Origin of the sequence: Janthinobacterium lividum (assembly GCF_011601275.1) — a bacterium.
Lineage (GTDB): Bacteria > Pseudomonadota > Gammaproteobacteria > Burkholderiales > Burkholderiaceae_D > Janthinobacterium > Janthinobacterium lividum_E.
Window position 1 is genome coordinate 1 of record NZ_JAAOLY010000006.1, and the last position, 115,343, is coordinate 115,343.

Here is a 115,343-nt window from a genome sequence, read left to right on the forward strand (position 1 = left end):
GCGCCTATTTCATTATTTCTTGTGAACATTTGATATTTTAAGTATTACGACAATCCGAAGATCATCGCTGCACTACATCAAATGCCCACACTTATCGACTGTTAATTGTTAAAGAACTGTATTCGGTTACTGCTTTCGCGCTATCGACTAAGCGTTGTGTTTGTCAGCTGCGAAGAAGGAAGAGTATGAAGCGTTTGCAGCATTTCGTCAACCTTCTTTTTCACCCTGCTTTACTCGGCATTTGCATGCATCGTTCAGCGAGGGGGCGAATTATAGCCCTGCCCAGCACTCCCCGCAAGCGCTATTTATCTCCCCTCACCGCCCAGCAAGCCTGGCCTTCACTTCAAGCGCCTTTTTGTGCAGCCTGTCGCAATCGGCTGGCATAGTTCGTGGTCTTTAGGCACAGTGGCAACATCAGACTCTGACGCTACGCAACCACGGGTTAAACTTGCCCGCTGCGTCGATTAACTCTTGTACTTGAAAGTGCCCTCATGCTTCCGATTTCCAGCCTGCCTGAATTGTTGAAAACCATCCTCGCTTGGTTGCAACGGGCATTCGACGCGACGACGACCTGGGTCACCCAACTGTCTTGGTGGAAATTCTTCCTGTTCGCCGCGCTGGCCCTGATCGCCGGTTCTATTTTGCAAGATGAGCTGTTCTCGTCCGGCCCGGATGAAGAAGTAGTCATCAAGTCGCATAAACGCAGCAGCAAGGGCTCGGGTGAAACCAATATCCTGATCGACGATACGGGCATCCATTTCAATCCCCGCAACAGCAAGAACCGGCGCAGCAGCGCGGCCGATGCAGCCAGCGATCCGGCCGATGCCGCCGAAGCGGACGCTCAAGCCAGTACCGTGCCGCCGGAACCGCCTCAACCACCGGCCGCCCCCGCCAAGCCCAACTATCCAGTAACGACCAATGCCTCGGGCGAAGAAGTCCATATTGAATTGCCGCCGCAAATCGGCGAAGAGCTGTCGAACGCCATCGAAGAAGCCGTCGATGATGCGGCAGAACAAAAAGTGTCGCGCTATCACCAGCAAGCCTCGACCTGGTTCAAGAGCTTTGTGTCCTTGCTGGTATTGGCCCTGTTCGCCATGAAAGCGCTGGTCGGCGGCAAGAAACGCGCGGAAGCGGAAACCGTCACGGCGAATGAAGCGGCCGAGCGGGAATCCATGCAGCGCCAACTCAGCGAAGCGAAGATGCAAATGATGCAGGCGCAAGTCGAGCCGCACTTCCTGTTCAATACACTTGCCTCCGTCGAGCACCTGATCCAGGTCGACCCGCCGCGCGCGGCCAAGATGCAGCGCAGCCTGATCCAGTATCTGCGCGCCGTGCTGCCGCAAATGCGCGACAACGCCCTGATTACCAACCTGGGCCGTGAAGCGGACATGGTGCAAGCGTACTTGAACCTGCTGAAAATGCGCATGGAAGAACGCCTGACCGTCGATTTCCAGATTCCCGACGGCCTGCGCAGCGCCGCCTTCCCGCCAATGATGCTGCAATCGATGGTGGAAAATGCCATCAAGCACGGCCTGGAAGTCAAACCGGAAGGCGGCACCTTGCGCATCGTGGCAGAAGTGGCGCACAGCAAGCTGCGCGTGACGGTCACCGATGACGGCCTGGGCTTTGGCGTGGTCCCCAGCGATGGCACGGGACTGGGCTTGCCCACCATCCGCGAGCGTTTGAAGCTGCTGCATGGCGACCAGGGCAGCCTGACCATTACGCCGAATCAACCGTCCGGCGTGTGCGCCGTGATCGAAGTGCCCTATCAATTGTCCAAATAAGACAGAGTAGTTGATAAAAACGCTAAATCATTGAATAATCAATCTTCGCCTGTTCACACTTGAGACCTATGCCTACCGCTATTATTGCCGACGACGAAAGACTGATGCGCGACCAGCTGCGCCTGCGCCTGGGCCAGGCCTGGCCCGAACTGGAAATCATCGGCGAAGCCAAAAATGGCGACGAAGCGATCGAACTGGTGGAACAACTCAAGCCCGACTTTGCCTTCCTCGATATCCGCATGCCGGGCAAGACGGGCATGGAAGCGGCGCAAGTGATCGGCAGCAAGACGCATATCGTCTTCGTCACGGCCTATGACAGCCACGCCGTCGAAGCTTTCGAGCGGGGCGCCGTCGATTACGTGCTCAAGCCGCCCGAGCATGAACGCTTGCTGGTGACGGTGGAGCGCCTGAAAACGCACTTGAACAAGCCGGCCCTGGACGTCAACAGCAGTGTCACGGCCATGCTGTCGCAACTGGCGGAAAAAATCACGGCCAAGCCCACCTATTTGCAATGGATACAGGCCAGCATCGGCCAGGACTTGCGCATGATTCCCGTGGAAGAGATCCTGTTCTTCCGTTCTGACGAGAAATACACCTGCGTGCAGACAGCCAAGTATGAGGCGCTGATCCGCAAACCCGTGCGCGATCTGGCCGAAGAGCTCGATCCTTCGCTGTTCTGGCAAATCCACCGCGCCACCCTGGTCAACGTGAATGCCATCGAAGGCGTCACGCGCGACATCCGCGGCCGCCATCTGGTGCTCATCAAAGGCAAGTCCGACAAGCTCGAAGTGAGCCGCAGCTTCTTGCACCTGTTCAAGCAAATGTAAGTCTCTCGCCGCCGCCCGGCCCAGGCCGGCGCGGCGCACCACTCTCTTCTGTCCCGTTCCTGCGCCACATCAAGCCGCGCCGCGCCAACAGGCATACGCTATAGAAATTCCTGCCCGCCCCTGCCTTCGCCTACGTTCGCAAGGAGACCGCCATGCCCGACCGAGGCAGTCCCGCACTGCTGCGTATCTTGCCGCTGGGTATGGCGGCGGCGCTTTTGCTGTGCTTGTTTCCGCCACTGAAAGCCCGCCGGCAACAGCAGGCGCGCGGTCAGGCCATCATCGACAGCGCCAGCGACGCCATCATCAGCATCGACAGCAGGCAAATCATCCTGCATGCGAACGCGGCTGCGGCCAGATTGTTCGACGACACGCCTGCCGGCATGCGCGGCAGGCGCGTGGGCCACTACATCCTGCGCGACTTGCGTACCCTGGGCGGCCTGGGCAAGCACGATGGCGATCCGCCCTTTGACGACATCAGCCTGGAGCTGCGCCTGACGGGCCGGCGCGCCACCGACTACACCTTGACGGGAAGGCGCGGCGATGGCGCCATGTTCCCTCTGGAAGGCTCGCTCTCGGCCATGCAGGAAGATGGCCAGAGCGTGTTTACCATCATCGTGCGCGACATCAGCGCGCGACATCAGATGCATGAACAGCTGGCCCGCTCCTTTTCGCAATTGCGTGAATTATCGAGCGCGCTGCAAACCATCCGCGAAGAAGAGCGCAAGCATATCGCGCGTGAATTGCATGACGACTTGGGGCAATTGCTCGCCACCTTGCGCGTCGACCTGACCCTGGTGCGTCAGCACACGGACACCACCGCGTCCCTGCAAGCGTTGCTGCACAGCATGGACGGCTTGCTGGTGACAGCCATCACCTCGTTGCGGCGCATCGCCAGCAACCTGCGTCCGCGCGCGCTCGATGAAGGGGGATTATATTTTGCGCTACAAAAACTGCGTCACGACTTCCTGCTGCGCCGCGCCATCCATTTCGACTTGCTGGCCGACGAAGCCGACCTCGTGCTCGACGATGCGCGCAGCACGGCCATCTACCGCATCGTGCAGGAAGCGCTGACGAATATCGCGCGCCATGCCGAAGCGAGCCACATCACCATCGCTCTGCACCGCATCGACTCTTCCTTGGCCATCACCATCCAGGATGACGGCCGCGGCATTGCCGAGCACGATCTGGAAAAAGCCACGGCGCTTGGCTTGCTGGGCATGCGCGAACGGGTGTGGGGCTTGAATGGCAATATCCATATCGGTACCGATAGCGAGCTGGGCGGCACACGCATCGAAATCTCGCTGCCCATGCATGCCGAGGCGGCGGAAACGGCCACACAATAAAAAAGGCGCCCGCAGGCGCCTTTGCTTCGTCGCATCGAATGATGCTTAGAATTTGTGTGCCAGGCCGATCTGGTACGAAGTCAGCGACTTGACGCGCTCGCGGCCAGCGTAAGCGTACACGTCGGTGCGCTTCGACAGGTGGTAGTCGTAACCAACGCCGAATTCCTTGATGGTGTCCTGATCCTTGAACTTGTTGTTGCTTTGTTCTTGCTTGCCATACGACACTTTGGCATCGCCGCCGCCAACCGTGTAGTTCAGGCCGATCAGGTAGGACTTGAATTCGCCGGTCGTGGCAACCTTAGTGTCGCCTTTCGAGTAGGCGGCCGTGATCTTGGCCGGGCCGAATTTATAGCCGCCGCCGATGGACCACAGGTCAGGCTTGGCTGCCGTTGCCGTTGCTTGCACGGCTTTTTCGTAGCCAGCGTGCAAGCTGATCGGGCCGTTGTCGTAGGTTGCCAAGCCGATCACGCCCGCGTCAGCACTGTTGACTTCGCTCAGCACGTATTGCAGGCTGCCCACGAAACCTTCAAAGCTTGGGCTGTTGTAGGTGACGGCATTGTTGACGCGCGACGAGCCGACACCCGAACGCAGCAGGGTTTCATTGTTCTTGCCGACCACACCGTAGGTGTTGAATGGATCGACACGGGCGATGGTGCCATCGACCAGGTTCTTGGTGCGGCCCAGGATGGCGGTACCGAAAGCGCCTTTCAAGCCCACGTAGGCTTGACGGTCGAACAACACGCCTTTTTGCGCGCCAGTGTCAGCCAGGAATTCACTTTCCAGGTTGAAAATTGCGGACAGGCCGCCACCCAGATCTTCCGTACCCTTGAAACCGAGGCGCGACGCATTGTTTTCGCGTTGTACCGTCGGCTGGCCAGTGGTCTTGGCGATACCGAGGTCAACCAGGCCATACACGGTAACGTTCGATTGTGCTTGCGCCGTAGCTGCTGCGAAGGTGCCGATGATCAATGCTGCCAGAGTAATTTTTTTCACTTGAGATTCTCTACATTAGGTTGGACAAGAGTGGTGCTGCTTAGCTGCTGAACCGAATCATGCCCATCAAATACTTCAACAATATGACATCGACAAGATGTTGCTTTTTGGCACAACGTCGTGTCAGATAAAAACAACAGACGAAAAAAAACCGCCCGAGAGCGGTTCATGCGGCGGCAAGACCTATTTACCGTAGGCCGGATTAGCGGGGCAAGGCCATGCGTCATCCGACAACATTGTTGGCAAGGCGGCGGTGTCGGATTACGCGGCTGCGCCGCTAATCCGACCTGCCATATAGACAGATCAGCCTTACTTCAGGCGGCAGCTCAGCAGCCAGTAATATTCCAGGCGCTTCATGCGGATTTCGCGGGCCGAGTGGGCAAACTTCTTGCGCAGGTGGCTATCCGATGGGAAATTCTTCAGCACTTCATAGCGCTCGCCCGCGTCCGTCGTGCGGAACTGGTGGGTGTTGCCTTCCAGGTCGGTACGCGCGATCACGGTGCTGCTGCCATCGACATAGGAATTGTCGATCAGCACCAGCAGAATGTCCTTGCCCAGCTTGCTGCGCAATTGCTTCAGGTATTTGTCCTGGTCTTCGCGCTTGACGTGTGACCACCAGAAACCGGCGAACACGGCAGTGAACTTGCCCTGCAAGTCATCGGGCAAGTTAAAGGCGTCAAGCTTGGCGAACGTGACGTTGTTGGGCAAGCCGCGCGATTGGGACAGCGCCAGCATTTCATCGTTGATATCGGTGGCCAGTACGGACTCGGCCGACTCGGCGACCACTTCCGTCCAGTAGCCCGTGCCGCAAGCCAGCTCCAGCACGGTGTGGCCTTCCAGCACGTCGGCAACCTTGTCGCGCAACACTTCCAGGTCTTCCTGGCGTTCGGGCTTGTCATAGACGCGCTCGTACTGCTGCGCGATGGTGGCGTAATATTTGGCAAGCTGATCGGTAATCATTGTTTCTTCTCTTCTTAAATAATCTTGGCCAGGCACCTCGCCCGGCCGGCTTCATGCATTGTTTATAGTTCGTAGTGCTCTTTATCACCGCTCATCGCCTGCTCGATGAGCTTGCGGTTCAGGGTCGGTGTCAGCAACTCGATAAAGGTATAGATATAGCTGCGCAAATACGCGCCCTGCTTGACGGCCACGCGCGACACATTCATGCCGAACAGATGGCCGACAGGGATGGCGCGCAAGCCTTTGTCGCGCTCGGCATCGAAGGCCATACCCGCTATGATACCAATCCCCATGCCCAACTCGACATAAGTCTTGATCACGTCCGCATCGATGGCTTCGAGCAAGATGTCCGGCTTCAGGCCGCGCAGCACGAAAGCGTGGTCTATCTTGTTGCGTCCGGCGAACGCGCTGTCATAGGTAATCAGGGGAAAAGCGGCGATTTCTTCCAGGGTCACGGACTTCGACTTGAGCAGCGGATGGTCGAGGGGCACCACTACCACGTGCTCCCATTGATAGCATGGCAAGGTGATCAAGCCATCGATGGCGGCGATCGATTCCGTGGCGATGGCGAGATCCGCCTGGTCGCGCTGCACCATCTCGGCGATCTGGCGTGGATTGCCCTGCAGTAAAGACAACCTTACTTTAGGGAACTTCAGCATGAAGGCTTGTACGACCTTGGGCAAGGTGTAGCGCGCCTGCGTATGCGTGGTGGCAATGGTAAAGCTGCCGCTGTCCTGCGCCGCGAATTCCTTGCCGATGCGCTTCATACTGTCGATTTCCTGCATGATCAGCTCGACCGATTCCAGCACCAGGCGGCCCGGCTCCGTCAAACCGCGGATGCGCTTGCCGTGGCGCGTAAAAATATCCACGCCCAGCTCTTCCTCCAGCTCGATGATGGCTTTCGATACGCCCGGTTGCGACGTGAACAAGGCCTTGGCGGCGTCCGTCAGGTTGTAATTCTGCCGGACCGCTTCGCGCACGAAGCGCAGTTGATGGAGATTCATTGCTGGTTTGCCCTAGATTGCCGTGATTTGCCGAGTTTCCGCCCCACCCATGATTTTGCGTTCATGCATATACGCATATCGCATATAAGCAAATGCGTACTTAGTAGTTTGGAATAAACACTAAGTTTATTACTATTGCGGGTACTTTGGGGGTGCAAGCATGACTTTGTCTTATATAGTCTCAGGATTTGCCGTAGGATTACTCGTAGGAATGACCGGCGTGGGCGGCGGCTCGCTGATGACGCCCCTGTTAACCTTGCTGTTTGGCGTGCCGCCTTCCGTGGCCGTGGGCACCGACCTGGCATTCGCCTCGATCACCAAGAGCGCCGGCACCTTGACGCACCGCCTGCGCGGCACCATCCGCTGGGATATCGTCAAGCGCCTGTGCATCGGCGCCCTGCCCGCCGCCATCCTCGCCACCCTGGCGCTCAAATCGTTCGGCACCCTGTCGCCGGAAATCGGCCAGATCATCCGTTACTCGATTGCCGGCTCCGTGCTGCTGACCGTCGTGGCGCTCATTTTCAAGGGCCGCATGCTGGCCTGGATCAACGCACACCCCGAAAAACAATTGCAAGGCAACAAGCTTGCCGCCGCGACCATCATTGCCGGCGCCGTGCTGGGCGTGCTGGTGACGGTCTCGTCCATCGGCGCCGGCGCCATCGGCGCGACTTTGCTGGTGATGCTGTATCCACGCATGAGCTCGGCCGAAGTGGCGGGCACCGATATCGCCTACGCCGTGCCCCTGACGGCCATCGCCGCCCTGGGCCACTGGTGGCTCGGCTCCATCCACTGGGAATTGCTGGCCTCCTTGCTGGTCGGCTCCCTGCCCGGCATCACGCTCGGTTCCTGGATCGCCCGCTCCGTGCCGGAAAAGTTTTTAAGAGTGTTGCTGGCGATGACCTTGACCGGCGTGGCAGTGAAGCTAATCTATTAATTACCGAACAAGTGACAAGAGCAGTATCAAGAACATAATCCCAGGCAATCTTCCAGCACCCCGGCTTTTTTAGGAATTGATATGTACCATTACGATCAGTACGACCACCTCATCATCAAAGAACGCATCGCCCAGTACCGAGACCAGGTTGCGCGCCGTATCGCCAATGAACTGACGGAAGAGGAATTCATTCCGCTGCGCCTGCAAAACGGCCTGTACATGCAACGCCACGCCTACATGCTGCGCATCGCCGTGCCGTACGGCTTGCTGTCGTCGAAGCAGATGCGCATGTTCGCGCACATCGCGCGCAAGTACGACCGCGGCTATGGCCACTTCACGACGCGCCAGAACATTCAGTTCAACTGGATCGAACTGGAGCAGACGCCCGATATCCTGACGGACCTGGCCTCCGTGGAAATGCACGCGATCCAGACCTCGGGCAACTGTATCCGTAATACAACATCAGACCCGTTCGCCGGCGTCGCGGCCGATGAAATCATCGATCCGCGCCCGTACGCCGAAGTATTGCGCCAATGGAGCACCTTTCACCCCGAGTTCATCGCCCTTCCACGCAAATTCAAGGTCGCCATCAATGGCGCCGAGGAAGACCGCGCCGCCATCGCCGTGCACGACATCGGCTTGACGGCCGTGCGCAACGCCGCTGGCGAAGTGGGCTTCAAGGTGATGGCCGGCGGCGGCATGGGCCGCACGCCGATTTTGGGCAGCGTCGTGCGCGACTTCCTGCCGTGGCAACATTTGCTGACGTACATCCAGGCCATCATGCGCGTGTATAACTTGCACGGCCGCCGCGACAACAAATACAAGGCGCGCATCAAGATTCTGTTGAAAGCCATCGGCGTGGAAGAATTCACGCGCCAGGTGGAAGCAGAGTGGGTCGATCTGAAGGACGGCCCGGAAACCTTGACGGCCGAGGAAATGCAACGCGTGGCGGACTTCTTCAATCCGCCCGCCTACCTGGCCTTGCCGGAACTCGACTACAAGGCCGAGCACGCGGACAACAAGGCCTATGTGAACTGGCTGGCACGCAACGTCAAGCCGCACCAGCGCCCCGGCTATGTGGCCGTCGTGCTGTCCCTGAAGAAAACGGGCGTGCCGCCGGGCGACGCGACGGCCGAGCAGATCGACTTCGTGGCCGATCTGGCCGACCGCTACAGCTTTGGCGAATTGCGCGTGACGCACGAGCAAAACCTCGTGCTGGCCGACGTGGAACAATCGAAACTGTTCAAACTGTGGCAGGAAGCCAAAGCGCATGGCCTGGCCACGCCGAACATCGGTTTGCTGACGGACATGATCTGCTGCCCTGGTGGCGATTTCTGCTCGCTGGCCAACGCCAAGTCCTTGCCGATCGCGGCCGCCATTGCGGAACGTTTCGACAGCATCGACTTCCAGCACGACATCGGCGAGATCGAACTGAATATTTCCGGCTGCATCAATGCCTGCGGCCACCATCACGTGGGCAGCATCGGCATCCTCGGCGTCGACAAGGATGGCAGCGAATGGTATCAAGTGTCGATAGGCGGCGCGCAAGGCAATAACGCGGCCATCGGCAAGATCATCGGACCATCGTTCTCTTCCCTGCAGATGCCTGAAGTCATCGGCCGCCTGCTGCACGTCTACGTGCGCGACCGCCACGAGGGCGAGCGCTTCGTCGACACGGCCCAGCGCTTGGGCCTGGCGCCGTTCAAGGAACACGTATATGCAACGCCGATCACGGTCGGCAACCTGGTGGGAGAAGACGAATATGTTTGAAGTACGCGAAGAAATCATCAAGAACGCCGCCGTGGTGCCGAATACCTGGGGCTTGCTGCGCCTCGATGAAAACGACACGCCGGAAACGGTCGTCGTGCCTGCAGGCAAGGTCATCGTGCCCCTGCTCGTATGGCAAGCCCAACGCGAGACCCTGGCCGCCCGCCTGCCCGACATCGGCGTGTGGCTGGCCAGCGACGAGCGCCCGGAAGAACTGGCGGCCGACGTGGCGCAACTGCCCGTCATCGGTGTGGACTTCCCGAAATTCACGGATGGCCGCGGCTATTCCATCGCCTTCAATCTGCGCGCCCGCCTCGGTTTCCAGGGTGAATTGCGGGCCATCGGCGACGTGCTGCGCGACCAGCTGTTTTCCATGCACAGGGTAGGCTTTGACGCTTATGCCACCCGGCCCGACCGCAGCATCCATGACGCCCTGAAAGGTTTGTCGGTCTTTTCGGAAACCTACCAGGCCTCGTGGGATCAAAAGTCGCCGCTGTTCCGCCGCCACCAGCGCGAAGGCCAGAATCCTGACCTCGACAACGCGGCCGGCATCTGAGGAACTATCATGAGCGATTTGACTTCTTTGATTCACGCCACCGAGCAAACGCTGACACGCATCGCCGCGGATTTTTCGCCGGCCGTGTTCGCCTCTAGCCTGGCAGCCGAAGACATGGTGCTGACCGACATGATACTCAAGGCAAAGCTGCCCATTGGCATCTTTTCCCTGGAAACAGGCCGGCTGCACCAGGAAACCCTGGCCGTGCTCGACAAGGTCAAGACCCGTTACGACCACGACATCACCCTGTACCGTCCGCAGCCGGAAGCCGTCGCTGCTTACGTGGAACAGAACGGTCTGAACGCGTTCTACAACAGCGTCGAGATGCGCCGCGAATGCTGCCGCATCCGCAAGGTCGAGCCGCTAGGCCGCGCCCTGGCCGGCAACAAGGCCTGGGTCACGGGACAGCGCCGCGCCCAGTCCACCACGCGCGCCGAATTGCATGTGCAGGAAAACGACGCGGCGCACGCGATGACGAAATTCAATCCGCTGGCAGACTGGTCGGAAGAAGACGTGTGGGCCTACATCCGCGCCAATGACGTGCCGTACAACGCGCTGCATGACCAGGGTTACCCGTCGATCGGCTGCGAACCGTGCACGCGGGCCGTGCAGCCGGGCGAAGATGTGCGCGCCGGACGCTGGTGGTGGGAAAACCCGGATTCGAAGGAATGCGGCCTGCACATGGTGGACGGCAAACTGATACGCATCAAATCCGTGGCAGCCTGAACAGACACAACAGACTCAGCAGAACAAGAAAGCACCCTATATGAGCAATATTTTGAACCAGCGTCACCTCGACAGCCTTGAATCGGAAGCCATCCACATCATGCGCGAAGTGGCGGCCGAATCGGCCAACCCTGCGCTGCTGTTTTCCGGCGGCAAGGATTCCGTCGTCCTGCTGCGCCTGGCCGAAAAAGCCTTCCGTCCAGGCAAGTTCCCGTTCCCTCTCGTGCATATCGACACGGGCCACAACTTCCCGGAAGTCATCACTTTCCGTGACAAGAAAGTGGCGGAACTGGGCGAGCGTCTGATCGTCGGCTCCGTGGAAGACTCGATCAAGCGCGGTACCGTGCGCCTGCGCAACCCGGCCACGGATTCGCGCAATGCGGCCCAAGCCGTGACCTTGCTGGAAACCATCGCCGAATACAAATTTGACGCCTGCATCGGCGGCGCCCGCCGCGACGAAGAAAAAGCCCGCGCCAAGGAACGCATCTTTTCGTTCCGCGACGAATTCGGCGCCTGGGACCCGAAGGCCCAGCGTCCGGAATTGTGGGACCTGTATAACACCCGCGTGCATCCGGGCGAGAACATGCGCGTCTTCCCCATCTCGAACTGGACGGAACTGGACGTGTGGCAATACATCGCCCGCGAGCAACTGGAATTGCCGCCAATCTACTTCGCGCACGAGCGCCAGGTGATCCCGCGCAACGGCTTGCTGGTGCCGCTGACGGACTTGACGCCGCCGCGCGAAGGCGAAACGGTGGAAACGCAAATCGTGCGCTTCCGCACGGTGGGTGACATCTCGTGCACCTGCCCTGTCTCGTCCGATGCGGCGACGGTTGACGCCATCATCGCCGAGACGGCAATCACGCAAATCACGGAACGTGGCGCCACCCGCATGGATGACCAGACTTCCGAAGCCTCGATGGAAAAACGCAAGAAAGCAGGGTATTTCTAATGAACGCAGCAATCCAGAACACCAACCTCACCGACAGCCTGGAACGCGGCATGCTGCGCTTCATCACAGCCGGTTCCGTCGATGACGGCAAGAGCACGCTGATCGGCCGTTTGCTGTTCGACAGCAAGGGCATCTTCGCCGACCAGCTCGACGCCATGTCGCGCTCCAAGCACAAGCGCACGGTGGGCGACACGGTCGACCTGTCCCTGCTGACGGACGGCCTGGAAGCGGAACGCGAGCAAGGCATCACCATCGACGTGGCTTACCGTTACTTTGCCACGCCGAAACGCAAATTCATCATCGCCGACACGCCGGGCCACGAGCAATACACGCGCAACATGGTCACGGGCGCCTCCACGGCCGACGCCGTCATCATCCTGATCGACGTGTCGAAAGTGAAGCTGGGCGACGACGGCAGCGTGGAATTGCTGATCCAGACCAAGCGCCATTCGACGATTGCCCATTTGCTGCAGATCGAGCACGTGGTCGTGGCCGTCAACAAGATGGACCTCGTCGACTACGATGAAACGGTGTACAACCGTATCGTGGCCGCCTACCGCGAATTCGCCCAGTCGCTGGGCTTGAAGGACATCACGCCGATCCCGCTGTCGGCACTCACCGGCGACAACGTCGTCGAACGCGGCGACAAGCTGGGCTGGTACACGGGCCCGACCTTGATCGAGCTGCTCGAATCGCTGTCCGTCTACGACGAATCGCACGACACGCCATTCCGCTTCCCGGTGCAGCTGGTGGCGCGCCACAACGGCCACGAAGCGAACGACTTCCGCGGCTACATGGGCCGCATCGAAGCGGGCAAGGTCAGCATCGGCGACACCCTCGTGGTACAGCCATCGGGCCAGACGGCAACCGTCAGGGATATCGTCACCCTGGACGGTTCGCTGAGCACCGCCGTGGTGGGCCAGTCCGTCACCCTGCTGCTCAATGAATACCTCGATATCTCGCGCGGCGACTTGCTGGCCAGCAGCGAGCGCCCCGCCACCCTGCTGAAACAAGTGGTGGCCGACGTGTGCTGGCTGTCGGAAGACGCGCTCGACCTGCGCCGCAAGTACTGGATCAAGCACGGCACCAAGCAGACGGCGGCAAAAGTGACGGCGATCGAATCGATCCTCGACATCAATACGCAGCAGCGCCATCCGGCCGAAGGCTTGAAGCTGAACGACATCGCCCGCATCAGCCTGAACGTGCAGCAGGCGCTGGCGGCCGACGCCTATGCCGATATCCGCGCCACCGGTGCCTTCATCCTGATCGATGAAGTCACCCACCAGACGGTTGCGGCCGGCATGGTTCGGCTCTAACCCCGTATCGTCCAGGAAAGGCAGCCACATGAACAGCTCCCCATCTCTCCCCGGCAAGGTCTACCTGATCGGCGCCGGACCCGGCGCGCAAGACCTGATGACCTTGCGCGGCGCGCGCCTGCTGGCGCAAGCGGACGTCGTGCTGCACGACGCGCTGGTCACCGAAGAGATGCTGGAGCTGTGCCCGCAAGCGCAAAAGATCCTGGTCGGCAAGCGCTGCGGCCAGTTGTCGACGGCGCAGGCGTTCATCAACAAGCAACTGGTCGACAACGCGCGCAAGCACGCCGTCGTCGTGCGCCTGAAAGGGGGCGACCCCATGCTGTTCGGCCGCGCCGACGAGGAGTTGCGCGCGCTGGAAGAAGCGGGCATCACCGTCGAAGTGGTGCCCGGCATTACCACGGCCCTGGCGGCGGCCGCCGCCACACAGCAGCCGCTGACCAAACGGGGCGTGTCGCGCAGCGTAGCCTTTTTCACGTCCAGCACGGCGCCGGGCGAACCGGACCAGACACGCATCCCCGACTGCGACACCCTGGTGCAATACATGGGTGGCCGTGAAGCCATCGCCACGGCACAGCGCCTGCTGGCCCAGGGCCGCCGTGCCGACACGCCGGTGGTGGTGATTGAAAACTGCAGCCGCCCGGACCAGCGCATCGTGCGCCTGACCTTGAGCGCCCTGGCGCACGGCCTGGGCGACACTCGCGGCCCCGTGCTGGTGATGCTGGGCGACGCCATGGCCGCGCGCGCGCACCAGTCCATCGAAGAAACGGCCGCCATTCTGGCGCGCCATGCTTGAATAAACACACCGTATTTTACCGACTTTAAAGTCAGTAACCGACGTCTTCCGGGGAAACATGATACGATGCTCACGCATCTTTTCTCGAGAAGTTGTTGCGTGTTGGCAATAAATTCACGCTACGCCCCGCCATAGCGCTTGCCATGCGGTCTCCCGGTTGACGGGAGCCGCTCCGGCAATCTCCCCGAAAAAAGCTGCGCCCGCAGGCTGCAATACCGCGCCGCGCAACTTTAGCCTTACGACCACACATGAATTTCACCTCCATGCGCGAAGCCCTGACTTCGCTCAGCCGCAGCAATGTCGGCGTCGCCAGCGCTGTGCTGCTCAGCATGCTCGCCTCCATCGCCCTGTGGACGGTGTTCCCGAATATCGACGACGAAAACCATTTGCTGGAATGGCTGCAAGCGCTGTTCCTGGCCCTCGCTTGCACCGTGCACGGCGTGCGCGCCTGGCAAGAGACCGACCGCCAGTCCTTGCGCTTCCTCATGCATGCCGGCCTGTGCGCGCTGCTGTTCGGCTTCCTGCTGCGCGAACTCGATATCGACCAGTTCGGCACGGCGCCCGCCTGGGCCCAGCTGGAAAAAGCCCTGCGCGTGGTGGAGTTGCTGATCCTGATACGCATACTGATCTTTTTCGCGCCGCGTGCACGCAAGGTGTTTGCCCATGCCGGCCTGATTTTCAGCATGCGCATCACCATCCTGACGGCCATCGGCGGCTTGCTGATGGTCGCCGGCTGGCCCTTCGACAAGAAGGTCTTCCATGGCATGCCGGACGCCTACGCGCTGCTCGGCGAAGAAGTCTTCGAACTGGGCGCCTATTTGCTGCTGTTCCTCGCTTCGCTGTCCGACAGCACGGCCGCCGCCCGCATCAGCCTGGCGCCGAAGAAAAAAACGGCTTAAGCACTTTCAAATGCGGATGGCAGCGGCAGCAGCCGTTGCAAGGTGGCGGCCACGCGCAGCAGGCGCGGGTCGTCGTCCTCCGCCTCGTCGCAGGTATCGTTGATGCAGAAAAACGGCAAGCTGCCAAAACGCGCCGCCAGTTCCTCAAGCTGCTGCGGCGCAGTCACATCGCCGCTGGCGATATGCAGCGGGTCGAGCATGCGCGACCTTGCAAATCCCTGATGCACCATCCAGCGCGGCACCAGGTCGGGCAGCAATGCCGGCACCTGCCACGAGCGGAACACCGTCGCGCGCACGCCGGCAAACATGGCCGGCGCCAGCCCTTCCAGTGCATGCAACGCGCTTTTCAGCATGGGCCGCGGCGCATGCGCATACAGGCGCGGTTCATGCAGGTATTCCGCGTACTGCGCCGACAGCCATTGCCGCGACAAGGTCGCGCAGTTGACTGGCGCGGCCACGTCGGCGCGCAAGTCCTGCAGATCATCATGCGGCGCACTCTCCGTGAACACGCTCAAACGCAGGTCGCCTTCCCCGCCAAACCAGAATGCGGGCTCGAACGGCGCACCGAAAAACACGTCGTCGTTCAGATACAGGAAGCGTTCGGACAGGCCCGGAATATGGTGCAGATACGATTCGATATGGCCGGAGTCGAACACGGGCAGCGATGCATCGGGCATCAGGCTCGCATGGTCGATCACCGTCAGGCGCTTTGATGCGCGCAGCCAGGCCGGCACTTGCCGGTCCGTCAGCAGGTAGATATGGCCGTGGCCAGGGAAGAAGCGCTCAAGCGCGCGCAGGTTGTAGCGCAGTTCGCCGTTGTCGCGGTAGCGCCCCGCCACGTTGCCGTGCAGGGCCAGCTGGCCGGGATGCGTCTGGGCCCAGGCGGCATAGGCTTGCTGCCGGCGCGCGCGCCAGGCGGGATCGGCGCCGTCCACCCACAGGTAGACGATGTCGATGCCGCTCAAGGGATAGGGCTGGAGCCTGGCGCCGCCACGCAGTAATCGGCGATGGCGGCGAGCACGCTGGCGTTCTCGCCGACCGCCTCGACCACCTTCAGGCGCAGTGCCGGATGCTGCTGGCGCAGTTCTTCCAGCAGCAGCGGCAAGTCGCGCAGCACATGTCCGCCCTGCCCCAGGAACACCGGCACCACGGTGACGTCCAGGATAGAGCCGGCGGGCAGCTCGTCCAGCAGGGTCGCCACCAGTTCAGGCAGGCGCGGCGTCATCAGCTCGAGGAAGGCCAGGTGCACCCCGGTGCCGGGCATGCGCGCCTGGGTCAGGTCGCGCAGGCGCTCGAACGGCGCGGCCCATGATGCGGCGCGCGCGCCATGGGCAAACAAGATCAGCGCCTGTTTCACGTTCGTCTCCATCAGTGCCGCTCCACCCACCACAGGGCGCCCAGCGCCAGCAGCAGATACAGGGCGCTCGGCGCCACCGCCGTCAGGAAGGCCGGCCAGGTGCTGAGCAGCCCGAGATGCGAGAACAGGGTGTTGACCAGCATGAAGCTCACGCCGATCATGATGCCGATGAAGATCTTCAGGCTGATGCCGCCGCTGCGCGTATGCATGTAGGCGAACGGCAGCGCCAGCGCCATCAGCACGAAAATGGCCAGCGGATCGATCAGCTTTTTCCAGAAGGCGATGCGGAAACGCTCCGTTTCCTGCTTGTTCTCGGCCAGGTGACGCGTGTACACGGCCAGTTCGCTGGCTGACATGCGTTCGGGATCGGAGGCCGACACCGTCAGGATCTTCGGCGTCACTTCCGACGTCATGTCCTTGCTGGCGCTTTGCACCGTACGCACCAGGCTCGTTTCCTGTCCAAAGTAGTTCGCCAGCTTCGGCTCGAAGCCGGGCGAGGTGGCCGCGCTGTTCGAGAACGAGGTTTCCGTCACGTCGGTCAGGCGCCAGATATTATTGCCCTGATATGTCGCGCCCTTGGCCACGGTCAGGGTGCGCAAGCGCATGTCGGTGTCGAATTCATACAGCTTGACGTTTTTCAGCTGGCCATCCGGACGCGCCTCGCCCACATTGAAAAAGCGCGAACCGGTGACGGTGCCCGTCAGGCCGTCGCTCTTGACCATATCCTTGGTCCACAGGCCCGAGCGAAATTCGCTCGACACGGCCGCGCCGCGCGACGTCAGCTTGAGGCGTTCGGCCAGCGGCTCCGTGCGCGGCGTGATCAGTTCACCGAAGATAAAGGTGATGACGACGAAAACGATACCGATGCGGAACAGGAAACCGGCCGCCATCGCCGTCGACATGCTCGATGCGCGCATGATGGTAAATTCGGAACTGGCGGCAAACTGCGCCATCGTGTAGATGGTGCCGATCAGCGCCGCGATCGGCATCACCTCGTACACGTGCCCCGGCACAAGCACCAGCACATACAGGAAGGCATACTGGATGGTGTAGCCGTTGCGGCCCACCTTGGGCAGCTCGCCCGTCAGGTCGATGAAGGCTTGCAGTGCCAAAAAGGCGAGCAGCACGAACAGCACCGCCTGGAATATCGAGACCGCAAAATAGCGCTGTAAAATCTTCATTTCGGTGCCGCTTTACTTGTATTGCCGGCGCGGCGCGCGCGCTTGAACGCCGCCAGCAGGACCAGCGGATGATAGCGGTGGTTCACATTCAGGCGCCACGCAAACAGCACCACCACGGCCAGCGCCGCCAGCAGGTGCAGCGGCCACCAGGCCAGGCCAAAGGTCATGCGGCCCTGTTTCACGCTCGCTTCGATGACCTTGATCAGGTTGCTGTACGTAAAGAAAATCAGCAAGGCGATAATCAGATTGGTCGAACTGCCGGCGCGCGGGTTGACAAAGCCCAGCGGAATGGCCAGCAAAATCAGCATCAGCCCGATCAGGGGCGCGCTGACCCGCCACAGCAATTCGGCCATGGTGTACGGATTCGGCTCGGCGATGAGCGCCATGGTGCTCATGGCGCGCACGCCCAGTTCCGCGCCCAGTTCCTGCTGCTTGCTCTCGATGCGCATGATGTACTGTTCGAATTCCATGGTCTGGAAGTCCGCTTGCGTCGGCACGCCCTGGTAGCGGCGACCGCTCTTGAGCACCAGGAAGCGTTCGCCCTTGGCGTCCGTATTGATCACGCCTTCCCTGGCGACGACGACGACGGCGCTGCCTTTTTCATCGACGGTATTGACGAAAACGTTCTGCACCACGTTCTTTTCGCCGCTGACGCCCTCGACGAAGAAGATGCGGTTGCTGCCGGCCGATTCGCGGAACTGGCCCGGCGTGACTTTCTGCAGGTCTTCGCGCTTTTCAAAGCGCGCCACGTATTCATCGCTTTTCTTTTGCGCCCACGGCGTGGCGTACAGGCTCAGGACGCCGGTGGCCAGCACAAGCGGCAGACCGAAGCTGAGCACGGGCCAGATCCAGCGCGACAGGCTCAGGCCCGAGGCGAACCACACCACCATCTCCGACTCCTTGTAGCTGCGCGTGACGACCATCAGCACCGAAATGAATCCGGTGAGGATGATGATGGTGGGCAGCTGCATCAGGGCGGAAAAAACCATCAGGGACATGACGTCGGCCGATGCGATCTTGCCGCCCGCCGCCTTGCCGAGAATACCGATCAGCATCCAGGTGAGCAGGATGCTGAACAAAACTGTGAAGGTGGCCCCGGCGGCACTAGCCAATTCACGTCGAAGGGCGCGTTGAAAGATCATTCGGAGTTTATAATTCGGGTCAGTTAGTTGAGTAACACGTTACTAGTAAATGAAAACGGAGAACCAAATGGACTTTAGCATAAAAGCATTCGATACCAAGAGCACCCTCGGCACGGCCAAAAGCGGATGCATCGCGGTTGCGGTATTCGAAAACAAAAAACTGTCGCCAGCGGCAAAATCGCTGGACAGCAAGGGTGCGATTTCGGCTGCGCTGAAGTCCGGCGACATCAGCGGCAAGCCTGGCAGCACCTTGCTGCTGCGCGCAGTCGATGGCGTTAGCGCCGACCGTGTTCTGCTGGTAGGCATGGGCAGCGATGACACTGTCAGCGAAAAAAGCTTCGCAACCGGCGTACAAGCCGCACTGAAGGCCTTCGGCTCGCTGGGCGCTGCGGACGCCATTATCGCATTACCGCTGGCGGAAGTGAAAGAGCGCGACGTAAATTGGGCAATCCGTTGCGTGGTGCAAGCCGCCCACGACAGCGAATACCGCTGCGACTCGCAAAAAAGCAAAAAAGATCCGGCGCCAGCAGGCGTGCGCAAGATCGTCCTGGCAGCGCCAGCGACAAGCGCCACGCGCGGCGCGCTGGCCCAAGCCATCGCCATCGCCAACGGCTCCGACCTGACGCGCAACCTGGGCGACCTGCCCGCGAACGTCGCCAACCCGACCTACCTGGCCAACACGGCCAAGCAGCTGGCCAAGGATTACAAATTCGAAGTCGAAGTACTGGACCGCAAACAACTCGAAGCGCTGAAGATGGGCAGCTTCCTGTCCGTCACCAACGGCAGCGAGCAGCCGCCGAAATTCATCGTCCTGAAGCACATGGGCGGCAAGGCCAAGGATGCGCCGGTCGTCCTGGTCGGCAAGGGCATCACCTTCGACACGGGCGGCATTTCGATCAAGGCCGGTCCTGGCATGGATGAAATGAAGTACGACATGTGCGGCGCTGCCTCGGTGCTGGGCACCTTCCGCGCCATCGGCGAAATGAACCTGAAGCTGAACGTCATCGGCGTCATCGCCGCATGCGAAAACATGCCGTCGGGCCGCGCCACCAAGCCGGGCGACATCGTCACCTCCATGAACGGCCTGACCATCGAAGTGCTGAACACGGACGCCGAAGGCCGTCTGGTGCTGTGCGACGCGCTGACCTACGCCGAACGCTTCAAACCGGCAGCCGTGGTCGATATCGCCACCCTGACGGGCGCTTGCGTCGTCGCCCTGGGCCATCACAACAGCGGCCTGTTTACGCGCAGCGATGCGGCGCATGACCAGCTGGCCAATGAATTGCTGGCAGCGGGCAAGCAGTCGAGCGACACGGCATGGCGCATGCCGATCGAAGAGGCGTACAACGAGCAGTTGAAATCGAACTTCGCCGACCTGGCCAACATCGGCACGCCAGGCGGCGGCGCGGTGACGGCAGCGGCCTTCCTGGAAAACTTCACCAAGAAGTACACCTGGGCGCATCTGGACATCGCCGGCACGGCATGGAAATCGGGCGGCGCAAAAGGCGCAACCGGCCGTCCAGTACCTTTGCTGACGACGTTCCTGATCAACCGCGTGTAAGGGAACACCAGACCAAACCTACTGCGCGGGGCTATTGGCGGCCGGCGATGCTCGCTGTACATAAAGTACAGCTGCGCTTCTCGGCCACCACTAGCTCCCGCTCGCTACGGTTTTGTCAGGCATCGTGACGTAAGTGTAAGAAGACAGCCGCCATGGTCACTGACCTGGCGGCTTTTTCATGCGTGGCGTGCTAATTAATAGACGACAGGATTGGGCAACGGCGATGGCGCCACCTTCGGCTGCACCACCGTTTCCGGCACGGCGGGCGCTGGCGGTTTCACGGCGACGGGCGCGGGCGGCGGCGCCAGGCGCGCGGGATCCTGCATGACGATGGTCAGAATCGATGGGTAGTCGAAGCCGGCGCCCGTGTTGCGATCGACGAAATAACCGACGCCCAGGGTCAGGATGACATTGCCCCAGACGCTGCCATTGAGCTTGGGGTCGATGTGGTCGTCCGTCGCGATGGCCGGTGAACCATGCTTGCGGCAGTCGACCCTCAACGGTTCCTGGCTCTTGCGGATGGTGATGCGTCCGGGCGTGGTGACAAACCACTTGCCCACGTCGTTGCTGAGGATGCAGCCGGCGCCCGTCAGCTCGCGGTTGTCCTGGATGGTTTGCACCAGCACCATCTGCTCGGTGTTGCCCGTCAGGGTGGCGCAGCCGCCCAGGCCAAACAGCAGCAGCGTCCTGGCGGCAAGGGCTGCAGACGATGGCATGCGCATGGGATGCTCGCTTAACGGACGGGAATCGGCTGGTCGCCGGGCACGGCGACGGCGGTGACGCTGTTTTTCGGACTGCCGTCGATCAGGCGGTCGGAATACACGAGGTAGACGAGCGCATTGCGCTTGCTGTCGACCATGCGCACGACGCGCACGTGCTTGAAGAAGATTGAGGCACGCTCGGTGAACACTTCTTCCTGGCGCGGCAGCTTGCCCTTGAATTGCAGCGGCCCCACCTGACGGCAGGCCACGGCCGCATCGGCCTTGTCTTCGGCCAGGCCGACGGCGCCCTTGATGCCGCCCGTCTTGGCGCGCGACAGATAGCAGCTCACGCCGGCGACGCGGGGATCGTCATACGCTTCGACGACGATCTTGTGGTCAGGGCCGATCAGTTTGAACACCGTGTCGACGGAGCCGATGGTTTCGGCATGCGCCGCGGCGCAGGCAAAACCCAGCACCAAAGCGGCAGGCAGCAATTTACGCATGAAGAAAATCCCGGGCACGCACGCAGGCGGCCATCAGTTGATGGGAGCGAAACGCTGGACCATGACGCCTTCGACTTCGATCAGTTGAAAAAACACGTCTTTCGGCCGGGTCCAGATGGAACCGTCTGCGGCGCGATAGACGATCATCGGCGTCAGATCCGCTTCCAGCGTGGCTTCGCACACCAGTTCGTAAATGCCGCCCTTGTAGTGCCGATAACGCATCGCCGTCCCCTCAAGCCGTTGAATCTTCGCTCTTGTCGTCGGCCAGCGCCTTCTGCTTCTGCTTCAGGCCCTGGATCACTTTGAGTATGCCTTCCATGCCGGCCGCGCCATCGGCGCCGCTGAAGGCGTCGAGCACCTCATTGAGCACCTTGTTGCGCACGGTCGCTTCATCGGAGGACATTTCCAGCGCGCGCTGGGCTTTCGCCGCCTTTTCGGCCGCGCTCACGCGCGGCTTGGCAGCCGTCTTGCCATGCGTCAGAGCAGCCTGCCAGATAACCCAGCGGCGCTGGGTCTCGAAAATCAGGTACTCATCCGGTTTGTCTTCTCTTCGCCGCACAATGTGGCCGTCACGCTGCGCCCACGCTTCAAATGCAGTTCGCATTTTCTTCCTTTGCAAATGCTACGCGCAAGTCTCACTATTAAAACTGCAACATTTCAAAATAGTACCATCTATTGATGTCGCAAAACAGTCTCATAGATACAGTACTGCAATTTATATAACAAGTCTGGCGGCGCCAGAGACGGAATTGACGCTCCGTCCCCGGCACAGTGGTCATGTAATCGGAATAGCAATTACAACTAATTACAACTGCTTCCTGTTCGGTTCCTAACTTGGCTGTAACAAAGCCGTATGACACAGTTGTTACATTGTGCCATTTTAGTAGTTTTTATCGCGTTTTAGCGAGAAACTTTACACCTTTGTCGCGTCAAACGGCAAGACGCAGCCCGCCACGCCAGCCACTTATGCCAAATCAAACATAGGGGTTGATCAATGATACACAAAAACATAATATTCATGCGCCACGATTGGTTAAATACAAATACTTTATTGGCACCCCTTTTTCGCTGCCAGTCAATAAAGCCATGCCCGGCAAGCGGGGCCGGACGCCATCGGCACGCATGCGGTAAGATTCGCGCCTATCGCCACCTATTCAAGCAAGGATTTTTCCCATGAAACTCGCCACCTGGAACGTCAACTCGCTCAAAGTGCGCCTGCCGCAAGTGCTGCAGTGGCTGACCGACAACCCGGTCGACATACTGTGCTTGCAAGAAACCAAGCTCACGGATGACAAGTTCCCCGTCGCCGAGATCGAGGCGGCCGGCTACCAGGTAGTCTTCAGCGGCCAGAAGACGTACAACGGCGTGGCCATCCTGTCGAAGCTGCCGATCACCGACGTGGTCAAGAACAATCCCCGCTATGAAGATGCGCAGCAACGCATCCTGGCCGCCACCGTCAAAGGCGTGCGCGTCGTCTGCGCCTACGTGCCGAACGGCCAGAGCGTCGACTCGGACAAATACGAATACAAGCTGGGCTGGCTGTCCGCCCTGCACGACTGGCTGGCCGAAGAAGCGCTGCAGCATCCGCAGCTGGCCGTCGTCGGCGACTACAATATCGCCCCCGACGACCGCGACGTGCACGATCCTGTCGCCTGGGCCGGCCAGGTGCTGGTCTCGGACAAGGAACGCGCCGCCTTGCAGCGCCTGTTCGACATCGGCCTGACGGACGCCTTCCGCCTGTTCGAGCAGGCGGACAAATCGTTCAGCTGGTGGGATTACCGTCAGTTGGGCTTCCGCCTGAACAAGGGCCTGCGCATTGATCATATCCTGCTCTCGCCCGCCCTGGCCGGCCGCTGCAAGGCCTGCGTGATCGACCGCGTGCCCCGCAAGTGGGAACAGCCGTCCGACCATGCACCGGTGATCGCAACGATCGACTAAGCAGGCAAGCGTTCCAACAGCGATTGCGCATTGGCAGCGGGTACCGGCGCGGAAAACAGATAGCCCTGCGCATAGCGGCAGCCATTCGCCTGCAACAGGGCGAACTGTTCTTCCGTTTCCACCCCCTCGGCCACGGCCGATAATTGCAGGCTGTCGGCCAGCGCGATGATGGCCGCCACGATGGCGCGGTCTTCCGCGCTGTGCTCGAGGTCCTTGATGAAGGCGCGGTCGATCTTGACCTTCTTCACGGGGAAGCGCTTCAGGTAGGCCAGGCTGGAATAGCCGGTGCCGAAATCGTCGATCGACAGGCGCAGGCCCATGCCATTGATCTGCCGCAGAATCTCCAGCGTATGCTCGCCGTGCTGCATCAGCGCCGTCTCGGTGATCTCGAATTCCAGCAGCGACGGATCGATGCCCGTTTCCCGCACCACGGCGCCAATCGCCGCCACCAGGCCCTTGTGCATGAACTGGCGCGGCGACAGATTCACCGCCAGTGGCACGGGCTGCAAGCCCTGGCGCCGCCAGGCCATGCTTTGCTCGCAGGCCTGGCGCATCACCCACTCGCCCACCGGCACGATCAAGCCATTTTCCTCCATGATGGGAATGAAGCGGTCCGGCAGCACCAGGCCGTGGCCCGGACGGCGCCAGCGCAGCAGCACTTCCATGCCGTGCAGGCGGCGCGTGGCGATATCGATGACGGGCTGGTAAACCAGCTCGAACTGCTGCAGCGCCAACGCCGTGCGCAAGCTGCTTTCCAGATCAAAATGCAGGGCCGCCGCCTGGTTCATCGTCTGCATGAAGAACTGGTAGTTATTGCGGCCATTGCCCTTGGCGTGGTACATGGCCGCATCCGCATGGCGCATCAGGGCGTCGACGTCGCCGCCATCGTCCGGATACACGCAGATACCGATCGATGGCGTCACGTGCAGCACATGACCGTCGAGCGGGAAGGCGGGCGTGAGCGCCTCGATGATCTTCTCCGCCACGCGCGCCGCTTCCTCGCCGCCGCGGATGCCCGGCACCAGCACGACGAATTCGTCGCCGCCCAGGCGCGCCACCGTATCGCTGGCGCGCACGGCGCCGCACAGCCGGGCGGCGACTTCCTTGAGCAGCAAATCGCCCGTCATGTGGCCCAGCGAATCGTTGATCGTCTTGAAGCGATCGAGATCGATGAACATCACGGCCAGCTTGCGCCCCAAGCGCTGCGACGCCAGCATGGCCCGTTCCAGCCGGTCCGACAGCAGCGCGCGGTTCGGCAAGCCCGTCAGGTTGTCGTGATAGGCCATGTGGTGCACTCGCGCCTCGGCCTGGCGCCGCTCGGCGATCTCGCCCTGCAGCAGCAAGTTGGCGCCGGCCAGTTCGGCCGTGCGCTCCTGCACGCGCAATTCCAGTTCGTCGCGCGCGCGGCGCACCGCCTCGGCAGCCTCGCGGCGCGCCGTCACGTCGTCGACCAGCCACACGGAGCGGCCATGCGCATGCGCCAGGTCGAACGGCCGGCCGGACAGGCGCGCCCAGAATCGGCTGCCATCCTTGCGCACCAGCTGGTATTCCGACATGTGCACGCGCCCCGCCTCGAAATCGCGCGCCGTCTCGCCGCGCGCCACCTTCCACGCGGCCACGTCCGGATACAGGGCCTGCACCGACAGGCCGTTGATCTCGCCCGGTCCATAGCCGAACAGCTCTTCCATCTTGCTATTGGCACGCAAATTGTAGCCGCCCTCTATCACCGAGATGCCCAGCACGGCGCTGTCGAGGATGGCCTGGTTTTCCAGCAGCGCGTTGCGCAGGGATTCTTCGGCGCGCTTGGCTTCCGTGCGGTCCTCGATGATCCAGATGGTGCCGGCGGCAGGGTCGTCCGGATTGACGACATAGGCGATCAGTTGCGCCCACAGAGTGCTGCCGTCGCGGCGCATCATCTCCACTTCCGTCTGGAACGGCTTGCCGACGGACAGGAAGGGAAACGCGGCCGCGCCCAATAAATCGTAGGACTGCTGCGACACGTACAGCGCGCGCCCGGGCAAGCCCAGCGCCTCGTCGCCGCTGTAGCCGAACATGGCGGCAAAGCCAAGGTTGTAGCGCGTGATCTGGCGGTTCTTGGTGTACAGGATGCTGACCGAGGCATTCGTCATGATGGCAGCCACCTCCATCTGCGCCTGGCGGCTGGCCGTGATGTCTTCGAGTATCCAGATGGCGCCCTGCTCGCTGTGCGTCTGGTCGACGGCCTTGGCGCGGATGCGGCACCAGAACAGGCTGCCGTCGCGGCGGCGGAACAGCGACTCGTCCTGCTCGTACGGCAAGCCCTGCCCCAGCAGCGGCGTGGCTTGCACGCCAAACTGCTCGTAGGCGGCGGGCGAGGGAAACAGTTCGGCGGCGGGCAAGCCCTTCATCTCTTCCTGCGCATAGCCGAACATTTCGGCGAAGCGGGGATTGCAGCGCAGGATCAGGCGCGAACGGGAAAACAGGATGCCGACGGAGGCATTGTCGAGAATGGCCTGCTGCTCGAGCATCAACTGGCGCGTCGCTTCCTCGGCCGCCTTCTGCGCGCTGCGGTCGTCGAACAGCCAGATCGTGTCGCGCAGCGCGCGGTCGGACTGGTTTTCCGGGTTCAGCACATAGCCGTAGGCCAGGGCCCAGAACGTGGAACCGTCGCGGCGGCGCATCTCCATCTCGCCCTGGAACGGCAAGCCGCGCCGCAACAGGGGGGCGGCCTGCCGCACGATGTTCTCGTACGCCGCGCGCGACGGGTACAGGTCGGCGACGGCCAGGCCCACGCCGCTGTCGCCATCGAAGCCGAAGCATTCGGCGAAGCGCCGGTTGTAGCGCAGCACGCCCTTGTCGCGCTGGAAGCCGATGGCCAGCGGCGCGTTGTCCATCACGGCCTGCATTTCCAGCATGGCGCGGCGCAGCTGGTCTTCATCGCGCCGGTGGTCGCTGATATCTTCGATGATCCAGACCGTGCCGTCATGCGTGTTGAGGGGATCGACGGCGCGCCCGTGCAAACGGCTCCAGAACAAAGTGCCGTCCTGGCGCCGCAATTCCAGCTCCGTGCGGTAAGGTTTGCCCTTCGAGAGCAGCGGCGCCGCTTCCAGTCCCAGGGCGCGGCAATGCTCGGCGGAGCGGTACAGCACCGCGCCCGGCATGCCCGTCAGCTGGTGGCGCGCATAGCCGAGCATCTCGGCGGCGCGGATATTGCATTCCTCGATGAAGCCGCCCTTGGAAAAGATGATGCCGACGGCCGCGCTTTCCAGGATGGCCTGCTGCTCCAGCATGGTCTTGCGCAAGGCTTGCTGGTCGCGCTGCTGCACGCGGATGTCGGCAAACACGAGGGTCGCACCCGGCAAGCCGTCGTCCACCAGCAGCGGCCTCGACCATACCTGCACGGCGATCGCGCCCGATACCCCTTGCAGACTGCTATCCCACTGCCGCTCGCGCCCGGCCGCACCGAGCGCGCCGCGCATCATGCTCGTGCTCGACGCGCGGTAGGCGTCCGTAAAGCAGTCGGCCAGCAGCCGGCCCGCGATATCCCTGCCCAGCAAGGCGTGCAAGGCGCCATTCGCCGCCACCACCATGCCGCAGGCATCGCAGGCGCAGGCCGGCAAGGCGATCAGCTGCAGGGCATCGGCGATGAAATCGGGACTGGTCGGTACGCGGTTCATGGACACCATGGGACGGTTAAGGACGAGATAAACATGTGCCTGGGCAATTATTCCTCCAAGCATCATGGTGCTGTCAGATCATAAACCAGTTTCCACGGGTTTTTTCATATTCCTTATTGGCAATATCTGAAACGCCACAGACCACTTGCAACGCGCCTGTTGCAACGCCGTTGCATGGCAAGAAATTGAAACAAATCGTTTAGAATAAAGCATGCGCCGCCCTCCCCAACCTCCACTCGACCACCGCGACAAACCCGTCATCTGGACCGTCTCCGTCTCGCGGCTGTTCGACCTGTTCCGCGACATCACGCTCGAATACGACGATCTGGCGACGATCGAACCGATCAACCTGGGCTTCGACGACGCCGTGCGCCACATCCGCGAACGCATGGCCACCGAGCGCTGCGACGCCGTCATCGCGGCCGGCTCCAACGGCGCCTACCTGAAAGGCCGGCTGTCGGTACCCGTCATCATCGCCAAGGCCAGCGGCTATGACGTGATGCAGGCGCTGGCGCGCGCGCGGCGCATCTCGCCGCACATCGGCGTCGTCACCTACCAGGATCCGATGCCGGAACTGGCCGAATTTGCCGCCACCTTCGGCTTCCAGATCGCGCAGCGCACCTACGCCACCGAGGAGGACGCGCGCGCGCAAATCAATGAACTGAAGGCGGCCGGCGTGAAAGCCGTCGTCGGTGCGGGCCTCGTCACCGACCTGGCCGAGGAAGCAGGACTGGCCGCTGTCTTCGTATATTCGGCCACGGCCATCCGGCGCGCCTTCGACGACGCGCTGGAACTGGCGCGCCTGACCCAGATCGAATCGACCCGGGGACGCCGCGCGGTGGTGGCCGACACCTTGCGCGCGCGCCACGGCCTGCACGATTTGCGCGGCGAATCGGAAGCGATGGAAGCGCTGCGCCAATCGGTGGTGCTGTATGCGCGCTCGCCGGCGACGGTGCTGATCCAGGGCGAAACGGGGAGTGGCAAGGAACTGGTGGCGCAGGCCATCCACCGCGAAAGCCCGCGCAGCCTGGGCGCGAACCGGCCCTTCATCGCCATCAATTGCGGCGCCATCGCCGAATCCCTGCTGGAGTCGGAACTGTTCGGCCACGAGGACGGGGCCTTCACGGGCGCGCGCCGGGGCGGCCATGCGGGCCTGTTCGAAGCGGCCAACCACGGTACCCTGTTCCTCGACGAAATCGGCGAAATGCCGCTGGCCCTGCAAACGCGCCTGCTGCGCGTGCTGGAAGAGCGTGAAGTGGTGCGCGTGGGCGGCACGCGCCCCATCGCCATCAATGTGCGCATCATCAGCGCTACGCATTGCGACCTGGAGCAGCGCATCCGCGAAGGCCGCTTCCGTGCCGACCTGTTCTACCGCCTGGCCGTGCTGCGCCTGCATTTGCCCGCCTTGCGCGAACGCGCCAGCGACATACCCGGCCTGGCCGAATGGTCGCTGAAAAACGCGCTGGCCGCGCTGGGCGCCCGTCCGCACCCAAACCTGCACGCGGAAATCCAGGCTTGCGCGCCGCTGCTGCGCCGCTACGACTGGCCCGGCAACGTGCGCGAACTGCGCAACCTGGCCGAGCGCCTGGCCCTGTTCCTGGCTGCCGAACCGCTGCAGGCGCTCACGCCCGCCTTCGTGCTGAGCGTGGCGCCGGAACTGGCCAGCGCTGCCGGCACGCCGGCACTACAGCCGGCGCCGGCAGCCGCAGCTGTCACTTCCGCGCCGCGCCTGGAAGAAGAAAGCGCCAGCGCCGTGCTGGCGCGCTTCGGCGGGCGCCGCGACGCCGCCGCCCATTACCTCGGCATCAGCCGCACCACCCTGTGGCGCCGCCTGCGTACCGGCTGATTTTTCACCCATACCAACAACACCATGGACGACTGGCCTCAGCTGCACGAGTTATGGCAACGCTGCACGACACACGGTGGCGCGAGCGGCAATCAGGGACTGGCGCGCGACCACCGCGACATCAAGGCGCTGTATGCGCGCGGCATTTCCATGGAAGACGCCATGCAGTTCCTGTTCCAGCAACGCCCTTCCCTGGAAGCCTTCCAGGCGTGGCTGGCTGGCCGCACGCGCGTGCGTCCGGCGCACGCCGCCAGCGCGCACCAGGACGTGCTGTCCGCCGCCGAGCTGCGCCATTTCGAGGAGCACGGCTACCTCGTGCAGCGCGGCGCCGTGCCGCGCGCGCAGTGCGAAGCTGCCCAGGCAGCCATCTGGGACTACCTGGGCGCCAGCCCCGATGATGCGGCATCGTGGTACCAGCCGCACCCGGGCAAGCGGGGCCTGATGCTGCAGTTTTCCGACCATCCGGCCCTCGAGGAAAACCGCCACAGCACGCATATCCGCCACGCCTTCCAGCAACTGTACGGTACCGGCACCGGCATCTATGCCAGCATCGACAAGGTGAGCTTCAATCCGCCGGAAACGCCGCAGCACCGTTTCCTCGGCAGCGCCCTGCACTGGGACGTCAGCCTGCAACAGCCGGTTCCCTTCAAGCTGCAAGGCATGCTGTACCTGAGCGACTGTCCCGCGCAACACGGCGCCTTTCACTGCGTGCCCGGCTTCCAGCATCAGATGGCCAGCTGGCTGCGGCAAGTGCCGCCGGGCCGCCAGCCGCGCGAATGGGCCGTCGACAATTTGCGGCCCGTGCCCGTCGAAGGCAGGGCCGGCGATTTCATCATCTGGCACCAGGCCCTGCCCCATTGCGCCACGCCCAACCGCGGCCCGGCGCCGCGCATGGTGCAGTACCTGACCTACCTTCCAGACCATTGCCAGGACCAGGATGTGTGGATCTGAACCACTCATCCCGCCCTGCGGCCGCTCATCCCGCAGCGCTGGCGGCCGCATGCACGCGCCGCTAGCATCGTCGTCAAGGAGGAACACATCATGAAACGAACGATGCAAAAACTGCTTTTACTCGGCACCTTGCTGGCGGGCGCCAGCCAGGCCGCCGCGCCTGCGGCCTTCACGGTTGACGTTACGGGCCAGGGCCGCCCGCTGATCCTGATTCCCGGCCTGGCGTCGTCGGGCGAAGTCTGGCAAGGCACGGTGGCGCGCCTGTGCGGTCCGCAAACCACACGCCAATGCCACGTACTGACACTGGCCGGCTTTGCCGGCGTGCCGGCCATCGAAGGCGACCTGCTGGCGCAGGCGGAAAAACAGCTGGCCGATTACATCGTGGCGAAAAAACTGAGCCAGCCGGCCATCATCGGGCATAGCCTGGGCGGCTTCCTGGCCCTGAAAATGGCCATCGACCATCCGCAGCAGACGGGCAAGCTGCTGATCGTCGATTCGCTGCCGGCGCTGGGTGCGGCACAGCTGCCATCGAGCACGCCGGAACAACTGCAAGCCATGTCAAGCCAGATGCAAGCGGCCATGCGGACCCAGGATGCGGCGACCACCATCGCCAGCCAGCGCCGCACGGTAAGCGGCATGGCCAGCGCGCCGGCCGATGTGGAACGCATCATCGGCTGGGGCCAGCGCTCGGACCCCGAAACGGTGATCAAAACCATGGGCACCTTGATTGCCAGCGACCTGCGCCAGGACGTGGCGAAAATAAAATCGCCGACCCTGGTGCTGGGCACCTGGATCGCCTACAAGGATTACGCGCCGCGCGCCGCCATCGAAGCGACCTTCCAGCAGCAGTATGCACAATTGCCCGGCGTGCAGATCGCGCTGGCCGACACGGCGCGCCACTTCATCATGTACGACCAGCCGGACTGGATGGTTGCGCGCATCGAACAGTTCCTGGACTAGGCGGTGAACCTACCCTTGCACCGGCCGCCGCTGCTGGCCAGGATCAACTGGTACTGGACCTTCCAGCTAGCCGGCTGGGGCGCGCTCGCCCTGTTCAACAGCGTATATGGCGGCTCCTCGCAGCTGCGCATCGTCGTGACGATTGCCTGCTGGGGCTCGCTGGGCGGGCTGCTGCTGTCGCACCTGTGGCATGGCGTCCTGCAGCGGCGCGGCTGGGTGGCGAGCGGCATGCGCTGGACGCGCGTGCTGCCATCATTATTGCTGTTGGCCGCCATCCAGACGGCCAGCGTGACGGTGGCCTTCCACGTCATGTACCCGCCCGGCACCATCAGCGGCATCGCCTGGCTGCCCGGCGCGCTGCTGTTCTGGTTCGGGGTCTTCCTGACCTGGACGGTGTTTTACTTCACCACGCTGTCGCTGCGCCGCGCCGCCCACCTGGAAGCGGAAACCCTGCGCCTGCAGCTGCATGGACGGGAAGCGGAACTGCGCGCCCTGCAGGCGCAAGTCAATCCGCATTTTTTCTTCAACAGCCTCAATAGCGTGCGCGCGCTGATCTTCGAAGACCGCGACGCGGCCGCGCACATGATCGATCAACTGGCCAACCTGATGCGCCATGCGCTGCAGTCGGGCCAGCACGCGACGGTACCGCTGGCGGCCGAACTGGACGCCGTGCGCGCCTACCTGGCCATCGAGCAGATACGCTTCGAGGAGCGCCTGCGCGTCAGCTTCGACATCGCACTTGGCGTCGATCACGTGCGCGTGCCGCCCATGGCCGTGCAAACGCTGGTGGAAAACGCCGTCAAATACGGCGTGGAAGCGAGCGCCGGTGGCGGCGACATCCGCATCGCGGCGCAGCACAACGCTGGCATGGACACGCTGCGGATCGAGGTGGCCAACACGGGCCAGCTGCGCGGCGCGTCCGGCTCCACGGGCATCGGCTTGCGCAATGCGCGCCAGCGCTTGCAACTGGCCTGCGGCGAGCGTGCCAGCCTGGCCTTGCGCCAAGAGGCGGGCTGGGTGTACGCCACCATCGACTTGCCGGAGCAGGCATGAACGGATCGCCGCTCAAGGTGCTGCTGGTCGACGACGAGCGCCTGGCGCGCGCCGAGCTGCGGCGCCTGCTCGAGCCGCATGTGCAGCACGGCGCCGTGGAGATTGTGGGCGAGGCGGCCAGCGCGGCCGACGCCGTCGCGCAGATCGGCAAGCTGCGCCCCGACCTGCTGCTGCTCGACGTGCAGATGCCGGGTGGTTCCGGCTTCGACCTGCTGGCAGCCCTCGACGAGGCGCCCGACGTCATCTTTTGCACGGCCTTCGACCAGTACGCGCTGCAGGCGTTCGAGGTCAGCGCCCTCGACTACCTGCAAAAACCCGTGCAGGCGGCGCGCCTGGCCACGGCGCTGGCGCGCGCCGGCGCGCGGGCGCAAGCCGTGCCGCCGCCCGCGCCGCGCAAGGTCTTCATCAAGGATGGGGAACGCTGCTGGTTCGTGGCGTTTGACGATATCCGCCTGCTGGAATCGGAAGGCAACTACACGCGCGTGCATTTCGGAGAACAGCGTCCGCTGATGCTGCGCACCCTGAACCAGCTGGAAGAAAAGCTCGACCCCGCCCAGTTCCTGCGCGCCAACCGGCGCCAGATCGTCAACCTGGCGCAGGTGGCGCAGCTGGCGCCGAACGCCGCCGATGGCCTGGCCCTGCACCTGCTGGATGGCAGCGTGGTCGAGGTGTCGCGCCGCCGCGCGCAACACTTCAAGGCCGCCTGCGGCCTGTAGCGGGACTACTTCAGCGCGGGGATCGGCTGCGCCTGGAATGCGGGACGCGGCTGCTCCTTGAGCTTTTTCGCCAGCATGTCGAGCGCCACTTCCAGCTGGCGGTCGGCACCGTTGAAGGTGGCGTGCGGCGGGTTTTCCACCTCGACATCCGGCACCACGCCCACGCCTTCGATCAGCCACTGGCCGTCGATGCCGAACTGGCCGTTTTCCGCCACGCGCGCCATGCCGTTGTCGGCCAGGCGCGTATTGTCGCTGAGCCAGACGCCGGCGCCGGCCGTGCGCTTGCCCACCAGCGGCGCCAGTTTCAATGCCTTGATGCCGGCGGCAAAGGTCTCGCCATCGGAATACGTGAGTTCATCGACCAGCACCACCAGGTGGCCGCGGAAGGTATTCTGCATGTTCGACGACGGCTGCACGCCCGGCGGTGCCCAGTAGGCCCAGGCCTTGCGCAGCAGTTTTTCAATGATCCAGCTGTCGATATTGCCGCCGTTATTGCGCCGCACGTCGATGATCAAGCCTTCGCGGTTGACGTTGGCGTAGAAATCGCGCGCGAACGAGGCAATGTCATTGGCGCCCATGGCGCGCAGGTGCAGGTAGCCGATGCGTCCCTGCGAGGCCGTGGCCACCTGCTCGGCGCGGCTCAGTTCCCAGTCGCCATAGCGCAGGGCCGTCTGCTTCGCCATGTTAACGGGCGTGACGATGACGGCGCGCGGCGCGCCCTTGCCACGTTTGACCTGCAGCAGCACCTGCTTGTCGGCCTGGTTCAACAGCAAATCGCTGATGTCGCGCGCGGCCAGCACGTCCTTGCCATTGACGGCCGTGATCACGTCGCCCGCCTTCACATCCACTTCGGGCCGCGACAGGGGGGCGCGCGCCGACGGCAATTCCGCTTCGCTGCGGTAGACATGCTCGACCCGGTAGCCCTCGCTGGTGCGCGCCAGCACGGCGCCGAGGCCCGCCGGCGTACCTTCCTGCTCCGTGCGGCGCAATTCGCCGGGACGGATCTGCGAATGCAGGGCGCCCACTTCGGCCACCATCATGCCCAGTACGTCATTGAGTTCGGCGCGGTCCGTGACCCGCTCGACCAGCGGCGCATATTTGTCGCGCGCCGCCTTCCAGTTCACGCCGCGCATCTTCGCGTCGTACAGGAAGTCGCGGTGCAGGCGCCAGGCGTCGTTGAACATCTGTTTCCATTCCAGGCGCGGATTCGACACGAACGTCCAGTCGTCGACCTTGACCCTGGCTTTCGACAGGTCGGTCGGCAGCTTGGCGCCCGCCTCGATCACCAGCATCTCGCCCGGGCCGGTGGCCGCGGCGCTGGTTGCGGTCCTGTAGTACAAATGTTTTTTATCCTGCGCCAGGTCGAATTCGCGCACATTGGCCACCAGCAATTCCGGCTTCGAGCCCGCATTGCCTATGGCAAGCGTCTTCAGGCTGGACTTGTTCTCGCCGCTGTCGCGTTCGAGGAAATACAGGCGCTTGTCGTCCACAGCCAGCGCGCTGTAATTGCCCGCCGCCAGCGGCACCTCATACAGTCGCTCGGCCAGGCCCTCGCTGACGATGGCCGGCAAGGCGGCCGGCGCCTTTTTCACGGCGCCCTTGCCGCCCGCCTTTTCCAGCGCTTTTTCCGCCGCCTGTTCGGCCGCCTTTTCATCGTCCGTCTCGGCCGGTTTCACTCCCGGACGGCTCAGCTCATCGTCGGGCTGGAACGGGAAGCGGTTGCCCGGCTGCAGCGCCAGCGCATACACGCCGATGCGCTTGTCGAACACGGGTCCCATGTTGCGGTCGCCCCACGGCGAGCCATTGGCCAGCTGGAAGTTGCGCGCCGACAGGAAGTACAACCACTTCCCATCGGGCGAAAACACGGGCGAACCGGAGGTATAACGGTCGCTGGTGACGAATTGCAGCTGTTTCGATGCAAGGTTATACAGGCCGATCTGCTCGCGCTGCTCGTTGCTGGCCACGCGCACGATGGCCAGGTTGCGGCTGTCGGGCGACCATTGCACTTCGTCGTGCTTGTCCACGCCCGCCTTGCCCGCATCGTCGATCAGCTGGTTGCCCCTGGTCGCCAGGTCCAGCAGCCAGAAGCGGCCCTTTTTATCCGTGTGGGCCAGCCAGCGCCCGTCCGGCGACGGATACAGTTTCCAGCGGTGATTATCGCCCTGCGTCGTCAGCTGCTCGCCCTTGCCCGAGCCATCGGCGGCGTATTTCCAGATTTCATTCTCTCCGCTCGTGTCGACGATGGCGAAGACGGATTTCTCGTCGCTGGAAAAGACGGCGTCGCGCGCCCTTGCCCCATCGGGAATGGCGATGTCGACTCGGCGCAGGCTGCCCGTGCCGGCGATGCTGACCTTGCCGCGCGCCGTGAGGATGATGCGCTCATCCTTGCCGGAGAGCTGCACGTTGGAGAGGGTGTCGAGCGGCGAACGGATCTGCCGCGCGCGCTGCTGGTCGAAGTCGGATACGAGGCTGATCGGCAATGGCGATGAGTCCGTCCCTGTCGCCAGGTCCAGCACCTGCAAATCAGCGCCCAATTGATACACGATCTTGCCATCGCCCAGCTGCGCATTGCGCACGTCCCACTGCGTGTGGGTCGTCAAGGCGCGGCGGTCGGAGCCGTCGGGCAGCATGCTCCACAGATTGTCGCTGCCGCCCGCGTCGCTGATGTAATACACGCGGCCCTGCCACCACATGGGGCGCTTGTTGTTGCCCGCCAACACGGCAGGCTCCGTATGCATGCGCACGGCTTCGCTCTTGCCATCGAGCTCATAGCGCCACAGGCTGGCATGCGCGCCGCCCCGGTAATTGCGCACATTGTCGTTGGTCATCGCCAAGCCGAAACGCGTGAAGAACAGCGTCTTGCCCGCGTCGTCGAGCACGGCGTCATTGGCGTCGGCCACGGGAAACACGCGCCGCGTCTGCTTCACGGGATCGATGGCGGCAACGATGCGGCGCGAAGCGGGACCGTCCGTATTTTGCGTGCTGACCAGCACTTCGCCCTGCGCCGTCCAGCCCAGCACCAGCACACCGCCATTGTCATACGAAATGCGGCGCGGCAAGCCGCCGGCCGACGGCATCACATACGCTTCCTGCGCGCCTTCGTAGGCGGCGGAAAAGGCCAGCCATTGGCCATCGCGCGAAATCGCCGCATTCGTCTCATAGCCGGGATGCGTGGTCAGGCGCTGCGCCGCGCCACCGCGCAGATTGCTTTTCCACAAATCGCCTTCGGCCGTGAAGACGACGGTATCGCCGCGCACGGCGGGAAAGCGGAAATAGCTGCCGGAAGGCGCGGCGGCAGCGTCAGCCAGCAGGCCGGCGGACAACAGGAGCAAGGCAAGAGTGCGGGAAATTTTCATGTGGGCATCCAGATAGCGGTCAGGGCGATGAGGCGGCATGGACATCATGTCGATACCGGACAGCAATTCTGGCATAACTACGACCAAAGAAAACCTTCTTTATTGCCCACAAAAACGTAAAAAAACCCGCGCCACTTGCGTGGGCGGGTTTTTCGTTGACGGCAGAAAGTTTATTCGACTTCCACCGTTTCCGGCGCAGCCGTCGGCGCCGCATCTGGCGGTTCCGGGAATTCCAGCAAGACCTGATCCTTGTCGTCGAGATCGACGGTGACGCGTCCACCGGTGACCAGGCGGCCGAACAGCAACTCGTCGGCCAGGGCCTTGCGGATCATGTCCTGGATCAAACGCGCCATCGGCCGCGCGCCCATCAGCGGATCGAAGCCTTTCTTGCCAAGGAAAGCACGCAGCTTCTCGGTAAACACGGCTTCGACCTTTTTCTCGTGCAACTGCTCTTCCAGCTGCATGAGGAACTTGTCGACCACGCGCAGGATGATTTCCTGGTCCAGTGCGCGGAAGCTGATGGTCGCATCGATACGGTTGCGGAACTCCGGCGTAAACATGCGCTTGATGTCGGCCATCTCGTCGCCAGCCTGCTTCGAGTTGGTGAAACCGATCGATGTCTTTTGCAAGCTTTCCGCGCCCGCATTGGTCGTCATGATGATGATCACGTTGCGGAAATCGGCTTTGCGGCCATTGTTGTCCGTCAAGGTGCCATGGTCCATCACTTGCAGCAGGATATTGAAAATGTCCGGATGGGCTTTTTCAATTTCATCGAGCAGCAAGACCGCATGCGGCTTCTTGGTGATCGCTTCCGTCAGCAGACCGCCCTGATCGAAACCGACGTAGCCCGGCGGCGCGCCGATCAGACGGCTGACGGCGTGGCGTTCCATGTATTCCGACATGTCGAAACGGATCAGCTCGATACCGAGGATGAAGGCCAGCTGTTTCGCAACTTCGGTCTTGCCGACGCCGGTCGGACCGGAGAACAGGAAGGAGCCGATCGGCTTGTCCGTCTTGCCCAGGCCGGCACGGGCCATCTTGATGGCCGAAGCCAGCGCGTCGATGGCGGGATCTTGCCCGAAGACGACATTGCGCAAGTCGCGGTCGATCGTCTGCAGCTTGCTGCGGTCGTCCTGGTTGACCGTTTGCGGCGGAATGCGCGCGATCTTGGCAATGATGTCCTCGATCTCGGCCTTGCCGATGGTTTTCTTCTGCTTCGACTTCGGCAAGATGCGCTGCGCCGCGCCCGCTTCATCGATGACGTCGATCGCCTTGTCGGGCAGATGGCGGTCGTTGATGAAGCGCGCCGCCAGTTCGGCCGCCGTCGACAGGGCCGAGGCCGAGTATTTCACGCCATGGTGCTCTTCGAAACGCGACTTGAGGCCGCGCAAGATCTGCACGGTTTGCTCGACGGTCGGCTCGTTGACGTCCACTTTCTGGAAGCGGCGGGAGAGTGCATGGTCTTTCTCGAACACGCCGCGGAATTCCGTGTACGTGGTCGCGCCGATGCACTTCAACTGGCCGTTGGCCAGCGCCGGTTTCAGCAGGTTGGACGCATCCAGGGTGCCGCCCGACGCCGAGCCCGCACCGATGATGGTGTGGATCTCGTCGATGAACAGGATGCCGTTCGGATTGTCCTTCAACTGTTTCAGCACGGCTTTCAGCCGCTGTTCGAAGTCGCCGCGGTATTTGGTACCGGCCAGCAAGGCGCCCATGTCCAGCGAATACACGACGGCATTCTGCAGGATTTCCGGCACATCGCTTTGCGTGATGCGGTAAGCCAAGCCTTCGGCGATGGCCGTCTTGCCCACGCCCGCCTCGCCGACGAGCAGCGGATTGTTCTTGCGGCGCCGGCACAGGATCTGGATCACGCGGTCGACTTCTTCCTCGCGACCGATCAGCGGGTCGATCTTGCCTTCGGCAGCGGCCTTGTTCAGGTTTTGCGTGAACTGGTCGAGCGGGCTTTCCTTCGGCTGGCCGTCGACAGGCGCTTCTTCCACGCCTTCGGAGGCTTTCGCGCTTTCCGTCGACTGGTCCTTGCGCACGCCGTGCGAAATGAAATTGACCACGTCCAGGCGCGTTACGCCCTGCTGGTGCAGGTAGTAAACAGCATGCGAATCCTTTTCGCCGAAGATGGCCACGAGCACATTGGCGCCCGTGACTTCCTTCTTGCCGTTCGAGGCGGACTGGACGTGCATAATGGCGCGTTGGATCACGCGCTGGAAACCAAGCGTCGGCTGGGTGTCGACTTCGCCCGTGCCAGGCACGGTCGGCGTGTTATCGCCGATGAAATTGGTGAGGGTCTTGCGCAGGTCTTCTATATTGACCGCGCAGGCACGCAACACCTCGGCAGCAGAGGGATTGTCCAGCAGTGCCAGCAGTAAATGCTCAACCGTGATGAATTCGTGCCGTGCCTGCCGAGCTTCGACAAACGCCATGTGCAAACTTACTTCTAATTCCTGCGCAATCATACTTCCTCCATCACGCACTGCAGGGGATGCCCCGCCTTGCGCGCATGCGTTAAAACGAACTCCACTTTGGTACACGCTATATCTTTAGAGAACACGCCGCACACTCCTTTGCCGTAGCGATGAACACTGAGCATGATTTGCGTCGCCGTTTCACGGTCCTTGTTGAAATACTCCTGAATGATGGCCACCACGAATTCCATCGGGGTGTAGTCGTCATTGAGCAAGGCCACCTGGTAGAGCGGTGGCGGCTTCAGCACTTGCCGCTCCAGCAGGGTTTCTGTGTCGTGCTTGGTTGCCATACGCTTATTCTAATGCTTTCACAGTGGTTGTCATGCGCAATATCTACGCCTTTCCAATTGTTTTCAATCTTACGCGTTTTCTTAATAGTGCGCAGATGGCGACCTTGCCGTCAAAATCAAGAGTTGCTTTTTTGGTTGTCGTGAAGAATTTGGCAATATCGATGGAAAAGCGCTTGACTTCATTATTTATTCCGCCAACAATGCTGTATCGACTGTTGCAGGAATGTACAGCTTGATAAGAAGTGAGACGTCGAGGAGGGGGCAAGAAGCTTCTTGCTTTTATGGCTCGTGTGATTTGTTTTAATTTTGAAAGTTCTTTTTATGGCAACAGGTACAGTTAAGTGGTTCAATGATTCCAAAGGTTTTGGCTTCATCACTCCAGATGATGGCGGCGAAGATTTGTTTGCTCATTTCTCCGCAATCAACATGAACGGTTTCAAGACCCTCAAAGAAGGTCAAAAAGTTCAATTCGAAGTCACGCAAGGCCCTAAAGGCAAGCAAGCTTCCAACATCCAAGCAGCCTAAGCATCGCCGGCCCTCAGATGTGAAAAACCCCGTTTTCGAACGGGGTTTTTTTTCGTCCGCAGGGCGCGCAGCGCCCTGCCCTCCATTACATGTGCTCGATCATCACCTCGCCGAAACCGGAGCACGACACTTGCGTGGCGCCCTCCATCAGGCGGGCGAAATCGTAAGTAACGCGCTTCGAGGCGATCGACTTTTGCATCGAAGAAATGACCAGGTCGGCCGCTTCCAGCCAGCCCATGTGGCGCAGCATCATTTCCGCCGACAGGATCAGGGAGCCGGGGTTGACGTAGTCCTTGCCCGCGTATTTCGGCGCCGTGCCGTGCGTCGCTTCGAACATGGCGACGGAGTCCGACAGGTTGGCGCCCGGCGCGATGCCGATGCCGCCCACTTGCGCCGCCAGCGCGTCGGAAATGTAATCGCCGTTCAGATTCAGGGTGGCGATGACGCTGTATTCGGCCGGACGCAGCAAAATCTGTTGCAGGAACGCGTCAGCGATGGAATCCTTGACGATGATGTCGCGGCCCGTCTTCGGATTCTTGAACTTGCACCATGGACCGCCATCGATCAGCTCGGCGCCGAATTCCTTTTGCGCCAGCGCATACGCCCAGTCGCGGAAGCCGCCTTCCGTGTACTTCATGATGTTACCTTTGTGCACGATCGTCACGGATGGCTTGTCATTGTCGATCGCATACTGGATGGCTTTGCGCACCAGGCGCTCCGTGCCTTCGATGGACACGGGCTTGATGCCCAGGCCCGACGTGGCCGGGAAGCGGATCTTGGTCACGCCCATTTCATTGACGAGAAAATCCATCAATTTCTTGGCCTCAGGGGAACCTTGCTGGTATTCGATGCCGGCATAGATATCTTCCGAGTTTTCGCGGAAAATCACCATGTCCGTCTTTTCCGGCTCTTTCACGGGCGATGGCACGCCCGTGAAGTAGCGCACGGGGCGCAGGCAGACGTACAGATCGAGCTGCTGGCGCAGGGCCACGTTCAGCGAGCGGATGCCGCCGCCAACGGGCGTCGTCAGCGGGCCCTTGATGGACACCACGTAATCCTTGAGTACTTCCAGGGTTTCTTCCGGCAGCCACACATCGGGGCCGTACACATTCGTCGATTTTTCGCCCGCATAGATTTCCATCCAGCTGATCTTGCGCGCGCCGCCGTAGGCCTTGGCCACGGCCGCGTCGATCACCTTGATCATGACCGGGCTGATATCGATGCCCGTGCCATCGCCTTCGATGAAGGGAACGATGGGATTATCTGGTACATTCAGCGAAAAATCGGCGTTGACGGTGATTTTTTGGCCGTCAGCAGGTACAGTGATATGTTGATACATCGTGATCTCCGAAGTGGGACACACCGCTGGCGGGCAACACAGGCCGGCGACGCGCTCTGCGGTTGCAGAGTTTACAAAAACAAAGTCCGAACAGGGCGGCAACAACGCACTTTAGCAGGGAAAGAACACCCGGGCCATCCGCATTACCAAAGAACCGCATCGCCATAGTCTTCTATAAGACATAAGACTAACATTCCACATTATGCACCAGTATCTTACAGGGCGCCACGCTTTTGCGGCGCCGACCAGCAGCCACCATCGTTTGCATCCATTTAGCCAGCATGCCACTCATACTCTTCAATAAACCATTCCAGGTCCTGTGCCAGTTTTCGCCGCAGGAGGGCCGCACCACCCTGGCCGACCATCTCACCATCCCCGGCATCTATCCGGCCGGCCGGCTTGACGCCGACAGCGAAGGCTTGCTGCTGCTGACGGACGACGGCCGCCTGCAGCACGAGATCAGCCACCCGGACCGCAAGGAAGCGAAAACCTACCTGGTGCAGGTCGACGGCGTGCCCGATGCGGCCAGCCTGGCGCGCCTGCAGGCGCCGCTGGACCTGGGCGACTTCATCACCAAGCCGTGCAAGGCCGTGCGCATCGCCGAGCCGGACTGGCTGTGGCCCCGCAATCCACCGATCCGCGCGCGCGCCGACAAGCCGACCTCATGGCTGGCGATCACATTGAAAGAAGGAAAAAACCGGCAAGTGCGGCGCATGACGGCGGCCGTCGGCCTGCCCACCTTGCGCCTGGTGCGCAGCGCCATCGGCCCGTTCTCGCTGGCCAGCCATCCATTGATGCCGGGAGAATGGTGCGAAGTGCCGGCCGAGAACATTGGCAAAGCGTAAACAGGCCAGGAAAAGACGGCTGCGACGCTAAATTTTGCCAATAAGAATTATTTATTTTTAGATAATGCATTAAAATCATCTGACCTTAACATGACGGAAAAGGAAAGATGATGAAAAAAGTAATGTTAACCCTGACCGCATCCCTGCTTGCCGGCGCCGCACTGGCCCAGTCGGGCGCCCAGGTGCACGCTTCCGCCGCGACCGATGCCGCCAAGCCGCCACCGGCATCGGCAGCAAGCCACGCCTCGGCCGCCACCGACGCCAGCAAGCCCGTGCCGCCGGCATCGGCCTCCATCAACGCATCGGCTGCAACCGATGCGCCGCGCCTGATTCCCCAGGCGCGCAAGACGAAGCAGCCAGCCGCTGAAGGCAAGCCAGTGAAGTAAGGGCGGTTCCCGGAATTACGACGGCGAGCATGTTGCTGTAACCCCACGCTTTCAGCGCGGCCAGGCAGCATGCTTGACCAGGCAGCCGCCAGCATGGCTTAATCGCCGCTTCACAGCCACTGTCTCGCCCCATGAAAAATTCCCTTTGCCGTCTCAGCCTGTCCATCGCCCTGTTGTCTTGCGCCAGCATGGCCCAGGCGCAAACCAGGAGCTTGCAACTGTCGGCCGGCATGCATTTGATCCAGGCGGAAGTGGCCGCCACGGAAGAGCAGCGCGAACAGGGCTTGATGTACCGCGAAAAGATGCCGGCCAATGCAGGCATGCTGTTTGTCTTTGGCAATCCATCCACGCAATGCATGTGGATGAAAAACACGCCGCTGCCCCTGTCCGTGGCCTTTATCGACGCCAGCGGCAAGATCGTCAACATCGAAGACATGCAGCCGCACACGCTCGACAGCCATTGCTCCACGAAGACCGTGCCCGTGCGCTATGCGCTGGAAATGAATCTGGGCTGGTTCAAGCAAAAGAACATCAAGCCGGGCATGAGCATCGGCAACTTGCCGGCGGCACGCTAGGGCGTGACGGCGGGCCGCTAGCGGACGCGGCCTTAAAAATCAGAGTGAAAACGCGAAAAAACCCGCCAGAACGAATCTGCGGGTTTTTGCTTTTCAACCAGTGCCAGCGTACCGGCACAGGCAAGGCCACCGTGGTGGCTTGCCTGCTGGCGAATATTAAGCGGACAGTGCTTTCAAAGCAGCTGCCAGACGGCTCTTATGGCGAGCTGCCTTGTTTTTGTGGATGATCTTCTTGTCAGCGATACGGTCGATGGTCGACACGGATGCTTGGAAGATTGCAGCAGCAGCTGCCTTGTCGCCGCCCTGGATCGCTTTGCGAGCAGCTTTGATAGCCGTGCGCAAGGTCGAACGTTGGGACGAATTGTGTGCGTTTTGCTTAACTGCTTGACGAGCGCGTTTGCGCGCTTGTGCGGTATTTGCCATGGAATTTCCTAAAACAGGGTCAAAGTGCGTTTGCAAACATTAGTGTTTGCCAACCGGTGCGTTCTGTGCGTCTGCCGAACCATGTGTGCCAAACCAGTGCCTGTCAAACATTAGTGTCTGCGTAACAGAATTCTGTACAGCCTTCGATTATAGCGATATTTTCAAGCGGGAGCAAATCAAAAAACCGTGTATCACGCCAAAAACACGTGAAAATGAGGCCGGCAAGGGCGAATCGGTGGCAATTGTTACCATATTTTAACCGTTTTCCAGTACCGCTCCCGGCTATAATCTGCCCCCATGAACTTGCTTAAAACCCTCGCCGCCATCTCCAGCATGACCATGCTGTCCCGTGTAACCGGATTATTGCGCGAAAGCCTGTTCGCGCGCGCCTTTGGCGCCGGCGCCTACACGGACGCCTTCATTGTTGCCTTCCGCATCCCCAACCTGTTGCGCCGATTGTTTGCAGAGGGAGCGTTCTCGCAAGCCTTCGTGCCGATCTTGTCTGAATACAAGAATCAGCACGGCCAGGAAGCGAGCAAGAAGCTGGCCGATCATGTGGCCACCACGCTCGTCTGGGCCACCTTGCTCGTGTCCGCCATCGGCATCGTCGGCGCGCCCTGGTTCGTGTATGTGATCGCCACGGGTCTCTCCAAGGACCCGGGCGCTTTTGACGCGGCCGTGTGGATGACGCGCTTGATGTTCCCTTATATTACTTGCATGTCGTTCGTGGCCCTGGCCGGCGGCATTTTGAATACCTGGCGCGAATTCAAGATTCCCGCATTCACGCCGGTGCTGCTGAACCTGTCGTTCATCGCCGCCTCGCTGTTCCTCGCGCCCTATTTAAAACAGCCGATCTACGCCATGGCCATTGCCGTGTTTGCCGGCGGCCTGCTGCAGGTAGCCATCCAGATTCCCGCGCTGATCAAGATCGGCATGCTGCCGCGCCTGTCGATCAATCCCGCCATCGGCCTGTCCGACGGCGGTGTGCGCCGCGTGCTGAAAAAGATGGGACCGGCCGTGTTCGCCGTCTCCGCAGCGCAGATCAGCCTGATGATCAACACGAGCATCGCGTCACGCCTTGCCGAGGGCAGCATTTCCTGGCTGTCGTATGCGGACCGCCTGATGGAGTTCCCCACCGCCATGCTGGGCGTGGCCCTGGGCACCATCTTGCTGCCCAGCCTGTCGAAAGCGAACGTGGATGGCGACAAGATGGAATACTCGGCCCTGCTGGACTGGGGCTTGCGCCTGACTTTCCTGCTGGCCCTGCCCGCTGCCGTCGGCATGGCGACCCTGGCCACGCCGCTGATCGCCACCCTCTTCCACTACGGCAAATTCACGGCCGAATCCGTGACCATGTCGACGCAGCCGCTCGTGGCCTACAGCCTGGGCCTGATCGGCATCATCCTCGTCAAGACTCTCGCGCCCGCGTTCTATGCGCGCCAGGACATCCGTACGCCCGTGAAAATCGCCATCGGCGTCTTGATCGCCACGCAGCTGATGAATCTGCTGTTCGTGCCCTACATCGCCGTGGCCGGCCTGGCCCTGTCGATCGGCCTGGGCGCCTGCCTGAACGCCACTTTTCTCTACTGGGGCTTGCGCAAGCGCAGCATCTACCAGCCGAAACCGGGCTGGGCCAAGTTCTTCCTGCGCCTGCTACCGGCACTCATCGTGATGGGCGGCGTGGCGTATGTTGGCGCCGTGCGCATCGACTGGATCGCCATGCAAGCCCATCCGTTGCTGCGGGCCGGCGCGCTGGCCCTGGTGGTGGCCCTGTGCGGCGTGGCGTACTTTGCCACGCTATTACTGGTCGGCTTCCGCTTCCGCGACTTCAAGCGCCACGCTTGACCAGCTGCGCAGGACGTTGTTGCCGGCGTCTCGCCGTACTGGCGTACTGTCTTCGACTTGGCGCCTGGTCCTGCGCAGATGATCCAGACGAAAAAAAACCCGCCGAAGCGGGTTTTTTCATTGCAGCGAAAGCTTAGGCAGCGTTCTTGGCGCGGCGGCGGGCCACGGCGCCAACCAATGCCAGGCCGCCCAGCAGCATGCCGTAGGTTTCTGGCTCTGGTACTGGCAGGGCCGAAACCGTGCCCACGTACTGAACATTTTTCACCAGGGTCAGGCCCGTGACTTGCACCGTGTAAGTGCCTGCGGCCAATTGACCTGCCCAGCTCAGATTCTGGATGCCGCTAGCCGTGCTCTTGGCCAGGTCGCCATAGCCGACCAGGGTCGCTGCGAAATCCTTGATTGCGCCGTTAGCAACGGAGAACGTTTGCAGAGCACCGAACGAGGTCGACGATGGAGCCAGCAACTGGAAGGTCCACGAATCATTGATCTCCGAATTGATGGCGAACTTGGTCGTGAAAGCCGACAAGGTATCCGAACCGGTTGGATCCAGGATACCCAGGTCGTAGGTTGCTGCCGATGCGCTGAACGATGCTGCTGCCATGATGCCTGCAGCGATAAATTTCAATTTCATAGCTTATCCCTTAAAAAGTAATTTATGGCTGCAATGCGCAGGCCACCAATAGTTTTAGTACCGGAAGTACTGAACAGAATGGTAGCATAATTGCATTGAATTACTTATAAATATTTTATCGAAGTTTCACCTGAGATAACTATTTTTTTAATGAACTATTTGCCTCTATCTATGAATTTCTACAGAAAAATAGTTACCGGCGCATACATTTATTTTTCCCATGTTTTAAGGTAAAAACGCCTATTCGGCAGCGTTTTCAGCGGAATTTTGCAGTTCAGGCTGCTCAATTGGCTCTGGCGGCGTCTGTTCTTGCGGTGGAGTAACAGGGCGGGAAAACAACGGTGGCACCGGCAAGGCGGGCGTAATGCCGGCCTCATCACTTGCCGGCACAGCTGCCGGCCCTGCGGACGGCACGGATGACACCCGTGCATCGACCATGAAGCGCCATTCCGAAAAATGCGCCTTGCCTTCAAAGCCGGTGAACCGGGCCTCGAAATTGCCAACTTTTAATGGCGCCGCCTGCGACAGGCTGTGCACGCCGATGATGCCGTTGCTGCCGGGCTGGTAGAGCAAGCCCCACTCGGCACGTCCCGTGATGGGATCGACAAACAGCTTGCGCAAATGCCGGCGCAGCTGGGGCGTACGGGGATCGCGCAGCATGGCTGCAAGGCTGGGCGGCTGTTGCGGCTGGCCCGGCGGCGTGGCGGCCGCATAGCTGTAGAGGGCATCTGAAAACTGCGCGCCGATATCGAGCAATTCCTGCTCGGCCGCCTGGCGCTGCAGCAAGGAACCCATCTTCAGGCCGGCCGCCCCCACGAGGCCCAGGATGGCCACCAGGATGATCAGGCCCAGGTAAGTAAAACCGCGCTGGCGGCGCGCAGGACGGTGCATGGCCGCTACCAGTCGGCGAACGGCGTGCCGCTGCGGTCCTTGCCGGGCGCGCCGCTTTTCACGTCATACACCTGGCCCGGCGTGTCGTCGGGCGGCGGCACGATGAGCCAGCTGCTGTCGCTATCCGTGATGGGATCGATGGGCATGGCGCGCAGGTATTTCTTTTCCACCAGTTGCTCCAGCGAATCGGGATAGCGCCCCGTATCGCCGTGGAACTGGTCGATGGTCGTGCGCAGATTGCGCAAATTGTCCGCCAGCACGGTTTCCTTCGCCTTGTCGAGGCTGGGAAAGTAGCGGGGCACGGCCAGGGTCAGCAGCAACGCCACGATGCCGAGCACCACCAGCAATTCGATCAGGGTAAAGCCGCGCGTGCGGACCTGGGTGTTTTCAGCGGCCATGGTTCACCATAGACGGTAAGGCACGTTGTTCAAGCCGGTCTTGCCGGACGTGGAGTACACATCGTAGACATCGTCGCCCTCGCGCGGTTCGTCCGCCTCGCTGGCGTAGCTGCGCTTGCCCCACGTTTGCGCATCACTGAGGCCAGCATCCCCATTGAACGGGTCGCGCGGCACGCGGCGCAAAAAGAACATCTTGCTGCGCTTCGGGTTGCGCTGGTCCGCCACGCCTTCGACCAGCAGTTCCAGGCTTTTCGGATAACCGCTGGCGTCTGTCGCGCGCACGATGCGGCCCTCGTCGCCAGCCCGTTTATAGGCATCGATCCCCTGGCGGATCTCGCGCAGCGCGCGCCGCAATTCCTGCTCCTGGCGCCGCTGCACCGTCACCTGCGTGACGGGAATGACCAGGGTGGCCAGCACGCCCAAGATGGCCAGGGTCACCAGCAGTTCGATCAGGGTAAAGCCACCCTGCGCACGCGCCAGTCTCATTTGGCAGGCGGTGGCGGCGGGCTCACCGGCACCGGCTGGCTCGACGACAGCGGCAAGGGTGCCGCCTGCAGCGGTACGGGCTGGCCCGACGATATCGGCAAGGGCGAAGCGGCCGGCTCGGGCGACGGCGCCACTTCCGGTGCGGGCACCGTCTGCGGCAGCGGCGCCGGTAAAGCTCCCGGCGTCATCATCGGCTGCGCCGGCGCCGGCTGCATGCCGACGGCCGACGGGCCGGAACGCACGATCACCGTGCCCGGCATCTGCGTGGGCGCCTTGGCCGCCATGTCGGGACGGCGGCGGAAGCTGCCTTCTGTGCCGGCCGAGAATTCCGATTCCTTCGCTTCCGGACGCTGCACCGTGCGCACCAGGTGCGGCGTGATCGACAGCACGATTTCCGTCTTCTGGCTGTCGTCCTTGCTGCTGCCGAACAGCCGCCCCAGCACGGGGATGTCGCCCAGGCCCGGCACCTTGTTGCCCGAACTGCGCTCTTCATTGTTGATCAGGCCAGCCAGCACCTGGTTTTCGCCATCCTTCAGCTGCAGCATGGTCGACGCCTGGCGCGTGCCGATCTGGTACAGGGTCGAGCCGCTGCGGGTGGTGGTGGCCGCGCCCAGGTTGCTCACTTCGAGCGAGATGCGGATGCCCACCTCGTTGTTCAAATAAATGGTCGGCTCGGCGTTCACCGTCAGGCCCACGTCCAGGTAGCTGATCGATTCGGAAGCGAAGCCGCCCGTGCCCGGCGAGATGGTGGTGGTCACCACGGGCACCCTGTCGCCGATGACGAACTTCGCCTTTTCCCGGTTGCGCACGCGGATGCGCGGGTTGGCCAGGATGTTCGCGTCGCCGTCCGTCTTGTTGGCGTTTGCCGTCACGGCCAGGTTGTTCACGCCGATGGTGCGCTGGTTCAGATTATTCAGGTCGTTGATGGTCAGCCCCACGCCGCCCGACGTGCTCAATGGCGTCAGGGTCAGGCTCGAAGGCCAGGCCACGCCCAGTTCCATCAGGCGGCTGCGCTTGACTTCGAGGATTTCCAGTTCCAGCACCACTTCCGCCTCGGGCACGTCCTGCAGCGCGATCAGGCGTTCGGCCAGGCGGATCGCCTCTGGCGTGTCACGCACGATGACGAGGTTGAGCTTTTCATCGGCCACCACGTCGCGCGTCTTCAAAATGGTCTTGAGCGTGTTGGCCACCTGCTTGGCGTCCGCGTTCGCCAGGAAGAAGGTCTTTACCAGCACTTCCTGGTACTCCTTCAATTTCGCCGCCACGTTCGGGTAGATCAGGATCGTATTCGCATCCATCACCTGCTGCTCCAGCTGGTTCGTCACCAGCAGGAAGTAGACGGCTGATTCCACCGTGCTGTTTTTCAGGAAGATCGAGGTTTTCGCGTCCGCCTTGACGTCCTTGTCGAAGACGAAATTGAGGCCGGAACGACGCGCGATCAATTCGAACACCTGCTTTAACGGCGCGTCGCGAAACTCGATCGTGATCGGCTGCTTGTACGATTTGGCCAGGCCCGATTCGACCACGGGCGGCGCCGTTTTGTCGTCGACGTCGCGCAGCAGCGTGCGCGCGCCCGCATGGTTCGGCTGCTCCGTGAGGATGGCGTTCAGGCGCTGGCGCGCGGGATCGTAGCGCTTGGCCTCGATATCCTTTTGCGCTTCGGCCAGCAGCTTGCCCTGGCGCTGCTCGCGTTCGAGCGCGCGCAAGCCGCTGTTGGCCCGCTCGTTTTGCGCATCGATTTCCAGCACGCTCATGAAGGAGGCACGCGCCAAGTCGACCTGCCCCGCCTGCGCCTGGCGCTCGGCCTGCTGCAAGCGGTTGCCGGTCGCCCGTTCGCGCGCCTGCAGATAGGCACTGCGGTATTGCGCGTTGCCGGGGTCCTGCTGCAGCGCTTCCTGCAGCTTTTGCAGGCCGGCCGGCACCTGGTCTTGCGCGATCAGCTCGCGCCCGTCGCGGTAAGCCTGCTGCCCTGCGCAGCCCGACAGCAACAAGAGCAGCAGCGCCGATGAAAAGGAACGAGACATCACTCGGAAACTCCAATGTTGAGCTGCTGAACCTGGTTCAACGGCAAGTAGGTAAGCGTCATGACGGGCGGCGCGATCGTCACGACCTTGTAGGCGCCATCGATGACGGTATTGGCGCGCACGATATACGTCTTGTCGGCGCGCGACAAAAACACTTCCCAGGCGCCGTCGGCGGCCGCCTTGCCCAGGTAGACGAAGGGCAGCGGCGGCGCCATCGGCGGCGGTGGCGGCGGTGCGGCCGTCACCGCCATTTTCGGCGGCGGCGGATTCCAGTTCTGGCTCTGGAAGACAGCGCCGGCGCCGCCAAAGGTGTCGCCATCCTCGCCCGCCACTTCGCTGCGCGGCAGCAGGGCCAGGATGGCCGGCTGCGCGGCAGGTGCTTTGGCAGCCGCATGGCGCGCGGGCGCGACGGCCCGCTCTACCGCTTCGGCCACGTCGGCCACGGGCTGGCGTTCGCCGAACAGCAGCAAGGCGCCCGCGCCCAGCACGCCGGCCAGCATCAGATAATGGCGCGGGGTCATGGCGCTTCTCCCGCAGCGCCAGGCGCATCGGTCAGCGCATCTGTCAAATAAAAGGTCAGGCGCAAGCGCGCTTCGAGTTGCGTATCGGCAATCTGCTCGCGGCGAAAACTCAGTTCATCCAGCGAGGCGAAGGGGACGGCGCGCAGCGCTTGCAGCGCGAACTGCCACACGGCCGCATAACTGCCCTTCAGCGGCAAGGTCACCTGGTAGGTGGCGACACGGCTGGCCTTGTCGTAGCCGCTCTTGTATTCACCCTGCGACAGCAGCAAGCCGTTTTTCGCGGCCAGGTCGAACAGCTGCTTGACTTGCTGCTCCGCGTGGCGCTGCTGTCCCAGGGCGGCATAAAAGCGCGCCAGGTTTTCGCTGGCCGTCGCCGGCGCCGCCGCAGCCATTACGACCAGCGCTGGCTGCGGCAAGGGCCGCGCTTCCAGCTGCGCCGCCACGGCGCGCTGCTGCCAGGTCCAGACCCATGCAGCCACTCCCAGCGCGAGCAGGGCGACGGCCAGGCAGGCGGGCGCGCCCAGGCGGCGCAGCAGCAGTTGCGCGCGCAGGCGCAAGCTATTGAGGTCGATGGCCATCATGGCGTGCCCCAGCGTGCTTCAAGCTGGAAGCGCAAGGGTTTGTTCGGATCGAGCGCGTTGATTTCATGGCGCAGCAGCTGCACGCGCGTGCCGAACAACTCCTGCTGCTTCAGTTGCGCCACATACGCCACCATGGCGTCGCTGCTGGTGGTTTCGGCCGTGATCTTCAGCACGCGCTTGCGCGCATCCGGTTCCAGCGCCAGCAGCGCGACCCCTGGCGGCGTGGCGCTGGCCAGCGCATCCTGCAGATCGCGCCACGGCAGGTTCAATTGCAGGATGGCCGCATTCACGGCCGCCGCCTGCGCCGGCGCGATCGGCGTGGACACCACCGGCGCCGGCCCCTGCGTGGCGGCCAGCACGCGCTGCTGGGCGCGCTGCAACTGTCCCTCGCGCAGCTGCTGGCGCTGCAGCGCGGCGCTGCCGCTGTACGCCGCCGTGACGGCCAGCGCCACGCCCAGCGCACCGATGCACCACGCCCAGGCGGGCACGCGGTGCAGGCCGCGGCGCCAATTTGGAGGCGCGAAATCGATATCGAGGCGCGTCATGCCACGCCTCCGCTGCGGGCCAGCCGGGCGGCCGGCGACAAGGCGCCTTCGCCATCCGGCATGGAAAAAACCTGGCAGTGGAACTCTTTCGCCGGCGTCAGCCATGCCGCTGGCGCCGCGCCGCACAGCTGCAGCAGCGCCGGTGCGGACACGCCTTGCAGCAGCGCTTCGCGCGCCAAGGTCTGCGCCAGCCACTCCCTGCCAGCGCCAGGCGGCACGGGCAGCGCGCGCACGGCGCGCAGGCGGCCATCGTGGCGCACGCCCAGGGTCAGGGTGTTTTCCTGCAACTGGCCAAACCAGGCGCCCGGCTTCAACGCGCCATGCCAGCGGTTCCAGTGGCGCGCGAATTGCGGCGTAATGAAAATCAGGGCCAGCTTGCGTGCATCGGCCACGCGCGTCAGCTGCGCCAGCAGCGCACGGGGCACGGCGCAGAAAAACGGCGCGCGCGCATCCCAGGCGCTGCTGCTGTGCCACAAGCCGGGCGCATCGCCATACAGCGACTGGAAGCGCAGCGCGGCAGCCGCCTCGATGTCGGCCAGGCGCGCGGCGCCTTGCGGCATGTCCACTTGCCACAGGCGCGCCAGTCCATCGTCGAGCACCACGGACAGGGGCCAGCCCGCGTATTCGCCAGCCGGCAGTATCTGTTCCAGCGCCTGGCCCAAGGCCGCAAAGTCGCCGTACGCCGCGTCGTCCGGCGCATACGCGGCTTCGCCCAGCGGCGTCCAGGCGGGCGCGCGCCAGCGGCTGCCGCGCCAAAGGCTCACCTTGCCCGCCGCCACGCCCAGGCGCAATCCTTGTCCAAGACCTCTACGCATGCAGGGTGACCCTCTTGATTTCCGTGATGGTGGTGGCGCCCCGCTTGACCAGTTCCAGCGCCGCCAGGCGCAGGCTGCGCGTGCCGTTCGCATACGCAGCCGCCTTGATCTGGCGGATCGGCTTCTTATCGACGATCAATTCGCGGATTTCATCGGTCAGCACGAGGATTTCGGCGATCGAGCGGCGCCCCTTGTAGCCCGTGCCGCGGCAGTCGCCGCAGCCCTTGCCATGCTTGAATTGATACTGCGCCACGTCGGCCCGCGCCAGGCCCACGCTGGCCAGCTCACTGTCGTCGGGTGTGTATTCCGTGGCGCAATGGGGGCAGTTGGTGCGGATCAGGCGCTGCGCCCAGATGCCGTTCAGGGCCGAGACGAACGCATACGGGTCGATGCCCATGTGGGTAAAACGGCCGAACACGTCGAACACATTATTCGCATGCACGGTGGTGAGTACCAGGTGGCCCGTGAGGGCCGACTGCACGGCGATTTCCGCCGTCTCGCGGTCGCGGATCTCGCCCACCATGATCTTGTCGGGGTCGTGCCGCAAAATCGAGCGCAAGCCCTTGGCAAAGGTCAGCCCCTTCTTTTCATTGACGGGGATTTGCAGAATGCCGGGCAGCTGGTATTCGACGGGGTCTTCGATGGTGATGATCTTTTCTCGCCCGTTGTGGATTTCCGTCAGCGCCGCATACAGGGTCGTCGTCTTGCCCGAGCCCGTGGGGCCGGTGACGAGCAGCATGCCGTAGGCTTCCTGCGCCAGCGCGCGCAGGGCGACCAGCGATGGCGAGTCAAAGCCCAGCGCTTCAAGGGTCAGCGCGCCATACGCTTCGATCATGGCGCGCTTGTCCAGGATGCGGATGACGGCGTCCTCGCCATGGATGCTGGGCATGATGGAGACGCGCAAGTCGATTTCACGCCCGCCCGACTCGACGCGGAAGCTGCCGTCCTGCGGCACGCGGCGCTCGGCGATATCGAGTTCAGCCAGCACTTTCAGGCGCGAGATGATATGCTCGGCCACTTCGATGCCGTTGACGGACGTGGCGTGATCGAGCACGCCGTCGACCCTGTACTTGACGGCCAGGCCGCCGGCCGTGCTTTCCAGGTGGATGTCCGAGGCGCCCGCCTTCAGCGCGTCATACAGGGTCGAGTTGACCAGCTTGACGGCGGGGCTGGCCGCTTCCGAGACGCTGGCGAACGACAGCACGGCGGCCGTCTTGCCGTCGCGCCGCGCGTCACTGGCGGCGCCGGGCAGCAGGCTGTCAACGGCGCGCGCCGATTCTTCCTGCTTCGACAGATAGGCGCCGATGTCGGCCTGCAACGCCAGGCGGATACTCAAGGCGCCCTGCCCCGCGCGCGCATTCAGCCAGGTTTGCAGGTCGAGATCGAACGGGTCGGCGATCACGCCCACCAGTTGGCCGTCGGCGGCGCGCAGCAGCACGCTGTGGCGCGCCAGCGCCTGCGACAATGGCAGCACATCGAAGGCGGGAGACAAGGCCAGCATGTCGGCCGTTTCCAGCACGTCCAGACCGAACGGGCGCGCCAGTTCACGCACCACGGCGCGCGCCTCGATGCCGCTCAGTTCCTGCAATTCCTCGACCAGGCTGCGCTTCGATTGCCGGCTCAGGACGCGCGCGCGCTGCAGCAGCGCAGGGTCGATGGCCACGATGGGCGCAACAGACGCGGATTCGGTTTGCATCATGAAATATCGCCGGCAAGGTCAAAGATGGGCATGTACAGCAGGATCACGATGGCCCCCACGACGAGGCCGATGGCGGCCATCAGCAGCGGCTCGAAGGTGCGCGTAAAACGGTCGATCCAGCGGCTGATTTCGCCGTCGTAAAAGGCGGCCGACTGCGTCAGCATGGGGCCCATGTCGCCCGTGCGCTCGCCCACGCGCAGCATGCGCAGGGAAATGGGCGTCGTCAATTGATGCTGCTCGAACGCGGACGACAGCGGCTGGCCCGCCTCGATGGCGCCGCGCGCCTGCTGCAAGGACGCCTGCATGCCCGGCGAGACCATCGCCTGCACGGTGGCGATCGCCTGCACGATGGTGATGCCGCCCTCGGCCAGCATGCCCAGGGTCAGGTACAGACGCGACAGTTCATAGATGCGCACGCGCTCGCCAATGCCGGGCAACTTCGCCAGCAGGCGCGCCACGCCGCCGTTGCGCAGTACGCGCCGCACGGCGGTGAACACGATGCTGCCGACGAGTGCCAGCCCGAGCAACAGCAACACGCCATGCTGCGTGACGAACTGGCCCCAGCTGAGCATCACTTGCGACATCCAAGGCAGGTTGCGCCCGGCGCCCTGATAGACCTCGGCGAAACGGGGCACCACATAGCTGATCAGGAAGGCGCTGACGCCGCCGCCCACGGCCAGCAGGATGGCGGGATAGATGGCGGCGCTGACGATTTTGGACCGCACCGTATCGATGCGCTGCTGGTAGTCGATGTAGCGCGACAGGGCGCGCGGCAAGTCGCTCGTGCCCTCGGCCGCCTTGACGATGCCGATATACAGGGGAGGAAACAGTTCAGATTGCTCGCCCAGCACGGCGGAAAAGCGCTTGCCTTCGCGCAAGCCTTCCAGCAGGCGCGTGAGCACGCTGCGCGTGGCCGGCGAGGCCTCCTTTTCCAGCAAGGCTTCCAGCGCCTCGACGATGCCCAGGCCCGCTTGCAGCAGCGCCAGCAATTCCTGGCTGAACAGCAGCAGGGGCAAGGCCCGCGCCCGCTGACGCCCGGCCGCGCTGAACGGCGTGGCCCGCACGGGGCGGATGGCGCTGACAAACAGGCCGCGCGCTTCGGCCTGGCGGCACGCGTCGGCTTCGTCGCGGCCGTCGATCACGTACGTCTGCAAGGTAGCTACGGCCTGGTCCGTGGAAAGCGCGCGTACTTCGAACTGCATGATGGCTTGTCCGTAGGAAAAAGATTGGCGCTGGCGCTATTGCGAGCTGATGTCGGCGTTCTCGCCGCTGCCGCCCGCCTGGCCATCCTTGCCCATCGAGACGATATCGTACTCGCCCTTGCTGCCTGGCGCACGGTATTGATAGGCATGGCCCCACGGGTCGAGCGGCACAGCCTTTTTCAGGTAAGGACCATTCCAGCGCGTGCCGGCGGCGGGCGGCGCCACCAGCAGCGCGGCCAAACCCTCTTCCGTGGTGGGATAGCGCCCCACATCGAGGCGGTAGGTGTCGAGCGATTTTTCAAACGCCTCGATCTGCGCCTTGGCCACCGTCACTTCCGATTTGCCCAGCTGGGCGAAATATTTGGGGCCGACATACGCCGCCAGCAAGCCAATGATCACGATGACGACCAACAATTCGAGCAAGGTAAAGCCGCGCGCATGGCGCGTTGCCGCAAGGTTCTGTCTGTGTGCTGCATGCATCCGCTAACTCCTTATTGCCGACCTTCAATACATTGTGTCGCCATGCGCGGCGGGTGGCCACGCACGGGCGACACGCGCTTGCCTGATGCTTATCAGCCTACCATGCCGCTTATGGTTAATACAATCTTTTCTTTGTACTGTGAACAACAAATTCCTGCGGAAACCATCCAGTGTGCGCGAAACCGCGACGACGCCGCGCGCGCTTGACTGGCTGGTCAATTACTCAACTATTTTCAATGCGGAAACTAGCTACTCCTGGTTACCAAATCATAGTGAGTGATGAATTTTATTCATTCATTATTTGTAACTTTCAAATTAAATTTGCAAGAATATCAAACAATGGAATTGCCTCTTTTGCTATAGTAAAAATCAATTTTCTACGCATTGGTCTTATCCGGCCGCGCAGGAGAGAGCATCCAAGACAGCATCCCAGACGCAAAACATATTGCATCCTACATAATCAGCAAGGGAAAATTCATGACTCGTATTGTGCATTCGAAGGCAACTGCCGCAGCAAGTCCTTTCTCGGCCAAGCAGTGGACCGGCGCCGCCATCCTGGCCCTGTCCGCCGCCTGGGCCCCCGCCGCCATCGCGGACGTGATCAACTTTGATAAAATCGATAGCCAATTCGTCGGCCACGGCGATTCCCTGGAATTCGGCAAATTCCTGCTGACGGGCGCTTCGAATACCGCCGGCGCCAGTTATGGCGACCTGGTCGGCGCCGTGTTCGACGGCACGGACCCGGCCGCATGCGGCATGGCGTGCCCGACCAACAATACGAGCAATTACTATGCATCCCTCAACGACGGCATCGTCTACCTCGATCCGCTGAATACGGGCGGCAGCGTCAGCCTGCAGGGTTTCGACGCCAGCTTCATAGGCTACGCCCAGGGCGTCACCTATCCGGCCGTAGCGGGACTGCTGCGCGTGCAAGGCTTCTATGCCAACGGTTCGTCCATCTATGAAACCTATCAGCTGGGCGGCCCCATCGGCGGCAACTTCCAGTTCCAGCATTACAACACCAGCGCCAGCTTCGGCAGCCAGCAATTCGCCTCGCTGGCCTTCTTCGGCTTCACTTGCAACACGGCCGGCAGTTGCAACGCCTTCACGACCAACAAGGGCCAGTTTGCGCTCGACAATATCGTCGCCTCGGTACCGGAGCCATCGACCTACGCGATGATGCTGCTGGGCCTGGCAGGCATCGGTTTCGCGGCGCGCCGCCGCCAGCAAGCCTGATCTTCCCTTTCGATTCCCGCTACCGTCACCAGGAAACCCTACATGACATTCCGCCCCACCTTGCGTCCCGTTTTGCGCCCCATTTCGCTCGCCGTGCTGAGCCTGTTTGCCAGCCTCAGCTTCCAGGCCCACGCCGACGACCTGCGCCGCCCCTACATCGTGCAGCTGACCGACAAACCGATCGCTTCCTACACCGGCTCGGTGGATGGCCTGGATGCCACCCAGCCTGCAGCCGGCAGCCGCCTCGACCTGGCCAGCACGCAAGTGCAGCTGTACGGCGACTACCTTGAACAGAAACAGGCGCGGGTACAAGCCCTTGTCGCCGCCGCGCCCGTGCAATACCAGTACAAGATCGTCCTCAACGGTTTTTCCGCCCTGCTGACGGACGCCGAAGTGCGCCAGCTGCAGGCAAGCGGCGAAGTGGCCAGCATCGCTCCCGACGAACCGCGCGCCCTGCAAACGAACTACACGCCGACCTTCCTGGGCCTGGACCAGCCGGGCGGCCTGTGGAGCCAGCTGGGCGGCAAGCAGCATGCGGGCGAAAACATCATCATCGGCATCGTCGATGGCGGCGTGTGGCCGGAAAACCTGTCGTATGCGGACAGGGTCGACGCCAACGGCGCCCCGACCTTCGACCCGAACGCCACCCTGGCCTACGGCGCCGCGCCGGCCGCCTGGAAAGGCAGCTGCCAGACGGGTGAAGGCTTTACGCAAGACCACTGCAACAACAAGCTGCTCGGCGCGCAATACTTCAACGCCGTGCGCCTGACCGAGACGGACAAGATCCAGCACTGGAGCGAATTCACCTCGCCGCGCGATTCCATCGGCGACCCGAATGGCGAAGGCGGCCACGGCACGCACACCTCGTCCACCGCGGGCGGCAATGCGGGCGTGCCGGTGACCGTGAACGGCTCGCCACTGGGCGCCATTTCCGGCGTGGCGCCGCGCGCCCGCCTGTCCGTCTACAAGGTGTGCTGGTCGTACAACCTGGCTACCCAGCCGACCGGTGCGAAGAACGGTTGCTACGGCGGCGACAGCGTGGCGGCGATTGAAAAAGCCGTGCAGGATGGCGTGCACGTGATCAACTACTCGATCAGCGGCGGCGGCACCGTCAACGACCCCGTCGAGCAAGCCTTTTTGCACGCATCGAATGCCGGCGTCTTCGTTGCCGCGTCGGCCGGCAATGCGGGCCCGGCCAATACCGTGGCGCACGTCAGCCCATGGATCACCACCGTGGCCGCCTCGACGCACAACCGCGCCAACCAGGCCAAGGTGACCTTGAGCAACGGCGCCAGCTACACGGGCGCCTCGCTCAACTACAACCCGCTGCCGGCCACCACCCTGATCCGCGCGCAAGACGCGGGCCTGCCCGGCGCCGATGCGCAAAAACTGGCCCTGTGCTACCGCGCCGGCGACAACGGCGGCGTGGCCCTGCTGGACCCGGCCAAGGTCGCCGGCAAGGTCGTCAGCTGCCTGCGCGGCACCACGGCGCGCACCGACAAGGGCATCGCCGTGCTCGAAGCGGGCGGCGCCGGCATGGTGCTGGTCGACACGGGCGTGGGCCTCGTGTCCGACCCGCACGTGCTGCCGGCCGTGCACGTGAGCGCCGCCGATGGCGCGCTGATCAATGCCCAGGCACAAACGGGCACGGCCACGGCCGCCATCTCGCGCTTCGTCACCAACGGTAACGGTCCCGCCGCCCCCGTGGTGGCCGACTTCTCGTCGCGCGGCCCGAACCTGTATGACGCCAACCTGCTCAAGCCGGACGTCACCGCGCCTGGCGTGGACATCCTGGCGGGCGGCACGCCTGCCCTGTCGCGCGCCCAGCGCGATGCCGTGCAGGATGGCAGCCTGGTGCCGGCGCAAGCCTACATCTTCCTGCAAGGCACTTCGATGGCCAGCCCGCACGTGGCCGGCCTGGCCGCCCTGCTGCGCCAGCAGCATCCGGACTGGAGCCCAGCCGCCATCAAGTCGGCCCTGATGACGACCGGCAGCGCCACCTTGCCCGACATCCAGGCGGGCGACGCACGCGGCATCCTGCCATGGGGCCAAGGCGCCGGCCACGTGACGCCGAACAAGGCAACCGATCCCGGCCTCGTGTATGACGCCAGCCTGGCCGACTACAAGAAATACATGTGCGGCGTCGGCATGACGGCCGAATGCGCGGGCGGCACCCTGGCCGGTTACAACCTGAACATGCCGTCCATCACCATCGGCAACGTGCTGGGCACGCAAACGGTGACGCGCCGCGTCACCAACGTGGGCAGCAGCAGCGCCACCTACACGGCCAGCGCCTCGCTCAGCGGCTACAGCGTGACGGTAACGCCTGCCACCTTGGCGCTGGCACCCGGCGAAACCAAGTCCTTCAGCGTGACCCTGGCGCGCACGACGGCGCCGGACAATGCCTGGCAGTATGGCGCCCTCGTGTGGAGCGACGGCGTGCACACGGTGCGCAGCCCCGTCACGGCCCGCTCGGGCCGCGCGGTGCAGTCGCCGGCATTGCTGCAGGCCGACAAGGTCAGCGGCCTGCGTTCGCTGACCCTGTCCACCGGCTTTGCCGGCAAGGTCGGCGCGGCGACGGGCGGCCTGAAGGAAGTGGCGCGCAGCGCACAAACCATCAGCCAGGCAGCGCCGGGCAGCGTGGAAACGCTGGCGCAGATGGCCGACGCGTGCAAGGCGGGCGGCAGCGGCGTGCGCGCAGTCAATGTCAGCATTCCCGCCAGCACCGTTGTGGCGCGCTTCGAAATCTTCGACCGCGACACCACGGAAGGCGCCGGCAATGACCTCGACATGCTGCTGCTCAACAGCGCCGGCGCGACCGTCGCCACCTCGGCCACGGCCGGCTCGAACGAAGCCATCACCATCACTACCCCGGTGGCAGGCAACTACAAGGTGTGCGTGATCGGCTACGAACTGGCAAATGGCGTCTCGACCGGCTTCGGCCTGTCGTCGGCCGTCGTCACGACAGCCGACAAGGGCGGCAACCTGAAAGCCACCCTGCCAACCAAGGTGTACGTGGGCGGCAGCGCCACGGCCGGCGTCAGCTGGTCGGGGCTGGAAACGGGCAAGCGCTACCTGGGCGGCGTAGTCTTCCTTGATGGTAACAACGCGGCAGCGTCCACCACCGTGCTGTCGGTGGAGACCAACAGCCCGTTGCCACTGGCCGTCCCCAGCCAGCGCAACGTGAGGGCGGACGCCAAGCTGTAACGCTATCGCTCCAGCGGTAACACAACGCGCCCTGCGGGGCGCGTTTTTTATGCGCGACGCGCGTACAATCGACACATGTCCACACTACGCCTCGGTATTGCCATCCTGGCCGGCATGGCCGGCATCCATGCCCTGCCTGTCGCGGCGCAGGCCGCCGCGCGGCTGTCGTATCTGGTGCAATTGCGCGCCCCGCCGCTGGCCTCGCAAGCGGACGGCGTGCATGGGCTCGATACCAACAGCGATGCGGCACGGCGCTACACGGCCCGGCTGGAAGCGCAGCAGCGCGCCGTGCTGGCGCTGGTGCCAGACGCTCCCGTGCAGTACCGCTACACGGCGGCCTTCAACGGCTTTGCCGCCATGCTGACACCGGCCGAAGTGGCCCGCCTGCAAGCGAGCCCGGACGTGGCGCGGGTATCGCCCGGCAGCATCGAACACACGCAAGATGGTAATGAAAAGATGCAGGCCGGGCCGCTTGACCAGCGCTAATGGCTGAGCAGGCGCAGCGCAATGCCGCGCGACACGGCTTGCGTGCGGTTACTGACGCCCAATAATTTATAGATGCGCTGCAAGTGGCTTTTCACAGTCCAGCCGCTGATGCCGAGGATTTGTCCCACCTCGTCATTGCTTTTCCCCTCGCGCACCCAATGCAGCACTTCCAGCTCGCGCGCACTGGCCGCGCGCGTGGCAGCCGGGCCGGTCACGGGCGCACGCTGGCTGCTTGGCAGCGTCAGCCAGTGCACGTGCAGGTAGGGCAGCAGCAATTCCAGCGCATACGCCTGACGCGCCGCGTCCGCCGGCGTTACGGCGAAGAGGGCAAAAAAGCTGCCGCCGGCGTCGCCCACGCTGCCATGCACCAGCACGCCGTCGATGACGCCCGCCCGCCGGTCGCCCGCGCGCCAGGACAGCGCAAGGTGCGCCAGCTGGCCTTGCCGCTGGCGCAGTTGCGCGTGATCGGGCGCGGCGCTGTGCCAGGCTTCGCTGCGCAGCACGGCCCCGTCGGCGTCCAGTTGCGCGCACATCAATATGTCGTGCGGCAACAGCGTTTGCAGCGGCCCCTGGCTCCACAGGAAGAAATCGCCGGGCGCCGCGATGCCATGCGCGCCGAGGATGGCGTGCAGCAAGTATTCCTGTTCCCGTCCCGTCAGCAACATCATGCGCACACGGCCGCATCGGCCGCGTCAATCGCCAGGTAACGGTAGCCGCTGCCGCGCACGGTTTCGATGCGGTGGCCGCAGCCGCCCGGCTGCAAGGCGTGGCGCAAGCGGCCCACGTGGGCGTCGACCGTGCGTTCGTCGAGATAGGCGGCATGGCCCCACACCTGGTCCAGCAGTTGCGCGCGGCTGTGCACCCTGCCCGGATGGTCCATCAAAAAATGCAGCAGCTTGAATTCCACGCGGCCAAGGTGGATGGGTACGCTACCCGCCGTCACGCGCAGGGTGTGCGGGTCGAGCCGCAAGGCGGCAGCCCCGGCCGTGCCTGCGCCTGTGCGCAAGGCCGAAGGCGCGCACCGGCGCAGCAGCGCGTGCACGCGGGCCAGCATCTCACGGGGACCGAAAGGCTTGCACAGATAATCGTCGGCGCCGCTTTCCAGCGCCAGCACCTTGTCTTGTTCGCTGTCGCGCGCGCTGATCATGATGATGGGCAAGTCGCACAGCACGCCGTCCTGGCGCACCTGGCGCAGCAGCGCGATGCCGGACGCATCCGGCAGTTCCCATTCCAGCAGCAGCACGTCGGGCGGGTCGGCGGCCAGCAGTGCCAGCGCGCCGCGCGCATCCAGGGCGCAACTGACCCGGTAGCCGGCGCCCGCGAGGTTATGCGCCAGCAGCGCCTGTATGGCAGGCGCAGGGTCCAGCACCAGGATATGGCCAGGCATCGATGCATCTCCCGAAAAAGTTGGCAGCAGTCATGAAAATACTAGACTGCCCGACAAGTTTTTTACTATGCATCAAGCGTAAAACGGTGACTAATACAATTTAGTTTCCTGATTTATAGCTATTACGAATAAATAGATGAAAAAAAACACAGCGGCCCGCAGGCGCGCTGTGTTTAATCTGGGAAGATTATGCGCGTGCGACAGGCTGGCGTCGGCGCAGGGCGAAACCAATCAGCGCCAGGCCGCCTGTCAGCATCATCCATTCCGACGCTTCCGGCACGGCCGAGATCGACGCGATGCCTGCATACGTGCTGCCGGCGATGCTGGCCGGCAAGCCGCCGTTAAGCGGGGTCAGTTCGAACTGCACCAGATTGCCATTCGCATTGCCCAGGTAAGCCATGCCGGTGTAGTCGAGCAAGCCCACGCCAAACGTCGTGCCCGCATTGCCGGCCGTGTTCAGGAAGTCGCCGCCAAAGACGATATTGAAACCGAATTTGCCGCCCAGGGTCACGTTGTGAAACCAGTCGTTGTAGGCGCCGCTATTGCCGAAGGTTAAGGTGCCAGGCAAGCTGCCGCTGACGTTGCCTTCCTGCGAGGCCAGCGCGCCGAACGCGCCCGAGAAATTGCTGAGTACGGCGCTGGCGCCCGGTGCCGGGCTATTGCCGGCGATAAAGGCGAAGTCGAGGAAACCGGCGCCGGAAAAAGCGCTCGTGTCGATTTCCACGTGGTAGCCGAGCGGATCCGCCAGCGCCAGGCTGGAGCTAGCGGCCAGGAGGGCGGCCAGCACGGCGCGGCGCAAGGTGAGGTTGAATGTCGTTGTCAACATGATGGTGTCCTTAGAAGTTGCCGGCGAAGATGCTGGCCGAGTAATTGATCGTCACTTTCGACGGATTGGTGAAACTGACGGCGAACGAAGCCGTCGCGCCCGGCGCCAGGCTGGCCGCGTTCACGGTGACGTAGGCGGCGCCCGCATGGCTGCCCGTGGCATTGGCCAGGCTGACGCCGGCAGGCAAGCCGCCGAACACCACCTGGAACGGGCCGTTCAAGGCGCTCGTGCCTGTGTTGGTAAACGAGAACGTGCCCGTGTATTTTTGCGTCGCGCGGTTGAACGCGAGGCCCGAACTGGCTTGCGCCACGCCGGCCGTGATGTCGCGGTAGGCGGGCTGCAAGTCCAGGCTGATGACGACGGGATCGTGGTCCGAGGCGCGGTACGGCAAGGCGTTGTACAAGTCTTGCGGCTTGGCCGAGTCGATGTTGTAGTCGATCACTTCCGGCTCGTCCGCATTCACATGCCATTCGGCCACGCCGGCCACTTGCGGGCTCAGCGAAGCGCTGGCCAGCGCATGGTCGAGGTAACCGCTCTGGCCGCCGAACACGTACGAATACGGCATGCCGGACGGCCGCACGAAACGCTCGAGCTCATTGACGAAGCCGGCGCCCGTGATGACCTGGATCGGGTCTTCCGCGCCATACGAATTGAGGTCGCCGATGACCAGCACGTCCGCGTCGCCGGCAGCGGCCGCCACCTGCGGCACGAAGCTGCCGATCAAGCGCTGGGCTTGCTGCACGCGGGTGGCGTTCCAGCAGCTCTGGCTATCGTTCTGGTCCGCGTCCAACCCGCTCGAGGGGCAGCTGCCCTTGGACTTCAGGTGGTTGACGACCAGCGAGAATTTCTCGCCATTGCCGGCACGGAAGGTTTGCGCCATCGGTGGACGGTTGTTGATGGCGTTGGCGTCCGACAAGGCGCCGCCCACGAGGCCCAGCTTGGCAGGCTTGTAGATCATGGCCACACGGATGGCGTCCGTGCCCGTGGCGGCCGGCTTCGGCACCACGGCGTACGTGACGCCGCCGATGGCCGCGTTCAGTTGCTCGACCAGGTACGTGACGGCCGTTTCGCCATTGTTCTGGATTTCCATCAAGCCCACCACGTCCGCATCGATGGTCTTGAGTTCGGCGACGATCTTGTCGCGCTGGCGCACGAACTCGGCCAGGTTGTCGGCGCCGCGGCAATTGCTCTTCGTCGTCGAGGTGCCTACGGTGCAGCCCTGCCCCGTCTGGCCAAACACGTTATTCCCATTGGTAAAGGTCGTGAAGAAATTCAGCACGTTGGCGCTGGCCACCTTGACGTTGCCCGATGGCAGTTCCGGACTGCCCGTGCGCGGATTGTCGCGCGAGAATTGCGGCGTTTGCGTCGGCTGCAATTTGTACGCGGCACCGCCACCGCCGATGGCGCCAAAGTCCACCACGCCCGTCAGGTCGGCCACCGTGTCGCCGCTGCGCACGGTGTTGTCCTGGCCGATATACGGTATCGTCGTCGGCGCCACGAAAATGCCATCATCGAGCACGATCAGGTTGTTCGCATTGGCGGCGATCAAGGCTTGCGCCTCGGCGGAGCCGGCCGGATAGCGATTGGTCGGCACTTCGCGCCGTCCCGCAGACAAGCTCAGCTCGCCGCGCGCGCCCAGATAGGCGTTTTGCGACACGGTCAACGGCTGCGTGAAACGCACGAGCATGCCTTCCACGGCGGCCAGGTTCTCATTCGGCAAGGTCACGTTCGCCGGCACGATGCTGTGGCCCGCGCTTTGCGTGAGGATGGCCGTCACGTCCTTGAATTCCGTGTAGGAATTTTTCGCGCCCGACGGCGTGTATTCAATGACCGTGCCCGTCACGCGCACCAGTTCGCCCGGCTGCACGGTGGTAACCGTCGCGCCCGTGTACACGAAGATGCCGTCCGACGTCGATGGATCGGCATCGCCGGCCGCATCCTGGATAAAGAAGCCCGTGCCCACTTTCAGGGTCACCACGCCTTCCGTCGTCTGCACGGAATTGGCGTAGGGGCTGCTTGCGCCGCTGCCCTGGATTTGCGGGATCGTGTGGCTGACGGCGGCCAGGCCTTGCACGGCGACATCGATCTTGCAGCTGGCGCTTTGCTGCTGGTCATTGCTGAAATTGACGATGACAGGATAATTGCCCACCGGCACGCCGCCGGCCACCAGCAGGTTCACGCTGGCACTCTCGCCCGCCACGCCTGCCGCGCTGAAATTGGCCAGGCTGATACCGGCCACGGCCGGCGAGCTCAGGGTGGCGGCATTCACGACGCCATCGACGTCGGACGCGCGCAGCACGGCGCTGCCGCCATTGCCCACGGCCAAGGCCAGGCTGGCAGGGCAAGTGGTGACGATCTGGTGCACGACAGGACCGCCGCACACATTCAAGGGCGAAGCCGTATTGCGCGGCGCCACGCTGCCGGCGACAAAGTCCGCGCTATTGTCGTCCGTGTCGCCGCAACCGCCATTCGCGCGCGCAATCGACAAGGTATTCGATGGCGCCGGCGCCACATTGCCCTCGAAACCGTTGGCCGTGCCGAAACCGACCAGGTCAACGACGGCCGCGCCCGTGGGGCTGGCGCCCGTCTGCGCCGTCTTGCTATTGCTGAGCAACACCTTGCCCGCCGTGCCGGACATGGCCAGGCTGCCCGTGGCGTCCGGCGTGGGCAAGTCCTGCGTGCCGCCCGCGCCCTTGGCTTGCTGGACCAGCAGATACTGGCCCGGTTGCAAATCGATCGCCGGCAAGGCCGTAACGGACCAGCTCGTGCCAGCGGCGGACGCGTATTGCACGCTCCAGTTGCCCAGGTTCACGGGGCTGGCGCCGCGGTTGAACAGTTCGATGAAATCGTTGCGGTACAGCGCACCCGTATTGCCGCCACCGCCATACACCTGGCTGATGACGATATCGGAAGCAGCCAGGGCCAAGGTTGGCAAGGACAGGCTGGCCAGCACGGTGGCCATGACGGTGAGGCGCAGCGGCGTGCGCAAGGGGGAAAACGAGGTGTGCATGAGGATCCCGGTCGGTAAATAAATGACGCCGGCCCCACATGATCGGCCGGCGCGCCACAATTAACAAAAGTATTTCAGACTTGTTATTTGCATATTAAAGGCCGGGGATGACGACTTGATGACATTTGATTAAGCCGAATGGAGTAAAAGAGTTCCCTGCACCGCTACGCCGACAATGTGCTGCAGTGGCTTCTTGGCAACAAAAATTTCCTTCTTAACCTAAAGGAAGGCACGATGTCCGAAAATATGATATATTTCATGCAAATAAGTTTTAATATTTGCAAGAACATTAATACTTCAAAGTAATGCAAATCAATGCAGGAGCAGGCTCCATCCACGCCCGCACCTTGAGTTGCCAATCTGACGATGCCCAAAGAGGCGGTATCGCCGGGTTTCGGCAGAAATCCTGTTCCGAAGGCTTGCGAGCATCCACCAAGCCCGGATATATACGAAGAGATCAGCCATGTTATCAAGAGTCACCCGACTCCCAGCGAGCGCCATGTTTATTGCCGCAGTACTGTGCAGCGGCGTTGCCCAGGCACAAAATACGCAACAGGCAGCGAATGCGAATGACAACAAATGCCAGACAAGTACATCTGGCGCAAATGGCAAGGCCAGCGATGCTGACCTTGACGGTACCTACAGTGCCTGCAGTCTCGCTAATGGCTTCATCGGCTTTGGCGCACGCACCAATGATGGCACGAACCAGACGCCTGAGTTTGGATTGGGAGAGTCCGATCAGGTATTGCGCCATCCCCAAGCGGGCGAAAGAGATCATCGCTTAGCAAATCTGCTGGCACAACAGGGCGACAATGGCACCCAAGGCAGCTTGCGTACAGGCCGTGCTAGTGGTGAATATCGTTTTGGTACGCGGGATTTTGTGTCGGTACAAGAAAGCCCTACCATCGACAATACTGGTGGGTACCGCGGCGCAACGCGTGGCATACGTGGCGCAAGCGACGAGTACGCTGCGCTCGTCACATCGTCAGGCTTCGAGACTGGCGCACCTGCCGGCGGTGGCGGCGTAGGCGGTGGCGGCGCGGGTGGAGGTATCGACAGCGGCAGTAATGGCAACAGCCTCATTCCCCCTGTTACCCCAGCTGTTCCAGAACCGGGAACTTGGGCCATGCTGATGGCTGGGTTGGCAGTACTGTCCTTTGCGGTACGCCGCAAGACATAATAAAAAAGGCTCGCAAGAGCCTTTTTATTTGTTTGATAGCCTATCGGCGCCGGAACGCGGCGTACGGCGCCGCCAGCGGATCGCCAATGAACAAACCTTGCGCTGGCCACGCCACACTTCCCCAATACGCTTCAAGCGCCGTCATGCCAGACAGGTAGCGGCGTAGCAGCACTGTCGAATTGGGAAATTTTTGCCAGTGATTACAGGGCTCGCTGACGGTGCCGTAGCTGGCCGTGGCCCCTGCCTCCAGCCAGCGCTGGCTGCTCATCTGCGCCGTGCCCTGCAAGTCGCCGCCGAATGACGTCAGGTGGTCCGCCAGGGCGCCAGGCAGAAAGCGCAAGGTGTCGAGCTTGGCCACCTTGGCCATGCCGGTCTGGTACACCATGATGTCCTGCGCGCCATCGAGTACATCGGCCTTCAGGTTCTTGACCGTCAGCTTGCGCTGGCGCACGATTCCGGCAGGCGGGAAAAAAGCGGCACGGCTATTGCGCGCATTTTCGCTGGTGGTCAGATAATACGCACTGGCGGCGGGCACGGAAAAACCACTGACTGTCCCGCGATCCACCACGGCCTTGGCCTCTTCCACAAAATCGATGGGCAGCAGCATGGACAGGCGCATGCCCATCTGCGTAAATGGTTGCGGCACATTGCTGTTGAAGTAGCTACTGGGCTTGCCGGCGTCACACGTCTTTGCGCATTGCCCCGCATCGTAGCCCAGGGTATAGGCGGAAGTGATGGAATTGCATTCGACCGCGTACGGCGCGCTCCACACCATCAGCACGGCCTGGATATGGGGCTTCAATTGCGCGTCGATGCGCTCCTTCAACTGCGCGAACTGATCCATGCTGAGCTTGCGCGGGCGATTCGGAATATTCACGTGCACAACGTTCGCAGGAGGGATGCCATGCGCCTGGCGGTAATATTCACCCACCGTGATGCTGTTCGGCTCGGCATCATTGATCACGACAGCCAATTGCAGCGCATTCAATCCTGGCGGCATGGATGGCGCATCGGCATGGGCGATGCCAGCGGTCAGCGCCAGCGAAAGGAAGAGAGAGTTATGCAAGGTCAATATCGCCGTTGAGGAAGATCGAAGCAGGCATGCCGCAGCAGCCCACTGTGCGTGACGATTATAGCCCCACGTCGGCAAGGGTCAAAAAAAAACGGAGGCCGCAGCCTCCGTTTCATGCCCAGATTTTTTATCTTCAGGCTTGCAGCTTGCGGCGGCGCGCCGCGAAGCCTACCAGCCCCAGGCCGGCCAGCAGCATGCCGTAGGTTTCCGGTTCCGGTACAGGCGTGACGGCCAGAATGCCGCTATAGCTGCCGCCAGTTGGCGAGGCAACATAACCGTCAATTTGCAGGAAGTAATTACCAGTAGCCAAAGGCGTGGAGCCGGACTGCAGCGACCATGCCTGGTCTTGCGCCGTGAAGTTGATCAGGTCAAGCGCGCCATGAAACAGAATGCCGCTGGCATTGCCCAGGCTGAAGCCGGTCAGGGTCAGGCCGGAGTTGGCGCTCGGCTTGAGCGACGTCGCCAGTGCGCTCAGGTCGTTAAAGCCGGTCACACTGAACGTGAATTTGTCGCTGAAAAAGTTATTGCCCGCGCCGGCCAACTGGCCTGGGACCAGCGAAAACGAGCCCAGCAACTCGCTGCTGGAATAATCGAGCAAATCTTGCGTCAGATCCACCGTCGCGTGGCTGATGTCAACCGGCGCCGCATGGGCTGCCAGGCTGCTGCCGGCAAACATGGCGGCCACGAACAGGGATTTCAGGAATTTTTTCATACTTTTCACCAAGATGACTGCAACTGGCTCATGCCAGTTGCGGGATGGAAACGCAAACGAGGATACCAATCAGCCAGAAGCCAGGCGATACTCAAACCCCATTCTGGCGACGGCGTGCCATGAAGCCCAGCAGACCCAAGCCCGCCAGCAACATCGCATACGTACCTGGCTCAGGCACGGCCGATACCAGACTGCCATTCGCACTGAAAGCCGCGCCCGTGTTCGAGACCACGTTGCCGCTGACTTTCAGGTAATAGGAACCGGCAGACAGGTTGGCATACGACAAGCTCCACTTGTCATCAATGCCGCTCAATAACTGATTACCACCCAGCAGCAAAGTATTGCCGACGCTGCTGTACAAGCCGAAACCCGTCAGGTTCAGGCCATTCGTCGCACTGCTGCTGCGCGAGTTCAGTACCACGCTCAGGTCGCTGGCCTGTGCCACATTGAACGTGAACAGGTCATTGAAAAAATTGCTCTTTTGATTGTTTTTGAACTTGTCGCCGAACGTCAGCGAACCGCCCGCTGCCAGATTGACGGCGCCAGGCGTGGAGCTGATGTCGACGGGCGCGGCAAAGGCTGCCTGCGCGAATAAAGCTGAGCTGGCAAAGGCCAGCGCGGCCAGCACCGAATACGTATTTTTCTTCATGCGATTCCACTGAGCGTGAATGCGGACGCGTCAGCGCGTCCGCATGAGTTATCTGATCAAACCAGGCAGAATCATAGCATAAAGCAATTTTTTGTGTTAACTATTGTTCAATGAAAAGTTACTTTATAGCATCATTCTTAAAGACAATAGTTTCACGGTGCGCATATCGTAAAAACCGCACATCACGCGCGCCGGTACACATCCTCCAGCCGCACGATATCGTCTTCGCCCAGATAGCTGCCCGACTGCACTTCGATCAGGTGCAAGGCCAGTTTGCCCGGGTTTTCCAGCCGGTGCGTCATGCCGATGGGGATGTAGGTCGATTCGTTTTCCGTCAGCAAGGTCACCTTCTCGCCGCACGTCACTTGCGCCGTGCCGCTGACCACCACCCAGTGTTCGGCGCGGTGATGGTGCATCTGCAGGGACAGCTTGCCGCCAGGATTGACCGTGATGCGCTTGACCTGGAAGCGCTCGCCGATGTCGATACCTTCGTAGCTTCCCCATGGGCGGTACACCTTGCGGTGCTGCACGTGCTCGCTGCGTCCCGCCTGCTTCAAGTGATCGACCACCTGCTTGACGCGCTGCACCTGGTCCTTGTGCGCTACCAGGATGGCGTCATCCGTTTCCACGACGATCAAGTCTTGCACGCCCAGTACGGCCACCATGCGGCGCTCGGCGCGCACCAGGCAATTGCTCACGCCGTCGAGATACACGTCGCCGCGCACCACGTTGCCGTTGGCGTCACCCTGCTGCACTTCCCACAGGGCCGACCAGGAACCGACATCGCTCCAGCCGATGGCGGCCGGCAGCACTACCGCATGCGCCGTATGCTCCATGACGGCATAGTCGATCGAATCGGACGGGCAGGCGGCGAACGCCTTCTCTTCCAGGCGACAAAAATCGAGGTCGCGGTAGCCGTCGCGCACGGCCGTCTCGCAGGCGGCCAGCATGGCTGGCTGGAATTGCCCCAGCTCGCCCAGATAGCGTTCGGCGCGGAACATGAACATGCCGCTGTTCCATAAATAATTGCCGGCAGCCAGGAACGACTGCGCCGTGGCCAGGTCCGGCTTTTCCACGAAACGTTCGACCTTGCAACCCACTGCGCCTGGGATCACGGGCGCACCGCTGCGGATGTAGCCATAGCCCGTCTCCGGCGCCGTCGGCACGATGCCAAAGGTGGCCAGCGCGCCATCGGCCGCCAGCAGCGCCGCCTCAGCGATGGACTGGTGAAACGCGGCAAGGTCGGTAATGACATGGTCGGCAGGCAAGACCAGCATCAGCGCCTGCGGGTCGATGGCCAGCAGGTATTGCGCGGCCACGGCCACGGCCGGCGCCGTGTTGCGCCCGACAGGTTCCAGCAAAATACCCAGCGGCGGCAAGCCGATCTCGCGCAGTTGCTCGGCCACCATGAAGCGATGCTCATTGCCGCACACCACCAGCGGCGGCATGACCTCGAAATTGGCGAGTCCGCTATCGCCGACACGGCGGTTCGGCAGGCTCTGCACGCGTAGCGCCGTTTCCTGCAGCATGGTCTTGTCCGTTACCAGCGGCAACAGTTGCTTGGGCAGCACGGCGCGCGACAGCGGCCACAGGCGAGTGCCCGAACCGCCGGACAGGATGACTGGGTAAATTTTCATGGTTTCACTTCGCAAACAGTTTATAGGGTAGCGTACCGGGCCGGCGGCATTTCCGCGCGGCGCTGGCTGCGACGGTCGCGCGCATTGCCCCAGGCATCGGTCGCGTAATCGGAGACATGGCGCATCTCGCCGGCACGGTCGACACTGTAATCCTTGAACACGATCATTTCATCGAGCACCACGTCCGGCAGCACGCGCGTGTATTCGAACAGCACGCTGCGCACCACTTCCGCGCCGCTACACACATGGCTGCCGTGGCCGATCCAGGTGGGGCCGATGATGGTCGCACCCGCTTCGATACGACAGCCTGAGCCGATGTAGACAGGGCCTTCAATACGCGTGCCGTCGCTCCAGTCGATGCTGGTATTCAGGCCGGCCCATACGCCATCGGCAATCTGGGTGCCCGGTACCTGCAACTGGGCAACCTCTCCCATCAGCACGCTTTGCAGCACTTCCCAGTAATCCTTGACACTGCCGATGTCGATCCAGTTGTACTGACGCTTCTGCGCATAGAAGGGCAAGCCCTTCTCGACCAGCAGAGGAAACAGTTCCGAACCGATATCGAAAGAACAGTCGTTGGGAATCAGGTCCAGCACTTCCGGCTCGAAAATATAGATGCCGGTGCTGACGCAATTGGACAACGCATCGGCCTGCGCCGGTTTTTCCTGGAAGGCACGGATGCGCCCATCGTCGTCGCTGACCACCACGCCATAGCTCGATACCTTGTCCCAAGGCACTTCCAGGGTGATGACGGACGCCAGCGCGCCCTTGCTGCGGTGTTCGCGCAGCGCCGCTTCCAGGTCCAGATCGATCAGGGCATCGCCGCACAGCACGATCGTGGTGTCATCAAAAAAGCCGCCAAACTCCTGGATCTTCTTCATGCCGCCGGCCGAACCCAGTGGTTGCGGCACGACCTCGCCCGCATCATTCGTATAGCCTTCGAAGGAATATCCGATCTGTACGCCGAACTGGTGGCCCTCGCCAAAATATTCCTCGATCTTTTCATGCAGGTAGCTGACGTTGACCATGATATCGGTCACGCCATGCTGCGCCAGGTGTTCCACCAGGTAAGCCATCACTGGCTTGCCCAGGATGGGGATCATCGGCTTGGGCAAATCATAGGTCAGGGGCCGCACACGCGTGCCCTTGCCTGCTGCCAGTATCATTGCTTTCATCGTCGAACATGCTCCATCAGGGTTGGGCGCACGTCAGCGGCCGTCCTTGCTCAAAGTCACGGACGTGGCGGGCACGGTGGAGGGAAACAGGCGCGCATACGCGGCCAGCAGCTTCGGCGCTTCATACTCCCACTCCAGCTCGTTGATCACGCGATGGCGGCCAAACGCGCCCATCTGCTCGCGGCGGGCCGGGTCGTCGAGCAATTCGACGATCTTGCGCGCCATGTCGATGGGGTCGTTCTTCAAGGCATACAGCGACGCCTGCTGCGCGGAAACCTTGCCCTCGACCAGGTCGAATTGCACGATCGGCTTGCCCAGCGCCATGTATTCCATGATCTTGTTCATGGTCGACTTGTCGTTCATGTCGTTGGCCACGTCCGGGTTCACGCACACGTCCGACGTGTTGAGCATTTCCAGCAATTGCTGGTCCGGCACGCGCCCCGTGAAGGTCACGTAGTCGGCGATGCCCATGTCCTGCGCCATCTGCTTCATCTGTTCCAGCGAGGTACCGCCGCCCACCAGACCGAACTGCACATCCTCGCGCTTCAGGGTCTGCACGATGTATTGCGCGGCCTGCAACAGCAGATCAATGCCTTCCTGCGCGCCCATCACGCCCACATAGCCGACCAGGTAGGCGCGGCCCTTCTTGAGTTCCGGCACGGGCGGCAGCATGCGCAAGCGGTCCAGCTTGGGTCCGCTGCGCACCACGTAGACATCCTCGGGCTTCATGCCGCCCCGCTCGATGGCGATCTTCTTGTACGACTCGTTGGTGGCGATCGACACGTCGGCGCTCTGGAACGACCAGCGCTCGAACAGCACCATCAGCTTGTAAAAGAAATCGCGCCGACCGAACTTGGCTTCGTACAGCTCCGGATTGATGTCGTGATGGTCAAACAGGAAACGCTTGCCCATCGTCAACTTGAAGAAGCCGCCGATGAGGAACAGCAGGTCGGGCGGATTGCAGGCGTGAATCACGTCGAAGCCGCGCGCGAAATGCACTTTCCACGCCAGGCGGAAAGTGTGGAACAGCGCCAGCGAATATTCCACGAGGTAACCCTTCGCCCCTTCCGCCTCCAGCGGCAGGTGATAGCGGTAGATATGAATGCCGTCGATGGCTTCATAGCGCGACTCGTAGCCCTTGCCCGTGGGGCAGATGATCGACACTTCGTAGCCATTCGCATGCAGGGTGGTCGCTTCCTGCCACACGCGCCGGTCGAACGGCGACGGCAGGTTTTCCACCAGGATCAGCACGCGCCGCGGCTGCCCTGCCACGGTCTTACCAGCAGATGCCGTCATATTGCTCTCCACTTTGTTCCTTGCTGATGCGCACCAGGTCGACGATGTGCTGGTGCGGCTGCAGGCTGTTTGGCACGGTCTTGAATTCGGCCGCGCCATTGCCGATGACGATGGTGTCGGCAAAATCGAGCACGTCCTGCATATTCGTCACCATCAACTTGGAAATGTGCGGGATGTGATTGAGGATGTAATCCTGGTTGGCGCCCGTCAGGGCGGCCAGGTTGACGTTCTTGTCGTAGAGCTTGAGCTCGTAACCCTTGCCCAGCAGGTATTCGATGACATCGACCAGCGGCGACTCGCGCAAGTCGTCCGTGCCGGCCTTGAACGAAAAGCCCAGGATGCCCACCTTGCGCGCGCCCTTGTCGACGATCATCTTGATGCCCTTTTCCACTTGCCGCTGATTCGATGGCAGGATGGAGTTGAGCAGAGGCAAATCGAGGTCCAGGCTGCGCGCCTTGTAGGTCAGCGCGCGCACGTCTTTCGGCAGGCACGAGCCGCCAAAGGCGAAGCCCGGCTTCATGTAGTACGGCGACAGGTTCAGCTTGGTGTCCTGGCAGAAGATTTCCATCACCTTGTGGCCATCGATGCCGACGGCCTTGCAGATGTTGCCGATCTCGTTGGCGAACGCCACCTTGACGGCGTGCCAGGTATTGTCCGTGTACTTGACCATCTCGGCCGTTTCGACGTCCGTGCGCACCAGCGGCGCATCCATCTTTTCATACAACTGCACCAGCAGCGCGCCCGCCTTTTCGTCCGATTCGCCGATCACCGTCTTTGGCGGATTGTAATAATCGTAGACGGCCGTGCCTTCGCGCAGGAATTCCGGGTTGTTGCACACGCCGAAATCGACGCCGGCCACCTTGCCCGACGCCGCTTCCAGGGTCGGAATGACGAGCGAACGCATAGAGCCGGGCAGCATGGTCGAGCGCGCCACGACGACGTGGAAACTGTCCTTTTCACGGATGGCCGCGCCGATTTCCTGGCACACCTTGCGCACGTGGCTCAGGTCCAGGTTGCCATTGAGCTGCGAGGGCGTGCCCACGCAGATTAGCGACATGTCCGAACCGAAGACGGCGTCGCGCACATCGAATGTGGCGCGCAAGTGGCCGCTTTTCACGGTGGCGGCGATCATCTCGCCGATGTCTTTCTCGATGATGGGCGTGGTGCCTTGGTTAATCAGGTCCACCTTGGTCTTGTTCGGATCGACGCCGATGACTTCGTGCCCATCCGTTGCCAGGCAACCTGCAGAGACCGCACCCACGTAGCCGAGGCCAAAAATACTGATTTTCAAAATATGCTCCCTTAATAATTAGCCGGCGACGCCTGCGGCATCAGCTCGATGTGCGTCACGATTTCAGTTGTTCCCTGCACCCTCATGCGCCAGGCGGCGCTGGCAATCGGTGATTTCTCGTCGAAGCGGCGCGATATCCAGCCGCCAGGCGGTGTATCGCTGCCGCGCAATACGTCCAGCGTTCCATGCGAACAGCGCATGCGCAATCCGGACCGCAATCCCTGTGCCTGCACTTGCCCCTCCTCGACGGTGACCACGCAGTGGTCGCCGAACTGCCAATGCACGGAAATATCATGTACATTTGTACATTGTAATATGTCTTTTACAACAATGCATTTATTATTAAAGTTGAACTCGATACGGCGCCGGTGCAGCACGGGATCGGCCAGGCGGCCGTAGCCATCGTGTTCGCCCTCAAAAACTTGCACTTCGGAATTCGTTTCATGAGCAATCATGCGCGCATTGGCTTTTTTCAGCCACATGAAATTGCCGCCGATTTCGGACTGGTCCAGGCCGTCGACGGCTACCGTGTTATGCGCGGGCGTGCTGCGGAAGTAATCGCGCCATTTTTTTTGTGTGTGATAGGCGTACGTGCCGGGATCCGTGAGCAACTCTTCCCCGCTCACGGAGAGGGTAAATGCGAGCGCATCGGCATGTCCATGCGCGGCAATGGACAGATAACCGAGCGGCGCGCAGTCAACCACCAGGCGCACCTCATCGGGCTTGCCAAAGTCGCTGCCAAGCAAGAAATAGCCGCCTTCGGGAAACGCCATTACGGGCGCTTCGGCCCCGCTGGCGTCGAGCGCCTGCCACTGTCGCAAACCCGCCACACCAAACAGCCAGCGGTTCTTGTCGTCAAAATCGCCAGCCTTGCGCTTGAAGTCGGCGCGGCCAAACAACACGGCACAACTGGCCAGCAGCGAACGGTAGGGATTCCAGCCCGCCTCATACGACAAACGTACCATTTGCGCATCGTCGGCATCGCCCGTCATAGGCACATTACCGCCGGCATCCATCATGGAACAGATGAAGTCTGCCAAACGTTCCAGGCGCTGCAGATAGGCGGCTGAAAACGTATCTTCGTGCACGCTGGCGGCGCGCTGGCACAGGATCAGCATATCCATTACCTCGTGCTGGTAATACACGGCCTGTTCCTTGTTCACACCATCGGCAAAGTTCTGCTTGAGCGCCTCTTCTTCCAGGCCGGCCTTGGCCACCCGATGCCAGCGTTTGCTTTCCGACCAGCAAGGCCAAGTCACGCTGGCGATATACAGCCCCATGTACTCGCCCAGCAAATGGTTGTTCGCAGAGGAATGGCGTGAGAAATAGCCGACAATGAAATGGCAATGCTGGTAAATGGCATCGAGCCAGCGGCGCTGGAAAGCTTGGCCCTCTGCATCTTGAAACAAGGGCGAGTCTGCGCCGCCAAGCAGCTGCCATGCAACGCTCCAGTTCAGCAGGCGCACCGCCAGTTCCAGCGAACTGGTCCAATGTACACCCAGCGGATAGGGGCACTGCGCCAGCCACGACTCAAGCAGTGCGCGCGCCGCCTGGGCATAGCGCACATCTCCGCTGGCGCGCGCTGCCAGGGCGAGGGTGGCCAGTTCTAGGTGACGGCTGGGCTCCCACAAGTATTTGATATCGCCCACTACTGCTTCGCTACGATAATCAATTGCCTTGCCGAGTATCATGGGGGCCAAGGTCGCCGTCTTCGGATCGCGGTTCCATTCCGGCGGAAACCCCAGTGCCGCGTCATGCAAGGCAAAAACACGCCAGCGTCCGGCAAGGATGCGCTCGGCGGCGGCCATCAGCGCAGTAGTGTCCGGCAGGTTGCCTTCCTCGATAAAATGTCGCACGGCGGCAGGGAAACGTGGGGCAGGCGCCTTTGACACCAGGCCCAGGCCATATTTAGCCGCTTTCTTTTGCGCGATTTGCTGGACACGCCAAATGATTTCAGCAGCCCCCATCAATCTGACACGGTTCAGTTTCCAGGCGAGCGTCGTCATGGCGCGGCACTCCCGGGCTGCGCACCAAGAGCGAGATACAGTGCTTCGATGTGCGGCACGATCGCGGCGGCGGAAAACTGGCGCTCGATCTTTGCGCGTCCAGCCAGGCCCATACTGTGCGCGAGTGGCGCGTTGGCAAGCAGCAGGCGTAAGCGCTGAGTCAGCAGAGCCACGTCGCCAGGCGGCACGAGGAAGCCTTCAACTCCTTCGCTGATGGCTTCGGGAATGCCGCCGACAGGCGTCGAAATGACGGGCAGTCCAGCGGCCATCGCTTCCAGCACGCTCATGGGTAAACCTTCGTTATAAGATGGCAGCACATAAATTCGCGCGTTGCGCAACGCCTGTTCTTTGTCAGCCCCGGTGACCCAGCCCAGCAGATGTACATGGCTGCCGATGCGCATTTGCGCCGCAGCGGCCACGACCTTGTCATGCTCTCCGTCACCGCCCAGCGCCAGTTGCATGGAGGGAAACTCATCGCACACGCCGCGTGTCGCCTCGAGCAGGTCGTAGGTGCCCTTCGGCTTGCCCAGCCGTCCCAGCATCAATACCGTGCTGCCCTGTGCCGCCTCGTCTCGCGTGTGCAACGGAGGCAACATCACGGGATTATAGATGGCGACGACATGCTCATTGCGACTGATGCTGTGCACCCACTCCTTCCACATTTCGGACAACACCACGACACGCGACGCACGGTCGAATACATGGCGGATAAGCGCTTTCCCCGCGCCGCCGCAACGCTCGTAAAACAGATGAAAGGCGCCGCTGTGGACATGTACGATGGTTGGCCGGCGGCAAAAGGTAGCGAGCAGGAAGAACGGCGTCTTGCGCCAGAAACTCGCGCGCGATGAGACATGCATATGCAGCAGGCCGACCCGGCCACTGCACAGCAGCACCAGAAAGCGCCCTAGGGCTGAGACAGCCATACGCAGTTTGGCAAAAGCGCTGCCATCGCAATGCGTGGCGATATACTCGACAGGATAGCGTTCGAACAAGCCTGCCGAACGGTACACATTGACCACTGCGGAGATCCCCCCCATGGTGTCGAAGGACGTGCCTATCATGATAATTTTTTTCATTCGCCTACCAGAAGAAACGGAGAAAATCGGAGGGCTTTCCAGCTATCGCGCTCATTCGTGCAACCTGCGCCGCAAACGCGCAAACGGCAGCTCTACCACGAGGTGCACGACGTAGGAAAACATGATCGTAAGCGTCAGACCGCACAGGCCGGCGGCAAGCGGGCGTTCACCAAAAATCATATGGCCGCAATACATCCAGAACAGGTGCGACAGATAGAACACATAGGAGATCACGCCCAGGAGGCGCACGGGGCGCCAGTTCAGCACGCGAAACACCGGCCAGCCCGGATATTTGACGGCCAGCCAGAAGACGGGGAACAGGGCCAGGCCCTGCACGGTATAGCGCGCCGTCTCGCGAAACGCCGCGTCGCGGTAGAGGAAAGCAAAGACCAGCACGCCCACGGCCCCCACCAGCAGCAATGCGTTGGCCCAGGCCGACTTGAAAAACACCTGGGCGTCTAACGCTGGATTGCGCCACACGCCCATGATGCAGCCAAACAACAGGCTATCCATGCGTGTATCACTGGCAAGGTAGGTGCGCGCCGGCTCCGCCTCGAGCAGGAAAACCAGCGCGCAACGCCAGGCGAGCACCAGTACGCAAAGCGCGAGAAAGATGCCCGCCACGCTATGCCGGCTCCAGCGCCGCATGCAAAAGACAAACAGCAGGGGGAAGAGCAGGTAAAAATGTTCCTCCACCGCCAGCGACCAAAAAATGCCAGTGAAAGGCACGACGCCAGGAGAGTCCGCGTAGAGTAGATAATAATTGGTAACCTGCAGAATTTGCGCCAACAGGCCGCCTGCCGTCACGGTATGTGCAATCACGCCGGTCAGGCACAGGATCAGGATGGCGAACAGCACCAGGTACATGGGTGGCAGGATGCGGTAGATGCGACGCAGATAAAAGTGGCGGAAATTGATGTCTCCTCGCTGCTCCAGCTCACGCCGCAACAAAGTAGTAATGAGATACCCGCTGAGGAAAAAAAACACGGTGACACCGAAGCCACCTGGCACCACATGTCCCAAGCCAGCATGGCTGGCAAATACCGCCAGCGCGGCAAAAGCCCGCAAACCGTCGAGCGACGGCAAATGAAATTCCTTGGTCGCGGCCATCAGATACCCGTGCTGGAATGGAAGGTGCGCCCGTGGATGGGTGCAGCGGCAACGGATTGCCAAGCTGAATTACGCATCGGGCGCACCTTTGGGAAGCTTGGAGCGTGCCGGCACACCCACCGCGATGGCGCCAGGGGCGACGTGATCCAACACCACGGCATTTGCGCCGATGCGCGCGCCGCGCCCGATCACGACGGGACCGAGTATGCAGGCACCGGCACCAATCTCGACATCGTCTTCGATGACGGGGACTGCAAAGTGCCCGGCTCGCCCGCCTATCGTGACATTTTGCGCTATCTTGACGCGGTCGCCAATACGCGCGCGCGCATGCACCACAATACCCAGGCCGCTATAGGCGAAACGCACGTCCCTCCCCACCACGGCACCGGGCGGCAATACCACGGCAAACAACAGGCGGTTGAGTACATACAGACAACGCGGGATCAGGGGAAGGCCAAGGTGATGCAGCCAAGCGGCGATGCGGAATACTTTAATCATGCTTTCGCCTGTCAATTCAAGGCCGCCGTGCGCGGGAACGCCCACATGGCACGACGGTGTCATGCGCATTCTCTTTCGCATAACTGAGTGTCAATAAAACAATATTGATGCATATTATACACAACATCCAGGAAAACATTTCTAGTACACTTGAATTCTTTGTATCGTTGCACAGTGCGCAAGCTTACGTGTGTTCGTCATCGCGTGCAAAACCATTTTGCAGTAGCAACATTCAGCGTATCGACGTGCGCTACTTAATGAAAGTAAAAAATTGACTCCTTCGCAGACGCTGCATATTTTACAACTGGTCCCGGAACCGTTGCCCTCATACCGTGCCGACGTTTCCACGCTGTTCGGCAAATATCTGCCACGTCATCAGGTGTATTGCGATATCGTCGGCAAGCCAGGCGACGGCAGCGGTACGCCGGACGGTTTCGTCTCGCGCAGCACGCCGGCGAGACATGCGCGCCGCTGGCGCCAGGAGTTGGCGTTCCTGGCCTTGTGCCTGAGCAAAGTATGGCGCGCCGCGTCCGCGCGATGCGATGTCATCCAGGTCAGGGACATGGTGTCCATCGGTTTACTCAGCATGCTCATTGCCCGCGTTAAGGGTATTCCCTTCACGTACTGGGTATCGTTTCTCATGTGCGATGGACGTATCGAGCGTTCGCGCGCCGAATTGGCGCGACGGCCGGGAAGCCTGCATTACCGGCTAGCCTTGTGGAAGGGTTTAGTTGAAAAAGTGCTTTTTTACAAGATTGTTCTGGCACATGCCGACCATGTCTTTGTGCAAAGCGAGGCCATGAAACAGCTAATGATCGCGCGCGGCATCGAGGCTGGCAAACTGACGGCCGTGCCAATGGGCGTGGACACGGAAACGCTGCGCGCGCACGCCATTACCCCGCGCCGCCTTGCGCAATGGGAAGCGCTTCCGGTAATCGCCTATCTTGGCACGCTGGACCGTTCGCGCCGCATCGAAGAACTGCTCGATGCGCTAGTGATCGTACGGCAGCGCCATCCGGCGGCACGCCTGCTGCTGATCGGCAGTTCGCCGACGCCATCCGACATTGAACTGTTGCGCATCCATGCACGCAACTTGAAACTGGAAGACGCCATACACATGACGGGCTGGCTCGACAGCACTGGCGCCCTGCCCTTGCTGCTGGGCGCTGATGTCGCCGTATCGTATATCCCACGCGGCGCTCTGTTCGATGTCAGCTCGCCCACCAAGCTGCTGGAATACCTGGCCCTGGGTATGCCTGCCGTCGGCAATGACAGCCCCGACCAGGCCCAGGTGCTGAACGACAGCGGCGCCGGCTGGCTGAGCGCCAGTACGCCGGAAGCACTGGCCGCGGCACTGGCCGACGTTCTCGATGACAGCAGCGCGGCGCGGCAGAAGGCCGACGCAGGAATAGCCTACATCGAGCGGCAACGCAGCTATCGCGTGCTGTCCGCAGCACTGGCAACATGCTACCGCGGCCTGGCCAGGCGCTTGCGCGCAGCCCCCCCCAATCGCACCTAGTTCGGCACAATCATAGTCTGAGGCCCCACTTTCAAGGTCCGTCCTGTAGCTCCGCTGGTCAGCGATACGGCCGGATTCTTGCATCCCACGTCGATCAACACCAGGAACTCACCGCTGGTCGACTTGGCGGTGGAGACAAACACTGCCTGATCTTCCACGCGGCCAGGCATGAGTGGCACACCGGTACGCTTCTCGAAGCGTACGCCGTTGGTGATCAGAGGGCGAATGCATGCCGTGCGTCCCTTGTTGGTGATCGATACACTACCGTCGGCAGCCGTCACGATCGGCGCCATGGCGTGCATATTCCACTCCCACGTGCGTGCCGTGGCTGACTTCGCCTTGTCATAGACCACAACGGAATCTGTATCGCGCACGTACCACAGCTTGCGGATGGCCGAGGTCAGCTTTCCACCGTACGCCGCCGTGGCATCACCCTCGACGTAATCGAGGCCACGGGTGGTGGCGAAGGCGGTGATCTTGCCGTTATTGGTGATCATGGCGACATTGCCACCGTCAATGGTCTGTCCGATACCACCGTCAAAAGTCAGGCCGTTATGTGCCTTGGTCTGGCGGTACCAGGAACTCCACAGCGGGGAGCCATAGTAATCGTACCATCCGCCCTCCGCCAGGAGCGGCACACCCGCACTGGTTATAACAAAACTGTTCTGATCTCCGTGGCTATGGTTGTAGGAGCCATACGGACTCGACTTGAAGTACACGGAAGTGCGCGCGGGATCAGCCATGCTGCTATGCATGGCGCTCCAGCCGATACTGGGCAGCATGACCGCGCTGACTGTCGGCGCCTGCGGTGCCACTGTCGTCGCGGGCAATGGGTAATATGCCTTGAGCAAAGTCAGCGCATCGTCGGCGGCTGGCATGTTCTTCACATACCAGGCTGCCGCCGGTGTGGCAAAGTTTGATGCGTATGCCCGCATGATCTGTGCCGTTGGTGCCACTTCATGGCCGTCGCCGAAGACGTGCGTCTGCGCGCCAGGCGGGACGAAATACATGAAGAAGTTCAGGAAACCCTGCGACCAAGGTTTGGCATACAGGTTGACATTCATCGCCTGCGCTGTCGGTTGCCACACCTGCATGTACAAATCGACCGCAAACTCGCCATACGCCGTGCCATTGGCAAAACCGCCCTCCGGGCCGCTCCACACGCTCAGCGAACTGACGTATGAACGGAACGAGAAATCGAACCAGGCATCGGCGGCCGGTATGTCTCCCAGAGCGAGAATCGAAATCAGTGCCAGTCCTGCCGTATTACTGATCGCATGCGAGTCGTACGGATACTGGTCGTTGCGTCCATTGTCCTGAGACAAGTCGGCATAAATCTGGTTACCATACGCCGTCACCGACCGCAGCCATTTCGCACGACGCGTGTCGTCGAGATTGCTGCCCAAGGTATCAAAGGCGCGAATAAGCGAAGAGGCGATGGCGAAAGGCGCTTGATCCTGCTTGTTGTAATTCGTCGGCCCGATTGGATTGAAGCCGGCCAGTTCGTCACCACGCTTGAGCGCTTCGACCAGGAAACGTTCCTCGCCCGTCAAACGGTACAGCAAGACCGTCGATTCAAGTTGCCGGGTGCGCATATTGAGTTGCTTCCGGATATCGGCCACTTGCGCCGCCGCAGCGGCGGTAATCACCGTCGTCGTATCGAGTGGCCAGTTGGCGTCGCTGATGAGCGGGAGCGCGGTGATATTCCAGACAACTTCCTTAGTGAGCTGGGTAACGGCGGCCCCGCGCTGACCGCTCAGGGTGGTATCCCAGTTTTTCACCAGCGGCAGGCCCGTCTGCAAGCCGCGCGGACGCGTCTTCGTCAGCGCGCGCGCGCGCAAGTCAGCGTTCTCCGGCACTTCATATACAGCCGAAGCCGCATTGATGACAAACTTGCGCTCGGAAGACCACTCGGTAGTAGTCGATGGACGCACACGCCACGTGTACTCGCCCAACGGCAGCGCCTTCGAGGGCAGGTACCAACTGCGGGAACTGGTAAACGTACGCACGACAGTACCATTCAGTTTCAGCTCCAGCACATACGCGGCCGGGTTCTTCGGATGACGCGACCAGGAAAATGTAGGGGGATTCTGTGGCTGGATGAGATTATTCTCCGGCACCGTTTTTATCTCAAGGGGCGTGACCGCCTGTGCCCAATCCGCATGCACTTGACCGCAGGCTGGTATTAATCCTAACAATGCGCAGTGCAGTATGATTTTAGCGGGTTTCATTTCATAACCTCCGGAACAACAAAAATAGGATGGACCCGGTCCAAGCCTGTCGGCCGGACCACGTCTCAATAGCTTAATTACCTCGCCAGAGTAAGAAACGTTGATCCACGATTATGTTAATTTGAGATATAGCAATAGTGCTGACGGATTAGATGTTTTTATGCGTAACAACCATCCTAATGCAACTATGTACAAACAATAATGACAAGCCGGAGATACGTTTATTTCCTCTGAGACAGCTTACAAACTACCTCAAATATTCCCGTTCCACAAGTTCGAAAAGGCTGCCGATGCTGCCGCTTTAGCGGCATGCACAGGGCTGTGGCAAAAACGAAACAAAGCAGGAAGAGTGAGTATTAATGCGGGCTACACGCACATATGGCGAGCTTGGCAACGTTTCCGCGGCGAGTTCGGCATCTCAGTTTTCTTCGCTATCCGCGCGGCGCGCGGCATCCAGCATGTCGAGCACGGCGGCTGATTTGACGATATCGAATTTACGCGCAAAAAATTTTCCCGATGTGACCAGCGCCGGAAAATCGCTGGCATCAAAGACGGCAGGATCTTCACGCGCGGGATTCCAGTCTATGTAATGCAGGGACACTTTATTTTCGTTTTTCATGCCGCCAGGCACGCGCCTCAGCACATCCTCCTCGAAATTTTCCAGGGTGGCCGCCCATGGTGAATTAAGGACGATGGTCTGGAAAAAAATCTCGTCCGCGCAATTGACCGAGTGGAAGAATTTCAGATAGGCCTGATTGGCGGGATTGGCGACAAAGGCCAGCAGGTAGGCCACGACGGACTGCGACAAACACCATGAAGTGGAGCCGCGATACGGCTGCATGCCGGATATGAAGGTACGTGCGGGTAAGGCATTGCTGATGTCGCGCACCAGACGATTGGCCACGCGTTGCAGCCAACGGCCAGGCAGGCGGGCATAGATATCGTAATAGCAATAGCGGCGCACTTTGTCGACAAAATCGACACCATCCGCCAATGCATAAAAATTCATGTAGCTTTTGCCTCCACTGGCAGCCAAGTGAGCGCTGATTGCTCGCTGGCTACGCAGTGGATAATCCCGTCCGCTGAGGAAGACATAATAATCGTGGGGGCCATGTTGCGCGGCCAGCTGTAGCAAGCTCAACATAGCCGCGACCTGGGAATACCCGCCCCAGTTCACGTTCACCGGCGCCGCCACGAAATGCACAGGGTGCGCGGACACGGCAGCGCGAAATGGCGCGGCATCGGTCTTAGCATCGATATGTGCAAAAAGACGCGCATCCGCGCCAGCCAGCGCGCCAGCCAGGCGCGCAAACAAGGCCGGCTGATCGTGCGCCAGAATCAAATAAGCTATTTTCATTCATTCTCCAATTCAACAACAAGCTGCCGGGACAATATCGCCCCCGGGCTCACCTGGCCGAAATAAGCATGAACATACGCGCCAGGCGCGGCGACACGGTGGAGACGCTGTCGACTTCATCCCGATAAAACAAGGAAATCTTACGCAATACCAGATAATAAACTAACACGCTGCCGGCAACAGCCGCCAGCACACCCCATACCGGCCAGGCCGCCAGTAACCAGCAGGCCAGGCGCGCCGTCATGGCGGCCGCCCCTACCGGCACGGCCAGGCGCACGATGGCGCCCATGCCCAAGCCGCCGAGCAGGAGCGGTTCACGCTGAATCCAGCGCAGGGTAGCGAACACGAGCAGATAAGGAATGGCGCTGACCACGATCAGCAACGGAATATTGCGCAGCCAGGCGGCCAGGCCGATCGCTGCGTAGCAAACAATGGAAACCCATATCCAGATGCGATTATGTGGTCCGATACGGCCGATAGGGTTCAGCCCGATCCACAGCGCCTCGCCCAAGGTCATGGCGCCCAGTTGCAACAACAGCATGATGGCGATCCAGCTTTCCGAACCATAGCGTCCATGCGTCATCCAGTCGACCAGCGGCACGCCGCAACCAAGCAGGATCGCCATGCCAAGCCCAAGAATGACAAAGTTCAGCCTGATCAGCAGCGAAACCATTAGCCGGATACGCGCAAAATCGCCGCGCACGGCAAAATCGCTGGCCAGCGCCGGCTCAATCATCCCCTTCATCATGAAAATCGGCATGAACTGATATGCCCGGTCGGCGATCGTCTGAAAGAAACCGAAGGAAGCTGTCGCTACCGGCGTGGCAATGGCACCAACAATGAGTTTCAGCAAGCCACCACGGAATGGCAAGCTCAGCATATACGTCATTTGCGTGCCGAGACTGTCGCCGATCAGCATTTTCCAGGTAAAGCCAAAGACCAGTGGGCCCGCCGCTGGCGCCTTGCCGCGCAAGGCAAAAAACTCCCGCGCCAGCACCGCCAGCATGGTGGCGGCGAGCAGGCTTTCCGTGACGATCATGACGTCGGCCACCATAAAGGCATCGAGCGCACCGTGCCATGCCAGCCAGCCAATAATGACGGCAATACGCAGAAAAGTCATGCTGGTCTGCAAGATAGCCTGCCGCCCCTGCTGCCCCAGGCTATTGCAGAAGATGGCGAAGGTATCCGTAAACGCCGTGGCTACGGCGAACAGCGCGTATTGCACCGACATCAAGCGTACTTCCGCCAAGATGGGCGCAGGCAACACCAGTTGGCCGGCGCCCCAGAAGAGCAACAGCAACAGCAAGATCGCCAGCTGGCGTACGCCGATCAGGCCAGCCATCAGCAGCAGCATCTCGCGCCAGCGCATGGCCTCGCGCAGGGGAGGCATGAAGCGATAAACGACCCGGTCCATACCAAACATGGTAGCGAAGACCAGTAAGCCGTTGGCAGCCGTAAAGATCGTAAACGACACATAGTCTGCCACGCTGAGATTGCGTATCAGCACAAACTGGAACCACAAGGCGGCCAGTGCCACGCCTATCTTTGCTATCGCGAACCACTTTGCCTGCAATATCACCCGCGCAGCGTGATATGGACTCTCAGCCATGCGGCGCACTCACGGCCGCCACGTGCCGCGGCTTGTCCCATGCCCTACCGTGCGGGGTTGCTTGCACGCCGTGCACTTGCGGCGGCGCATCGGTCTGGGCGCCAAAACGCACGATCTGCAAGATGCACGACAGACAGAAAACGAACAATAGCTGGCTGCCCGGGTCGTCCATCAGGGTACGGTTATAAATCAGCAGGGAGGCGAACAGCACCAGCAAGCCGGTGGACGTTTCCACGATCGCCATCTGCAGCGGGCTGCCGCGCGCCTCCTTGACATAGCGCCATCCGGCGCGGATACCGAACAACATCATCGAGACATATGCCAGACACCCGACCAGCCCCAAGTCCCACAGCAAGACGGAAATGGCAATCGAATCGACGTGCAGTGGCGCAAAACGCTGATACAGCGGCCCAGCGCCAAGGCCAGGACCGGATTTGACCGCACCGGGGCCATAGCCGATCAGGCGAGTTGGTGTGGTAGCCAGATGATCCTGCGCCCAGATCGCAATCGAGGCGCCGCGCCCGACCTCACCCGTTTCATAGCTGACGCTGTTCGGATCGAAGAAGTAGCCGCCTCCGGCCTTCAGCTTACCGCTGAGCGTGTGCTGGCTATCGAGCTGCTTGCCCCAGTAAAGGGCGTTATAGGTCAAGTAAATCGTACCGCCCAGCACAACGGCAAGCAAGCCATACCAGATGAGGGTCAGTAAGTTCTTCATGATACGCTTGCGCAGCACAAAAAACAGCGCGATAGGCATCCAGATAAAAGCAGCCTTCACTTCGCCCAGCAAAATCACTGCCAGGCACACGGCACAAATGAGGCCGGCGCGCATGCCCGTCATCAGGCCCCGGTTCCACAGCGCCAGGCTATAGCTCATCACGGCAATGACAAACATGACCAGAAGCGCGCTATTACCGCCGCCCAGGGGATTGCCACCAAACGTGCCGACCACCGCGTCATGCGCGGCAAACGTGCGTCCGCTGGAAATAAAGAAATGCTGATATATCGTGACTGGCAACTGCACCATCGCCACGACAATAAGTATCCACCATAGACGGCTCAAGCGCTCTGGATGCCAGCGCCCCCAGGCGAAGGCCAGCAGCAGCCCGAACATGGGCCAGGAAGACTTTATGGCAACGATCAGCTGCGCCGTCGAGGGACGGTTCAGCACCGTGCTGGCGCAGAAACACATGGCATACACCAGAAGCGACACCATCACGCCCGTATCGGCTGTGCCCGTATCCGGCTTGACCTTGCCCGTCCGCGAGAACATCAGCTCCATCAAGGCACGCAACGCAAACAGTGCCGTCAGGCCGACCACGACCCAAGGCGCTTGCCGATTGCTAAGGAAATACACTGCCGACCCCTGTACAAGGAAAGTCAGCACAAACACCGCCAGCAGTAGCTGGTAGGCGTTCAGCATGAAAAAGACCAGGGCAACAAAAATGGCGCCACCGAACAGGGTGACGAGGACTGGCGAATCCAGGCCGATGATGGCGCCCATGAAAAGAGCCAGAATTACGATGACAAAAAATAGCAGAACTGGCGCACCGCGCGACGCGGACGAGCGCGCACGCTTGCGCGCCGCCGGTGCTGCGGCGCGCCGGATTCCAAACGCAAATTTCATGATGGTTTCCCTCGTCTAAACACCGGGTGCGCCTATCAGTCTGGTACGCGTTTCCTGGTTCACTGAATTCAACAGATCATTCACAAACTTATCCTGCAGGCGATAGCCAACAGCCGTATCTGTACCTATGGAAGACACCCGCACCAACATGCCGTCGGGGACGGTGCCCGTCAACCCCAGGCGAATCTGAGTCAGTTTCTGTCCGATACCGGGTTTGATGAGTTCGTTACCGATGGTAATCCAGTAACTGATAGGTTCATGACGTTCGCCGTTTACCGCCATCAGGCGCTTGACAGGCAGACGACCAAAAGCCGTGCCCAAATCCTCAACCTTGTCCGACTCTACCGAAAATCCCTGCGCCGCATAGCACACCTCGGGACGATGCAGGCCCAGACCTTCACTCTGATCACCGCCATAGGCAATCGACAGCATGACTCGGCTGCCATCGCGATTGACGTATGTACGAGTGACAGTTTGGTTATACAGCTTGTCGAGCTTTGCTTGCACTTCAGGATCGAGCTTGAGGGGCACCATGCTGGTGTCGACTTGCCATTCCGCAAAGCGGGTGGGAATCATAGCGTCCAGGTTGAAGCGCGGCTGCGAATCGGCCTGCTTGGCCGATGGCGTCAAGGCTTTCGTCATGCCAGCCGAGGCCAGCATCAACGCACACAGGATCAGGCTGACGGAAAGGGGTTTGGTGATCATTACTCGCTCCCGGCGCCGCAGCCTGTCTTGGCCGCACGCTTCTTGACAATCCATTGCAAAAAGGAATCCATGCTCAATATGAGCATCAGCGCAGTGAGAAACAGCACCATGCCGGCAAAACCATGCAGAAAACCCTGCCCTGCGGCATCACCGAAATAATAGGTAATCAGACACAAGACGATGACGCGGATAACGTTCGCAGAGAACGAAATCGGAATGATTAGCAGGGCCAGCATCACATTGCGAAACGCCGAGGTATGACGTACCAGATTCAGATAGAACAGGCCCAGCGCTTCAAGTGTCAGCAAGGTTTGCAAACCAGCGCACGCATCAGCCACGAGCAACTGGTATTGACCGATCTGAAGAATCACGCCACTACGGGCAATCGGATAGCCGGCCAGGAACAGCAAGTGCTCGGTTACGTAGGATACCGCCATCTTCATCGGCATCGTCAGCATGCTCACCAGCGGTCCGGGAAGCGGGACCATAAACAGCATGAAGAAGAAGGGAAACCACAGTAGCGCCAGCGCGCGCGCACCCCGTTTTATCAGCAGGACGGCTGCCAGCGCCAGAATGAATGACAGGATCTCGAAGGCCGTGATCTGCTGCGAACGGCCAACGATGTACAGCAGCATCGCCAGCACGGCCAGCGGCCAGCCGGCTGCTGACGGTTTGACAGGCGCGGCGAGCACGGCCGGCCAAGTGCGATAGCCCAGCCACAGCGACAGGAAGAGGATGATCGGTCCATGCGCCTGCTCTTCCGTGGTCCACATGCCGGTAAACAGCGTGTAGAAAGTAGGAATGAACAGGCAGGCTAGTCCCAACAGCACAGGCCACCATTCCGGCAATGCCAGGCGCAAGCCGGTGAGCGGCGCAACGGGCCAAGGCAAGATATCGCGTGCCATCAGAAGTCAACCAGGACAGAGCCCACAAGCTCTGCGCCAGAATTGGCCAGCTGTTCGCCGACCGCGGCTACGTCATCGAGCAAGGTCTTATTCTTGCGTACCACCAGCAACACACCGTGCGCGCGTCCGGCGACGGCCAGCGCATCGGCGCCAGCGGTGAAGGCAGACGCGTCGTACAGCACAATGTCGTGCTGCGTCTCGAGCTGGGTAACCAGTCCGCCGAAGGACGAGCGGCTCAACAATTCTTGCGGATTCGGCGGCAGGGTGCCAGCACCCAGCACTGACAGGGAGACAAACGATTCGACCTTCGCCACCGCATGCAGGTCGGCGCGGCCGGCAAGCACGTCGGACAAGCCCTGCTTGCCCTTCAAGTCAAAGATTTCATGTTGGCTGGGCTGGCGCAAGTTGGCATCGACCAGCAGCGTATTTTCTCCCAACTGGGAAAATACCACGGACAGGTTGGCGGCAAACAGGCTGGCGCCATCGCCCGGGTCGATGCTGGCGATGACAAGCGACTTGTTGCCTCTTGAGAACCAGCGCAGCATCAGCTGGCTGCGCACGGCGCGCAAGGTTTCTACTTGCCGGCTGAAAGGCTCATAGGCCGCCACCAGCTTGTTGGAAAATTTGGCCTCGCCCGGTTGCAGATACGGGTAATCGAATTGCTGCGCCAGCACTTGCTGGATATCGGCTTCTGTAATCAAGCCCAAACGCAATGCGGCTTCGCCAAAGCGGATACCCAGCTCCTTCTGCATGCGCAGGACGCGCTCGGCATTTTCAGGCGTGATCTTGCCCGATTCCAGCAGCAGACGGCCGATGCTCGAATCACCGCGTCCTGGAGCCGCGGCCGGCGCGGAGGCTGTCATTGCCGTATGGTTCAACGTTGTATCCATAAAAATCCTAATTTAAGCGAAGGCGGCGTGGAGCAATCGATTTGAACAAACCGAAACGCTTGCGTGGTTTGCCATTCCAGTCGATGACGCCCAACACGGGCACTTGCGCACTCTCGGACAAATCACTGTCGGAGCGCACGCGGCGGTCCAGCATTTCCGCCAGGATTGCCAGGCCCAGACCCAGCATGGTTCCCAGGAAGAACGACAGCATTGTATTGAGCAGCACCCTTGGTCCCGATGGTTCGATTGGCGGCGCGGCAGGATTGAGCACGGCCACATCGGATTGGTCGGACTGTCCTTCGATGCGGGTTTGCGAAAAACGCTGGGAAGCGATGTCAAAGGCGCGCTGGGCATTTTCAACGTCCTTGCTCAGCACATTCATTTCGTCGCGGGTCCGGTTTAATTCCAGCACGCGTGTCTTCTGAGCCTGCATGGCCGCACGGATAGAGCCTTCGCGCTGCTGGAATATCTGCGCGTTGTTACCAACGCTGCGCGAAGCGACCGCCATTTGCTCGCGCAAATCGGCGCGCAGTTTCTCCACCTCGGCCTTGGCGCTCAGGTATTGCGGATGATTGCTGCTCAAACGCTGCGACACCTCGGCAAACTTGGACTCAGCGTTGCCCAAGCCAATTTTCAGGTTCTGTATCAAAGGATTCGAAGCAACATCCGGCGAATCGGCAAACCGGCTACCCGCTGCCATATTTTGGCGCGACATTGCTTCCATGGACTGTCCCTGTGCAACGACGAGCTGCGCGGACAGATCATTGAGGCGGTTTGATTCCACGTCCAGGCGATTATCCAGACTGACAATGCCATTGTCTTGCTGATACTTGGACAATTTGCTTTGTGCCACTTCCACGTTGTCACGCAAGAGCTTGATCTGCGAGTCGAAATACAACGCCGCCTTTTTCATCGGATCAACTTTGAGCTGAATATTGATCTTCTGGTATTCATCCGCAAAAGCGTTGGCAATGGCTGCAACAAATTGCGGATCCGCTCCCTTAAAGCTGATATCGACCACGCTGCTTTCGCGCGACGGTACCACTTCGAGCTTTTTCAGCAACAGGTCGGCAAGCCAGTCGCGTACTGTACCCTTGCCCTCGGTCGCCTGACGGAACTGTTCAATAACGGCCGGACTCTGGGCCAGGCCCAAGCTATCAACGACACGCAAGGCAACATTTTTGCTGCTGATAATGTCAATTTGCGTGGCCATATAACCAGGCAACAGCTGGCCAGGCATGGTCAGACCGGTCAACGGATCGACGCCCTTATAATTGAGCACCAGCGAACTAGTTGCCTGATATGTCTTCGGCAGCAGCAAACTGACCAACAACGTCGTCGCCACAGTGATCAGCAACGTGATCACCACGATCCGCATACGCGCTCGCAGAATCAGTAAAATTTGGGAAAAATTCATAATCTAACTCTCAACTCTCTAAAAATGCCAGCCGTACCGCGGTAAAAGCCCTGCGATGGTCGTGGGTCAGAACAGACTTTCCTGCACATAGACGACATCGTCCACCTGCAGCAAATCGTCGTGCTTGGCCGTGATCACCTGCATCACCCCGTTCGCGTCGCGGCGCTTGATGCGCATGCTGCGCTCGGTACCACGCGGCGTCAGGCCACCGCCGACCGACAGAGCTTGCAACACAGTCATGCTGCGTTCCAGACGAAAGGCGCCAGGGCGCTGCACTTCGCCGTAAATGTAGAAACGCGGCGCGCGCTCAACATAAATGACGTCGTTGCCGGCCAAATCAAAGTCCCGGTTCAAGTTCGCGTTGCGCACCATGTCGATGATGTCGATATCTTCCTTGGTCGACTTGCCACCCCGTTTACGGATCAGGCTAACCGTATCGCCCCCTTCAGCACCGATACCGCCGGCCATCGCCAGCAAATCCATCATGCTGCGCTTGCCTTCGATCGGATAGCGGCCCGGGCGATTTACCTGCCCCAGCACGGATACCTGCTGGCTTTGCAAGGACGTGACAATGATGTTCACTTGCGCCTTGCGCAGGAAATTACCGCTTTCAAGCAGTCCGCCGATTTTCTTTTCCGCGGCCGAGACGGACAAGCCGCCGAGCGCCACATTGCCTACCAGTGGAAAAGTAATTTCACCGGCTTCGCTCACGCGCGTCTCGAGTGCCAAGTCAGGATTGCCGTACACGGAAATTTTCAACACATCACCAGCGCCCAGCAACACGTCGGCCGCACCGGCGAATCCGGCGCTCAGCGTCAGCAGGAGCGCCATACACCACATCGAAAGTCGTTTCATGATTCGCTCATTTCAATAATAAATTAATAACCAAAAAAGCCGCGATTTACTTCAACCCGGCGACGCCACGCTCATTAGCTTCCGTGGAAGCGGACGCTGCCGGCACTGGTGCGGCTGGCAGGGGAACACTGGCCGCTGCAGGCGCAGCCACCACAGGGGCGCTGGCCGCCGGCTTGCTGTCCGCATCCTTGTTCAGATACTCGACCTTGGCAGCGGCACGCAGGCGTTTCAATTCGGCATCGGCTGTATCCTTGTTCTTTTTATTGAACAGGAATTGTTCGATCTGCGGTGCCGCCTGCGCCAGAGTGGCCGGGTTATCACGAATGTCTGCCAGCGAGATCAGCAGCGTGCGGTCGCCTTCGCGAATGATGAACAACTGCCCTTTCGGCATCGCCAGCAATTTCGCGGTCAGTTCCGGCGCCAGATCGGCGCTGGTACGTGACAATTGCGTACGTGCATACTTGACCTTGTTGCTATCCAGCCAGGCTGCCACGTCATCCAGCGACTTGGCTGCGTCCATCGCGGCTTTGAGCTGATCATTCATGTCGGCGCTGGCAATCACCAGCTCGCGCATGTCAAACTGCTTGCGCTGGCTGAAAAACTGCGGATTCTTGTTGAAGTAGTCTTCCACTTCCTCTTTTGTCGGCCGCGCGATGGTACCGATGCGTTTTTGCATATACGCTTGCGCAATAATCAGCGCCTTGGCGCGCTCGACGGCCTGCACCACTTTCGGATCACGATCCAATTTCTCCTTGACGGCTTCATTCAGCAGTAACTGACGGTCGATCAGGGATTCCAGCAGCTGCTTGCTGGCCATCTCTTGCTGAGCAGCTTGAACATTGGCGCGTTGCAATTCTTCATTCAGCTGCAACACGGTCACTTCCTCACCGTTCACACTGGCCAGAGCCTGGCCAGGTTTTTTTTCCTTGCCACCACAAGCAGACAAGCTGACCGCTGTGAGCAAGACCAGACCCGCACACAGCAAACGCGGGGAGAATGTGGAGATGGGCGTGATCAAACGTGCGTGGTGCGTATGGTTCAAAATTGCTCCTTCAGTTCAGGTAAGGAAATCGGATGCCGCCAACGATAAACATTGAGACAATATTTACATATGAAAACATTGGCAAAAAACACAAATTTCCCACGAAATTATGCCGCTTGACCACATAATTGTCAATATTATAAATATGATACACAATGTACAAGAGTAGTCGGGAATTATTTGCTTAAAAATCCATTAAGAAGGTTTAAAAACAACTGTTTCCAAGAAAACTTAGCTACAAGAAACCTTTATCGTCAGCGCAAAGCTTTAACAAGATAGCATTTCTTACGCTTGGTACAAGTGTAGTTTTTTGCGGTAGCGCTGTCGTATCGCGCTACCGCCCAGGACCGGCGAAGATGGGGCCGTAATCTGAGGCGCGACATGGAGAAACACAGGCTTGTGGGTAAGGCCAAGCCGCGCAGGCCAAGCTGGCCTAGTATGGCATCGGGAGCAACACGCGTCGCCACCTGCCTTCACATGATGTTGTCGCGCCTGTCTCATATATTCTTTGCATTACCGCCTGGTTTGCCTGTGCGGGCCATGGACCCGCACTTCGAATGCTTGCTTCATTTTAACGCGTATTGATCTAGTGCAAAACAAATTCCATCCAGTGTTGCTCGGGCATTTCATTCAATGAGCATTGTCCCGCTTCAGCACGACCTTCACCGTGCGCATGATAATCCACAGATCCAGCCATAACGACCAGTTGCGCAGGTAGTCGAGGTCGAAATGAATGCGCGCCTCCATCTTGTCGAGGGTTTCCGTCTCCCCCCGCAAGCCATTCACCTGCGCCCATCCAGTGATGCCAGGCTTCACCTTGTGACGCAACATGTAGCCCTTGATCAACTTGCGGTACTGTTCATTGTGTGCCACCGCGTGTGGACGCGGCCCGACGATACTCATGCGCCCCTGCAGCACATTGATAAACTGTGGCAATTCATCGAGCGAACTGCGGCGCAAAAACCCACCGATGCGCGTGACGCGCTGATCATCCTTGGTTGCCTGCACCACCTTGTCACCATCCTCGCTGACAGTCATGGAACGGAATTTATACACAATGATCTCCTCCCCATACAGACCGTAGCGGCGCTGGCGGAAAATCACCGGCCCCTTCGATGTCATCTTGACGGCAATGGCGATGACCAGCATCACCGGCAACAGCATGACCTGGATCAGCAGGCCCAGCACGATATCGCTACCGCGCTTGACCATGCTGTTAAAGCCCGTGAACGGCGATTCGCGGATGGCGATGACCGGCATGCCGCCCACGTTGTCGAAGCGCGCCTGCATCAGGTCGAAGATATAAATATCGGGCAGGAAGTACACGGACGCCGTCGTATCCTGCAATTCATCGAGCATCTTGCGGATGCGTGGCTGGGCAGAAATGGGCTGGCTGATGAATATCATCTTGATATTGTGCTCGCGTACATAGGCGGCGATATCGGCCATCTTGCCCAGCATCGGTTCGCGCATTTTCTCGGGCCAACGGTCATCGGTACGGTCGTCAAAAAATCCCCGCACGCTCATGAACAGGTTCGGATTGCGCTCCACGGTCCCGGCAAACTTCAGGCTGGCATCATTGGCGCCAATGATCACGACCGAACGCACTTCGCTATCGCGGCCGGGATCGGCCACCATGCGCCGCGCGGCAAGATGACTGAGCAGCAATATGAATGGCGTCAGCAGGAACCACGCCAACACCAATTCGCGTTCAAAATGAAACGCCAGTCCCGTCGCCGAGCCGAGAAAGATCAGAATCAGGGCGGTGATGGCCCAGCTGACAAAAACATCGCGGGCGTAGGCCAGCATGCGGCCGCTGCGCCATGTACGATAGGGGTCGACATACTGGAACACCGACGATGAAATAAAAAACGCCAGGATCATCAGCACCAGCGAATATCCGGTAAATGGTGTGCCGGACAAAAACGACAGCAAATACAGGGTGCCCATGATGATGAGCGGGTCCAGAATACGCTGAAAGAACGAAATTAGGGGTATATCGTTAACCGTCATGATGCTCTTTAAAACTGGGCGCTGGCATTAAACGAAATGCCTTTGGCATGATAACTGCCAGTGTTGATCACAGGCGCTCCGCTACGTGCATCGCGGAAGGCACTAATACCAAGCTGAATATTCTGCTTCGGTGAATACGTCACCCCTAGCGATGCCGTGCGCGTCGTATCACTGACATCGCCGGGCAAAGTCAGGCCGCTGGCGGCAGAAAAATCGCGCTTTTCACGCCGCACCTGCGCATCCACGCGCACCTTGGCTGAAACATCCCAGGCGGCGGCCAGACTGGCTCCATTGTTCAAACTGCTGGAAATCAGGGAATTTTCCACTGCAGCAAACTCATGCCACAGACTGCCCGTGAAACGAACCTTGCCCAGCGGTGCCCAGTAGACGATCAGCCTACCGTTGGCGCCGCTCGAATCGCGGCCGGAAAATACCTCATTTTTACGCTTCACCCAACCACCCAACAGTTGAATCTGGGTAATTCCGCTAAAGCGCCAGTAGATGTTAGCCTTGATTTCATCCTGTTCGTATCCGTGCTCGATGTTGGAGAAGATCGGATCCGAGCGATTCGGATAACTCCCTTTCAGATGGCGCAACTGCAAGCCGATCCGGCTATCGCTGGGTGCCAAGTAATCAACGCCCAGTTCCGTCGCATCTTCGCGTCGGTTGGCGTAGCGCTGCGCGACGGCATCATAGGAATAGCGCTCGCGCGTGAAACCAGCACGCACCCGCCAGCTGGGATGAAAACGCCAGGCACCGTTAGCGTACTCGCGCTGCACCACGCGCAAATTGCGGTCCGTGGTGCGCAAGTCATTAAACGGCGTCAGGGTCTGCGCATAGCTCACGCCCACATGCCCTTCCAGGTGATTCGCGATATGCCATTCCAGATCGGCGAGGTAATCTTTGCCGCTGTAGTTCAGCTGATCGAAGTGATCGAATGACACGCGCGACCACTTCACCTGCCCGGTGAGTAATTGCCGTCCGATCGGGCGATTGAATAGTAGGCCCACTTGCAATTGCCGCGAAGTATCCGAACGAGAGCCATCAAAACCCGGCGAATTATCGGGCAAGCGGAAAAGATTATCGTCATAGGAATACGACGTGGCGATAAATGGCGCGATGGTATCGCTGATTGCCGCCACCGCCGGCAAGCTAAATGCGGCACTGCCAAGCAGCAGCACGGCAGCGGGCAACTGTGCCAAGCGCGGGTGCGGCAAGGCGCAAGTGCCTGACAGGCGATGTTTCTTACGCAAGGAATTCAACATGGGCATTGTCTTTGAAAGAGCAAACAGTTGATTGGCAATATTACCAGTAAGTCCAGTGTCCGCCGGAAACAATCCAGAGGCCCAGCACGCCATTTGTCACGCCGTGCGCCAGGATGGGCGACCACAAGTTCTGGCTACGCATATACAGCAGGCTATACGCGGCGCCGGCAACGATGCCTGCCAGCCACAAATTGTGTTCGAAGCCAAACAGTACCACGCTGACAACAAAAGCCTTGGCACTTGCCAGACGCGGATTGAATTTCAGGAAATCAGGGGCATCTATCCAGCGCAGCAGGAAGGAGCGCCAGAACAGCTCTTCCATCACGGGCACCACGAGGGCGGCGCCAGCGATGCGCAGCACCACCAGGCTCCACCCGATCTGGCCGTCATCACGCGGGTCGAAGCCGTCGGCGCTGCCGATGCTCATCCAGCCCGCATTCAAATTAATCCACAGCAAAAAAACAACAAGCCCGGTGGCAATCGCCACGGCCAGGGCGCGCGCGCCCAGCGGCATCCATGCCAACTCCGTGTAGCTACGACGCCAGTACCACAGCATGCCCAGCACGACGCCGATTTTGACGGCATACAACCAGCGCAGTTCCTGCGCGCCAAAGCCCGCCCGGCCCAGCATGTCGGCGATAAAGATAAAGGAGAGATAGGCCAGGAATGGCGCTACCCGGGGCAAGGCGGCGCGGTCAAACATCGTGCGGCGCGCCCGGGATGGGCCGACTCGCCGGGCGCGTTGGCCCGGACTGCGTGTTTTTGATAACAAACATGCATCCCCCGATGTAAAAAATATAATTATATAATTATATCAAGCCGGACCGTTGCCGTGGCAAGTAATCCTAACTTAATTACAACAGGAGAGGGGAAAACAATCAACCGTTGGCGCGCGCCTCGATCTGTTCCCACTTTTCCAGCGCTTCCAGCAGTTCGCCTTCGATCTCTGCCACGCGCGCGTTCAGGCGCTTGCCTTCGGCCGGCGTTTTCTTGTAGAAGTCCGGATGCGACAGTTCGGCGGCCAGCACCGATTGCTCATCTTCCAGCTTGGCAATCAGTTTCGGCAACTCTTCCAGCTCGCGCTGTTCCTTGTAGCTGAGCTTTTTCTGCTTAGGCGCAGGTGCGGCTGCCTCGACCTTCACGGCCGGCTTGCTGGCGGGCGCCGTGGCGATCGGCAAGGTGCGCACGCGCTCCCAATCCGTGTAGCCGCCGACGAATTCGCGCCACTTGCCCTCGCCTTCGGCGACGATCACTTGCGTGACCACGTTGTCGAGGAAGGTACGGTCATGGCTGACGAGGAAAACGGTGCCCGTGTATTCTTCCAGCAACTCTTCCAGCAATTCCAGGGTATCGATATCCAAGTCATTGGTCGGCTCATCGAGCACCAGGACGTTGGCCGGCTTGGCGAACAGGCGCGCCAGCAGCAAACGGTTGCGCTCGCCACCGGACAGCGACTTGACGGGCGAACGGGCACGTTCCGGCGCGAACAGGAAGTCGTTCAGATACGTCATCACGTGGCGGCGCTGGCCATTGATTTCGACCCAGTCGCTGCCTGGCGCGATGGTTTCCATCAGGTTTGCTTCTTCGTTCAGCTGCGTGCGCATCTGATCGAAATACGCAACCTGCAGCTTGGTACCGAGGCGGATGCTGCCCGTGTCCGACTCTTCCTGGCCCAGGATCATCTTCAGCAAGGTGGTCTTGCCGGCGCCGTTGGCGCCGATCAGGCCGACCTTGTCACCGCGCAGGATGGTGGCGCTGAAATCCTTGACGATGACCTTGTCGCCATAGATCTTCGAGACGTTTTCCAGGTCCGCCACGATCTTGCCCGAGCGTTCGCCGGCCGATACGTCCAGCTTGACTTGTCCCTGCTGTTCACGGCGCGCATTGCGCGTCAGGCGCAGCGCTTCCAGGCGGCGCACGCGGCCTTCGTCGCGCACGCGGCGGGCCTTGACGCCCTTGCGTATCCACACTTCTTCCTGCGCCAGGAACTTGTCGAACTTGGCGTTTTCCACTTCTTCGATTTCCAGCTGCTCCGCCTTGCGGGTCTGGTAAGCCGTGAAGTTGCCCGGGTATGACAGCAAACGGCCGCGGTCGAGCTCAATGATGCGCGTGGCAACGTTGTCGAGGAAGGAACGGTCATGGGTAATGAACAGCACACTGCCCTTGAAATCGCGCAGCAAGCCTTCCAGCCACAGGATGGAGCTGAAGTCCAGATGGTTGGTCGGCTCATCGAGCAGCAGCACGTCGGGCGCCGACACCAGCGCGCGCGCCAGCGCCACGCGCTTTTGCATGCCACCGGACAGGGTTTTCATCAGCATGTCGCCCGTCAGGTTCAAACGGTCGAGCACAGTTTCCACCTTGTTCGGCAAACTCCACGCATCGGCCGCATCGAGTTTGACCTGGATGTCGTGCATGCGTTCCATCAGTTCGTCGTCATTGCCCTGGCCAAACTGACCCGTCAGCGCATCGTATTCCTTCAGCCACGCCTGCGATTCGCCCATGCCGGAAGCGACGGCGTCGAACACGGACATCTCCGCGTCGAATTGCGGTTCTTGCTCCACATAGGCGATCTTGATGCCTTGCTGCATCACCAACAAGCCGTCATCGAGCTTGAACTTGCCCGAAATAACCTTCAACAGCGACGATTTGCCCGTGCCGTTGCGGCCGATCAAGCCGACCCGCTCCGAGGTTTCCAGTGAAAATTCCGCGTGATCGAGCAGCGCGACGTGACCGAACGCAAGTTGCGCCGATGAAAGAGAAATGACAGCCATAATGAGTAAGAGTGCTCGGGCGCCGTCTCGCGCACACCGCGTGGTGTGCAAAACAGCCGCCGATTAGATGAATGAAGCACGCATTGTACCGATAACTTGGACTTCAATCGCCATCGACCGGTAACTACCGCCTGGATGATCACAGGCCGCCGACGCGCGTTGCGTGGAAACGTGGTGTCGCCAGCAGGAATCGAACCTGCATTTAAGTCTTAGGAGGACCTTGTACTATCCATTGTACGATGGCGACACGCGCAGCGGCATTATACAGGCTAGTCCCACCTATTAATAGTCCGGCAAGCCGGCATGTGCAAGGCAGGGATCCTCAGTTCTTGGCCGCCGGGCCTGCCTGCAGCGATGACGAAGCCGTATTTAATAGCGGCAATATCTGTTGTGCCGCCAGGCCATGTGCCACCTTGTTCCAGTGCCCATCCATGGGTAGGAAATCCATGCGTTCGCGCCGTAACGCCCAATGCTGCGCGAACACAGGCTGCATGTCGACCACCGCAAAACCATGTTTCCTGACACGATCCATGAAAAATTCGCGGTCATCGCCATGCCATAGTGGTTTGGCCGAGCCAGAACCGTACAGCGCGTTACGGTCGCCGTCGACCAGAAAGATAAACCGCGTTGCCTCTCCACCGCCCACCTGGCGCAGTTGCGTCAGGTAATACTCCAGCACATCTCCGCGCGCGGCAGCGGCATCAGCAGCAGCCACACCGCCTGACTGGCCGCTCCGCATCTTGGACATGATCCAGTCGGACAATTTCAAGTTGTAATACACATACCGCGCCAATGCAGAATACGACACCAGGCGCTTGATCTTCGATTCGGTATACGGATTATGTACCACCGCCACGCCCTGCCCGCTCACCACAAAGTTACTGTGTCCGCGCGGCGCTGGCGCCAGCATATCGCTCAAGTCACCGGAATCGACGAACAACACCACATTGCGCGGATGCAGACGTGGTTGATAGTAGCGGACCATTTCCAGGGCATCGGCAAGGCCGTTGCCGGAACTGGCAGCGGCATAGACACTGCCACCCAATACTTTGTCGAGTCTGCCTTGTACGGTATCTGGATAATTCAGCATCAGGCTTTCAATAAAGCTGTCGCCTACGACCAGCACGGCAGCGCCATCCTGAAAGTCGGCCGAATTGTTATACCCCTGCTGGCTGGTCGCGCCGCGCCGGGCATTCGCCATGGCCCAGCCATGAGAATATACATAGTGCTGGCGCGGCAGGTAACGATTAAAAGGTACCGCAGAACTGGTATTTTCCATGCGCAAGCCAGATACAACCGGCATGCATTGCAAGAAAATTTCCAGTGCCAGCGCCGTGGCCGCGACACCGAGGCCGATTGCGAATATGGAGCGCATAGGATGAGTTAGAAATTAAAGTACAAGAATTCGGAAACACCACGCGTTTCGCTGATCGCCAGCAATAACAAGCACAGCATCAACATAGCACCAAGCAAGATGTCGCCACGGCCACCGCTCAGTCGCACCTCCTGCTCGCGCCGCAAACCGCGTCCCAGCAATTGATAGGCATTCGGCAAGAAAAAGGTAATTGCAGCGCAAGCACCCAGCCACCACAAACAGTTCCCCAGTTCCATGATGCGATTAACACCCAGCGCACCTTCGCGCATCTGCGGCGTTAGCGTGCCGCCAACCATGCCACGCAACACATCGAATGCTACGCCCACTGAACTGGCACGAAAGAAAACCCAGGCCAGAACTACTGCTAAAAAAGTAGCCGCGCAACCGCCAAAACGGATCAACAGGTTGCTACGCCCCCCCAGAAGATGTCGCAGAGCATGATTGATGATCAGATAAACACCATGCAGGGCGCCCCATACCAGGAAAGTCCAGTTGGCACCATGCCACAGGCCACCCAGCAACATGGTCAACAGCAGGTTGCGGTAACGCTGGAAAGCGCCCTGGCGATTGCCGCCAAGGGGAATATACAGATAGTCGCGCAAAAAATTAGACAAGGTAATATGCCAGCGACGCCAGAAATCGATGATGGAAGCGGCCTTGTAGGGCGAATTGAAGTTGATCGGCAAAATAATGCCAAACATATATGACAGGCCGTATGCCATGTCGGAATAGGCAGAAAAATCAAAGTACAGCTGGAAGGTATAGGCCAGTGCGCCAGCCCAGGCTTCCAGCATGCTCAGATGTTGATGATGCAGATCGAATACAGGGCCTACGTACCGGGCCACGCCATCGGCCAGGATTACCTTCTTGAACAGGCCGATGGTAAAGAACGACAAGCCCACAATCAACCTGCCGCGGCTGAAGACATGCGACTCGGGCGCTACGAATTGCGGCATCATCTCCTTGTGATGCAGGATAGGACCGGCAATCAGGTGTGGAAAATAGGTAACAAAGAGGCCGTAGCTTTCAGGCTGGTAGTCTTTCACCTTGCCTGCGTGACAATCGACGAGATAGGCGATTTGCGTGAAAGTAAAAAATGAAATGCCAATTGGCAGCGTGATGCCGATCGGCTCGATCGGCGCGCCCGTCAGCGCTGCGATATTGCTGAGCAAGAAGTCAAAATACTTGAAAAAGAGGAGCAGGGACAAGTTGAAGACGAGACCGAATATGAGCCATGCCTTGGCACTCTGCGCCTGGCCCTGCTCCTGGCGCTGCGAAATGCCACGGCCGATCGCGAAATTGCTGCAGACAGACAATGCCAGCAAAGGCAGAAATGTGATATCCCAGTAGCAGTAGAAAGCAATCGAGGCAAATAGCAGGAAGACGATTGACAGGCGCAATGAATATTTTGACAAAACAAAATAGCCGAGCAGCGCCAGTGGCAGAAACACCAGAAAAAAAGGAAATGAGTTAAATAACACAGCGCTATCCCAAAAGAGGAAGGTGACTCATGCAAAAATTTCAATCACAAAATAATATAATTATAGCAATTTTATTATATCAACAGGGGGATTTTTCGCTAAAGCGGACCTCATCAGACAGGCAACGCGCATCAATGCCATGTCGTCGCCTGTAGCGGCGCAACGGCGTGGCCCGGCGCTCCACCGCACCAGGCAAACGCATGGATGCCGTCCGTCAGTCACACAGTGGACGTCTTTGCAGACTCAAGCCAAGTGGCTGTCCAAGTGGCGTTTGCGCGCCTGGATGCCGCCAATCAGTGCCAGACCAAGCACCATCAGGGCATAGCTTGCTGGCTCGGGCACGGCGCTGATGGAAAATACCTGGATCGCGCCAAAGGTCACATTTGGATGGGAGGAATAAGGTTTACCGTCAAGTAAGCTGATACCGAAGACGCCCTGATCCGGATCAATATACGAATACCGGTAAGAGACGCCTTTTGTCGTCAGATCGGCAGAAACGCCAAGATCAGCGCCGATGCCAAACGTAGGGCCAGCGTTGATATCATTAAGAGTCTGATAGGCACCGATGGAGTCCAGAGCATAGCTCTTCGGCGTCTGGATATGGCGCTGTCCAGTACTCAGATTGAAGATGAAAGCAGTTCGCTGACTATCTTCCGGAGTCATGTTATATGTGCCAGATGAATTCCAGCTTTGCGGATTGTAACCGCCGACCAGCCAGGTCTGCCCGGACTCATTGCGCGCTTCCATCACGGAAAACGTGCGCCCCTTTCCATCGGAGGCTTTGTGAAAGTCGAACGAAGTATCACCGACGGACTTGGTATAGATCGCCTTGAGCGATAATGGCCCTTCGCCGAGCCAAGATGCCAATTGCGCCTGACTCGCACTATCAAGTAGTGATTGCGCAAAAACAGCCGGCGCATGACCGAGGTACATGAGCAGGCCAGCACAAAACAGCACCGGACGGGCTTTTTCGATGTTACTCTTGATTATTTTTCGCATCGCACATCCTTGATTGGCGCCAGAAATTTCGGCATTCCAATATAGCATGAGAGATGTATTTAATGCATCCATTAAGTGTAACTATATTATCATATTTGACATTTAACAAGATGGTGGCAACACCGCCGTCACCTCGATTTCCACCTTCGCCCTGTCCTCGATCAGTCCCGCCACCTGCACGGCCGTCATGGCAGGAAAATGCTTGCCGATGATTTCCCTGTAGGCAACGCCAATTTGTGGATATGCCGCCACATATTCCTTTTTGTCCAGCACATACCAGTTCATGCGCACGATGTGTTCGGGCAAGGCGCCCGCCTCGGCCAGCACGGCGACGATATTTTGCAGCGCCTGGCGCACCTGGCCCGCGAAATCGTCCGTGTGGAATTGGCCCTGCGCGTCCCAGCCGATCATGCCGCTGACGTACACCGTGCGTCCGCTGGCGGCGATGCCGTTCGCATAGCCGCGCGGCCTTGCCCATCCTGGTGGTTGCAGCACTTGCATATTGTTTTCCTCCTTATTCATGCGGCTCATGCGGCCGCCGCCTCGCGCAGCAGTTCGCGCGCGATGATCAGTTGCTGTACTTCGCTGGCGCCCTCGTAGATGCGCAGCGCGCGAATTTCGCGGTACAGGCGCTCGACCGGGTGCCCGCTGACCACGCCCATGCCGCCGAACAGCTGCACGGCCGCGTCGATCACCTGCTGCGCCGTCTCGGTGGCCGTCAGCTTGGCCATGGCCGCGTCCTTCGTCACCTTGCGGCCCTGGTCGCGCTGCCAGGCGGCGCGGTAGGTGAGCAGCGCGGCCGCATCGATGCCGGTGGCCATCTGCGCCAATTTTGCCTGCGTCAGCTGGAAATCCGCCAGGGTCTGGCCGAACATCTGGCGCTTTGTCGCGTGGCGCAGCGCTTCGTCGAACGCGCGCCGCGCAAAGCCCAGGGCGGCGGCGGCCACCGACGTGCGGAACACGTCGAGTGTCGCCATCGCCACCTTGAAGCCCTGCCCCGCTTCGCCCAGGCGCTGCGACACGGGTACGCGGCAATTGGCAAAGCGCAGGCGCGCCAGCGGATGCGGGGCGATCACGGCGATGCGTTCGGCGATTTCCAGGCCCGGATTGTCGGCATCGACGATGAAGGCGCTGATGCCGCGCGCGCCCGGCGCCTCGCCCGTGCGGGCGAACACCACGTAAAAGTCGGCGATGCCGCCGTTCGATATCCACGTTTTTTCGCCGTCGAGCACGTAGTCGTCGCCATCGCGGCGCGCCGCGCACACCATGGCCGCCACGTCCGAGCCGGCCTGCGGTTCGGACAGGGCAAAGGCGGCGATGCGCTTGCCGCTGGCCACGTCCGGCAAATAGCGCGCCTTGTTGTCCAAGCTGCCGAACAGGCCGATGGCGCCGGAACCGAGTCCCTGCATGGCAAAGGCGAAATCGGCCAGGCCGTCGTGGCGCGCCAGGGTTTCGCGCATCAGGCAAATGGCGCGCGTGTCGATCTTGCCATCGGTGCCGGTGGCGTATCTCAGCCAGCCGCCCTGCCCCAGTTCCGCCACCAGCGCGCGGCAAGCCGCATCGACGTCGGCGCCGTGCGCCTCGCCAAGATGCTGCGCCGCCCAGGCATCGAGTTCGGACTCAAGCTTTGCATGATGTGTCTCGAAAAACGGCCAGTCCAGGTAAGTGGTGTCGCGTGTATTTTGCATCTTAATCGCCCTCGAACTGCGGTTTTTCCTTCGCCACGAAGGCGTGATAGGCACGGTGGAAATCGTTGGTGGCCATGCAAATGGCTTGCGCCTGCGCTTCCGCCTCGATCGCTTCATCGACGCCCATGCTCCACTCCTGCTGCAGCATTTTTTTCGTCATGCCGTGCGCGAACGTGGGGCCGCTGGCCAGGCCGGCGGCGAACAGCTGCGCCGCTTCGGCCAACTCCTCCGGCTGGACCAGGCGGTTGAGCCAGCCCCAGCGCTCACCCTCGGTTCCAGGCAAGGAGCGCCCCGTGTACAGCAGCTCGGCGGCGCGGCCCTGGCCGATCACGCGCGGCAGCAAGGCGCAGGCGCCCATGTCGCAGCCGGCCAGGCCCACGCGGGTAAACAAGAAGGCCGTCTTGCTGCGCGCCGTGCCGATGCGGATATCGGAAGCCAGCGCCAGCATGGCGCCGGCGCCGGCGCAAATGCCATCGATGGCGGCGATGATGGGCTGCGGGCAGGCGCGCATGGCTTTCACCACGTCGCCCGTCATGCGGGTAAACGCCAGCAGGCCGGGCATGTCGAGTTTCGTCAGCGGGCCGATGATGTCGTGCACGTCGCCGCCCGAACAGAAATTGTCGCCGCTGCCCGTGATTACGACGGCCTTGACGTCGTCCGCATGGGCCAGCGCGCGAAACAGCTCGCGCAATTCCGCATACGAGTCAAAAGTGAGCGGATTCTTGCGCTCCGGGCGGTGCAAGGTCAAGGTGGCGACGCCTGCATCGACGGCAAACAGAAAATGCCGCGCGACGTAATGGGCCAGGCTGGAGCGGTTGCCAGGCAGGTCTTGCGGCTGGCCGGGTAGATGGCGCATGGTCAGTCCTTTATCGAGGTGTCATTCAGCTGCTGCTTCATGTGCGACAGCAGGTCGATCAACTGGGTTTTGTCATCGGGCGTCACGCCGTGCAGCAGTTCGGCGATCCAGCCTTCGTGCACGCGCGCCATGTCGTCGAACGCGCGCCGGCCCGCCGGCGTCAGCTTGACGCTGTACGAACGGCGGTCCTTCGGATCGACCACGCGGACCACCAGTTTTTCCTGCTCCAGCTGGTCGGTGATGCCCGTGATATTGCCGCCCGTGACCATCATGCGCTTGGACAGTTCACCCATGCGCAAACCGTCGGGGAAGCGCTCGAGCTGCGCCATCAAGTCAAAGCGGGGCAAGGTGATGCCGAAGGTGGCGCGCAAGCGCGTGCGCACTTCGTTTTCAATCTTCACCGTGCACGAGAGCATGCGCAGCCACAATTTCAGCGATTGATGGTGGTCCTGCGTCAGCCGGCTGGCCAGGTCCAGCACGGGTTCGTCGTGCAAATTTTCGGGTTCTTTATCCATGGTCTTCATCTAGTTACATGACTTCGCCGCCGGCGACGGCGATCGATTGTCCATTCATGGCGGACGACGCGGGCAGGCATAGCCACGCCACCGCATCGGCCACTTCCTGCGGCTGCACCAGCCGCTGCTGCGGATTGGACGCCGCCAGTTCCGCGCGCGCCGCGTCTTCGCCGCGCCCCGTCTTGCGCACGATGTTCTGCACGGCTTGCGTTACCATCTCCGTTTCCGTGTAGCCGGGACAGACGGCGTTGACGGTAACGCCGCGCGGCGCCACTTCCAGCGCCAGCGCGCGCGTCAGGCCGATCACGCCATGCTTGGCCGCGACATAGGCGCTGACGTAACGATAGCCTTTCAGGCCCGCCGTCGACGCCACGTTGACGATGCGCCCCCAACCCGCTTCCAGCATGGCCGGCATGGCCGCCTGGCAGCAGTGGAACACGCCTGTCAGGTTCACGGCCAGCATCTGCTGCCAGATGGCGGCGTCCGTCTTGCCGAACGGCGCCGCATGCGCCTGGCCCGCGTTATTGATCAAAATGTCGATGCAGCCGAAATGCGCGGCCGCCTGCGCAAACCCTGCCTGCACGGACGCTTCCACTGCCACGTCGAGCACGCAGATGGCGACCCTGCCCGCGTGGCCCGCCTCTTCCAGCTGCATGCGCGCGCGCGCCAGCCGCGCGCCATCGCGCCCGGCCAGGGTGACCCTGGCGCCCGCGTCCAGCAAGGCGGCCGCGCAAGCGAGGCCGATGCCGCTGCCGGCGCCCGTCACCAGCGCATGTTTTCCTGATAATGCGTCCATCAATGCTTCCTTGCTCATGTCATCCCTCCAGCAGCCGCGCGGCCACCTGTTGCGGGGTGAGGCCCGTATTGGCGGCAGCCAGCTGGCGCTCGCGCTGCAGATTGCGTTCCAGCTGCTGCTGGCCCGCACGGTACTGTTTCGGCCACGCCGCCGCGGCGCCGCTATAGCCAATGCGCGCCATTTCCGTCAGGGTCCAGGCGGGGTTGGCCAGGTGCGGCCGGCCCACGGCGCACAGGTCGGCGCGCCCGGCGGCGATGATGCTGTTGGCGTGGTCGGCTTCGAAGATCGAGCCGACGGCCATGCTGGCGATGCCCGCCTCGTTGCGCACGCGGTCGGCGAACGGCGCCTGGAACATGCGTCCGTACACGGGCTGTTCGAGTTTACTCACCTGGCCCGAGGAACAGTCGATCAGGTCGGCGCCGGCCTGCTTGAACAGGCGCGCGATGACGACTGCATCGTCGGGCGTGATGCCGCCTTCGACCCAGTCGTGGGCCGAGATGCGCACGCTCATCGGCTTGTCTTGCGGCCAGGCGGCGCGCATGGCGCGGAACACGCGCAGCGGATAGCGGCAGCGGTTTTCCAGGCTGCCGCCATATTCGTCCGTGCGGCGGTTGGTCAGCGGCGAGATAAAACTCGACAGCAGATAGCCATGCGCGCAATGCAGTTCCAGCCAGTCGAAACCGGCGACGGCCGCGGCCAGGGTAGCGCGCACGAAGTCTTGCTCGATGCGCGCCAGGTCGCTTTCCGTGGCCGCGCGCGCCGTTTGCGACACGCCGGCCAGGTACTGCTGTTCCGAGGCCGAGATCAAAGGCCAATTGCCCTCGCTGAGCGGCAGGTCGATGCCGTCCCACATGGGCCGCGTCGAGCCTTTCGCGCCCGCGTGGCCCAGCTGCAGGGCGATCTTCGCATCGCTGTTCGCATGCACGAAATCGACGATGCGGCGCCATGCCTGCGTGTGCGCTTCGCTGTACATGCCGGGACAGGCGGGCGTGATGCGCGCGTCCGCCGACACGCACGTCATCTCGGCAAACACGAGGCCAGCACCGCCCAGGGCGCGCGCGCCCAGGTGCATCAAATGATAGTCGCCCGCCACGCCGTCGACGGCGCTGTACTGCGCCATCGGCGAGACGGCGATGCGGTTTTTCAGCAGCACGCCGCGCAGCCGGAACGGCGTGAGCATGGGCGGCAAGGCCTCGTCCCGCATTTCCACGCCAGCCTGCTCGCCCGCGCGCCGCGCCAGCCATTGTTCATAATCGGCCACATACGCAGGGTCGCGCAGGCGCAGGTTTTCATGCGAAATGCGCTGGCTGCGCGTGAGCATGGAATAGGCGAACTGCGGCGCTTCCATGGCGCTGTAGCGCTCGACGTTTTCAAACCACTCCATGGAATTGCGCGCCGCGCTCTGGATTTTCAGCACCTCGATGGCGCGCAGTTGCTGGTAGGCGGCCAGCGCAGCGTCGGCATCCCCATGCTGGCCGAAGCAGCGCGCCAGCTCGATGGCGTCTTCCAGCGCCAGCTTGGTGCCGGAGCCGATCGAGTAATGGGCCGTGTGGGCAGCATCGCCCATCAGCACGACGGGCACGCCATCCTGGTGATGCACCCATTGCCGGCAGACGATGCGGGGGAAGGTGATCCATTGCGCCGAACCGCGCAAGTGCGGCGAATTGCTCAGCAAACCGTGGCCGTCGAGTTCCTCGGCGAACAGGGCTTCGCAAAAGGCGATGCCCTCTTCCTGGCTCATGGCGTCCAGGCCCGCGGCGCGCCACACGTGTTCGGGCGTTTCGACGATGAAGGTGGAAGTATCGCCATCGTATTGATAGATATGCGCCTGGAACCAGCCGTGCGGCGTCTGGCGGAAGGCAAACGTGAAGGCCTCGAATTTCTTGCGCGTGCCCAGCCAGACGAAGCGGCAATGGCGCTGGTCGACTTCGGGCTGGTAGCTGGCCGCATAACGCATGCGGATACGGCTGTTCAAGCCGTCGCTGGCGATCACCAGGTCGGCGCCGTACTGCTTCGCGATGGCCTGGTCGTCCTGCACTTCCGTCTCGAACACCAGCTGCACGCCGAGTTCTTCGCAGCGCGCCTGCAGGATATTGAGCAGGCGCTTGCGGCCGATGCCGCAAAAGCCATGGCCGCCGGATCGCACGGTCTCGCCCTTGAAGTGGATCTCGATATCGTCCCAGTGGTTGAAGGCCTGCAGGATGGCGCGCGCAGTCGGCTCGTCCGCATTGGCCAGGTTGCCCAGGGTCTGGTCGGAAAATACCACGCCCCAGCCAAAAGTGTCGTACGGGCGGTTGCGCTCGATGACGGTGATGCGGTGATCCGGGTTCTGCTTTTTCATGAGCAGGCTGAAATACAGGCCGGCGGGACCGCCGCCGATGCAGACAATATTCATGGGGTGTCCGTGCGAAGTTTGAAGCGCTGCAGCTTGCCCGTTTCCGTGCGCGGCAGCGAAGGCAGGAAGCGGATGGCGCGCGGATATTTATACGGGGCGATCTGCTGGCGGCAAAATTCCTGCAGTTCGGCCGCCAGCGCATCACTGGCCTGGCTGCCGTCTTTGAGCACCACGTGCGCCTCGACGATCTGGCCACGCTCGGCATCGGCGCGCCCGACCACGCCGCATTCGGCCACGGCCGGATGGCGCAGTAGCGCCTCTTCCACTTCCGGGCCCGCGATGTTGTAGCCGGCCGAGACGATCATGTCGTCGCTGCGCGAACGGTAATAAAAATAGCCGTCGGCATCCATCTCGAAGGTGTCGCCCGTCAGGTTCCAGCCATTCTGCACGTACTCGCGCTGGCGCGGATCGGACAGGTAGCGGCAACCGGTGGGGCCTTTCACGGCCAGGCGGCCCGTCACGCCGGGCGGCTGCGGCACGCCCGCATCGTCGACGATGCACGCCTGGTAGCCGGGAATCGCCTTGCCGATGGCGCCGCGGCGGATGCCGTCGCCCGTGGCGGAAATGAAGATGTGCAGCATTTCGGTGGCGCCGATGCCGTCCGTCATGGCCAGGCCCGTGGCCGCCTGCCAGGCGTCGCGCGTGGCCAGCGGCAGCGCTTCGCCGGCCGACACGCACAAGCGCAGGCTGCGCAAGTCGTGGCTGGCCGCCAGGGGCGCCATCTGGCGGTAAAAGGTGGGCGCCGTGAAGCAGATGGTGGCTTGATAGGCGCCGATGGCGCGCAGCAGGCCGTCGGGCGTGAGTTTTTCCAGCAGCACGGTGGCCGCGCCAAAGCGCAGGGGGAACAGCAGCAAGCCGCCCAAGCCGAAGGTGAACGCCAGCGGCGGCGTGCCGATGAAAATGTCGCCGGCGCGCACCTGCAGCATGGAGCGGGGAAAGCAGTCGCAGATGGCCAGCAAGTCGCGGTGCATGTGCATGGTGCCTTTGGGAACGCCCGTCGTGCCCGAGGTAAAGCTGATCAGGCAGACGTCGTCGGCCGCCGTGTCGCATGCGGCAAAGGGCGCAGCGTGGGCCGCCATGCGCCGTTCCAGTTCCGCGTCGGCGGCGCCGAAGCACAGCATGGCCGGCAGGGATGGCACCGCGTCGAGCTCCGCGCGCAAACCCTGCGCGCACAGTACGGCGTTCACTTCCGCCTTGCTCACGATGGTGGACAGTTCGCGCGCCCGCAGCAGCGGCATGGTGGGCACGGCGATGCAGCCGGCCTTCAGCACGGCCAGCAGGCAGGCGGCCATCATCGGAGTATTCGCGCCGCGCAGCAGCACGCGGTTGCCGGGGATCAGGCGCAGGTCGCTGCGCAGCACGTGGGCGACGCGGTCGACTTGCCGCGCCAGCTCGGCGTAGCTCCAGCGCTGGCCGTCGGCCAGGATGGCGGTACGCTCGTCGCCGCCATTGGCCACGGCCGCATCGAGCAGCGCGGCGACGCAATTGAGGCGCGCCGGATACTGCAGCTCGGGCAGATCAAGGCACAGCTGCGGCCAGAGTGCGCGCGGCGGCAAATGCGTGCGCGCAAAGTCATCGTGGGGAGATGCGGCGGTAGGCGAAGGGTCGCTGCTCATGCTCATCCTGGCTGGTGACGGGCGCGTGCACAAGGCCCGGAAGCAGATACTTTAAACCTAAAGTATTTTTCCAGCAAGCAGAAAGCAGCAGATTCAGTCGGCGCAGTCCTGCTGTAACAAACGCGCCTGCTGCGCCACGCTGCGCGCCAGCGCGGCCAGGGCCGTTTGCATCTGCTCGCCGTCGAGCACCGCCGACTGCAGCAGTGCGCTCATGCCGGCCTCCGCGCCATGCAAGCCCAGGGTGCGGCAACCGAGGTGCAGCCGTTCAAGCTGCTGGCGCGCCTGGGCCGGCTCGCCGCGGGCCAGCAAGGCGTCGACCTGTTCGCTGGCACCACCGATCTGCCCCTGGAAGCCCGTCAAGTAGGCCAGCAGGCGTTCGCTGTCGATGCCCAGCCGCTGCAAGGTGTCGCGCGGCGCCTCGGCCGGCAAGGCGGAAACGTCGAAGCAGGCGTCGATATGCTGGCGCACCTGCTCCGGCTGGAAGGGCTTGACGATGTAGCCGGCGGCGCCCGCCTGCACGGCGTCGCGCACCGTGTCCTGGTCATTGGCCGACGATACGAGCACCAGCGGCATGGCGTCGAGCGCGCTGTCGGAGCGGATTTTCTGCAGCAGCTCCATGCCGGACAGGCGCGGCATGCGCAAGTCGCAAAAGCACAGCGAAGGACGCAAGCCGCCTTCGAGCTGCTCCCACGCGGCCGCGCCATCCTCGGCTTCCACGATATCGTGCACGCCACAGCTGTCGATCAGGTGCATCAGCACCATGCGCGACACGACATCATCGTCAACCACGAGTACTTTCATTGCTTTCTCCATTGGCGGCAGCGTCAAGGTGCCTGGCCGTATTCTATCCAGTTTCGCCGCGCGCCCGATGGCCGGCATTGCCTATTTTACATTTCCTGGTCCGAAACGGCTATTTGCGCCAACAGTGCGCGCAATTGCGGCAAATGCAGGGCCACCTGCGTCCAGCGCCCGCCATCCGCCGCCTCTTCCATTTCCGTACACAGCATGTGCAGCTGCGTTTCATCGAGATAGGCGGCGCTGCCCTTCAACCCGTGCAGCAAGCGCCCGGCGTTGTCCTTGTCCCGCGCCGCCAGGGCGTCGTCGAGTTCGCGCAAGCGGCCCTCCAGGTCGGCGACGAAGGCGACGCGGATGCGCCGTTGCAGCTCGCCGCTGCGGATGGACTGGGAAGGCGCCGGAACAGGAACTGCCGGCGCGATGCCGAACAGGGCGTCGAGTTCGGCCTGCCCCCGCGCCGCGCCGCGCGGTGCGTTCGACGGCATGCGCGGCAACATGAAACCGCGCTGCAGCTGGCGCTCGATGGCGCGCGCCAGCAAGCCATGCAGCGCCGCCTCGTCCACCGGTTTGCTGAGGAAATCATCCATGCCGACGCCAAGATAGCGGCTGCGGTCTTCTTCGCTGGCGTTCGCCGTCAGGGCCACGATCATCAATTCCTGGTCGCGCACGGGCTGGTCCGGCCAGCCGCCCACGCGGATCAATCGCGTCGCCGTGGCGCCGTCCATCTCCGGCATGCGCCCGTCCATCAGGATCAGGTCATAGCGCGTATGCACGCAGGCCGCCACCGCCAGCACGCCATTGGCGACCACGTCGACCCGGTGTCCCAGTTCCTCGAGCATGACGCGGATGATGATCTGGTTGGTGGGGAAGTCTTCCGCGCACAGCACGCGCAACTGGTGGCTGTGCGGCGCCAGCGCCACCTGCGGCACCAGCGGCGGCGCCACGCCATCGGCCAGCGGCAAGGTGAAGGCAAACGTGCTGCCCTGCCCCGGCGTGCTGGCCACTTCGATCTCGCCCTCCATCAGTTCGACCAGCTGGCGGCAGATCGCCAGGCCCAGCCCGGTGCCGCCGTAGCGCCGCGTGGTGCTGGCGTCGGCCTGCTCGAACTTCTGGAACAGGCGCGCCATCGCATCGGCATCGATGCCGATGCCGCTGTCGCTGACGCTAAAGCGGATCAGGTTGACCTTGCGCCCGCCGCTGCCGCTGGCCACGCCGGCGCGCTCGACGCAGACGCTGACGCCGCCGCGCTGGGTGAACTTGAAGGCATTGCCGACCAGGTTGACCAGCACCTGGCGCAAACGGGTCGGGTCGCCCACGACGAAGGGCGGCAGGTCGGGCGCGAAATCGATGGAAAAGCCGATGCTGCGCGCGGCCGCCTGTTCCTCGAACAGGGTGACGACCGTCTCGATGGCCGCGCCAAGCGCGAAGTCGATGTTTTCGATACTCAGCTTGCCCGCCTCGATCTTGGAAAAGTCGAGCAAGTCATTGATGATCACCAGCAGCGACTGAGCATTGGCCTGGCCGCGCAGGATCTGTTCGCGCGTGGCGTCGTGTAGCTGCTCGTCGCGCAGGGCAAAGCCCAGCATGCCGATCACGCCGGCCAGCGGCGTGCGCATCTCGTGGCTCATATTGGCTAGGAATTCCGACTTCTGGCGCGTCGCATCCTCGGCCTTGCGCTTGGCCTGCCGCAGGCTTTCCTCGTTTTTCGTCAGGCTGCTGTTCACTTGCGCCAGCTTTTCCGACTGGGCCAGCACTTCGATCTCCTTGCTCTGCAACTCGGCCGTGCGTTCGCTGACCTGCTTTTCCAGTTCATTCTGCTGATGCCGCAGCGCCCGCACGCGCTGGCGGTAGGCGCCATACACGGCGCCCAGCAGCAGCGCCGCCATCAGGGTGCGGAACCACCAGGTTTTCCAGAACGGCGGCAAGATCGTGATGGCCAGGGTGGTGCCGCTCTCGTTCCACACGCCGTCCTTGTTGGCCGCCTTGACGCGAAACACGTAGTTGCCCGCATCGAGGTTGGTGTAGGTGGCAAAGCGCCGCCCCGCATCCGTCATGACCCAGTCCTGGTCGAAGCCTTCGAGCCGGTAGGCGAACATGTTGCGCTGGGGCGCGGCGAAATGCAGGGCCGCGAATTCCAGCGAAAAGACGCTTTCGCGGCTGGTCAGCACCAGCTTGCGCGTGTGGTCGATGGCCGTCTTGAGCACGTGCGCAAACTCGCCGCGGCCGATACCCACGGGCTTGTTGAAGATCTGCAGCTCCGTGACGGCCACCAGCGGCGGCACGCGGTTGTCGTGGATATCCTGCGGCATGAACGCCGTCATGCCGTTGAAGCCGCCGAAATACATGGTGCCGTCCGATGAGCGCAGGGCCGCGCCATCGAAATACGAGCCTTCCACCGTGCCGTCGGCGCTGTCGTAGTTGCGAAACAGGCCGCTGCGCATGTCGAGCCGCGTGATGCCGCTATTTGTGCTCAGCCACAGCTGCTCGTTGTCGTCGCCGAGGATGCTGGCGACGGCGTCGTCAGCCATGCCATCCTTGCGCAGGAAACGGCGGAAGCGGATCTCCCCCTTGGCGTCGACATCCATGCGGTTCAAGCCATTGGCCGTGCCCACCCACAGCACGCCGCGCTTGTCCTCGTGCAGGAAATGCACTTCGTCGTGGCTCAGGCTCTGCGGGTTTTGCGGATCGTGGCGGAAATGCCGGAAGCGGCCGCTGGCGCGGTCCAGCAAGTCCAGGCCGTGGAAGGAACCTATCCACAGCCGCCCCTTGCCGTCTTCCAGCACAGGCCGCACCATGTTGTCGGACAGGCTGTTCGGGTCGGCCGGATCGTGGCGGTAGGTGGTAAAACGCTTGCTGGCGGGATCGAAACGGTGCACGCCGCCCCGCGTCGAGACCCACAGCATGCCGCTGCGGTCGCTCGCGATATTGCGGATGGTGTCGCTGTTCGGGTCGCCGGCGGCAAAGCGCATGGTAAAGAAGCGTTCCAAGGCCGGATCGAAGCGGTGCAAGCCCGTCGAACCGCCCACCCACAGCACGCCGTCCGGCGCCTTGTACAGGGTCGTGACCTGCTCGTCGCGCGACATGCCGGGCGCGCTGCGCAGGTCGAACAGGCGCGAGCTGCCGTCGCGCGTGTCGTACAGTTTCAGGCCGCCCTTGGTGGCCAGCCACAGCTTGCCATTGCCCGCGTCGGCCACGGCGCGCACTTTCTTGTCGGCCAGCGCGCCCACGTCGCCGGGCGCGCGCGCCATGCGCGAAAAGCCGCCGCTGCCCAGGTCGACCCGGCTCACGCCGTTGTACCAGGAGCCGACCCAGAAGGTGCCGGCGCGGTCGCGGTACAAGGATGACAGCTGGTTGTCGGCGACGCTGAACTTGTCGCCCGTCTGGTGGCGATATTGCAGAAAGGTGTCGCTTTCGGGCAGCCAGCGGAACAGGCCATCGGCATTGCTGCCCAGCCAGACGGTGGCGTCGACATCCTGGTACAGGCTGGCAACGCGGATGGCGGAAAAGCCATGTTTCTCGCCGAAGCGCACTCTCGATTGCGGCGGCTGGCCGGCGGCGCCCAGACGCCAGCGCTCGGCGCCGGCCATGGTGCCTATCCACAGGTTCTGCTGGCGGTCGATCAGCAGTGACTGGATCACGTTGTACTTCGAGCCGGGCGTCGCATCGACGGCGAAATGCTCGAAGCGCTCGCTGCCCGGCGCCAGCATGTCCAGGCCCGTTACCGTGCCGATCCACAGGCGCTGCCGCGCGTCCAGCGCCAGCGCCTTGATTTCATTGTCGCCCAGGCTGTGCGGGTTGCCTTCTTCATGGTGCCAGGTGCGGAAGTGGCCCGTGGCGGGATCGAAATGCTGCAAGCCGTCCGAGGTGGCGATCCAGAAGCCGCGCGCGCCATCGTCGAGAATGGCGTGGATATGCCGGTTGCCGTTGCCGCGCTTGCTCTTTTCCGCGGGGCCGTAATGGATGAAGGTCTGGCTGGCGGCGTCGAAGCGGTCCAGGCCATTGTCCGTGCCCACC

General features: G+C 61.5%; 98 protein-coding genes and 1 tRNA gene (1 of these 99 running past the window's edge). 28 read left to right on the forward strand and 71 right to left on the reverse strand.

What is annotated here, in order from left to right; translation table 11 throughout:
* Nucleotides 1-491 precede the first annotated feature (491 nt).
* From GYK42_RS10660 to GYK42_RS10670, 3 genes are all read left to right on the forward strand, one after another.
* Nucleotides 492-1,784, forward strand: coding sequence for a sensor histidine kinase (locus GYK42_RS10660; protein ID WP_166447500.1), 1,293 nt, complete (start codon nt 492-494; stop codon nt 1,782-1,784).
* 68 nt (nt 1,785-1,852) lie between these two features.
* Nucleotides 1,853-2,611: a LytR/AlgR family response regulator transcription factor gene (locus GYK42_RS10665; RefSeq protein ID WP_034751497.1), complete on the forward strand. Its 759-nt coding sequence runs from the start codon at nt 1,853-1,855 to the stop codon at nt 2,609-2,611.
* A 152-nt stretch (nt 2,612-2,763) separates the two neighbouring features.
* Nucleotides 2,764-3,954, forward strand: a complete 1,191-nt coding sequence (locus GYK42_RS10670; RefSeq protein WP_166447501.1) for a PAS domain-containing sensor histidine kinase — start codon at nt 2,764-2,766, stop codon at nt 3,952-3,954.
* Between the two features lie 45 nt (nt 3,955-3,999).
* Here GYK42_RS10670 and GYK42_RS10675 read toward each other — a convergent pair whose 3' ends face one another.
* From GYK42_RS10675 to GYK42_RS10685, 3 genes are all read right to left on the reverse strand, one after another.
* Nucleotides 4,000-4,947 (reverse strand): porin, encoded by a 948-nt coding sequence (locus GYK42_RS10675; protein WP_046682561.1) that lies wholly within the window; start codon nt 4,945-4,947, stop codon nt 4,000-4,002.
* A 309-nt stretch (nt 4,948-5,256) separates the two neighbouring features.
* Nucleotides 5,257-5,907, reverse strand: coding sequence for a class I SAM-dependent methyltransferase (locus tag GYK42_RS10680; RefSeq protein ID WP_166447502.1), 651 nt, complete (start codon nt 5,905-5,907; stop codon nt 5,257-5,259).
* A 62-nt stretch (nt 5,908-5,969) separates the two neighbouring features.
* Nucleotides 5,970-6,911, reverse strand: a complete 942-nt coding sequence (locus GYK42_RS10685; protein ID WP_086138738.1) for a CysB family HTH-type transcriptional regulator — start codon at nt 6,909-6,911, stop codon at nt 5,970-5,972.
* Nucleotides 6,912-7,071: 160 nt separating this feature from the next.
* Between GYK42_RS10685 and GYK42_RS10690 the strand changes: the two genes are divergently transcribed.
* The 8 genes from GYK42_RS10690 (at nt 7,072) to GYK42_RS10725 (ending at nt 14,854) form a co-directional block, all read left to right on the forward strand.
* Entirely contained in the window at nt 7,072-7,845 is a 774-nt protein-coding gene (locus GYK42_RS10690; protein WP_166447503.1) for a sulfite exporter TauE/SafE family protein, read from the forward strand.
* 81 nt (nt 7,846-7,926) lie between these two features.
* Nucleotides 7,927-9,615: a nitrite/sulfite reductase gene (locus tag GYK42_RS10695; protein WP_166447504.1), complete on the forward strand. Its 1,689-nt coding sequence runs from the start codon at nt 7,927-7,929 to the stop codon at nt 9,613-9,615.
* Nucleotides 9,608-10,168, forward strand: a complete 561-nt coding sequence (locus GYK42_RS10700) for a DUF934 domain-containing protein (RefSeq protein WP_034782220.1) — start codon at nt 9,608-9,610, stop codon at nt 10,166-10,168. The genes GYK42_RS10695 and GYK42_RS10700 overlap by 8 nt, the downstream gene beginning before the upstream one ends.
* Nucleotides 10,169-10,177: 9 nt before the next feature.
* Entirely contained in the window at nt 10,178-10,894 is a 717-nt protein-coding gene (locus GYK42_RS10705) for a phosphoadenylyl-sulfate reductase (protein WP_166447505.1), read from the forward strand.
* A gap of 40 nt (nt 10,895-10,934) precedes the next feature.
* Complete coding sequence (gene cysD, locus GYK42_RS10710) at nt 10,935-11,846, forward strand: sulfate adenylyltransferase subunit CysD (protein WP_166447506.1); 912 nt, start codon at nt 10,935-10,937, stop codon at nt 11,844-11,846.
* The gene (locus GYK42_RS10715) at nt 11,846-13,162 is read left to right on the forward strand and encodes a sulfate adenylyltransferase subunit 1 (protein WP_166447507.1); all 1,317 of its coding nucleotides are present in this window, start codon (nt 11,846-11,848) and stop codon (nt 13,160-13,162) included. Before cysD ends, GYK42_RS10715 begins: the two co-directional genes overlap by 1 nt.
* Nucleotides 13,163-13,190: 28 nt before the next feature.
* Nucleotides 13,191-13,955: a uroporphyrinogen-III C-methyltransferase gene (gene cobA / locus GYK42_RS10720; protein WP_166447508.1), complete on the forward strand. Its 765-nt coding sequence runs from the start codon at nt 13,191-13,193 to the stop codon at nt 13,953-13,955.
* A gap of 248 nt (nt 13,956-14,203) precedes the next feature.
* Nucleotides 14,204-14,854 carry a hypothetical protein gene (locus GYK42_RS10725; RefSeq protein ID WP_058049641.1) on the forward strand — a complete coding sequence of 217 codons (651 nt, stop codon included), beginning with the start codon at nt 14,204-14,206 and terminating at the stop codon, nt 14,852-14,854.
* On the opposite strand, the gene GYK42_RS10730 is transcribed toward GYK42_RS10725, so the two are convergent.
* Genes GYK42_RS10730 through lptF form a run of 4 tightly spaced genes read right to left on the reverse strand, consistent with a single transcriptional unit; the run spans nt 14,851 to nt 18,534 of the window.
* Entirely contained in the window at nt 14,851-15,819 is a 969-nt protein-coding gene (locus GYK42_RS10730; RefSeq protein WP_240943551.1) for a Stealth CR1 domain-containing protein, read from the reverse strand. The genes GYK42_RS10725 and GYK42_RS10730 overlap by 4 nt on opposite strands.
* Nucleotides 15,816-16,223: a sirohydrochlorin chelatase gene (locus GYK42_RS10735; protein WP_166447509.1), complete on the reverse strand. Its 408-nt coding sequence runs from the start codon at nt 16,221-16,223 to the stop codon at nt 15,816-15,818. The genes GYK42_RS10730 and GYK42_RS10735 overlap by 4 nt, the downstream gene beginning before the upstream one ends.
* Entirely contained in the window at nt 16,223-17,392 is a 1,170-nt protein-coding gene (lptG, locus tag GYK42_RS10740) for an LPS export ABC transporter permease LptG (protein WP_046682571.1), read from the reverse strand. Before lptG ends, GYK42_RS10735 begins: the two co-directional genes overlap by 1 nt.
* Nucleotides 17,389-18,534 (reverse strand): LPS export ABC transporter permease LptF, encoded by a 1,146-nt coding sequence (gene lptF, locus GYK42_RS10745; RefSeq protein WP_166447510.1) that lies wholly within the window; start codon nt 18,532-18,534, stop codon nt 17,389-17,391. Before lptF ends, lptG begins: the two co-directional genes overlap by 4 nt.
* Before the next feature lie 67 nt (nt 18,535-18,601).
* Between lptF and GYK42_RS10750 the strand changes: the two genes are divergently transcribed.
* A complete protein-coding gene (locus GYK42_RS10750; protein WP_166447511.1) occupies nt 18,602-20,095 on the forward strand; it encodes a leucyl aminopeptidase in 1,494 nt (497 codons plus the stop codon).
* Between the two features lie 194 nt (nt 20,096-20,289).
* Here the strand turns inward: GYK42_RS10750 and GYK42_RS10755 are convergent, their stop codons facing one another.
* The 4 genes from GYK42_RS10755 to GYK42_RS10770 are packed head-to-tail and all read right to left on the reverse strand — an operon-like array spanning nt 20,290 to nt 21,903.
* A complete protein-coding gene (locus GYK42_RS10755) occupies nt 20,290-20,811 on the reverse strand; it encodes a hypothetical protein (RefSeq protein WP_200969037.1) in 522 nt (173 codons plus the stop codon).
* A 17-nt stretch (nt 20,812-20,828) separates the two neighbouring features.
* Complete coding sequence (locus GYK42_RS10760) at nt 20,829-21,299, reverse strand: CreA family protein (protein ID WP_058049645.1); 471 nt, start codon at nt 21,297-21,299, stop codon at nt 20,829-20,831.
* A gap of 33 nt (nt 21,300-21,332) precedes the next feature.
* The gene (locus tag GYK42_RS10765; protein ID WP_034782199.1) at nt 21,333-21,521 is read right to left on the reverse strand and encodes a DUF1653 domain-containing protein; all 189 of its coding nucleotides are present in this window, start codon (nt 21,519-21,521) and stop codon (nt 21,333-21,335) included.
* A gap of 10 nt (nt 21,522-21,531) precedes the next feature.
* Nucleotides 21,532-21,903 (reverse strand): hypothetical protein, encoded by a 372-nt coding sequence (locus GYK42_RS10770; protein WP_034751548.1) that lies wholly within the window; start codon nt 21,901-21,903, stop codon nt 21,532-21,534.
* Between the two features lie 569 nt (nt 21,904-22,472).
* Between GYK42_RS10770 and xth the strand changes: the two genes are divergently transcribed.
* On the forward strand, nt 22,473-23,237 hold the full coding sequence (xth, locus tag GYK42_RS10775) for an exodeoxyribonuclease III (RefSeq protein WP_166447512.1): 765 nt from the start codon (nt 22,473-22,475) through the stop codon (nt 23,235-23,237).
* On the opposite strand, the gene GYK42_RS10780 is transcribed toward xth, so the two are convergent.
* The gene (locus GYK42_RS10780; protein WP_166447513.1) at nt 23,234-26,893 is read right to left on the reverse strand and encodes a sensor domain-containing protein; all 3,660 of its coding nucleotides are present in this window, start codon (nt 26,891-26,893) and stop codon (nt 23,234-23,236) included. The two genes, xth and GYK42_RS10780, sit on opposite strands and share 4 nt — an antisense overlap.
* A 211-nt stretch (nt 26,894-27,104) precedes the next feature.
* Between GYK42_RS10780 and prpR the strand changes: the two genes are divergently transcribed.
* The 5 genes from prpR (at nt 27,105) to GYK42_RS10805 (ending at nt 32,419) form a co-directional block, all read left to right on the forward strand.
* Nucleotides 27,105-28,739 (forward strand): propionate catabolism operon regulatory protein PrpR, encoded by a 1,635-nt coding sequence (gene prpR, locus GYK42_RS10785; RefSeq protein WP_166447514.1) that lies wholly within the window; start codon nt 27,105-27,107, stop codon nt 28,737-28,739.
* 24 nt (nt 28,740-28,763) lie between these two features.
* Nucleotides 28,764-29,690, forward strand: a complete 927-nt coding sequence (locus GYK42_RS10790; RefSeq protein ID WP_166447515.1) for a phytanoyl-CoA dioxygenase family protein — start codon at nt 28,764-28,766, stop codon at nt 29,688-29,690.
* A 90-nt stretch (nt 29,691-29,780) separates the two neighbouring features.
* A complete protein-coding gene (locus GYK42_RS10795; protein WP_166447516.1) occupies nt 29,781-30,650 on the forward strand; it encodes an alpha/beta fold hydrolase in 870 nt (289 codons plus the stop codon).
* A 3-nt stretch (nt 30,651-30,653) separates the two neighbouring features.
* On the forward strand, nt 30,654-31,703 hold the full coding sequence (locus GYK42_RS10800) for a sensor histidine kinase (RefSeq protein ID WP_346768081.1): 1,050 nt from the start codon (nt 30,654-30,656) through the stop codon (nt 31,701-31,703).
* Complete coding sequence (locus GYK42_RS10805; RefSeq protein WP_166447517.1) at nt 31,700-32,419, forward strand: LytR/AlgR family response regulator transcription factor; 720 nt, start codon at nt 31,700-31,702, stop codon at nt 32,417-32,419. Before GYK42_RS10800 ends, GYK42_RS10805 begins: the two co-directional genes overlap by 4 nt.
* A gap of 5 nt (nt 32,420-32,424) precedes the next feature.
* Here the strand turns inward: GYK42_RS10805 and GYK42_RS10810 are convergent, their stop codons facing one another.
* The 3 genes from GYK42_RS10810 to clpS all read right to left on the reverse strand — a co-directional run bounded on the left by GYK42_RS10810 (nt 32,425) and on the right by clpS (nt 38,545).
* A complete protein-coding gene (locus GYK42_RS10810) occupies nt 32,425-35,775 on the reverse strand; it encodes a S41 family peptidase (RefSeq protein ID WP_166447518.1) in 3,351 nt (1,116 codons plus the stop codon).
* A 170-nt stretch (nt 35,776-35,945) separates the two neighbouring features.
* Nucleotides 35,946-38,246 (reverse strand): ATP-dependent Clp protease ATP-binding subunit ClpA, encoded by a 2,301-nt coding sequence (clpA, locus tag GYK42_RS10815; protein ID WP_034751575.1) that lies wholly within the window; start codon nt 38,244-38,246, stop codon nt 35,946-35,948.
* Entirely contained in the window at nt 38,243-38,545 is a 303-nt protein-coding gene (gene clpS / locus GYK42_RS10820) for an ATP-dependent Clp protease adapter ClpS (protein WP_034751577.1), read from the reverse strand. The genes clpA and clpS overlap by 4 nt, the downstream gene beginning before the upstream one ends.
* Before the next feature lie 321 nt (nt 38,546-38,866).
* Between clpS and cspE the strand changes: the two genes are divergently transcribed.
* Nucleotides 38,867-39,070 carry a transcription antiterminator/RNA stability regulator CspE gene (gene cspE, locus GYK42_RS10825; RefSeq protein ID WP_010395943.1) on the forward strand — a complete coding sequence of 68 codons (204 nt, stop codon included), beginning with the start codon at nt 38,867-38,869 and terminating at the stop codon, nt 39,068-39,070.
* An 85-nt stretch (nt 39,071-39,155) separates the two neighbouring features.
* Here cspE and icd read toward each other — a convergent pair whose 3' ends face one another.
* A complete protein-coding gene (icd, locus tag GYK42_RS10830) occupies nt 39,156-40,409 on the reverse strand; it encodes an NADP-dependent isocitrate dehydrogenase (protein WP_046682579.1) in 1,254 nt (417 codons plus the stop codon).
* Between the two features lie 281 nt (nt 40,410-40,690).
* Here icd and GYK42_RS10835 point away from each other — a divergent pair, with 281 nt between their 5' ends.
* The 3 genes from GYK42_RS10835 to GYK42_RS10845 all read left to right on the forward strand — a co-directional run bounded on the left by GYK42_RS10835 (nt 40,691) and on the right by GYK42_RS10845 (nt 42,215).
* Complete coding sequence (locus GYK42_RS10835) at nt 40,691-41,254, forward strand: pseudouridine synthase (protein WP_166447519.1); 564 nt, start codon at nt 40,691-40,693, stop codon at nt 41,252-41,254.
* A gap of 122 nt (nt 41,255-41,376) precedes the next feature.
* Complete coding sequence (locus tag GYK42_RS10840) at nt 41,377-41,640, forward strand: hypothetical protein (protein WP_166447520.1); 264 nt, start codon at nt 41,377-41,379, stop codon at nt 41,638-41,640.
* Between the two features lie 131 nt (nt 41,641-41,771).
* Entirely contained in the window at nt 41,772-42,215 is a 444-nt protein-coding gene (locus tag GYK42_RS10845) for a DUF192 domain-containing protein (protein ID WP_166447521.1), read from the forward strand.
* A gap of 156 nt (nt 42,216-42,371) precedes the next feature.
* Here the strand turns inward: GYK42_RS10845 and rpsT are convergent, their stop codons facing one another.
* Nucleotides 42,372-42,638, reverse strand: coding sequence for a 30S ribosomal protein S20 (gene rpsT, locus GYK42_RS10850; protein WP_010395935.1), 267 nt, complete (start codon nt 42,636-42,638; stop codon nt 42,372-42,374).
* A 297-nt stretch (nt 42,639-42,935) separates the two neighbouring features.
* On the opposite strand from rpsT, the gene murJ reads away from it, so the two are divergent.
* On the forward strand, nt 42,936-44,483 hold the full coding sequence (gene murJ, locus GYK42_RS10855; RefSeq protein WP_166447522.1) for a murein biosynthesis integral membrane protein MurJ: 1,548 nt from the start codon (nt 42,936-42,938) through the stop codon (nt 44,481-44,483).
* A gap of 133 nt (nt 44,484-44,616) precedes the next feature.
* Here murJ and GYK42_RS10860 read toward each other — a convergent pair whose 3' ends face one another.
* The 12 genes from GYK42_RS10860 to gspG form a co-directional block, all read right to left on the reverse strand.
* Entirely contained in the window at nt 44,617-45,114 is a 498-nt protein-coding gene (locus GYK42_RS10860; RefSeq protein WP_166447523.1) for an FxDxF family PEP-CTERM protein, read from the reverse strand.
* 240 nt (nt 45,115-45,354) lie between these two features.
* Nucleotides 45,355-46,005: a type II secretion system protein gene (locus tag GYK42_RS10865; protein ID WP_166447524.1), complete on the reverse strand. Its 651-nt coding sequence runs from the start codon at nt 46,003-46,005 to the stop codon at nt 45,355-45,357.
* Nucleotides 46,006-46,010: 5 nt separating this feature from the next.
* Nucleotides 46,011-46,403 (reverse strand): type II secretion system protein, encoded by a 393-nt coding sequence (locus GYK42_RS10870; protein WP_070303853.1) that lies wholly within the window; start codon nt 46,401-46,403, stop codon nt 46,011-46,013.
* 3 nt (nt 46,404-46,406) lie between these two features.
* Nucleotides 46,407-46,889 carry a type II secretion system protein gene (locus tag GYK42_RS10875; protein WP_166447525.1) on the reverse strand — a complete coding sequence of 161 codons (483 nt, stop codon included), beginning with the start codon at nt 46,887-46,889 and terminating at the stop codon, nt 46,407-46,409.
* On the reverse strand, nt 46,886-48,913 hold the full coding sequence (locus GYK42_RS10880) for a secretin N-terminal domain-containing protein (protein ID WP_166447714.1): 2,028 nt from the start codon (nt 48,911-48,913) through the stop codon (nt 46,886-46,888). The genes GYK42_RS10875 and GYK42_RS10880 overlap by 4 nt, the downstream gene beginning before the upstream one ends.
* Nucleotides 48,913-49,434, reverse strand: a complete 522-nt coding sequence (locus tag GYK42_RS10885) for a hypothetical protein (RefSeq protein WP_070303857.1) — start codon at nt 49,432-49,434, stop codon at nt 48,913-48,915. Before GYK42_RS10885 ends, GYK42_RS10880 begins: the two co-directional genes overlap by 1 nt.
* On the reverse strand, nt 49,431-50,015 hold the full coding sequence (locus GYK42_RS10890) for a hypothetical protein (protein ID WP_166447526.1): 585 nt from the start codon (nt 50,013-50,015) through the stop codon (nt 49,431-49,433). The genes GYK42_RS10885 and GYK42_RS10890 overlap by 4 nt, the downstream gene beginning before the upstream one ends.
* Nucleotides 50,012-50,560: a PilN domain-containing protein gene (locus GYK42_RS10895; RefSeq protein ID WP_166447527.1), complete on the reverse strand. Its 549-nt coding sequence runs from the start codon at nt 50,558-50,560 to the stop codon at nt 50,012-50,014. The genes GYK42_RS10890 and GYK42_RS10895 overlap by 4 nt, the downstream gene beginning before the upstream one ends.
* On the reverse strand, nt 50,557-51,375 hold the full coding sequence (locus GYK42_RS10900) for a hypothetical protein (RefSeq protein ID WP_166447528.1): 819 nt from the start codon (nt 51,373-51,375) through the stop codon (nt 50,557-50,559). The genes GYK42_RS10895 and GYK42_RS10900 overlap by 4 nt, the downstream gene beginning before the upstream one ends.
* Complete coding sequence (locus GYK42_RS10905) at nt 51,368-53,074, reverse strand: GspE/PulE family protein (protein ID WP_240943552.1); 1,707 nt, start codon at nt 53,072-53,074, stop codon at nt 51,368-51,370. Before GYK42_RS10905 ends, GYK42_RS10900 begins: the two co-directional genes overlap by 8 nt.
* Nucleotides 53,071-54,276, reverse strand: a complete 1,206-nt coding sequence (locus tag GYK42_RS10910; RefSeq protein WP_166447529.1) for a type II secretion system F family protein — start codon at nt 54,274-54,276, stop codon at nt 53,071-53,073. The genes GYK42_RS10905 and GYK42_RS10910 overlap by 4 nt, the downstream gene beginning before the upstream one ends.
* Nucleotides 54,277-54,312: 36 nt before the next feature.
* Nucleotides 54,313-54,756 (reverse strand): type II secretion system major pseudopilin GspG, encoded by a 444-nt coding sequence (gspG, locus tag GYK42_RS10915; protein ID WP_166447530.1) that lies wholly within the window; start codon nt 54,754-54,756, stop codon nt 54,313-54,315.
* Nucleotides 54,757-55,233: 477 nt separating this feature from the next.
* On the opposite strand from gspG, the gene GYK42_RS10920 reads away from it, so the two are divergent.
* The 3 genes from GYK42_RS10920 to GYK42_RS10930 all read left to right on the forward strand — a co-directional run bounded on the left by GYK42_RS10920 (nt 55,234) and on the right by GYK42_RS10930 (nt 59,685).
* Nucleotides 55,234-55,992 carry an NF038120 family PEP-CTERM protein gene (locus tag GYK42_RS10920; RefSeq protein ID WP_166447531.1) on the forward strand — a complete coding sequence of 253 codons (759 nt, stop codon included), beginning with the start codon at nt 55,234-55,236 and terminating at the stop codon, nt 55,990-55,992.
* Nucleotides 55,993-56,034: 42 nt separating this feature from the next.
* Complete coding sequence (locus GYK42_RS10925) at nt 56,035-59,199, forward strand: S8 family serine peptidase (protein ID WP_166447532.1); 3,165 nt, start codon at nt 56,035-56,037, stop codon at nt 59,197-59,199.
* 75 nt (nt 59,200-59,274) lie between these two features.
* A complete protein-coding gene (locus GYK42_RS10930) occupies nt 59,275-59,685 on the forward strand; it encodes a protease inhibitor I9 family protein (RefSeq protein WP_166447533.1) in 411 nt (136 codons plus the stop codon).
* Here GYK42_RS10930 and GYK42_RS10935 read toward each other — a convergent pair.
* The 4 genes from GYK42_RS10935 to GYK42_RS10950 all read right to left on the reverse strand — a co-directional run bounded on the left by GYK42_RS10935 (nt 59,682) and on the right by GYK42_RS10950 (nt 64,908).
* A complete protein-coding gene (locus GYK42_RS10935) occupies nt 59,682-60,353 on the reverse strand; it encodes a LuxR C-terminal-related transcriptional regulator (RefSeq protein WP_166447534.1) in 672 nt (223 codons plus the stop codon). The genes GYK42_RS10930 and GYK42_RS10935 overlap by 4 nt on opposite strands.
* A complete protein-coding gene (locus GYK42_RS10940; protein ID WP_166447535.1) occupies nt 60,350-61,072 on the reverse strand; it encodes a winged helix-turn-helix domain-containing protein in 723 nt (240 codons plus the stop codon). Before GYK42_RS10940 ends, GYK42_RS10935 begins: the two co-directional genes overlap by 4 nt.
* A gap of 187 nt (nt 61,073-61,259) precedes the next feature.
* Nucleotides 61,260-61,898: an NF038129 family PEP-CTERM protein gene (locus tag GYK42_RS10945; RefSeq protein ID WP_166447536.1), complete on the reverse strand. Its 639-nt coding sequence runs from the start codon at nt 61,896-61,898 to the stop codon at nt 61,260-61,262.
* Between the two features lie 10 nt (nt 61,899-61,908).
* A complete protein-coding gene (locus GYK42_RS10950) occupies nt 61,909-64,908 on the reverse strand; it encodes an ExeM/NucH family extracellular endonuclease (protein ID WP_166447537.1) in 3,000 nt (999 codons plus the stop codon).
* 499 nt (nt 64,909-65,407) lie between these two features.
* Here GYK42_RS10950 and GYK42_RS10955 point away from each other — a divergent pair, with 499 nt between their 5' ends.
* A complete protein-coding gene (locus GYK42_RS10955; RefSeq protein WP_166447538.1) occupies nt 65,408-66,088 on the forward strand; it encodes a PEP-CTERM sorting domain-containing protein in 681 nt (226 codons plus the stop codon).
* 40 nt (nt 66,089-66,128) lie between these two features.
* Here the strand turns inward: GYK42_RS10955 and GYK42_RS10960 are convergent, their stop codons facing one another.
* From GYK42_RS10960 to GYK42_RS11010, 11 genes are all read right to left on the reverse strand, one after another.
* The gene (locus GYK42_RS10960; RefSeq protein WP_166447539.1) at nt 66,129-67,160 is read right to left on the reverse strand and encodes a TIGR03790 family protein; all 1,032 of its coding nucleotides are present in this window, start codon (nt 67,158-67,160) and stop codon (nt 66,129-66,131) included.
* 133 nt (nt 67,161-67,293) lie between these two features.
* Complete coding sequence (locus GYK42_RS10965; RefSeq protein ID WP_166447540.1) at nt 67,294-67,872, reverse strand: FxDxF family PEP-CTERM protein; 579 nt, start codon at nt 67,870-67,872, stop codon at nt 67,294-67,296.
* 91 nt (nt 67,873-67,963) lie between these two features.
* Nucleotides 67,964-68,521 carry an FxDxF family PEP-CTERM protein gene (locus tag GYK42_RS10970; protein ID WP_166447541.1) on the reverse strand — a complete coding sequence of 186 codons (558 nt, stop codon included), beginning with the start codon at nt 68,519-68,521 and terminating at the stop codon, nt 67,964-67,966.
* 182 nt (nt 68,522-68,703) lie between these two features.
* On the reverse strand, nt 68,704-70,158 hold the full coding sequence (locus GYK42_RS10975; RefSeq protein ID WP_166447542.1) for a mannose-1-phosphate guanylyltransferase/mannose-6-phosphate isomerase: 1,455 nt from the start codon (nt 70,156-70,158) through the stop codon (nt 68,704-68,706).
* A 20-nt stretch (nt 70,159-70,178) separates the two neighbouring features.
* Nucleotides 70,179-71,333, reverse strand: coding sequence for a sugar phosphate nucleotidyltransferase (locus GYK42_RS10980; RefSeq protein ID WP_166447543.1), 1,155 nt, complete (start codon nt 71,331-71,333; stop codon nt 70,179-70,181).
* Nucleotides 71,334-71,366: 33 nt separating this feature from the next.
* Nucleotides 71,367-72,629, reverse strand: a complete 1,263-nt coding sequence (locus GYK42_RS10985; RefSeq protein ID WP_166447544.1) for a glycosyltransferase family 4 protein — start codon at nt 72,627-72,629, stop codon at nt 71,367-71,369.
* Nucleotides 72,610-73,920: a nucleotide sugar dehydrogenase gene (locus GYK42_RS10990; RefSeq protein ID WP_166447545.1), complete on the reverse strand. Its 1,311-nt coding sequence runs from the start codon at nt 73,918-73,920 to the stop codon at nt 72,610-72,612. Before GYK42_RS10990 ends, GYK42_RS10985 begins: the two co-directional genes overlap by 20 nt.
* 11 nt (nt 73,921-73,931) lie before the next feature.
* Nucleotides 73,932-75,926: a heparinase II/III family protein gene (locus tag GYK42_RS10995; protein ID WP_166447546.1), complete on the reverse strand. Its 1,995-nt coding sequence runs from the start codon at nt 75,924-75,926 to the stop codon at nt 73,932-73,934.
* The gene (locus tag GYK42_RS11000) at nt 75,923-77,002 is read right to left on the reverse strand and encodes a glycosyltransferase family 4 protein (protein ID WP_166447547.1); all 1,080 of its coding nucleotides are present in this window, start codon (nt 77,000-77,002) and stop codon (nt 75,923-75,925) included. Before GYK42_RS11000 ends, GYK42_RS10995 begins: the two co-directional genes overlap by 4 nt.
* Nucleotides 77,003-77,053: 51 nt before the next feature.
* Nucleotides 77,054-78,112 (reverse strand): acyltransferase family protein, encoded by a 1,059-nt coding sequence (locus tag GYK42_RS11005; RefSeq protein WP_166447548.1) that lies wholly within the window; start codon nt 78,110-78,112, stop codon nt 77,054-77,056.
* A 69-nt stretch (nt 78,113-78,181) separates the two neighbouring features.
* Nucleotides 78,182-78,610 (reverse strand): serine O-acetyltransferase, encoded by a 429-nt coding sequence (locus GYK42_RS11010; RefSeq protein ID WP_166447549.1) that lies wholly within the window; start codon nt 78,608-78,610, stop codon nt 78,182-78,184.
* A 379-nt stretch (nt 78,611-78,989) separates the two neighbouring features.
* On the opposite strand from GYK42_RS11010, the gene GYK42_RS11015 reads away from it, so the two are divergent.
* Nucleotides 78,990-80,129 carry a glycosyltransferase gene (locus tag GYK42_RS11015; protein ID WP_346768085.1) on the forward strand — a complete coding sequence of 380 codons (1,140 nt, stop codon included), beginning with the start codon at nt 78,990-78,992 and terminating at the stop codon, nt 80,127-80,129.
* On the opposite strand, the gene GYK42_RS11020 is transcribed toward GYK42_RS11015, so the two are convergent.
* From GYK42_RS11020 to GYK42_RS11150, 27 genes are all read right to left on the reverse strand, one after another.
* Nucleotides 80,126-82,360, reverse strand: coding sequence for a heparinase II/III domain-containing protein (locus tag GYK42_RS11020; protein ID WP_166447551.1), 2,235 nt, complete (start codon nt 82,358-82,360; stop codon nt 80,126-80,128). The two genes, GYK42_RS11015 and GYK42_RS11020, sit on opposite strands and share 4 nt — an antisense overlap.
* 418 nt (nt 82,361-82,778) lie before the next feature.
* Nucleotides 82,779-83,717, reverse strand: coding sequence for a beta-1,6-N-acetylglucosaminyltransferase (locus tag GYK42_RS11025; protein ID WP_166447552.1), 939 nt, complete (start codon nt 83,715-83,717; stop codon nt 82,779-82,781).
* A gap of 49 nt (nt 83,718-83,766) precedes the next feature.
* On the reverse strand, nt 83,767-85,326 hold the full coding sequence (locus tag GYK42_RS11030) for a hypothetical protein (protein ID WP_166447553.1): 1,560 nt from the start codon (nt 85,324-85,326) through the stop codon (nt 83,767-83,769).
* A complete protein-coding gene (locus GYK42_RS11035) occupies nt 85,319-86,950 on the reverse strand; it encodes a hypothetical protein (protein ID WP_166447554.1) in 1,632 nt (543 codons plus the stop codon). Before GYK42_RS11035 ends, GYK42_RS11030 begins: the two co-directional genes overlap by 8 nt.
* A 15-nt stretch (nt 86,951-86,965) precedes the next feature.
* Nucleotides 86,966-87,655 carry an exosortase-associated protein EpsI, B-type gene (gene epsI / locus GYK42_RS11040; protein ID WP_166447555.1) on the reverse strand — a complete coding sequence of 230 codons (690 nt, stop codon included), beginning with the start codon at nt 87,653-87,655 and terminating at the stop codon, nt 86,966-86,968.
* Nucleotides 87,655-88,560: an exosortase B gene (gene xrtB / locus GYK42_RS11045; protein WP_166447556.1), complete on the reverse strand. Its 906-nt coding sequence runs from the start codon at nt 88,558-88,560 to the stop codon at nt 87,655-87,657. The genes epsI and xrtB overlap by 1 nt, the downstream gene beginning before the upstream one ends.
* Nucleotides 88,560-89,450, reverse strand: a complete 891-nt coding sequence (epsG, locus tag GYK42_RS11050; protein ID WP_166447557.1) for a chain length determinant protein tyrosine kinase EpsG — start codon at nt 89,448-89,450, stop codon at nt 88,560-88,562. Before epsG ends, xrtB begins: the two co-directional genes overlap by 1 nt.
* A 7-nt stretch (nt 89,451-89,457) precedes the next feature.
* Complete coding sequence (epsF, locus tag GYK42_RS11055; RefSeq protein ID WP_166447558.1) at nt 89,458-90,867, reverse strand: chain length determinant protein EpsF; 1,410 nt, start codon at nt 90,865-90,867, stop codon at nt 89,458-89,460.
* 66 nt (nt 90,868-90,933) lie between these two features.
* On the reverse strand, nt 90,934-91,722 hold the full coding sequence (gene epsE / locus GYK42_RS11060) for a polysaccharide export protein EpsE (protein WP_166447559.1): 789 nt from the start codon (nt 91,720-91,722) through the stop codon (nt 90,934-90,936).
* 46 nt (nt 91,723-91,768) lie between these two features.
* A complete protein-coding gene (locus GYK42_RS11065; protein WP_240943553.1) occupies nt 91,769-92,764 on the reverse strand; it encodes an EpsD family peptidyl-prolyl cis-trans isomerase in 996 nt (331 codons plus the stop codon).
* Nucleotides 92,765-93,394: 630 nt separating this feature from the next.
* A complete protein-coding gene (locus GYK42_RS11070; RefSeq protein WP_166447560.1) occupies nt 93,395-94,777 on the reverse strand; it encodes an undecaprenyl-phosphate glucose phosphotransferase in 1,383 nt (460 codons plus the stop codon).
* 8 nt (nt 94,778-94,785) lie between these two features.
* Nucleotides 94,786-96,042, reverse strand: coding sequence for an XrtB/PEP-CTERM-associated polysaccharide biosynthesis outer membrane protein EpsL (gene epsL, locus GYK42_RS11075; protein ID WP_166447561.1), 1,257 nt, complete (start codon nt 96,040-96,042; stop codon nt 94,786-94,788).
* A gap of 40 nt (nt 96,043-96,082) precedes the next feature.
* Nucleotides 96,083-96,745: a CAAX prenyl protease-related protein gene (locus GYK42_RS11080; RefSeq protein WP_166447562.1), complete on the reverse strand. Its 663-nt coding sequence runs from the start codon at nt 96,743-96,745 to the stop codon at nt 96,083-96,085.
* A 175-nt stretch (nt 96,746-96,920) separates the two neighbouring features.
* Complete coding sequence (locus GYK42_RS11085; RefSeq protein WP_166447563.1) at nt 96,921-98,813, reverse strand: ATP-binding cassette domain-containing protein; 1,893 nt, start codon at nt 98,811-98,813, stop codon at nt 96,921-96,923.
* A 172-nt stretch (nt 98,814-98,985) separates the two neighbouring features.
* A tRNA-Arg gene (locus GYK42_RS11090) sits at nt 98,986-99,060 on the reverse strand.
* 75 nt (nt 99,061-99,135) lie between these two features.
* Entirely contained in the window at nt 99,136-100,188 is a 1,053-nt protein-coding gene (locus GYK42_RS11095; RefSeq protein ID WP_166447564.1) for a hypothetical protein, read from the reverse strand.
* 8 nt (nt 100,189-100,196) lie between these two features.
* Complete coding sequence (locus tag GYK42_RS11100) at nt 100,197-101,669, reverse strand: MBOAT family O-acyltransferase (RefSeq protein WP_166447565.1); 1,473 nt, start codon at nt 101,667-101,669, stop codon at nt 100,197-100,199.
* 243 nt (nt 101,670-101,912) lie between these two features.
* Complete coding sequence (locus GYK42_RS11105; RefSeq protein WP_240943554.1) at nt 101,913-102,668, reverse strand: PEP_CTERM-anchored TLD domain-containing protein; 756 nt, start codon at nt 102,666-102,668, stop codon at nt 101,913-101,915.
* Between the two features lie 102 nt (nt 102,669-102,770).
* Nucleotides 102,771-103,169, reverse strand: coding sequence for a RidA family protein (locus tag GYK42_RS11110; RefSeq protein ID WP_166447718.1), 399 nt, complete (start codon nt 103,167-103,169; stop codon nt 102,771-102,773).
* 26 nt (nt 103,170-103,195) lie between these two features.
* Nucleotides 103,196-104,356 (reverse strand): acyl-CoA dehydrogenase family protein, encoded by a 1,161-nt coding sequence (locus GYK42_RS11115; protein WP_166447566.1) that lies wholly within the window; start codon nt 104,354-104,356, stop codon nt 103,196-103,198.
* Between the two features lies 1 nt (nt 104,357).
* The gene (locus tag GYK42_RS11120) at nt 104,358-105,212 is read right to left on the reverse strand and encodes an enoyl-CoA hydratase family protein (RefSeq protein WP_166447567.1); all 855 of its coding nucleotides are present in this window, start codon (nt 105,210-105,212) and stop codon (nt 104,358-104,360) included.
* A 2-nt stretch (nt 105,213-105,214) separates the two neighbouring features.
* Nucleotides 105,215-105,727, reverse strand: coding sequence for a MarR family winged helix-turn-helix transcriptional regulator (locus tag GYK42_RS11125; RefSeq protein ID WP_166447568.1), 513 nt, complete (start codon nt 105,725-105,727; stop codon nt 105,215-105,217).
* Between the two features lie 13 nt (nt 105,728-105,740).
* Entirely contained in the window at nt 105,741-106,523 is a 783-nt protein-coding gene (locus GYK42_RS11130) for an SDR family NAD(P)-dependent oxidoreductase (RefSeq protein ID WP_240943555.1), read from the reverse strand.
* A 19-nt stretch (nt 106,524-106,542) separates the two neighbouring features.
* The gene (locus tag GYK42_RS11135; protein ID WP_166447570.1) at nt 106,543-108,918 is read right to left on the reverse strand and encodes a bifunctional salicylyl-CoA 5-hydroxylase/oxidoreductase; all 2,376 of its coding nucleotides are present in this window, start codon (nt 108,916-108,918) and stop codon (nt 106,543-106,545) included.
* A complete protein-coding gene (locus GYK42_RS11140) occupies nt 108,915-110,534 on the reverse strand; it encodes an AMP-binding protein (protein WP_166447571.1) in 1,620 nt (539 codons plus the stop codon). Before GYK42_RS11140 ends, GYK42_RS11135 begins: the two co-directional genes overlap by 4 nt.
* A 93-nt stretch (nt 110,535-110,627) precedes the next feature.
* Nucleotides 110,628-111,335 (reverse strand): response regulator, encoded by a 708-nt coding sequence (locus GYK42_RS11145; protein ID WP_046682629.1) that lies wholly within the window; start codon nt 111,333-111,335, stop codon nt 110,628-110,630.
* Nucleotides 111,336-111,421: 86 nt separating this feature from the next.
* A protein-coding gene (locus tag GYK42_RS11150; RefSeq protein ID WP_240943556.1) for a hybrid sensor histidine kinase/response regulator crosses the window boundary here: on the reverse strand, nt 111,422-115,343 show its 3' portion. It continues 242 nt past the right edge of the window; 3,922 of the gene's 4,164 nt are visible here — the last part of the coding sequence; its start codon lies beyond the right edge, outside the window — the gene reads right to left on this strand; the stop codon is at nt 111,422-111,424.

Excerpts from the sequence above, each read along its gene's own strand:
- GYK42_RS10875 (WP_166447525.1), bottom strand. The coding sequence starts at position 46,889 with ATGAGACTGGCGCGTGCGCAGGGTGGCTTTACCCTGATCGAACTGCTG.
- GYK42_RS11130 (WP_240943555.1), bottom strand. The coding sequence starts at position 106,523 with ATGGACGCATTATCAGGAAAACATGCGCTGGTGACGGGCGCCGGCAGC.
- GYK42_RS11005 (WP_166447548.1), bottom strand. The coding sequence starts at position 78,112 with ATGGCCGCGACCAAGGAATTTCATTTGCCGTCGCTCGACGGTTTGCGG.
- xth (WP_166447512.1), top strand. The coding sequence starts at position 22,473 with ATGAAACTCGCCACCTGGAACGTCAACTCGCTCAAAGTGCGCCTGCCG.
- GYK42_RS10900 (WP_166447528.1), bottom strand. The coding sequence starts at position 51,375 with ATGCGTAGAGGTCTTGGACAAGGATTGCGCCTGGGCGTGGCGGCGGGC.
- epsI (WP_166447555.1), bottom strand. The coding sequence starts at position 87,655 with ATGATCACCAAACCCCTTTCCGTCAGCCTGATCCTGTGTGCGTTGATG.
- cobA (WP_166447508.1), top strand. The coding sequence starts at position 13,191 with ATGAACAGCTCCCCATCTCTCCCCGGCAAGGTCTACCTGATCGGCGCC.
- GYK42_RS10920 (WP_166447531.1), top strand. The coding sequence starts at position 55,234 with ATGACTCGTATTGTGCATTCGAAGGCAACTGCCGCAGCAAGTCCTTTC.
- GYK42_RS10865 (WP_166447524.1), bottom strand. The coding sequence starts at position 46,005 with ATGCACCGTCCTGCGCGCCGCCAGCGCGGTTTTACTTACCTGGGCCTG.
- clpS (WP_034751577.1), bottom strand. The coding sequence starts at position 38,545 with ATGGCAACCAAGCACGACACAGAAACCCTGCTGGAGCGGCAAGTGCTG.
- GYK42_RS10860 (WP_166447523.1), bottom strand. The coding sequence starts at position 45,114 with ATGAAATTGAAATTTATCGCTGCAGGCATCATGGCAGCAGCATCGTTC.
- GYK42_RS11035 (WP_166447554.1), bottom strand. The coding sequence starts at position 86,950 with ATGAAATTTGCGTTTGGAATCCGGCGCGCCGCAGCACCGGCGGCGCGC.
- GYK42_RS10665 (WP_034751497.1), top strand. The coding sequence starts at position 1,853 with ATGCCTACCGCTATTATTGCCGACGACGAAAGACTGATGCGCGACCAG.
- cspE (WP_010395943.1), top strand. The coding sequence starts at position 38,867 with ATGGCAACAGGTACAGTTAAGTGGTTCAATGATTCCAAAGGTTTTGGC.
- GYK42_RS10795 (WP_166447516.1), top strand. The coding sequence starts at position 29,781 with ATGAAACGAACGATGCAAAAACTGCTTTTACTCGGCACCTTGCTGGCG.
- GYK42_RS11125 (WP_166447568.1), bottom strand. The coding sequence starts at position 105,727 with ATGGATAAAGAACCCGAAAATTTGCACGACGAACCCGTGCTGGACCTG.
- epsG (WP_166447557.1), bottom strand. The coding sequence starts at position 89,450 with ATGGATACAACGTTGAACCATACGGCAATGACAGCCTCCGCGCCGGCC.
- GYK42_RS10805 (WP_166447517.1), top strand. The coding sequence starts at position 31,700 with ATGAACGGATCGCCGCTCAAGGTGCTGCTGGTCGACGACGAGCGCCTG.
- GYK42_RS11020 (WP_166447551.1), bottom strand. The coding sequence starts at position 82,360 with ATGAAACCCGCTAAAATCATACTGCACTGCGCATTGTTAGGATTAATA.
- GYK42_RS10735 (WP_166447509.1), bottom strand. The coding sequence starts at position 16,223 with ATGGAGACGAACGTGAAACAGGCGCTGATCTTGTTTGCCCATGGCGCG.
- GYK42_RS10680 (WP_166447502.1), bottom strand. The coding sequence starts at position 5,907 with ATGATTACCGATCAGCTTGCCAAATATTACGCCACCATCGCGCAGCAG.
- GYK42_RS11000 (WP_166447547.1), bottom strand. The coding sequence starts at position 77,002 with ATGAAAAAAATTATCATGATAGGCACGTCCTTCGACACCATGGGGGGG.
- GYK42_RS10870 (WP_070303853.1), bottom strand. The coding sequence starts at position 46,403 with ATGGCCGCTGAAAACACCCAGGTCCGCACGCGCGGCTTTACCCTGATC.
- GYK42_RS10975 (WP_166447542.1), bottom strand. The coding sequence starts at position 70,158 with ATGAAAATTTACCCAGTCATCCTGTCCGGCGGTTCGGGCACTCGCCTG.
- GYK42_RS10700 (WP_034782220.1), top strand. The coding sequence starts at position 9,608 with ATGTTTGAAGTACGCGAAGAAATCATCAAGAACGCCGCCGTGGTGCCG.
- GYK42_RS10905 (WP_240943552.1), bottom strand. The coding sequence starts at position 53,074 with ATGATGCAAACCGAATCCGCGTCTGTTGCGCCCATCGTGGCCATCGAC.
- GYK42_RS10835 (WP_166447519.1), top strand. The coding sequence starts at position 40,691 with ATGCCACTCATACTCTTCAATAAACCATTCCAGGTCCTGTGCCAGTTT.
- GYK42_RS11030 (WP_166447553.1), bottom strand. The coding sequence starts at position 85,326 with ATGGCTGAGAGTCCATATCACGCTGCGCGGGTGATATTGCAGGCAAAG.
- GYK42_RS10670 (WP_166447501.1), top strand. The coding sequence starts at position 2,764 with ATGCCCGACCGAGGCAGTCCCGCACTGCTGCGTATCTTGCCGCTGGGT.
- GYK42_RS10970 (WP_166447541.1), bottom strand. The coding sequence starts at position 68,521 with ATGAAGAAAAATACGTATTCGGTGCTGGCCGCGCTGGCCTTTGCCAGC.
- GYK42_RS10885 (WP_070303857.1), bottom strand. The coding sequence starts at position 49,434 with ATGACCCCGCGCCATTATCTGATGCTGGCCGGCGTGCTGGGCGCGGGC.
- GYK42_RS10685 (WP_086138738.1), bottom strand. The coding sequence starts at position 6,911 with ATGAATCTCCATCAACTGCGCTTCGTGCGCGAAGCGGTCCGGCAGAAT.
- GYK42_RS11080 (WP_166447562.1), bottom strand. The coding sequence starts at position 96,745 with ATGTTTGACCGCGCCGCCTTGCCCCGGGTAGCGCCATTCCTGGCCTAT.
- rpsT (WP_010395935.1), bottom strand. The coding sequence starts at position 42,638 with ATGGCAAATACCGCACAAGCGCGCAAACGCGCTCGTCAAGCAGTTAAG.
- GYK42_RS10790 (WP_166447515.1), top strand. The coding sequence starts at position 28,764 with ATGGACGACTGGCCTCAGCTGCACGAGTTATGGCAACGCTGCACGACA.
- lptG (WP_046682571.1), bottom strand. The coding sequence starts at position 17,392 with ATGAAGATTTTACAGCGCTATTTTGCGGTCTCGATATTCCAGGCGGTG.
- GYK42_RS10810 (WP_166447518.1), bottom strand. The coding sequence starts at position 35,775 with ATGAAAATTTCCCGCACTCTTGCCTTGCTCCTGTTGTCCGCCGGCCTG.
- GYK42_RS10950 (WP_166447537.1), bottom strand. The coding sequence starts at position 64,908 with ATGCACACCTCGTTTTCCCCCTTGCGCACGCCGCTGCGCCTCACCGTC.
- GYK42_RS10725 (WP_058049641.1), top strand. The coding sequence starts at position 14,204 with ATGAATTTCACCTCCATGCGCGAAGCCCTGACTTCGCTCAGCCGCAGC.
- GYK42_RS10925 (WP_166447532.1), top strand. The coding sequence starts at position 56,035 with ATGACATTCCGCCCCACCTTGCGTCCCGTTTTGCGCCCCATTTCGCTC.
- xrtB (WP_166447556.1), bottom strand. The coding sequence starts at position 88,560 with ATGGCACGCGATATCTTGCCTTGGCCCGTTGCGCCGCTCACCGGCTTG.
- GYK42_RS10945 (WP_166447536.1), bottom strand. The coding sequence starts at position 61,898 with ATGTTGACAACGACATTCAACCTCACCTTGCGCCGCGCCGTGCTGGCC.
- murJ (WP_166447522.1), top strand. The coding sequence starts at position 42,936 with ATGAACTTGCTTAAAACCCTCGCCGCCATCTCCAGCATGACCATGCTG.
- gspG (WP_166447530.1), bottom strand. The coding sequence starts at position 54,756 with ATGCATGCAGCACACAGACAGAACCTTGCGGCAACGCGCCATGCGCGC.
- epsL (WP_166447561.1), bottom strand. The coding sequence starts at position 96,042 with ATGTTGAATTCCTTGCGTAAGAAACATCGCCTGTCAGGCACTTGCGCC.
- GYK42_RS10995 (WP_166447546.1), bottom strand. The coding sequence starts at position 75,926 with ATGACGACGCTCGCCTGGAAACTGAACCGTGTCAGATTGATGGGGGCT.
- GYK42_RS10760 (WP_058049645.1), bottom strand. The coding sequence starts at position 21,299 with ATGCGTAAATTGCTGCCTGCCGCTTTGGTGCTGGGTTTTGCCTGCGCC.
- GYK42_RS11120 (WP_166447567.1), bottom strand. The coding sequence starts at position 105,212 with ATGCGCCATCTACCCGGCCAGCCGCAAGACCTGCCTGGCAACCGCTCC.
- GYK42_RS10940 (WP_166447535.1), bottom strand. The coding sequence starts at position 61,072 with ATGCCTGGCCATATCCTGGTGCTGGACCCTGCGCCTGCCATACAGGCG.
- epsE (WP_166447559.1), bottom strand. The coding sequence starts at position 91,722 with ATGAAACGACTTTCGATGTGGTGTATGGCGCTCCTGCTGACGCTGAGC.
- GYK42_RS11095 (WP_166447564.1), bottom strand. The coding sequence starts at position 100,188 with ATGCGCTCCATATTCGCAATCGGCCTCGGTGTCGCGGCCACGGCGCTG.
- GYK42_RS10765 (WP_034782199.1), bottom strand. The coding sequence starts at position 21,521 with ATGCGTTATCGGCACTACAAGGGCGGCATTTACGAACTGGTGTGCGAA.
- GYK42_RS10980 (WP_166447543.1), bottom strand. The coding sequence starts at position 71,333 with ATGAAAGCAATGATACTGGCAGCAGGCAAGGGCACGCGTGTGCGGCCC.
- GYK42_RS10780 (WP_166447513.1), bottom strand. The coding sequence starts at position 26,893 with ATGAACCGCGTACCGACCAGTCCCGATTTCATCGCCGATGCCCTGCAG.
- GYK42_RS10890 (WP_166447526.1), bottom strand. The coding sequence starts at position 50,015 with ATGATGGCCATCGACCTCAATAGCTTGCGCCTGCGCGCGCAACTGCTG.
- GYK42_RS10930 (WP_166447533.1), top strand. The coding sequence starts at position 59,275 with ATGTCCACACTACGCCTCGGTATTGCCATCCTGGCCGGCATGGCCGGC.
- GYK42_RS10755 (WP_200969037.1), bottom strand. The coding sequence starts at position 20,811 with ATGCCATCGTCTGCAGCCCTTGCCGCCAGGACGCTGCTGCTGTTTGGC.
- GYK42_RS11145 (WP_046682629.1), bottom strand. The coding sequence starts at position 111,335 with ATGAAAGTACTCGTGGTTGACGATGATGTCGTGTCGCGCATGGTGCTG.
- GYK42_RS10965 (WP_166447540.1), bottom strand. The coding sequence starts at position 67,872 with ATGAAAAAATTCCTGAAATCCCTGTTCGTGGCCGCCATGTTTGCCGGC.
- GYK42_RS10880 (WP_166447714.1), bottom strand. The coding sequence starts at position 48,913 with ATGTCTCGTTCCTTTTCATCGGCGCTGCTGCTCTTGTTGCTGTCGGGC.
- GYK42_RS10695 (WP_166447504.1), top strand. The coding sequence starts at position 7,927 with ATGTACCATTACGATCAGTACGACCACCTCATCATCAAAGAACGCATC.
- GYK42_RS11105 (WP_240943554.1), bottom strand. The coding sequence starts at position 102,668 with ATGCGAAAAATAATCAAGAGTAACATCGAAAAAGCCCGTCCGGTGCTG.
- GYK42_RS11085 (WP_166447563.1), bottom strand. The coding sequence starts at position 98,813 with ATGGCTGTCATTTCTCTTTCATCGGCGCAACTTGCGTTCGGTCACGTC.
- GYK42_RS10750 (WP_166447511.1), top strand. The coding sequence starts at position 18,602 with ATGGACTTTAGCATAAAAGCATTCGATACCAAGAGCACCCTCGGCACG.
- GYK42_RS11025 (WP_166447552.1), bottom strand. The coding sequence starts at position 83,717 with ATGAAAATAGCTTATTTGATTCTGGCGCACGATCAGCCGGCCTTGTTT.
- prpR (WP_166447514.1), top strand. The coding sequence starts at position 27,105 with ATGCGCCGCCCTCCCCAACCTCCACTCGACCACCGCGACAAACCCGTC.
- icd (WP_046682579.1), bottom strand. The coding sequence starts at position 40,409 with ATGTATCAACATATCACTGTACCTGCTGACGGCCAAAAAATCACCGTC.
- cysD (WP_166447506.1), top strand. The coding sequence starts at position 10,935 with ATGAGCAATATTTTGAACCAGCGTCACCTCGACAGCCTTGAATCGGAA.
- GYK42_RS10715 (WP_166447507.1), top strand. The coding sequence starts at position 11,846 with ATGAACGCAGCAATCCAGAACACCAACCTCACCGACAGCCTGGAACGC.
- GYK42_RS11010 (WP_166447549.1), bottom strand. The coding sequence starts at position 78,610 with ATGATTAAAGTATTCCGCATCGCCGCTTGGCTGCATCACCTTGGCCTT.
- GYK42_RS11070 (WP_166447560.1), bottom strand. The coding sequence starts at position 94,777 with ATGACGGTTAACGATATACCCCTAATTTCGTTCTTTCAGCGTATTCTG.
- GYK42_RS10660 (WP_166447500.1), top strand. The coding sequence starts at position 492 with ATGCTTCCGATTTCCAGCCTGCCTGAATTGTTGAAAACCATCCTCGCT.
- GYK42_RS10705 (WP_166447505.1), top strand. The coding sequence starts at position 10,178 with ATGAGCGATTTGACTTCTTTGATTCACGCCACCGAGCAAACGCTGACA.
- GYK42_RS11110 (WP_166447718.1), bottom strand. The coding sequence starts at position 103,169 with ATGCAAGTGCTGCAACCACCAGGATGGGCAAGGCCGCGCGGCTATGCG.
- GYK42_RS11115 (WP_166447566.1), bottom strand. The coding sequence starts at position 104,356 with ATGCAAAATACACGCGACACCACTTACCTGGACTGGCCGTTTTTCGAG.
- epsF (WP_166447558.1), bottom strand. The coding sequence starts at position 90,867 with ATGAATTTTTCCCAAATTTTACTGATTCTGCGAGCGCGTATGCGGATC.
- GYK42_RS10770 (WP_034751548.1), bottom strand. The coding sequence starts at position 21,903 with ATGCGAACTGCATTTGAAGCGTGGGCGCAGCGTGACGGCCACATTGTG.
- GYK42_RS10690 (WP_166447503.1), top strand. The coding sequence starts at position 7,072 with ATGACTTTGTCTTATATAGTCTCAGGATTTGCCGTAGGATTACTCGTA.
- GYK42_RS10895 (WP_166447527.1), bottom strand. The coding sequence starts at position 50,560 with ATGACGCGCCTCGATATCGATTTCGCGCCTCCAAATTGGCGCCGCGGC.
- GYK42_RS11140 (WP_166447571.1), bottom strand. The coding sequence starts at position 110,534 with ATGAGCAGCGACCCTTCGCCTACCGCCGCATCTCCCCACGATGACTTT.
- GYK42_RS10845 (WP_166447521.1), top strand. The coding sequence starts at position 41,772 with ATGAAAAATTCCCTTTGCCGTCTCAGCCTGTCCATCGCCCTGTTGTCT.
- GYK42_RS10910 (WP_166447529.1), bottom strand. The coding sequence starts at position 54,276 with ATGCAGTTCGAAGTACGCGCGCTTTCCACGGACCAGGCCGTAGCTACC.
- lptF (WP_166447510.1), bottom strand. The coding sequence starts at position 18,534 with ATGATCTTTCAACGCGCCCTTCGACGTGAATTGGCTAGTGCCGCCGGG.
- clpA (WP_034751575.1), bottom strand. The coding sequence starts at position 38,246 with ATGATTGCGCAGGAATTAGAAGTAAGTTTGCACATGGCGTTTGTCGAA.
- GYK42_RS11135 (WP_166447570.1), bottom strand. The coding sequence starts at position 108,918 with ATGAATATTGTCTGCATCGGCGGCGGTCCCGCCGGCCTGTATTTCAGC.
- GYK42_RS10955 (WP_166447538.1), top strand. The coding sequence starts at position 65,408 with ATGTTTATTGCCGCAGTACTGTGCAGCGGCGTTGCCCAGGCACAAAAT.
- GYK42_RS10935 (WP_166447534.1), bottom strand. The coding sequence starts at position 60,353 with ATGATGTTGCTGACGGGACGGGAACAGGAATACTTGCTGCACGCCATC.
- GYK42_RS10840 (WP_166447520.1), top strand. The coding sequence starts at position 41,377 with ATGTTAACCCTGACCGCATCCCTGCTTGCCGGCGCCGCACTGGCCCAG.
- GYK42_RS10985 (WP_166447544.1), bottom strand. The coding sequence starts at position 72,629 with ATGACGGCATCTGCTGGTAAGACCGTGGCAGGGCAGCCGCGGCGCGTG.